This is a genomic window from Rhizobium sp. LEGMi-198b, assembly GCF_054114205.1.
Window position 1 is genome coordinate 564,654 of sequence record NZ_JBSYVH010000001.1, and the last position, 112,196, is coordinate 676,849.

Genomic DNA, 112,196 nt, shown 5'->3' on the forward strand with positions numbered 1-112,196 from the left:
CGTCGGCACATCGGCTCACTCTCGGCCGGGCAATTCCAGCGCGTACTTTTTGCGCGGCTGCTGCTGCAAGATGCCCGCGTCATCCTTCTCGACGAGCCCTTTACCGCCATAGACCAGCGCACGACACGCGACCTGCTCGATATTGTCTTACGTTGGCACAGTGACGGGCGCACGGTGATTGCGGTGCTGCATGATTTCGATCAGGTGCGCGCGCATTTTCCGGAGACGCTGCTGATCGCCCGTGAACTCGTCGGTTGGGGCCGGACAGAGGATGTGATGAGCTCCGATAATCTCATCAAGGCGCGGGCCATGGCGGAGCGTTGGGACGAGGACGCCGGAGACTGCTTGCCGGAACGGGCGCCTACCCATCGGGGGTTAGCGAAGCGGGAGCCGGCCGAATGACGGCCTATGACATCTTCCTCGCGCCCTTTGCCGATTACGGTTTCATGCGGCGCGCGCTCGTCGCCTGCCTTTGCCTCGGGCTCGGCTCCGGACCGATCGGCGTCTTCCTGATGCTCCGGCGGATGAGCCTGATGGGCGACGCCATGAGCCATGCCGTACTACCGGGGGCGGCCATCGGCTATCTGATTGCCGGCTCGCTGTCGCTGACGGCCATGGGTCTTGGGGGGCTTGTTGCCGGCCTGTCGGTGGCGCTGCTCTCGGGGCTCGTCAGCCGCATGACGGTGCTGCAGGAGGATGCGAGTTTCGCCAGCTTCTATCTGACGTCGCTCGCGCTCGGTGTGCTCATCGTATCGCTGCGCGGCTCCAATATCGATCTTCTGCATGTGCTCTTCGGCACCATCCTCGCGATCGACGCCCCTGCCCTCTACCAAATCGGCGCGATCACCACGGTGACGCTCCTGGCGCTCGCCGTCATCTATCGGCCATTGGTGGTGGAATGCTTCGATCCCGGCTTTCTCCGCGCCGTCGGTGGCCGGGGCGCGGTCTATCATTTCCTCTTTCTGCTGCTGGTGGTGCTCAATCTCGTCGCCAGCTTCCAGGCACTCGGCACGCTGATGGCGGTCGGGCTGATGATGCTGCCGGCGGCGATCGCGCAGCTTTGGTCGCGCAGCCTGCCGGCGATGATGGCGATCGCAGCGGCAACCGCGACCGCGTCGGGCTATATCGGGCTCATCGCCTCCTATCACCTCGAATTCGCTTCCGGTCCGACCATCATCATCACGGCGAGCCTGATCTACGGCTTTTCCATTCTCTTCGCACCCTCGGGCCTCGCCCGCCGGTTTATTCCCCGTCCCCATCTCAGGGGCTAATTTCGATCAAGGAGATTATCGTGACCAGACACAGACTGCTTCTCTCCGCTGCGCTGCCGGCCTTCATCGCCTTCGGCATAGCGGCGCCCGCTTCGGCGGAAACCTTGGATGTCGTCGCCTCCTTCACCGTGCTTGCCGATGTCGTCAAGCAGGTTGGCGGCGAGCATGTGAAGGTGTCGAGCCTTGTCGGCCCGAACGGCGACCCCCATGAATTCGAGCCTTCGCCGACCGATGCCAAGAGGCTCAATGCCGCCAAGGTCACCTTCGTTAGCGGCGAAGGTCTGGAAGGCTGGATGGATCGGTTGATCAAGGCTTCCGGCTACAGGGGCACGCCGATCGTCGTCTCTGAGGGCATCAATACCCGTACCATGGTCGACGACGGCAAGACCGTCACCGATCCGCATGTCTGGAACAGCCCGGTCAATGTGAAGATCTGGGTCGCCAATATCGAAAAGGCGCTATCCGCCGCCGATCCGGCCGACGCCGCCGATTTCAAGGCCAATGCTGAGCGCTATACCAAGACGCTGACGGATCTCGACGCCTATGCGCACAGCAAGTTCGACAAGATTGCAGAGGATCGCCGTAAGATCCTGACCAGCCACGACGCGTTCGGCTATTTCGGGCGTGAATACAACGTCACCTTCCTGTCGCCGCTCGGCGTCTCGACAGAGACCGAAGCCTCGGCCGCCGGCGTCGCCAAGCTGATCGAGCAGATCAAGACCGAGCATGTGAAGATCTACTTCTTCGAGAACTCGAACGATCCGCGCCTGGTCAAGCAGGTCGCCAAGGCCACCGGCGCGCAGCCCGGCGGCGAACTCTATGTCGAGGCCCTTTCCAAGGCCAATGGGCCGGCTGCGACATATGAAAAAATGTTCCGTTATAACGTTGATCAACTTGCCGCGGCGATGGCGAAATCGAGCTGAGGAAACCGGATAAATATAGCCGCGGGCGTGTGCCTGCGGCCTCTTTTCATTCCAAGATCGAGAGCGAAGACCAGCAGGACGGGGACGCGCCGCTTGACCACGATTTCATAACAATTTATATAACTAGTTATGCAAATTGAAACAGGAATGCGGCGTGGCTGAAGATATCGTGAAATCGCTGGGTTTCCTCTGCCTGGGCAGCCGCTTTCGCCGCATCGGCGAGCGCCTTCAGGCCGATACCCAGCAGATTATGGGAGAGCTCGGCGTCTCCCTCCAATCCGCCCAATATCCCTTCCTCGCGGCGATCGACCGCGCCGGCCCGCTTACCATCAGTGAGCTTGCCCAGGCTGTCGGCATCACCCAGCCAGGGGCCACGCGGACCGTCTCGCAGCTTCTGGAACTGGGTTACGTCGACATGCAGGCCTCACCCGAGGATCAGCGCCGAAGACTGGTTTCCCTAACACCGGAAGGACAGGAACTCGTCGATTACTCGAAACGATCAGTCTGGCCGCGCATCGAACAGGCTGTCATCGAGCTCTGCGGCGAGAGTTCCGGGCCCATCCTGGAACAGCTTACTGCAATCGAGAACGGGCTTGCCGAAGCGCCGCTTGCCCGTCGAGGCAAACTCGACAAGGAGCAGAAACCATGAGCCATATTCTCGACCGCCCGGCCTGGAACGCCCTTCGAACTGCCCATGCGACACTGGCGGAAGGCAACGAGCGCGCCCGCCGCTATCCGCCCTCCATCGTGCCCTTCGCAGCCCCCGCCGATGATACGGCGGAAAGCCTCGAGGCTCTGGAAAATCTGCCGGCCGCTGACGAGGCCATGGCGCTCGTCGAAGCCAATCCCATCGCAATCCCGCCGAGACTGACGGTCGTCTCTGAAGGCAAGCTGGTGCAGATGATCGCCGAACGGCCTTATCAGCGGATCTCGGACAGCAGGATCGAGTCGCTAACGGAAGCCGATGCAGCAGAGATGCTCGCCTTGGCCACGCTGACCAAGCCCGGTCCCTTTACCCTGCGCGCCCAAAGCCTTGGCACCTTTTGGGGCGTGAAAATTGATGGCCGGCTCATCGCCATGGCCGGCCAGCGCATGCGCCAGCCCGGTTTTGCCGAACTCAGCGGCCTTTGTACCCATCCCGATTTTCGGGGACGCGGCCTCGGCACCCTGCTCTTCCGCTTCGTTGCCGGCGAGATCTCCGCGAGGAACGAAACCGCTTATCTGCATGCATATGCAACGAACGCGCCGGCCATCTCGCTTTACAAGGCGATGGGTTTTCGCCTGCGTTCCGAGATGAATCTCACCATCGTCACGCCCCGGCAGTCAGCGTGATCAGGGCCTGTCCCTCTAGTTAAATATTGAGATCGAAGACCAGCAGGCCGGCAAGTCCGCCATCGGTCGAGGAGACGAGACGCTCACCGACGGCAACGTGTTCGGGATGCACGAGATAGGCGTCGCGCGCTTCAGGGCTCTCGAACGTCACCACGAAACCATCGACGAAGCCGCCATGCAGCCCCTCCGGCGAGACATTCGGCCCGTATTTGACATCGAGAATGCCGGGAATGACCTGCTGCAAGGCGGCGACGGATTCGAAAAGCTCCTTTTTCTCATCCTGTGTCATGGCGGATTTGAGCCGCAGGAAAACGCAATGCAGGATCATATTTATCTCCCTAGCTGTTTTGGCGCAGCATAGAGAGAAAGGGCTCCGGGGCAAGATGTGGGGTTGTGATGTTTGGGCTTTTTGGTGATCGCCCGCTATAGCGGCTTTTGGGCTATTGCGGCTGTCGGTTTACAATGGTGGGAACTCGGAAAGCCGCACCAGACATTAATACCACCTACGTCCTTGGATGCAGCCGATCGCATCTTGGCGGATATAGTGCTGACGTTGAGCCCGATTCCCTTTCACTGATTCAACTCGAGAATTTCGATGTACGCACGCGACTTAATGATCTGGCTACATGACCGACTTGCGCAAGTCGGCACTTTTGACCAAACGCAGAAGCGCTTTGAGACACTTAGGGGCCATAACCTGTTGCCTCGCGGGAAAGAAAACGCGGACCAAAGGCTATCCGACGAGCATATCGCGAACGCTGTTCTATCGTTTGGGCATCCGCTCCCGGGTTACGGAGGTCATGCATCGCTTATTCTTGGAAACTTGTGCCCCGTTGGCGGCGAATCGGCTGCCTATCGCGGCACGAAGTCTTTGCGAGACGCAGTCGCTGCTCTTGTCGGAGACACCGGTGAAGCTTCCGATCTCGTTCGTTTCACCCTGTCTGTTGAACGGGATTTTGGAAGTGATGAATATGGTGCGGTTATCCGCTCCAAAGGGCCGGAAGGAATAAAGACGACCTCCTACGTTTCAAAATATGCCCTTAGCCTCCTTCGACCAGGAGCCGAGGAGAGATACAATCACGATAGGTTGGACAGGCTTTCGGCGGTCGAGAGGGCGCTAGGTCCGAGGTTTTTTCAGGACCTAGCGCGTGATGTTGCAATTTCCCGATATATAGACCAACCGTTCAAAACCGATTGGCGTGAGTACGAAACCGAAGAAGAAACAGCCGCGTTTCACAAAAGACTCGGTGCCCGCACCTCATCCCACTTCCTTAATCTCCGTGTCGATGCCCAAGTTGCATGGCCAAAAGAACCGACGAGAATGCAGTTCGGCGGGCATAACCTTGTGCTCTTCCCAAAGACAAGGGACTATTCGCATTCAGTTAGCATCGATCTCACGCATGAACGCATGTCAGCGGAAGCCGCGCGTACATTGATAAGCCGGATGCTGAGCATCATGTCTTGGTGCTATGATCAGCCCGCGTCGGTGCATGAGGGCTGGTCCGGCAATCCAGTTCCCGTGCCGGTGTCACGGAGGGATCTGGCCTCTATGGCGATGAACGAGTGGCATTTCTATCGCACACTGCCGTCCGATGAGAACCTGACGCGATGCCTTGCATATTATCGCGATGGATTAAACGCGGACTCGGTGGGGTTGGGTAGCCACGCCGTTCTCAGCTTCTTTCGTGTCTTTGAAACCCGCTATGATAAGAAGAAAAAGGTTATCGACTGGGTCAATTCCAACTTTTCTGACGTCGAGAAATCGATCCGGGAAAGTGCTCTTATGGCGTTTGAGGCAGACCGCTTATCGGCGAATGTCGACGCGGGCACATACATCTACGAGAATTGCCGCGTAGCGACCGCCCATGCGGCGCGAGATAGGCCATCTGATCCGGATGGAGCTGAAGAGTTGCGGCGGTTGTTGAATGCGTCGGAGGTAATTCGCCGCCTTGCTCGCTTTTTTATTGAACAAGAGTTCAATTTCTCGTCGTCATACTTATCTGATCGCCCCCTGAAAGCAGGGCAAGCAGCAAGCGATGGCTCTTTGCTACCTCCAGGGCCACCGTTGTGAACCTAAATGATTGCAATTCCGCTATGAACGTCACAGCTATTGACACCGCAAAAGTGTCTCGAAGGATTTTAGCGAAGAACTTCCGCTCCTCCTCTTCCGTCGGCTGGCGCAAAGCGACCATCCAAACATCGCCTCGCGACGCTACTTCCTCTTAAACGGCTCCATGCCCTTGCGCGCCAGTTCGTCGGCGCGCTCGTTTTCCGGATGCCCGGCATGGCCCTTGACCCAATGCAATGTCACCTGATGCCGGTTGCGGGCTTCCTCGAGCGCTTGCCAGAGTTCGGCGTTTTTCACCGGCTTCTTGTCGGCGGTTTTCCAGCCGTTTTTCTTCCAGCCGAAAATCCACTTGGATATGCCATCTTTGACATAGACGCTGTCGGTATAAAGATCGACTTCGCATGGCGTCTTCAGCGCGCCAAGCGCGGAGATGGCCGCCATCAGCTCCATCCGATTGTTGGTCGTCTCCTGTTCGCCGCCGAAAAGCTCCTTTTCGACATCGCCATAACGCAGCACCGCGCCCCAGCCGCCCGGACCGGGATTGCCGGAGCAAGCGCCGTCGGTAAAGATATCGACGTGTTTCATGCCTTCAGCCCATATTCGGCGCTGGAGGCGATCTGGCGATGGAAGCGCAGCTTGCGCAGATATTCGATCGGGTCCTTCTTGGTGACTAGGGCGCCGGCCGGCGTCGTCAGCCAATCGTAAAGGCGGGTCAGGAAGAAGCGCAGCGCCGAGCCACGCGACAGCGTCGGCAGGGCGGCGATTTCCGCATCGTTCAGCGGCCGCACGCTCTGATAGCCTTCCAGGAGCGCCATGCCCTTGGTGATATTGTAAGCGCCGTCCTTCTCAAAGCACCAGGCATTGAGGCAGATCGAGACGTCGTAGGCAAGCAGATCGTTACAGGCGAAATAGAAATCGATCAGGCCGGAAAGCTCGTCGCCGAGGAAGAAGACGTTGTCGGGAAACAGATCCGCATGGATGACGCCATCCGGCAGGTCCGTCGGCCAATGCGCCGCCAGGAAATCGAGTTCGCCGCAGATTTCGTCCTGCAGGCCGGGTTCGACCTCGTCGGCGCGGGCTTCGGATTTTTCCCAGAGCCCCTGCCAGCCTTCAAGCGACAGTGCATTCGGCCGCTTGATGGCGAAGCCTTCACCGGCAACATGCATCGCGGCCAGCGCCTTGCCGACTTCGCGGCAATGTTTTGCCTCGGGCTTGCGCAGCCACATCCCTTCGAGAAAGGAGATCAGCGCGGCCGGGCGGCCCGAGAGATGGCCGAGCAACGCGCCATCCTTGCGCGGCAAGGGCAACGGGCAGGACAGGCCGCGGCTTGCCAGATGCTGCATCAAACCGAGGAAAAACGGCAGGTCGCTCTTCTCCACGCGCTTCTCATAGAGCGTCAGGATCAGCGGCTCGCGCGACGTGTGCAGCAGGAAGTTGGAGTTTTCGACGCCCTCGGCAATGCCCTTGTAGGAGAGCAACGTGCCGACATCATATTCCGTCAGAAACCACTTCAGATCGTCTTCAGTAATATCGGTATAAACGGCCACGAATTATTCCCTTTGATACATGCTAGCCACCTAGCCGCCCGCCCTCGTGGTTCGAGACTCCCCTGCGGACCTCCTCACCATGAGGGCTGATTCGGCGTCTGGCGGCGAAACTCTCTTCACCTCATCCTAAAATGCCTTGCCGATGCAGCGTCAGCGCAAGCGGCAAGACCTCGAAGGATGAGGTAGCCATTCTTCAATCTCCATTGACGAAGGCCATGTCGGCCACCGTCAGCTCGATATTGCGCAGCTCGCGATTGACGAGGAAATTCTCGGTCTCCTTGACCGTTTCGGCAAGCTCCACCACGGCATTAAAGCGGGCGCGAAAGGCCTCGATGATCTCGTTGACGATGACCTCTGGTGCCGATGCGCCGGCGGAGAGACCGACGGTTTTGATATCACCGATATCGTCCCAATCAATTTCGGAGGCGCGCTGGACAAGCACGGATTTCTTAGCCCCTGCCCGGAGTGCCACTTCGACGAGACGCTTGGAATTGGACGAATTTGGTGCGCCGACGACGATGAAGAGATCGCAGCCCGGAGCGGCTTCCTTCACCACTTCCTGGCGGTTGGTCGTGGCATAGCAGATCGAATCGGCGGCCGGCGCGGTGAGATTCGGGAAACGCTGCTGCAGCCGCGCGATGACTCCGGCGGTGTCGTCGACCGAGAGCGTCGTCTGCGTGACGAAACCGAGATTGTCGGGGTCGGCAGGCTGATAGGCGTCGGCATCCTCCACCGTCTCGATCAGCGACACGGAACCCTCGGGAAGCTGGCCCATGGTGCCGATCACTTCCGGATGGCCGGCATGGCCGATGAGGATGACATGGCGGCCGAGGCGGTTATGCCGCATGGCCTGCTTGTGCACCTTCGACACCAGCGGGCAAGTGGCATCGAGATAAAAGAGATTGCGCGCGTCCGCATCCGCCGGCACGGACTTCGGAACGCCATGGGCGGAAAAGACAACGGGCTGGGCGCGATGCTCGGTGGGGATTTCGTCCAGCTCCTCCACGAAGACGGCGCCCTTGGCCTCCAGCCCTTCGACGACATAGCGATTATGCACGATCTCATGACGGACATAGACCGGCGCGCCATAGGCCTTCAGCGCCAGCACGACGATCTGGATGGCACGATCGACACCGGCACAGAAGCCACGCGGACCGCAGAGCCGGATGGTCAGGTCAGGTTTGGAAACCGCTATATTCATGTCTCTTCCGAAATCCGGGACGATGGCAAGGCTATAGATAGGTTCGCCTTGCCGCTTACTCATGTAGTCCGCATGATCTTATCCAAAAACCACTGCGCACTTTTTGGGATCATGCTCTAGCCGAATATTCCATCGAAATGAAGCTATTCTATTGCGCGAAACTATTGCGTGGGGGTGCCCGGATGGCGTTTGCGCCACCAGGAGATGGCGACGATGGCGACCAGCGCCGCCGCCAGGCCATACCAGGTCACGGCATATTGCAGGTGATTGTTCGGCAAATCGACGATGGTGACGCCGCCGATCGGCAGGCCCTGAGGATTGGGGGTCTTGTCGGCATCGACGAAGAAGGGCAGTACTTTATCCCGCGGAAGCCCATCGCTATCGGCCATGGCATCCAGGTCTTTCCAATAGAATATGTTCTTCGCCAGATCATTGTCCGGCATGCCCGAGGGCTGGCCGGCAAGCTTGGCGCGGGCAAGGCCGGTGACGGTCTGTTCGTCCGTCAATTGCCCCTGCATGCGCATTTCCGGCTCCTTGGCGTCGTAGGGCACGAAGCCTCTGTTGACGAAGAGGTAGCGCCCGTCCGCAAGCTGCAGCGGCGTATAGATATCGAAGCCGGAAGCGCCGTCGAAGGTTGCGAAGAAATGCCGTTCCTTGTTGTTGAGGTAACGACCGGTCGCTGTGACGACGCGATATTCGATATCGCCGCCGGATGCGGCCATGGCCTCGATCGTCGATAGCGGCACAGGGGCCGCGGCCTGGCGCTCGGCGATGTCGGCAAGCAGGCCTTCCTTCCAGTGCAGCCGCTCGACCTGCCAGGTGCCGAGAGCCAGCAGGATACCAAGCGCCACGAGCAGGATCAGCACCTTGCCAAACTGCCAGAAAGGGTTGGCGCGGCGAGCGGGCATGGCGGCCTCAGTCACGATGAAGGCGCCCTTCGCTGGCATTGTTGCGATATTGCAGCGCGATCAGGATGCCCTTGCACCAGCGTAGCGACAGAAGCGACAGGATGATGGTCAAGGGACCGAACAGCAGGATATGCACCCAGATCGGCGGCGCATAGTTGACCTGCAGCCATAGCACCGAGCCGATGACGATGAAGCCGACGATGAGGATGACGAAGACCGCCGGGCCATCGCCCGCATCGGCAAAGGCATAGTCGAGCCCACAAGCTGCGCAATGCGGCTTCAGCGACAACAGGCCATTGAAGAGCTTGCCATGACCGCAACGCGGGCAGCATCCTTGAATGCCGACCCGGAACGGATCGACGGGTGGAAAGAGGGCGCTGTCACCATTTGCCCCTTGATTTGGGTCTGTCCCGTGACCTGGGGCTGTGTCTTGCTCTGGGCTCAAGGTTTGATCTCGATCGATTGCCATTCACGACGAGCATCCGGGTCTCGTCCTGTCATCATCAGTAACCGCGACGCGGCCATCCGTCCAATTCAAAAGCATGGTGACGTCAGTGCGGCAGCCAAACAAGCCCCAATCCCGCATCATGATGTCGCGGCCGCCTTTTCCTGACCGCTTGAAAAACGCCATCGCGGCCATAGAAAGAGGGTATGGACAATAAGCAAGACACGAAGGCCGGCCAGATCATCATTCTGAACGGCGCGCCGCGATCCGGAAAATCGAGCATTGTCGAGGCCATCCAGGCAGGTTTCGACGACCCATGGATGAATCTGGGCGTCGACGCCTATGTGCGGCATATCACGCCACCGCGTTACCGGCCGGGGATCGGTGTGCGGCCTGGTGGCGAACGGCCTGATCTGGAACCGCTGGTTCCGATATTCTATTCGGCGCTCTATGCCTCGATTGCCGCCCATAGCCGCCTTGGGCTCAATGTCATTGCCGAATTCGGCCATCATGACGCCTATTCAAAGCCGCTCGGAATCCTTTCGGATTGCGCCCGCCAACTTGCCGGCCTGCCCGTCCTTTTCGTCGGGGTGCACTGCCCGATCGAGACCATCATGCAGCGACGTTTGGCGGAAGGCCCTGAAAGGCGCAATGACTACGTCAGCGTCTCTGCCGATGCCCCGGTTCCCGCGCCGATCCTTGCGTGGCAGGCGCAAGTGCATCAACCGGGCATCTACGATCTGGAAGTGGATACATCCGTGCAAAGTCCACAGGCCTGCGCCGAACAGATACGGCAACTGTTGGATCGAGGAGTTCCGCGCCCAACAGCCTTCGAGCGGCTTGCCGTCGGCGCCTGAGAGGCCCCGCAATGAAAAAGGCGGGCGCCGAAGCACCCGCCTTCTATCTCAATTCTGCCCTGGCTCAACCGGCCGCGACCGGCGCGCCCCAGCTTCCCCAGATATAGATGCAGAAGAACAGGAACAGCCAGACAACGTCGACGAAGTGCCAATACCAGGCGGCCGCTTCGAAGCCGAAATGCTGCTTTGGCGTGAAATCGCCGCCGATCGAGCGGATGAGGCAGACCAGCAGGAATATCGTGCCGATCAGCACGTGGAAACCATGGAAACCGGTCGCCATGAAGAAGGTAGCGCCATAGATCGAGTTTTTGAACTCGAAGGGCGCATGCGCATATTCATAGGCCTGCACGCAGGAGAACAGCGCACCGAGCAGTACGGTCAAAACCAATCCCTGGATCAGGCCCTTGCGGTCATTGTGCAGCAGCGCGTGGTGCGCCCAGGTGACCGTCGTGCCCGAGAGTAGCAGGATGATGGTGTTGTAGATCGGCAAATGCCAGGGATTGAGGACTTCGATGCCCTTGGGCGGGAACTGGCCGCCGAGGAAGGCCGTCCGCGAAGCCTGTATGGCTTCGTTCGGGAAGAGGCTGACGTCAAAATAGGCCCAGAACCAGGCGACGAAGAACATCACCTCGGAGGCGATGAACATGATCATGCCATAGCGCAGATGCAGTGAGACGACGCGGGTATGCGCGCCCTCATGCGCTTCCTTCACCGTATCCGACCACCAGCCGTACATGACGTAGAGGATCACGGCCAGGCCGATGAAGAACAGCCAGGGCTGTGCGAAGTTGATCCCGAACAGATGCACCGCGCCGCCGTTCAGGTAGCGCATGAAGCAGACGCCGCCAAAGGTAATGACAAAGGCCCCGAAGGCCGCGATGATCGGCCACGGGCTGGGATCGATAATGTGGTAATCGTGTTTCTTGGTATGCGCCTCTGCCATGTCAGCAATCCCCGAATGACTTTTCCCATATCGCCTCCGGCTGAGCCGAAAGCACTCTCCATCAAAGTTTCTTTTCCACCACCTTCGCTGCGCCTTCGTTGGAAGCCACAGGTTTCGCACCATCGCGCGGATAGAAGGTGTAGGATAGTGTCAGCGCCGTGATCGTCTTGGCTTCTTCCGCCTTGGTGATCTCAGGATCGACGTAGAAAACCACCGGCATCTCGCGTTTTTCCCCCGGTGCCAGATCGGTCTCGTTGAAGCAGAAGCACTGCACCTTGTTGAAATAGGCGCCCGCTTCCACCGGCGAGACGTTGAAAATAGCCTGTCCACGCGTCGGCTGGTCGGACTTGTTCTCGACCAAGAACTTGATCTCGACCGTTTCGCCGATCTTGGGGGAGACTTCCTTCTGCATCGGCTTGAAGTCCCAGGGTATCCCCGGGGCAACATTGGCGTCGAAGGAGACCTTGATCGGCCTGTCAAGAATGATGCTGGAGGCCTGATCGACGCGCTGCGTCGTGCCGTTGAAGCCGGTTACCTCGCAGAAGATGCGATAGAGCGGCACGGCGGCGGCGCACATGGCGCTCATGCCGACCACGAAACTCAGGCACATGGCAACCACCAGGCCGTTATTGCGGCCGGCGTTTCTTGCCTTGTTTGTTGTCCCCTCCTCCATCACGCCTCCTCAAACGTGTCCGGTGCCGACCTTGATGATGGTGATCGCGTAGAAAAGGATCACCAGGCCGGCGAGCACCAAACCGAGCGCGATGTTGCGCCCTCGCCGTGATTTCTTTTGGGCTTCCGTGAGCTTGACGAGTTCGATCACAGCCAGCCTCCCGCACCGCCTGATATCAGCACTATCACGAGCCGGTCGATCAGCAGTGCGGAAAAGATTGCGAAGAGATAGAAGATCGAGAAGGCGAAAAGTTTCTTCGCCGGGATCATCTTGACATCGCCATCCGGCATGCGCCGGACGGCGATGGAACAGTATATGAAGATCGCGCCGAGCGCGGCGGCGACGGCACCATAGCCGAAGCTCGCAAAGCCCATGAATGCCGGCACAACACCGATGATGGCCGTCAGCACCGCATAGGCGACGATCTGATTCTTGGTGGCCGGCACGCCGGCTACATTCGGTAGCATGGGGACGCCGACGGCTTCGTAGTCGCGCATCTTGAACAGCGCCAGCGCCCAGAAATGGGCCGGCGTCCACAGGAAGATGATCAGGAAGAGCACGATGCTCTCGATCGTCACGTTTCCGGTGACACAGGCCCAGCCGATGACCGGCGGGAAAGCGCCGGCAGCGCCGCCAATGACGATGTTCTGCGGCGTCGAGCGCTTAAGCCACATCGTATAGATGACGACATAGAAGAAAATGGTGAAGGCGAGGATCGCGGCTGAAAGCCAGTTGACGGCGAGGCCAAGGATCGTCACCGAAAAGCCCGACAGCACCAAGCCGAAGGCAAGCGCCTCGGAAGCCTTGACGCGGCCGGCGGGAATCGGACGGCGCGCCGTACGGCTCATGACCGCGTCGATATCGGCGTCGTACCACATGTTCAGCGCACCGGAAGCGCCGGCGCCGACTGCGATGCAGAGAATGGCGATCAAGCCGAGAATGGGGTTGATGTGGCCCGGCGCCAGCACCAGGCCGGCAAAAGCGGTGAAGACGACCAGCGACATGACCCGCGGCTTCAAAAGCTCGAAATAATCGCGCGCACTCGCTTCAGACAGGCCGGTTTCGCCTTTCTTCGCGAGTACTTCGTGATTGTCGATCACCGTCATTCTTTCATCCAATGTCCGTTAAGCCGGACGCCGTTTATCACGGCGTCCGGAAATAAGCTACTTGATGCGCGGCAGCTCTTCCCACTGGTGGTAAGGCGGCGGCGAAGGAAGCTGCCATTCCAGAGTGGTCGCACCCTCGCCCCAGGGATTGTTGCCGGCGACGCGCTTCTTCACGAACGCATCGATGACACCCCAGAAGAAGAAGCAGAGGCCGACGGCTGCAACATAGGAGCCGATCGAGGAAACGAAGTTCCAGCCGGCGAAGGCGTCCGGATAGTCGATGTAACGGCGTGGCATGCCAGCACGACCGAGGAAGTGCTGCGGGAAGAATATCATGTTGACACCGATGAAGGTGATCCAGAAATGCCAGTTGCCGATCTTCTCGTTGTACATGTAGCCGGTCATCTTCGGGAACCAGTAGTACCAGGCAGCGAAGATGGCGAAGACGGCGCCGAGCGACAAAACGTAGTGGAAGTGCGCGACGACGTAATAGGTATCCTGCCATACGCGGTCGAGACCGGCATTGGCGAGTTGCACGCCGGTGACGCCGCCCACCGTGAACAGGAATATGAAGCCGATCGCCCAGATCATCGGCGTGCGGAACTCGATCGAGCCGCCCCACATCGTTGCGATCCAGGAGAAGATCTTCACGCCAGTCGGAACGGCGATGACCATCGTCGCAAAGACGAAATAACGCTGCGTATCGAGCGACAGGCCGACCGTGTACATGTGGTGAGCCCAGACGACGAAGCCAACGGCGCCGATCGCGACCATGGCGTAGGCCATGCCGAGATAGCCGAAGATCGGCTTGCGCGAGAAGGTCGAGATGATGTGGCTGATCATGCCGAAGCCCGGCAGGATCAGGATGTAGACTTCGGGGTGACCGAAGAACCAGAACAGATGCTGGTAAAGGATCGGGTCACCGCCACCTTCCGGCGCGAAGAAGGTCGTGCCGAAGTTGCGGTCGGTCAGCACCATGGTGATGGCACCGGCGAGAACCGGCAGCGACAGGAGCAGCAGGAAGGCCGTGATCAGCACCGACCAGGCAAACAGCGGCATCTTGTGCAGCGTCATGCCCGGGGCGCGCATGTTGAGGATGGTGGTGATGAAGTTGATCGCACCGAGGATCGACGAGGCGCCGGCGATATGCAGTGCGAAGATCACCAGGTCGACCGCCGGGCCGGGATGACCGACGAGGCCTGACAGCGGCGGATACAGCGTCCAGCCGCCACCCGCGCCGTAGGCACCGGCCGGGCCTTCGACGAACATCGACAGGATCAGCAGCAGGAAGGCGGGAACGATCAGCCAGAAGGAAATGTTGTTCAGACGCGGGAAAGCCATGTCCGGCGCGCCGATCATGATCGGCACCATCCAGTTGGCGAAACCGCCGATCATCGCCGGCATGACCATGAAGAAGATCATGATCAGCGCATGGGCAGTGACGAAGACGTTGTACATCTGCTTGCCGCCATCGATGGAGGCGTCGCCCGAATAGCCGTAGACCATGGAAGCCAGACCACTGAAGATCTGGATGCCCGGCTCCTGCAATTCCATGCGGATCGCAACCGACAGCAGGAAGCCAATGATACCGGCAAAGATCGCAAAGATCAGATAGAGGGTGCCGATGTCCTTGTGGTTCGTCGAGAAGAGCCAGCGGTTCGCGAAACTGGGCTTGTGAGCATGATGGTCGTCATGCGCGTGAGCGTCATGAAGAGCGTGCGAATGATCGTCGTGTGCCGTAGATCCAGCCATTATCCCTATCCCTCTTACTCAGCCGTGTTCGCAGCAACGTTGACAGTAGCCGGCTGATCGACGGCGGCCATCAGGGCCTTGTTTGCCTTGCTCAGGTCGCCGGCAGCAGTGGTCAGCCACTGCTGGTATTGATCCTGAGAGACGATGCGGATGGCGATCGGCATGAATGCATGGTCCTTGCCGCAGAGCTCGGAACACTGACCGTAGTACAGGCCCTCATTGTCGGCCTTGAACCAGGTTTCGTTCAAACGGCCCGGAACGGCGTCAATCTTGACGCCGAAAGACGGCATCGCGAAGGAATGGATGACATCCGTCGGTGCGGCGGTAACAAGGACGCGCACGACCTTGCCCACGGGCAGCACCAGCTCGTTGTCGACCGCGAGAAGCCGCGGATATTTCGACTTGTCTTCCTTGCCGGCCGCGGCGCGGTCCTGGTCCTTCAGCAGGAAGGAATCGAAAGCCAGCGGCGTGTTGCCGCTGTTTTCATATTCATAGTTCCACTGCCACTGCGTCGCCGTCGCCTTGACGGTCACGTCAGGATTTTGCGGGAACGTTAGCTGCGCGGTCAGAAGATCGAAGGACGGAACAGCCAGGAACAGAAGAATGAGGACTGGACCCACGGTCCAGATGACCTCGATCAGCGTGTTATGGCTCGTTCTGGAGGGCACCGGATTTCGCGATGCCCGGAACTTGACCATGACGACGATCAAAAGGACGAGCACCAGCAGCGTAATGGGAACGATAAACCAAAGCGTGTATGCTTCGAACCAGCGTATTTGATGCATGTTGCCGGTTGCTGCCTCTTGCAGGCCGGTTTCCCATGGTTTTGGCTGATCGGCATAGCTGCCGGTCGCAAAAAGCAGACAGGCGATAGCCGCCAGAGCTGCGTAAGCCCTCTTAATCACGATGTCTCTCCCTCCAGCGTTTGATCCCAGATCACTCAAACGCAGTATCCCTACATTCCATTGCGCTTCAAACCACAGTTTGGAGCACTCCGCAACAACTCACAAGCGTTGTCCGTGCGGCATTTTTGCGCGAAGTATATTCCCCCGGCCCGCCGAAACATGGCAAGCATTTCATCATCATACGAAAAATTGCATCGTGGTCCATCGCATTGCCGGGGCAAAATGGGATAGAGGTCGTATTTCCGCCGCAGTCGGTTGGAATTCAGCATGCGGGGCTTTTCATTTGCCGGCATGGGCTTCAACAATAGCAGCACTGATTCGAATCTAGAGGTTTTCATGGGTTTTCGTTCCCTCGCCCGGCTTTGGCTTGTCACCGCCAGCATCGCTGCTGCGGCTGCAGCACCCGTTCTGGCGCAGCAGGCACAGCAAACACAGCCGGCGCCGCAGGCTCAGCAACTGCAAACCCAGCAACCGCCGCAGTCAGGCCAACAGCCGCCGGCCCATACCCAGCAGCTTCCGACCAGCCAGGTTCCACAACCACCGGGTACGGTGCGCTCCAGCCATGGCGCATGGTCCGTGGTCTGCGACAAGCCGGCCGGCGCATCGACCGAACAATGCGCGCTGATGCAGAACGTCATTGCCGAGGACCGGCCGGAAGTCGGTCTTTCGGTCGTCGTGCTGAAGACCGCCGATCGCAAGTCGAAGATCCTTCGCGTGCTGGCGCCGCTCGGCGTGCTGCTGCCGAACGGGCTCGGCCTCAATGTCGACGGCAAGGATATCGGCCGCGCTTATTTCGTGCGCTGCTTCTCGGACGGCTGCTATGCCGAAGTGGTGCTTGAGGACGAGTTGCTGAAAACGCTGCGCAGCGGCGCGACGGCCACCTTCATCGTCTTCCAGTCGCCGGAAGAAGGCATCGGCATTCCTGTCGACCTCAAGGGCTTTGCCGAAGGCTACGACGCGCTTCCGTAAATCGACAGGGCTTGCTCTCTCGCCGTCCGAAACCTACATCGGCTCTGAACGGAGCACTTGATCCATGAATACCGATCTTCTTACCTTGTTCGATACCGACGAAACCAAGCTGCGCGGCATCGTTGCCGAAGCACTGGCCGGCGCTGACGATGGCGAGCTTTTCGTCGAGCATGTCCAGGCGGAATCGCTGACCTTCGACAACGGACGCATGAAGGGCGGCAGCTTCAACACCGAACAGGGTTTCGGCCTGCGCGCCGTCGCCGGCGAAGCGGTGGGGTATGCGCATGCGGGCGATCTCTCCGAAGCCGCGCTGAAGCGCGCCGCCGATGCGGTGCGCGCGGTCACCAGCGGCTATGCGGGTTCGTACGCCGCCGCGCCTCAGCGCACGAATAAAGTACTCTATAGCGACGAAAACCCGATTGGGAGCCCAAGCTTCGAGGACAAGGCGAGGCTGCTGCAGGAGATCGACAGCTATCTGCGCAACAAGGATGGCAAGGTGCGTCAAGTCACGGCCTCCATTGCCGCGAGCTGGCAGGTGGTCGATATCCTGCGCGCCGACGGCCATCGCGTTCGCGACATCAGGCCGATGACGCGCGTCAATATCTCGGTGATGGTCGGCGAAGGCGACCGACAGGAATCAGGTTCCTTCGGAACCGGTGGCCGCGTCGGCTTCGGCGATTTCGTCACGGAAGAGAACTGGCGCCGCGGCGCTGACGAAGCTTTGCGCCAGGCATTGGTCAATCTCGAGGCGATCGATGCGCCGGCCGGCACAATGGACATCGTTCTCGGCTCCGGCTGGCCGGGCGTCATGCTGCACGAAGCCGTCGGCCACGGGCTGGAAGGCGATTTCAACCGCAAGAAGACCTCGGCTTTCGCAGGGCTGCTCGGCCAGATGGTCGCCGCTCCCGGCGTGACCGTCGTCGATGACGGCACGATCGAAAACCGCCGCGGCTCGATCACCGTCGACGATGAGGGCACGCCTTCGGCCTACAATGTGCTGATCGAGAACGGCAAGCTGGTCGGCTACATGCAGGACCGGCAGAATGCCCGCCTGATGGGCATGAAGGCAACCGGCAACGGCCGCCGCCAAGGCTATGCCCACACGCCAATGCCGCGTATGACCAACACTTATATGCTTGGCGGCGACAAGACACCGGAAGAGATCATCGCCTCGGTGAAGAAGGGCATCTATGCCGTTTCCTTCGGCGGTGGCCAGGTCGACATCACTTCCGGCAAATTCGTCTTCGGCTGCACCGAAGCCTATCTGATCGAAGACGGCAAGGTCGGCGCACCGATCAAGGGCGCCATGCTCATCGGCAACGGCCCAGAAGCGATGAAGCGCGTCTCCATGATCGGCAACGACATGAAACTCGACACCGGCATCGGCAATTGCGGCAAAGGCGGCCAATGGGTCCCCGTCGGCGTCGGCCAGCCGCATCTGCGGATGGATCAGGTGACGGTCGGCGGGACGAAGGCTTGAAGTCTGCCTAAAGCTATGCCCATGGCAGTGGCCATCAGCCTTCGACGGAGGCTGATGCTGTTGATAGCTTTTGACCGAAGAGGACCTCCATGCGCTTGCTGTCACGCTGGCAGAATTCCGCAGGCGAAAGGGTGCGTATAGCACTTTACCTCAAAGGTATTCCGTTCACTTATACACCGGTAAGCTCATTGGCGCCCGGCGAATATGAGCGATTGAACCCTCAAGGTCTTCTACCTGCTCTCGACATCGGCGGACGTATCATCGCGCAATCGTCTGCTATCCTGGATTATCTTGAGGAAGCGTATCCAGCGCCAAGTCCGCTGCCTTCCGATCCCGTCGTCCGCGCGGAGGCAAAAGCGTTTGCCGGGCTCATCACATCGGAAATGCATTCTCTGACCGTTCTGCGTGTCAGACGCTTTTTGAAATCGGACATAGGTGCCGACGATCATCAAGTTTCGGTCTGGGTCAGCCACTGGCTGGCTCTAGGCCTTGACGCCCTGGAGGAAACCCTACGGCGCCGACCGATCCAATGGCCGTATTGCTTCAGCGTAGAAGCGGGATGGGCGGACCTGCATCTTGTGCCGCAACTAAACGCCTCCCGCCGTCTTGGCGTAGATCTATCCCGTTATTCCACACTCCTGGCAGTCGAAGAACGCTGCAACGAACTCGAAGCCTTTCGGCTTGCACGCCCGGAAGCACAGGTCGACTTCTCTCATTCTTGAACGTGGCAACCAGCCGCTCTCACCTCTCCTCCGGCCGGAACCGCCATTTCCGCTCGACGGCAGCGGCGAGATCGAGGCTGTTGCGGTGGGCGAAGAGAAGGATATGGCCAAGCACATCGGCGGTTTCGTCGGCCAACGCAGTAGCCAGATCCTCGTCCGACATGCCCTTGCGTCTTCCGCGGCCGGTCGTTTTGTTCCAGATCTGGGTGAGTTCGCCCATCTCCTCCTGCAATTTCAAAACAAACCAGTCGGCATCGCGCTCCAATCCGTTGGCGGCGGCATAGGTGGCGGAAGCCTTTTCGAACTGCTGGATCAGATCGGATAACATCAATATTGTTCCCTGTATGTTCTTAACAGAAGTGAACGATTCTGCCGGAAATAGCAAGACGGCGGAGCTTGTGCCCCGCCGTCTTGATAGTTTCAAAACTTGATTTCCGCTCAGCCCTTGGTCGGCAACAGCATGCAGTTGAAATCCTTGCGTTTCAGCGCGGCGCAGGCGGAATTCGCATCATCGCGGCTGCCGAAGCCAACGAAACGGGCGCGATAGACCGTGTTGCTGCCCTTGCCGACGGCTTCGGTATAGGGCGAAGCGTTGGCAAGAGCGCCGCCCGCCTTGGATTGAGCCTCGGACAGCAGGTCCTTGGCGGCCTGCGCCGTCGGAGTAGCTGCGATCTGCACCTGCCAACCGCCGGTCGCCGGTTTGCCGGCATTTTGGATTTCATCCATCGCCATCGGGCGATCCATCGGCACGGTCACATTTGTCGTGGCGGCATAGGCGAGCGGGGCCTGAGCCGGCGTGAACTCGGCGCGCTTGCGCGTCGTCGTGGCCGTGGTTTGCGCATCGACATCGGCAGCAACATCATCCGTCGCCGAAGCAACTTCGACCTGCTTTGCACCGCCAACACTTGCCATCAGGCGCGATGAAGTGGCGGAGGTCGCTTTCGGCACATAGCGATTGAGAAGGGAGGCCATGAAGGCATCGCGGCCGCGGGCAGTCGCGCCGCCCATGACGACGCCGATAACGCGGCGGTTGCCCTGGCGCACGGCGCTGACGATGTTGAAGCCGGAGGCATTGGTGTAGCCGGTCTTGATGCCGTCCATGCCTTCGTAACGATACATCAGATTGTTATGGCCACGGACGCGGCTGCCGCGATAGGTGAAGCTCGACTGCGAAAACAGCCGATATTCCTGAGGATAATTGTTGATGAGCGCAACGGCGAGCGTCGACATGTCGCGCGCGGTCGTCACCTGCTCCATGCTCGGCAAGCCCGATGGATTGGTGAAGACAGTGCGGCGCATGCCGAGTTCGCGCGCCTTCTGCGTCATGATGCGGGCAAAGCCGCTTTCGCTGCCGCCCAGCGCTTCGCCCATGGCAGTGGCGGCATCGTTGGCGGACTTGATGATCATGCCGTTGACGGCATCGCGGACGGTGATGGTGCTGCCCGGCTTCAGGCCGAGCTTGGTCGGGCTCTTGCCGGAGGCGTTGCTCGAGACCGGAATCGCCGTGTTCCAACCCAGCTTACCGCGATGGATAGCCTCAAACGTCAGGTACAGCGTCATCATCTTGGTCAGCGAGGCAGGGTGGTTGAGATCATCGGCATTATCCGATGCCAACACCTTGCCGGATTTCGCGTCCATGATGAAATAGGCGCTGCCCGCAAAGCTCGCTACCGGTGCGCTCAACAGCAAGACGGCCGCAGAAAGGGCCATCAAAAGTTTTTTCATATTCGTCCCCAACTGAAACAAATGCCAATACACCGCATCAACCTGTTGTGCGCATTTGCGACAAGAGCCTGATTTCGGTGCGATATTGAGGCAACACCCTCGACAGAATTCCAATTTTGCCTTTGCTGGTAAAATAACGGTTAACACATTGAAAAGATGGTGCAGATTCAGCAAGACTTAACGGCGGATGGGCTAGATCATGGGCATTCTTCAACCGGGTCAATCCCTATGGAACAGGGCATCAGAATTCGTCTCAAGCGCGCGGCGATCTCCGGCGGTCTGGAAACCGCCGCAATTCTGAAAAACCTCGGCCTGATGCGCGACGTCGCCGGCCTCGGTGCCATCTTCACCCTGCATCATGTCCGCCCTCCCTTGCCCCGAACCTTTGCCCCGAATGCGCATCTAGAAATTTCGCCCGAATTCCTCGACAGCGCGATCACGCGACTGAAACGGGATGGTTATGAATTCATTTCTCTTGATGCGTTGCCGGACCGTATCGCAAGTGATCGCAACAAGCCACCCTTTGCTGCTTTCACACTCGACGACGGTAATCGCGACAATTTCGATTATGCGCTGCCGGTCTTTGCCCGCCACGGCACGCCCTTCACGATCTTCGTCACCCAAGGCCTGTCGGAGAGGACGCACAGCATATGGTGGGAAACGCTGGCCGACCTGCTTGCCCAACGGGATCGCCTAACGTTCGACTTTGGCATGGGCACAGAGAGTTTCGATCTCAACAGGGCCGGCCAACGGCAAGCCGTGTTTGCCCGCTTTGCCGCCTATGTTCATGCCCATGACGAGATGGAGGCCGTTGCCCGGATCGACGAGCTCGCCCGAAGGAACGGCATGGAGCCACTGGATCTCGTGCGCGCGACAATCATGGACCGCGGGGAATTGAGGCAGCTTGTCCGTCATCCGCTTGCCTCGCTCGGCGCCCACACGGTCAGCCACCGGGCGCTCGCCCGTCTGCCGGAAGCGGAAGCGGCGGCGGAAATGGCGTTGTCGGCGGATTATGTCGCTGACATCATCGGAAGGCGGCCGGCGGCGATCGCTTATCCCTACGGCACGGCCAATGCGGTCTCTCCTCGCGAAGCTCGGCTTGCAGCGGAACTCGGCTTTTCCGTCGGCGTTACGACCCGGCCTGGGACGATCGGAAAGGCAAGTGCCGCCACGATCACCCATTTGCCGCGGCTGTCGTTGAACGGTCACTACCAGAAGGCTCGATATGCATCGGCACTTGCCTCCGGCATCCCCATGAGGCTGATGGGGCGCCGGGCCTCACCATAGTTCCGTTACGGATACATCCGCACCTTTTCCCAGGCGCCCTCCGGCACGTCGCGGCGGAATTCGACGCGGTCGTGCAAGCGGAACTGGCGATCGTGCCAGAACTCGATCGACAGCGGCCGGATGCGGAAGCCGGACCAATAGGCAGGGCGTGGAATTTCGCCAATGGCGTAGCGGGCCGTATATTCGGCGACCGCCTTTTCCAGGGCGAAGCGGCCCTCGAGCGGACGCGACTGCTTCGACGCCCAGGCGCCGATGCGGCTGCCGCGGGCACGCGTCTTGAAATATTCATCAGCTTCGTTGTCGCTGACCACTTCAACCAGGCCGCGCAGCCTTACCTGACGCCGGAGCGACTTCCAGTGGAAGCACATGGCCGCTTTCTTTTGGGAAAGAATTTCTTGGCCTTTCTGGCTTTCGAAATTTGTATAGAATACGAATCCCTGACTATCGAAACCTTTCAGAAGAACCATGCGGACATTTGGCAATCCATCCTTATCAACCGTTGCCAAGGCAACCGCATTCGGATCATTCGGCTCATTGGCTTCAGCGTCGCGCAGCCAGGAAGCGAAAAGCGCGAAGGGCTCGTTCTGCTCGGTGAAGTCACCGCTTGTTAACTCGTTTTCCGACATATTAGCTCAAATTCTCCGCATTTCCTAAAATCGCCAGCCCCAACACTGGCCAAGATACTCGGGTGGAAGTCATAGCAAAGTCGACGGTTCATACAAAGCGCAAGCTTGCAAAAGGCGCGACGATGGCGATTGCCATTTTCTCCCTTTTCTCCCTTGGCGGCTGCGTCGGCGGCGGCATGGACATGCTGAGTTCGACGAAGGTGGATCGGAGCGTTTCAACCGGTACCATCCCGACTGCTCCTGTGACGACCGACAGCGTTTCCGACGAGACAACCGTGCGTAACGCGGTGACTTCGGCAGATCTCAACAAGCTGAACGGACAGCCCGTCCCCTGGGCGAATGCGTCGACGGGAAGCGCCGGCGTCATCGACACCATCGTCGAAAACAACGCCTCGGGACAGGTCTGCCGCCAGTTCCGCACCACCCGCCACTCCTATGACGGCATCGCCAATTTCTTCGGCAAGACCTGCCTTATCGGCCAAGGCGAATGGCAATTGCTGAGTTTCCAGCAGGACGGCTGATCGCCTCCTCTCTTTCTTATTTCATACTCAGAAGCGGGCCGATCGGCGTGCCCGCCGCAATGCAATCCGCAAGCGCGTAGATATCGTTGCTGGGCGAACGGTCCATCTCCAGCGGTGGGACCATCGAGCGGACAACGGTAAACAGCATCCCGGTTCCCTCACCCAACTTGATTGCGCCTCGCAGATCGATGGCCCGCGCGGCTACGATCAGTTCGATCGCCGTCAGATATCGCAGCTTCACCGCCAGCCGTCCGGTCTTGTCGATCACCGACATGGCAAGCGATGCATAATCCTCGACGCGATCGGCGACGGGCGTCACGGCAAAGGGCATGGGTATCGCCAGGTGGCCGATCTCCGCCGTCAGCGCGGCGACGGTCTTTTGCAGGGCGCCAAAGCCGTTGGCGCCGACACCTTCCGGCGCCAGAAAACGCGGCAGATCGGAGAAGCCCGGCGACAGCAGCTTCATGATTCGCTCGGCCGCCATAGCCGCAAGGCGGGCGAGCGCCAGCCCCAGCGTGTCGAAGGCCAGCACCATATGGGTGGGATCGAAATTGCCGGTCGGCAGCACGACATCCTCATCGGCAAGAACCGATGGGTTGTCGTCACTGGAGCGCAGTTCCAGTTCGGTAGCAGTCCACGCCGCTCTCAGCGCATGCAATGCGGCGCCTGAGACCGATGGCACGCAGCGAAGGCTGAGCGGGTCTTGAAGGCGCCGGGCTGCCCCCGGTTTCATCAGATCGCCGCCTTCGAGCAGCGAACGGACCGCTGCCGCGACTTCGCCCTGGCCGGGGCCGGGCCGCAAGCGACTTGCCAGCGGATCGAGCGGATCAAGGCTGGCGCGAAATCCTTCATAGGACAGCGCTGCCGCACCGATATGCGCATCGAAAATACGCCTGATATCCTGCAGCATCAGGCAGGCAAGGCCGACGGATGCGGCGTTGGACGAGATCAGCGACAGTCCATCCTTTATGCCGAAGGACGGCTGCACAAGGCTGGCCGCCGCCAAGGCATCGGCGCCGGAGACCTCACGCCCATCCGGAAGAATGGCCCTCCCCTCGCCCACCAATACCAAGGCGATATGCGCAAGCGGCGGGAGATCCGCCTCGCCGATCGAGCCGGTCATCGGCACCTTCGGATGGACGGAACAATTGAGCATACCGGCAAGCGCTTGCGCCACCTCTGGCGATTCACCCGAATAGCCGAGGCAAAAGCGGGCTAGGCGCGCCGCCATCATGGCGCGGACCTCATCCGCTTCGGCAAAACGCCCAACACCAACGGCGCGGGGGCGCGGAATGCGATGTTGCCCGGAATCCTTCGCGGGATCGAGGCGCGTATCGACAGCGGCACCCAAACCGGTGCTGACTCCATAGATCGCCTTGCCCGCGCCCGCATGGCGGAGGAGACAGGCATAGGCGGCTTCGATGCCGGCGATCGCATCGGCGCCGATCGCGACCTCGGCGCCATTGCGAGCCACGGCGCAGATCGCGTCGATATCCGCGCCGGACGCATCGAAGATCACGCTTTTGGCGTCAGCACCCATCCGTCTGTCCGTTTCTCAAACCGTCCGTTTCAAGCAAAGCGCAGGCGCTGGCCGATATTCATCCGCTTCGCCTTGTCGACCATGGCAGCCCCCAGCGCAACGTCCGTGGTACTGAGACCGCGATGCCAGAAGAGAATGGTCTCGTCGTCGCTTTCGCGGCCAGGCCGCGCACCGCAGACGATCTGGCCGATTTCGGCATGCAGTGTCTCCGCCGTCACCTTGCCCTCATCGACATGCCGGCGCAATGCGCCAAAGGGACGACCGGGGCCGCATTGACCCCAATCGTCGACGACGACTTTGTCCATGATGTCGGTCAGATCGAATTCCAGCGCGCTCATCGTGCCATAAGGAACGACGAAAGCTCCCTTCTTGACCCAGGCGGTCTTGAAGAGCGGCGTCGGCTCAGGCAGGCGGCTGGCCTCGACCATGATGTCGGCGTCCTTCAGGCAGTCTTCCCAATTGTCGGTGACGATGATCTTCTTGCCGAGATCCTTTTCCAATCGGGCGGCGAAGGCATCGCGGCTTTCCGGCCGGCGGGAATGGACGCGGATTTCCTCGAAATCGAACAGATGGTCGAGCAGGCGGACATTCCAATAGGAAGTGCCGCGCGCGCCGATATGGCCGAGCACCTTGCTATCCTTGCGGGCGAGATGGCGGGCACCGATCGCGGTGACCGCGCCCGTGCGCATATCGGTGATCGCGGTGGCGTCGATGATCGCCTTCGGCATGCCGGTGCGCGGATCGAAAAGGTTGAGCACAGCCATTTCAGAAGGAAGACCCTGTTTGTAGTTATCGACGAAATCGCCGACCACTTTGACACCAGCATAGTCGAGAGGCTTCACATAGCCGCGCAGCACATTGAAATGGCCCTTGTCGGAACTTTCGGGCACGAGATGCACGCGCGGTTCGATCACCGTTTCGCCACGTCCCTGCGCATCCAAAGCTTTGCTGACGGCATCGAGGATTTCGTCGTTGGTCAGCGCCAGCGCCTTGGTATCGATGGCGTTCAGATAGTCGATCCAAATTTCCTGCATGGGATGCCCTGACCCTTCCGCTTGTCGCTATGCTCGCCTCATCATGAAATGAGTTGTCTATACTTATTGTCAAGGCAAATCCGGTGCGAAAGCCGTGCCTTCAGTCTTAAGCAGGGCTTGGCTTCCTTAGCGAACGGCTAACCATTGCGGCAGATCGAACCGTTGCCGCCAGCCGGGCGTAACAACTGATTAGCAACTGCTCGCGCAGGATCACACCATATGCGCGTCAACCTTCTTGCTTCCGGGGGAGTGAGGATACGGCGCGATCCATATGTTTTCTTCCTTTTGGGGTGCCGCAACGAGGCCGGGCACACCCTTCAAAACGGTGGTTATAATGATGCGCGATCCTTACAAGGTGCTTGGCGTAAAGCGGGATGCCGGGGCGGACGAAATCAAGGCGGCATGGCGCAACCTGGCCAAGGCCGTACATCCCGATCACAACATCGGCGATCCCACGGCAACGGAGCGCTTTGCCGAGATCGGCCGCGCCTATGAAACGCTGAAGGACCCGCAGAAGCGCAGCCGTTACGATCAAGTGGCGCGCATGGCCGAGGCGAAGGGCCAAAGCACAGAGCAGACCATCATGCAGCAGCGTCAGGCTGCCCGCGAAGCAGCGGAGCGTGCCAAGGCCGCACGCGCCAACGCCGAAAAGATCATGGAAGAACTCGCCCGCGCCAATGCCCAGAAGGCGCAGAAGGCTGCGTCGGCCGCCAACCCGCAGGCGGCCGGCGCCGAGTCACCCGAGGATATGGTCGAGCGCATTTTCGGCGCCAAGGCCGCCCGTGCCGCACCGAACCAGGCAGAGACCGCCGCCAGTGCCGCGGAGACGGAAAAGCCACGCGAACCGGAGAGTGGCGAGACGGAAGAAAACTTTGCCGAAGAGGAGCAGCTTGCGACGGGCACCGGCTCAACCGTCTTCCGCTCGCGCTTCGGCATTCTCGGCTCGCTCGTGCGCCGCTTTACGGGCGGCGGCGCTCAGGACAAGGTGCCGGAGAAAACACCGGAGATCGCTGCCGAAGCGACCGTCACTCTCGATGACATGCTGAAGGGAAACTGGATCACCGTACCGCTGTCCGACGGACGGGAGGCGCGCTTTCAGGCGACGACGGATATCAGCAACGGCCAGGTGGTGCATCTGAAGGGCCAGGGGATGAAATTGCAGGGGATGCTGCGCGGCGATGTCGCGATCACCATCCATCTCTCCACCGACAGCCGCTTCACGCTTAATGGCCTCGACGTCCACACGACCCTTCCCGTGACCATCGAAAATGCGGTGCTCGGTTATGAGACAACGGTCGAGGGATTGAGCGGGCCGGTCAGGCTGACAGTCCCCCCCTGGTCCGGTTCGGATCAGGTCATCCGAATCTCTGACCAGGGACTACCGGACGGGCATGGCGGAAAAGGCAATCTCGTGGTGGAATTGCGCCTGATGCTGTGGGAAAAACCGGACGACAAAGTTACCGATTTGATGCGCAGCATGCGCGAGGGGCTTTTTTTGTGAAATTTCAGTGACAACCGCACCCTTTGTTACGATCCCTAACAGTTGATGATCTTTCCGATGCTTGAACAGGGGATCGGCCTATGCCATAGGCAGGATCATTCGAAAGTTCAAGGGAGCAGAATATGGCTCAAGCCACTGGCCTCATGGCAGGCAAGCGCGGCGTCATCCTCGGCGTTGCAAACAACCGTTCCATAGCGTGGGGTATTGCCAAGGCCTGTTCCGAAGCCGGTGCCGAAATCGCGTTGACGTGGCAGGGCGACGCTCTGAAGAAGCGCGTCGAGCCGCTCGCCCAGGAACTCGGCGCCTTCATGGCAGGCCATTGCGACGTTACGGAACCCGCGACGATCGACGCCGTCATCGACTCGCTGGAAGCCAAATGGGGCAAGATCGATTTCGTCGTGCATGCCATTGCCTTCTCCGACAAGGATGAGCTGACCGGCCGCTATGTCGACACCAGCCGCGATAATTTCGCGCGCACCATGGACATCTCCGTCTATTCGCTGCTCGCCGTCGCCCAGCGCGCCGAGCGCATCATGAACGATGGCGGCTCGATCATCACGCTGACCTATTACGGCGCGGAAAAGGTCATGCCGAATTACAACGTTATGGGCGTCGCCAAGGCCGCGCTCGAAGCAAGCGTGCGCTACCTTGCCGTCGACCTCGGCGGTCGCGGCATTCGCGTCAACGCCATTTCGGCCGGCCCGATCAAGACGCTGGCCGCCGCCGGCATCGGCGACTTCCGCTATATTCTGAAATGGAACGAATATAACGCGCCGCTAAAGCGCACGGTTTCGATCGACGAAGTCGGCAACTCCGCGCTTTATCTGCTCTCCGATCTTTCCACCGCCGTCACCGGCGAAGTGCACCATGTCGATTCGGGCTATCACGCCATCGGCATGAAGGCCGTCGATGCGCCTGACATCGCCGTCATCAAGGATTGATCAACAGGAAACCTGACCGTGCCGCCTCTTTATGTGATACGCCACGGTCAGACGGACTGGAATGCCGAGCGCCGGTTGCAGGGACAGAAGGATATCGATCTCAACGCCATCGGTCGCGCGCAGGCGCGGCAGAATGGTGTTGAGCTCGGCGAAATCCTCACCTTTGAAAACCAGCCTTTCGACTTTGTCGCAAGTCCGCTCAGGCGCACCCGCGAAACCATGGAAATCGCGCGCGAAGCCATGGGCCTGCCACCCAAGGACTATCGCACGGACGAACGGCTGGTCGAAGTCTCTTTCGGTGCCTGGGAAGGTTTCACCCTCAAGGAGCTGAAGGCGACCGAGGCCGAACGTCTTGCCGAGCGCAACGCCGGCAAGTGGGACTTCATCCCGCCCGGCGATGATGCAGAGAGCTACGAAATCCTCTCCTGGCGCGTCGGCTCCTGGCTGACTTCGGTCGATCGGCCCACCGTCTGCGTCACCCATGGCGGCGTCATTCGCTCGCTGTTCCGGTTGATCGCCGATGTCTCGAAAGAAGATGCCGCTGAAGCGGAAATCCCGCAGGATCGTATCTTGAAGGTCGATACGCAGATGAACATCATCGGCTGGATCTAAAGCCGCCGGCTAAAGGAATAATCCCCGTTCCCTACTGCACGATATCGAGATCGTTGATGACGCGCTTGCCGTCGACCTCGGTATAGAAGACGACCACTTTGACGCCGGCCTTCAGACCCGTGAAATCGAAATCCTGCGGCGCCTGATAATTCTTGCCGTCATCCAGCGTGATGCTGAAATTCTTCTCATCGACCTTCTTGATCGTAGCCTCGACGTCAGCGCTTTCGGCAAAGCCGGCGACGGGGGCGAGGAGACTTGCCGTGGCCAGGAGCGTCGCAACAAAGAAGCGCATCGGGAGTACCTTTTTGATTCATTATCAGTGCTAAATTTGATTGTTCCAAGGTAACGCTTTGAATATGGCGGAAGTTGCCCGCAACAATGGCTTTCGTCGCCTAATTGATGAATGTGTTTTCACGATCCACAGCATGGATTAATCTTCGTTTACCATATCGAGCGTTTGCGGGTTCTCGCCCTGCGGGATCATCACGGAAAGAAAGATTTGCCTCGGCAGCTTTTTGGCCTATGAGTGTGCCGCAATTCCAAGAGACAAAGGCGCGGCCGCCGCCGGGCCACAGTAATCCGGTCGTTTCCCATGTCGCACAATACATTCGGTCATCTCTTCCGCGTCACCACCTGGGGCGAAAGCCACGGGCCGGCGCTTGGCTGCGTCGTCGACGGCTGCCCCCCGGGGCTCCGTTTCAAGCTTGAGGACATTCAGGTCTGGCTCGACAAGCGCAAGCCAGGACAGTCGCGCTTCGTGACGCAGCGCCGCGAAGATGATCTCGTCAAGGTACTGTCCGGCGTGATGCTGGATGAAGACGGCGAGACGATGATTTCGACGGGCACGCCGATCTCGATGCTGATCGAAAACACCGACCAGCGTTCCAAGGATTACGGCGAGATCGCGCGGCGTTATCGCCCCGGCCATGCCGACTATACCTATGACGTCAAATACGGCATTCGCGACTATCGCGGTGGCGGCCGTTCGTCGGCCCGCGAGACCGCGGCGCGTGTCGCCGCCGGCGGTATTGCCCGCCTCGTCGTGCCCGGCGTTACCGTGCGCGGCGCGCTGGTACAAATCGGAAAGCACAAGATCAATCGCGCCAATTGGGACTGGGCTCAGGTCGATCAAAACCCGTTCTTCTCGCCGGATCCGGAAATCGTTCCAGTCTGGGAGGAATATCTCGACGGCATCCGCAAGGCCGGCTCCTCGATCGGCGCCGTTGTCGAAGTCATTGCCGAAGGCGTGCCCGCCGGTCTTGGCGCACCGATCTACAGCAAGCTCGATCAGGATATCGCCTCGCTGCTGATGTCGATCAACGCCGTCAAGGGCGTCGAGATCGGCAATGGCTTTGCTGCTGCCGAAATGAGCGGCGAGGAAAACGCCGACGAAATGCGCATGGGCAATGACGGCAACCGCATCTTCCTATCCAACCATGCCGGCGGCATATTGGGCGGCATTTCCACCGGCGAGCCGGTCATCGCCCGCTTCGCCATCAAGCCGACCTCGTCGATCCTGACCGAGCGCCGATCGATCGATGCCGACGGCAACAATGTCGATGTCCGCACCAAGGGCCGCCATGACCCTTGCGTCGGCATTCGCGCCGTGCCGATCGGCGAGGCGATGGTTGCCTGCGCCATAGCCGATCATTACCTTAGGGATCGCGGCCAGACCGGCCGGCTGAAATAAGGACGTTTTCATGCCCTATGATCAGAAGCGCGTCGTGGAAGCCCTTCGAGCCTTCGAGGCCGGCGAGATCGTCGTCGTCATGGACGATAACGACCGTGAGAATGAGGGCGACCTGATCGTCGCTGCCGTCCACTGCACGCCGGAGAAGATGGCCTTCATCGTCCGCCATACGTCGGGGATCGTCTGCACGCCGATGCCGCGCGAGGAGGCCAAGCGCCTGAACCTCAACGCCATGGTGGCGGAAAACGATTCCGCGCATACGACCGCATTTACCGTTTCCGTCGACTTCAAGCACGGCACGACGACGGGCATTTCCGCCGACGACCGCACGCTGACGGTGCGCAATCTCGCCAATCCGAATGTCGGCCCGACCGATTTCCTCCGTCCCGGCCATATCTTCCCGCTGGTCTCGCGGGAAGGTGGGGTGCTGATGCGCTCCGGCCATACGGAAGCCGCCGTAGACCTCTGCAAGCTCGCCGGCCTGCCGCCGATCGGCGTCATTAGCGAGCTCGTCAATGACGACGGCACGGTAACGCGCGGCCAGCAGGTGGTGGAATTCGCCGAGCAGAACGGGCTGAAGCTCATCTCCGTCGCCGACCTCATCGCCTATCGCCAGCGCAAGGAAACGCTGATCGAACTCGGCGCCAGCTTCGATATCGAAACGCCGTTCGGCAAGGCGCGCGCTCACACCTATTCGCTACCCTGGGACCCGATGCAGCATCTCGCAGTCGTCTTCGGCGACATCCGCGACGGCATCGACATTCCGGTGCGCCTGCATCCGGAAAATGTGGCCGAAGACCTGTTCGGAAAGCGCCGTCCGGTCGATTTCTACATGAAGAAGATCGCCGATGAAGGCCGCGGCATCATCGTTTATCTCCGCGAAGGTTCCGTTGGCGTCGGCCATATCGACAATGGCCGCAAATCCCGCCAGGCCGGCCATGAGACCCATGCCGAGGCCCAGGCCCGCGACAGCGAATGGCTGGAAATCGGCCTCGGCGCGCAGATTCTGAAAGATCTCGGCGTCAGCTCGATCAAACTGCTCACCAGCCGCGAACGGCACTATGTCGGCCTGGAAGGGTTCGGCATCGAGATCGCCCGGACGGAGATTTGCTGATCCTGTTAATGGGTCAGCATTCTTGAATAACCGTAGTCAGCTATCTCCAAGTCAGGCCGAACACGCGAAGCCAATTGTCATAGGCGAATTTTCGCAGGGTCAACTCATCGAATTCATTTTTGCGCATGGCGTCTATGAGATGTGGCAGGCCGCTTGCATCCTTGATTTGGCGGGGCATGACCGCGCCATCAAAATCTGATCCGAGAGCGACCCTATCCGCTCCGACGCGACCTATGAGATAGTCGAAATGACGAACAACAAGGTCGAGAGGCGTGTCGTCTTCAAGGTGGCCATCGGGGCGAATGTCGTTGACGGCCAGGTTCAATCCGATGACCCCGTCAGTATCGCGAATGGCATCTAACTGCCGATCGGTTAGGTTTCGGGTCGATGGGCATAGGGCGTGAGCGCAGGCATGCGTGGCGACAAGCGGAGCGGTGCTCAGGGCGGCCACGTCCCAAAACCCACGCTCGTTCAGATGGGAAACATCGATCATTATTCCGAGAGCATTGCATCTTTTGACCAGGCTCTTGCCTAAATCCGTAAGCCCCGGCCCAGTATCGGGAGACCTCGGATAAGCGAACGGGACGCCATAGCCAAAAATATTCGGACGGCTCCAAACGATGCCGAGAGATCGGAGGCCCGCGTCATATAGGGCATCCAGATATCCGAAATCAGGGCCGATGGCCTCTGCCCCCTCTATATGAAGCACGACGGCAAAGGCGGCGTCCATCTGGGCAGTCCGAATATCATTCACGCTTGTGGCGAGGCGGATCTGGCCGTTGGAGCGTTCGATCAAACCCCTCATCGCGGAAAGCTGGCCATCGATTTGTCCACGGGCATAGTCCGGATGGACGGCATCGGCATAACGAACTTCGTATCCATCACGAGTGATAGTAAGGTCATCCACCGGCTCGTGTTCTGGAGAGGCATGCATTGCAAACAATCCGCCAGCCAAACGACCTTCACGCGCTCGCGGAAGATCAAGATGCCCCATCTCCGATCGGACCATAAAATCCCGACCGGTAGATTTATAATCCACCATGAACTGAACCGCATCATTATGCCCATCGAATACATAAATGCTGCTCATGTCATCTCTGCCCCAAGGTTCAAGTGCAGTTTGGCCTACGCAGTCCTCTCGGAAACCAGCGGGAAATCAGGACGGGAGAACCGGCAATTTATCCCCGCCACCCCTCCAGAAACACCACCTTCTCCACCCCGGCAAAACGCGCAACCCGGTCCAATTCCGCTTCCAGCTTCTCCAGCCGTCCGGCGGATGCCCGGACACCCGGCTCCAGCCACAAGCGTTTGATGTCCAGCGTACCCGCCTTGCGGTCGGCTTTCATATCGATCCGGCCGATCAGCCGGTCTCCTTCCAGGAGTGGGAAAACGTAATAGCCATATTCACGCTTCGGCTCCGGCACGAAGACCTCGATCCGGTAGAAGAAGCCGAAGAGGCGTTCGGTGCGGTTGCGGTCGCGTATCGTCGGATCGAAGGGGCTGAGGACGCGCATCCGGGCGGGGGCTTCGGGGAAGCTGTCGAGCGTGGATGGGAAATCGGCAAAGCCGAAGGAAGGGCGCGGCTTGCCGTCCACGGCGGGCTCGATCAATATTTCGGCGAGTTCCGCGCGATGCGAGTCGACCCAGGTCTTCGCTTCCTGCGGCGTCACCAAGTCCCAGAAGGCGGCGATTTCGCCTGACGTGGCAAACCCAAGGCGTTGCAAAGCGCTGCGGCAAGCCCAGTCGACGAATTCGTCGTGGCCGACTTCGGGCGTGTGGAAATTTTCCGGCAATACGCGCTCGACGAGATCGTAGACCTTTTGGAAATTGGTGCGGCCGGCGATGGCGAATTTGCCGGTACGCCAGAAATATTCGAGCGCGGTCTTGTTCGGATGCCAGTTCCACCAGCCGCCGGAGGTATGGTTCTCGTCCTTGATCTCACGGGCGGTAATGGCGCCGTTTTTCAGGACGCGCTCGTAGGTCTCCTCGAAGGCGGCTTCGAACCCCTCGCCCCGCCATTTGCGCCAGCGCTCGACGATCGCCAGCTCCTCGCGGCGAAACCGGTGCTTCCAATAGACGAAGAAGGCGCTGGGCAGGATGGAGGCATCATGCGTCCAGTTTTCGAACAGCGCGCCGTCCTTTTCGAGCAGTTCCGTCAGATGTTCGCGCCGATAGGTCTGGTTGCGGGAAAACAGAATCTGGTGATGCGCCCGCTCGACCGTCGAGATGCTATCGACCTGCACGAAGCCGATATCGTGGATCAACTGCAGCAGCCCGGCCTTGGTCAGGGCACGGTTCGGCGGATTGGAAAGCCCCTGCTTGGCGAGGAAGACGCGGCGGGCATCTCGGTTTGAAAGCAGATTCGTCATGCTCAGATCATAGGCATTAATTCCCATGCTTTCAAACGGCGTTGATTTGATAATTCGTCATGATGGGCTATAGGACCGCGATATCACGATGGAACAGGGCCAGCAGCTTGGATATCCGTTTCGACAATGCCGGCGTCAATTTCGGCCCGCGGCTTGCGCTTTCGCCGCTCAGCTTGACGCTGAGCGAGCGGCGCGTCGGTGTGATCGGGCTCAACGGTTCCGGCAAGACGACATTTGCGCGGCTGATCAACGGGCTTGCCAAGCCTACGACCGGCCGGGTCACCGTCAATGGGCTCGACACCGTGACCGACGCCAAGTCCGTGCTCGGCAAGGTCGGCTATATCTTCCAGTCGCCGCAGAATCAGATCATCCTGCCGATCATCCGCGACGATATCGCCTTCGGCCTCAAGGCGCGCGGCCTCGGCAAGAGCGAGATCGAGGCGGCGGTGGACGGCATTCTCGACCGGTTCAGCGTCCGCCATCTGGCGGAGCGGCGCGCACATGAACTTTCCGGCGGCGAGCTGCAGATGGCCGCTCTCTGCTCCGTGCTCGTCACCGGACCCGACATCCTCATTCTTGACGAACCGACCAATCAGCTCGATCTCCGGAACAGGGCGCTGGTGCAGGAAACCATTGCCGGGCTGCCGGAGCATGTCATCGTCATCAGCCATGACCTGCCGCTGATAGAGGATTTCGATCGGGTGCTGCTGTTCGATCAAGGTCGATTAATCGCGGATGCGCCGCCGACGGAGGCGGTTGCCCGCTACAGGGAGTTGGCTGCCTGATGCAGACGCTGCACGTCGATGCCAGTACCTGGATGCACCGGCTGACGCCGCGTCTGAAGCTTGGTGCGCTGGCGGCCCTCGGCATCCTGCTGTTCCTGACAGACAACCTCGCACTGCTTGGCCTCGCCGTTGCCATCGGCGCCCTCCTCTATTTCAGCACTGGCTTGCCCGTGAGCGAAGCGTTGAAGCGGCTGCGGCCGGTCGTTCTCACCATTATCGTCGTGGCGCTGTTCAGCCTGATCTTCAATCCCGTCCATGTCGCTGCTGTCACCGTGTTGCGGCTGACCGCGCTCACGCTTTTCGCGGCCGTGGTGACGGCCACGACGTCGATCGCCGCTTTCATCGACGAGATCACGGCGCTAGCCGCGCCGTTGGAAAAGATCGGCCTCTTGAAGGCGGCCGATATCGGTCTTTCGGTCGGCCTCGTCGTGCGCTTCGTTCCGGAAATTCTCGACCGTTACCGTGCCATCCGCGAGGCGCATGAAGCTCGCGGGATCAAAATCCGCATGACAACAGCGCTGGTGCCGCTGATCATCCTGACGCTGCGCGATGCCGATAATATCGCAGCCGCGATTGACGCCAGGGGCATTCGGCGGCATTGAAAAGACACTGTTTTCGACTGGAGCCGTCATGACCACCCGCGACCTCGTTCTCTCCGCGCTTTTTGCCGCCATCATCGTGGCGCTCGGCCTGCTGCCGCCGATCTCGATCGGCATCATCCCAGTGCCGATCACGGCGCAGTCGCTCGGCGTGATGCTAGCGGGCGTGGTGCTTGGCGCAAAGCGCGGCGCAATCGCCGTGTTGATCGTCGTCGTGTTGGTGGCGATCGGCCTGCCGGTGCTGTCGGGCGGCCGCGGCGGCCTTGCCGTCTTCGCCGGTCCGACGGCGGGCTTCTTCATCGGCTGGATCTTCGCCGCCTACGTCACCGGCTATCTCTCCGAGCGGCTGGTGAAGGCCGAGCAGACGGCCCTTGCCCAGGGCATCGGCTTCTTCATCGCTTCCGTGATCGGCGGCGTCGTGGTTCTCTACGCCTTCGGCATCACCTGGCTCGCGATCGGGGCCAATCTCGGCTTCACCAACGCGTTTAAGGGGTCGATGGGTTTCGTTCCCGGTGACCTCGTCAAGGCTGTCGTCGCCGCCCTCGTCGGCCGCGCCGTCATGGTCGGCTACCCCCTGCTGCCGCAGCGAAGCTGAGCATAATGCCCGACCGAAGGGCCGCGCAGCGAAAACTGCGACGCGGCTTTCGGGCAAAGAGCTGCTCAGCTAGAAATCAATCCAGGTATTTGTAGAGCCAGTCGCGGGTATCTTCCGGCAGCGGCACAGGATCGTGTTCCTCGCCGCGCACGGCGAGCCAGAGAATTTCCACCTCCGCCGCCACCTCATTGCCGGTTTCGACCAGGACCATGAAGCCGATCGACTTGCCACCGATCTTGTTGACGCTGACCGAAAAGCGGGCGAGATCGTCATAGCGCAGCGCCCGGTGCAGCGCGCACGAAGCCTTAGTGGCGATGTAGACCGGCTCGTCGCTCACCAGCGGCCGGGCGCGCCAAAAATTCGACAGCGCCGTTTCCGCCTGGGAGATGTAGGAGGCGATGAACATCTGCCCTTGCCTGTCGACATCGCGAGGCGGTACCCGCATTTCGATGACATCGGATCGTTCTAGACTCATCATCACGCAAAACCCTGGCCGACGGCTCGCACCTTAATGAAAGCTTAACATCGCGCCTCAAGAAGTAAACGGTTGGTAGCCCAACGTGGTTAAGATGGATTGTTGACATTATGGTGATACTGCCCATGTCCGGTAGCAGATGTCATATCCCGTCTGTAGATTGGTTTCATGAGCACACGTCTTTACGAGCACCCGATTTTTCTGGAACATCTTACCCCCCCGGGTCATCCGGAGAGGCCTGACCGGTTGCGGTCTTTGAATATCGCGCTGGAGCATCCGAACTTCGAGCGACTGGACCGGCGCCAGGCGCCAATCGCCAATGAAGACGCCGTGTTGCTTGCCCATCCGGAAGAGCACCTCACCTTTGTGATGCGCTCGATCCCCGACGGGGGTGACGAGGACGAGATCAACCAGCTCGAAGCCGACACCTATGCCAGCCCGAAGACGCTGCAGGCGATCCTGCGTGGCGTCGGCGGCGCAATGGCGGCAGTCGACGACGTATTCTCCGGCGCGGCCGACAACGTCTTTGTCGCGGCCCGCCCCCCTGGCCACCACGCAGAGAAGTCCAAGGCCATGGGCTTCTGCTTCTTCAACAACGTGGCAATCGCCGCCCGCCATGCGCAGAAGGCCCATGGAGCCGAGCGCGTCGCCATCGTTGACTGGGACGTGCATCACGGCAACGGCACGCAGGACATCTTCTGGGACGATCCCTCGGTGCTCTTCTGCTCCACGCATCAAATGCCGCTTTACCCCGGCACCGGCAAGAAGGACGAGCGCGGCACGCATAATACCATCGTTAACGCGCCGCTTTCGCCCAACACCGGCGGCGACCATTTCCGCGAGGCCTTCAAATCGCGCGTGCTGCCGGCACTCGACGATTTTCGCCCCGACCTCATCCTCATCTCGGCCGGCTTCGATGCCCATCATCGCGATCCCCTGGCACAATTGAATCTCACCGGCGAGGATTTCGACTGGGCGACCGGGCGCATTCTGGAAGCCGCCGACCGCAGCGCCAAGAACCGGGTCGTCAGCCTGCTCGAAGGCGGCTATGATCTGGAAGGCCTCGCCGAATCGGCAGGCCTGCATATTCTGCGCATGATGAAGGGTTGATGATGAGCGAAAGCGCCAAAGTGGATGTGTCCGGCTATTCCTTCGAAAAGGCTGTGGCGGAGCTCGAAAGCATCGTCGCGCGGCTGGAACGCGGCGACGTCGCGCTCGACGAATCCATCGCCATCTATGAGCGCGGCGAAGCGCTGAAGAAGCATTGCGAGGCTCTGCTCTCGGCAGCGGAGAACCGCATCGAGAAGATCAGGCTCGACCGCGCCGGCAAGCCCCAAGGCACGGAGCCGCTGGACGGGCAGTGAAGCCCGCGCGCGCAAGATTTGAGTTTCCGACCTATTGCCGTTAGGTTGGCTTTCAACCGAATGGAGCGCTCGTCATGTCCTTCTTCCCTGGAAAAGATCCGCTGCCCGGCGATGCCTTCGCCTGCGACGCGATCGAGCATCTCATCATTCCCCGCACCAGCGATCTCGGCGGCTTCTTCGTCCGTCGTGCGCTTCCGAGCAGTCGGCGGCGGCTGGTGGGGCCATTCATCTTTTTCGACCGCATGGGTCCTGCGGTGCTGCGGCCCGGCGAAGCACTGGATGTCAGGCCGCATCCACATATCGGCCTGTCGACCGTCACCTATCTTTTCGACGGCGAAATCCGTCATAGGGACAGCCTCGGGACGGAAAAGGTCATTCGTCCCGGCGATATCAACCTGATGACGGCCGGGCGCGGTATCGTGCATTCCGAGCGCACGCCGGACAATCTGCGTGGCCATCCGCTGGCGATGTCCGGCCTGCAGACCTGGCTCGCGCTGCCGGACGACAAGGAAGAGATCGACCCTGCCTTTACCCATACCGAAAAGAGCGATATGCCGCTGATCGACGACGGCGGAGCGACGGGCCGCGTGGTCATCGGCAGCTTCGAGGGGGTAACCTCGCCGGTCAAAGTCTTTTCCGACACGCTCTATGTCGATCTTCAGCTTCAGCCCGGCGCAAAGTTTCCGTTCGGCGCCGGGCATGAGGAACGTGCGGTCTATATTCTCTCCGGCTCGCTCATTGTTGCGGGCGACCGTTTCGAACAGGATCAACTCCTTGTCTTCCGCCCCGGCGATGCGATTGCCCTGGAGGCGGCTGAAAAAGGCTGTCATTTGATGCTTTTTGGTGGTGCGGCACTCAATTCAAAGCGCTATATCTGGTGGAATTTCGTGTCTTCTTCCAAGGAACGCATTGAAAAAGCCAAGGAAGAATGGCGCACCGGCCGTTTCGATATCGTGCCGGGAGACGAGGAAGAGTTTATTCCTTTGCCGGAAAGCTAACGAGTTCATAACAATGCCAAATGTTTCTTGTTCAGGCACTCCTTGAATTCGTCGCCTTTTGTCGCAATCTTTTTTGAGATAAAGGCGGGCCGCTGCCCAAGAATAGTAAGAAAGAGGCTTCAGCCTTGACACATATGCCAGAGACGCCCCTGCTGGACCAGGTCCACTATCCTTCCGACCTGCGAAAGCTGGAGGACCGGGATTTGCCGCAACTCGCCCGCGAGCTCCGCGACGAGATGATCGATGCGGTATCGCGCACGGGTGGACATCTTGGCGCCGGCCTCGGCGTCGTGGAACTCACCATCGCCATCCACAATGTCTTCGACACGCCGAACGACCGTCTGATTTTCGACGTCGGTCATCAATGTTATCCGCACAAGATCCTGACCGGCCGGCGCGACCGCATCCGCACGCTGCGCCAGGAGGACGGGCTTTCCGGCTTCACCCGCCGCGCGGAGAGCGAATACGATCCCTTCGGCGCCGCGCATTCCTCCACATCGATCTCCGCCGGTCTCGGCATGGCTGTCGCCGCCGAACTCGACAATACCGACCGTCGCGTCATTGCGGTCATCGGCGACGGCGCGATGTCGGCCGGCATGGCCTATGAGGCGCTGAACAATGCCGGCGCGCTCGACGCGCGGCTGATCGTCATTCTCAACGACAACGACATGTCGATCGCCCCGCCGACCGGAGCGATGAGCGCCTATCTCGCGCGCCTCGCCTCCGGCCGCACCTATATGGGCTTTCGCGATTTCGGCAAGAAGCTGACCGCCTATCTTGGCAAGAATGTCGACCGCGCCATTACCCGCGCCGTTGAACATGCGCGAGGCTATGTCACCGGCGGGACGATGTTCGAGGAGATGGGTTTCTACCACATCGGCCCGATCGACGGTCACTCCTTCGACCATCTGCTTCCGGTCCTGCGCAATGTGCGGGACCATGCCCAGGGCCCTGTGCTGATCCATGTCGTGACGCAAAAGGGCAAGGGCTATCCCCCTGCCGAAGCGGCGGCGGATAAATATCACGGCGTCAACAAGTTCGACGTCATCACCGGCGCGCAAGCCAAGGTCAAGCCGAACGCACCGAGCTATACCAGCGTTTTCGCCGATGCCCTCGTTCAGGAAGCGATGCTGGACGAAAAGATCGTCGGCATCACCGCCGCCATGCCGAACGGCACCGGTCTCGACAAGCTGCAGGAATTTTTCCCGGCCCGCTGTTTCGACGTCGGTATTGCCGAGCAGCATGCCGTCACGTTTGCGGCCGGCCTGGCCGCCGAGGGTTTTAAGCCCTTCGCGGCGCTCTATTCGACCTTCCTGCAGCGCGCCTATGACCAAGTGGTGCACGATGTCGCGATCCAGGGGCTACCAGTGCGCTTCCCGATCGACCGCGCCGGCTTCGTCGGCGCCGACGGACCGACGCATGCCGGCTCCTTCGACACGGCCTTTCTCGCCAGCCTGCCCGGCTTCGTGGTCATGGCCGCCGCCGACGAGGCGGAGCTGAAGCATATGGTGCGCACGGCTGCTGCCTACGATCTTGGCCCGATCTCCTTCCGCTATCCCCGCGGCGAAGGCGTTGGCGTCGATTTGCCGGAACGCGGCGAAATTCTTCAGATCGGCAAGGGCCGCATCGTCAAGCAGGGGTCGAAAGTGGCGCTGCTATCCTTCGGCACACGGCTCGCCGACAGCCTCGCCGCAGCCGAAGATCTCGATGCGGCCGGCCTGCCGACAACGGTTGCCGACGCTCGTTTCGCCAAGCCACTTGACCACGATCTGATCCGCCAGCTTGCCAGCCATCATGAGGTGCTGATCACCATCGAGGAAGGCTCGGTCGGCGGCTTCGGCAGTCAGGTCATGCAGTTCCTCGCCACGGAAGGCCTGCTCGATAATGGTTTGAAGATCCGCACGCTGGTCATGCCCGACATCTGGATGGAGCAAGCCAAGCCGGAAGTCATGAATGCCAAAGCCGGCCTCGACCGGGCCGGTATCGTGCAGACGGTGTTCAAGGCGCTGGGCCGCAGCCGGATTATCGAGGTCGTCGGGTAAGCCCGGCTAAACTCGCCATCATCTACCGTCTGCCCGGGTGTCGATCTTCCGGCACTTTTTGCCCTATGCCTATCGATTCGGCTTGGGGCTTGGTCCCTACCCGATGTGCGTCCAGGGCACAGCGCGTTGATTTGAATGCGCAAAGGTCGCTGGCTTTGAAGCCAATGTATCCAGCCCGCTTTTGCTGATTAGAATTGAGCACGACGTTCTTCGCCCTGCATCTTGCAGCAATCAGTCATCTAACTGTCATGAACAAAGCGGAACTTGCTGCAATGCAGGGACAGGCATGTTGGCGCTTTTAAGTGCGATCATGCATCGACTGCTGTCGTTAGCTGCCATCGAGAAGCGGAGAGAACCTTGAACAATTCAGACAAAGAGCACCAGTATTCCGACTGGCTTGAAGCGGAACTGGCCGATACGCTAGACGAAGACTATGAGTTGGAACTCTCGGAACCGGCTCTTTCCGAAGAGATCCGAAAGATTTACCAGAAGGCACATCCGGCTGCGATGCCGCGTATCGACTACTTCCGCACCTTGCTGTCGCTACAGGCCGAACTGATCAAGCTCCAGGATTGGGTGACCTATCACAAGGAGAAGGTCGTCGTGATCTTCGAGGGCCGAGACTCGGCGGGCAAAGGCGGGGCAATCAAGCGGATCACCCAAAGGCTCAACCCGCGCGTTGCCCGGGTCGTCGCGCTGCCGGCGCCATCCGACCGCGAGAAGTCCCAATGGTATTTCCAGCGCTATGTGCCCCATCTGCCGGCGGGCGGCGAGATCGTTCTCTTCGACCGGTCCTGGTACAATCGCTCCGGTGTCGAGCGTGTGATGGGCTTTGCGACGGAAGATCAGGTCGCGCAGTTCTTTCACGACGTACCCGAGTTCGAACGCATGCTGGTTCGCTCCGGGATTCGGCTTGTCAAATACTGGTTTTCGATCACCGACGAGGAGCAGCAGCTTCGCTTCCTCGTGCGCATCCACGATCCCTTGAAGCAGTGGAAGCTCTCGCCGATGGATCTGCAGTCCCGCGTGCGGTGGGAAGCCTATACGAAGGCGAAAGAAGAAACCTTCGCGCGTACGAACATTCCGGAAGCGCCCTGGCACATCGTCGAAGGCAATGACAAGAAGCGCGCCCGCCTGAACTGCATCGACCACCTGCTCAGGCAGATTCCCTATGAGGACGTGCCTCACGAGGACATCACCCTGCCGGAGCGCGTCTTCAACCCCAACTATGAGCGCAAGGTGCTGCCGCCGGAGCTTTACGTTCCGTCCAAGTACTAGGGAACGCTTTCGCGGTAGCGCTGGCCAAGGGTCATAACCACCCTCGGCAGCTACCGCTCACCGATATCTGTCTCGCCTCGAAACAGGCGAGACAGATCTCCCCGACCTCCGATGCCCGTCAGAAAGAGCATCAGAGGTTCGGCGTCATCAAGACGCCAGCCTCAGAACTCCTCCCACTCATCCTGGGCAACAGCCGCCGCGGTGGCCTTGCCGCCAAACGCCTTGGCAACCGTGCGGCCCAATGCCCTCGCAGGCGAAGCAGCCGGTCGGGACTGGGCAGTAACGGCTGCGGGACGTTTGGATTCACGGGGCAGGTCACTCAGACGGAACTGGTGCAGGAGCTCATTGAGGGAGGCTGCCTCGCGGGCGAGTGCATGGCTCGCCGCCGTCTGTTCCTCGACCATGGCGGCATTCTGCTGCGTGCCCTGGTCCATATTGTTGACGGCAGTGTTGATTTCCTGCAAGCCGGTCGACTGTTCGCGGGTGGCGATGACGATGGCGCCGACGTGGCGGTTGATCTCCTGCACTTCGGAAACGATCAGCTCCAGCGCCTTGCCGGTTTCGCCGACCAGCGACACGCCGGTGTTGACCTGATCGCTCGAGGTGGTGATCAGTGCCTTGATCTCCTTGGCGGCGTTGGCGGAACGCTGGGCCAGCTCGCGGACTTCCTGGGCGACGACCGCGAAACCCTTGCCGGCATCACCGGCGCGGGCAGCTTCGACACCGGCATTCAGAGCCAGGAGGTTGGTCTGGAAGGCGATATCATCGATGACGCTGATGATGTTGCTGATCTCACCCGAGGACTTTTCGATCTGCTGCATGGCGGAGACCGCCTTGCGCACGACATCGCCGGACTTCTCAGCGCCCTGACGGGCACGTTCGACGAGATGGCCGACATCTTCGGCGCGCTTGGCGGAATCGCGAACCGTCGTCGTCACCTCTTCGAGGGCTGCTGCGGTCTCTTCGACGGCGGCCGCCTGCTGCTCGGTGCGGCGGGCAAGATCGTCGGCGGCCGAACGAATTTCGCCGGCACCGGCATTGATCGCCGAAGCATTGTGGCCGACCGACTGCAGGGCGGCTTCCAGCTTTTCGACGGCATTGTTGAAGTCGACGCGGACGCCGTCGAGCTGCGGTGCGAAGGTACGCTCGAGGCGCGCGGCGACATTGCCGGAGGCCAGGGCGGCAAGCCCGCCGGCCAACGCCTCCATCGCGAAGCGGATCTCGCCCTCTTCCCGCGCCTTCTGCTCGTCGTTCATCTGGCGTTGACGCTCGGCATCGCCGCGCATGCGGTCGGTCTCGCCGGCAAGACGCAGTTTCTCGATCGCCGCTTCCTTGAAGACGACGACGGCGTCAGCCATGCGGCCGACTTCATCGCCGCGGCCGATGGCCGGCACGTCGATATTATGTTCGCCGCCGGCAAGGCGGGCCATCGCGACAGTCATGCCGACGATCGGGCGAACGATGGTGCGTGCGAGCAGCCAGGCAAGCACGGCTGCGGCCAGCGAGGCAATGATACCGCCGGCAATCAATGTCAGGCGCAGTTCGCTGTTGGCATCATCCTGGATGGCCGACTGGGCATCTGCCTTGGCGCGGGCAGCCTGCTTGATCTTGGCTGCAGCCTCACGGAAACCGTCAAGCTGACCCTTCGTCTCGTTCTGGCCGATCTTGACGATCTGGTCGAGCGGCATTTCGGTTTCCTTGCGCGCCTTCATCTGCGGCTCGGCGAGCTGATGGAAATAAAGATCGGCCGCCTTCTGCATGCCGTCGATCGCGGCAAGCAGGTCCGGCTCGTCGGCGGCAACCGTCTTGGCGGCCGCCATGCTCTTCAGCATGCGATCGCGATTAGTGCCGACGTCGCCATAGGTACTATTGCTGCGCAGCAGCAGGAAGCCGCGCAAGTTGACCGCCTGTTCCAGCATGGCCTGCAGGGAATCATCGATCAAATTGACCAGCTGCTGTGACTTGACCTGTTCGGCGGCAGCCGCGGTCGATACTTCTTCCTTGGCGTAAACGAATACGGAAACGCAGGCGAAGATAGCGATAAGTGCAGCAAAGGTGATGGCGAGTTTGCCATTCAAAGAAAGGTTCTTCGCAAACATGGGCAAGCGCCTCCTGAGCGCCGGTCCTGGCGAACATCGACGAACCCGCTGGGGGAGCGTGGCCGGATGCTCCAAAATTCAGGGGAGAGGCATGATTGGGCGCGAGACGCGCGAAGCCGTCATGGCAGGCGGTTATCCCCGAAAAGGACAATCGCAATCCCATGCATAACTAGATGCTACAACTTTAAAATTATTTAACTGAGTGCCGTGCAAGAGGCGCAGCAATACTCTAATTCTGAGATCCGGCATTGAGGATCAGAATATCGAGATCGTGCTCAGGAGAAAAATCCTCTGCGGTCATCTGAAAACTCGTGGGGCCGATCTTCTTGACGCCGCTGCCGCAGAAGCTGACGTAGTTATCCGGGCTGCCCTTATCGACCGTTAGCTGAAAATGCTTGATCGGACCGGACCAGTTGGCGCCCGTGCTCAAAACGTAGGAAATCCAGCTTTCGGTATAGGCGCGGCCGCCCTTGTCGGAGGCTGCGGATAGTTTGGTCGCGGTTTTAAGGAAAGCGTCGTCCACGCAATATTTGGTCTGATAGATCTTGAGCTGCTCCTTCTCGTAGTCCTCGTTGCCAGCAAAGGTGATGGCGACCGTGCCGCCGACACTCGGCTTATAGCGGTGCTGCACGCTGATCTTGGCGCGGGCCGGAAATTTGGTGCGCCACCAATAGGTCGTGTGCAGGGTCCACATCGGCGTCGAGTGATGCTTCATGCCCTGGCCGTCACTGTCGTATTCGTCATCGGCAATGAGGCCTCGCGCCTTCCAATCCTCGAGCACATCAGGCGGCAGCTTCGCAACCGCGTTGAACGCGGCTGCGCCGAGCGGTCGCAGCGGAATATTGTGCGCCCTCAGCTCGGCCGTCAGATCGATACCGGAGACTGTCACGTTCTGCTGGAGAGTCGGCGTGATCGGTTTACCGTCCTGCGTGACGGTGAATTCGAGGAAATTGTCGGCATCGGCGTCCTCGATGGCGACCGTGCTGTCGAGGACGCCCTCGATATCCGGCATGGGGAAGGCGACAACGCTTTCGACATCCTTATCCGAGGTGTTCTCAAAGATATAATCGACCTTCACCTCCGTCGGAGAAATGAAGAGCTTTTCGTCATCCATGCTGATATCGCCGGTGCGGACATAAGCGAGGCCGCCGGTCTTCAGTTCCGCCATGCTATCGTTCGCCAAGGCCGACGTGGCAAGCATCGCCAGAGCCGTCGCATAGCCGCAAATCCCGCGCATCCGAGCCCCCATCTACTGCCGGTTTGCGGCGATTATGGCGAGATACCGCATAGCGTCAACGCCGACATTCGCCACCATCAACACAAAACGCTTGCAACGCAGACCATTGCCCGGCATGGACAGCCCATGTCCGAACCGCAACGCCTCGACCAGCTTCTTGTCTCCCTCTCGCTTTTCGCCAGCCGCTCGCGGGCGCGCGACGCCATTCAGCGCGGTACGGTGACGGTTGACGGCAAGATAGTGAGCAAGCCCGGCGCATTGTTTACGGAAGATGCGGAGATCGCGATCGATGATCCCGCTCAGGATTACGTTTCGCGGGCCGCGCTGAAACTGGTGGCCGCGCTGGATCATTTCCAACTCGATCCGAAGGGGCAGCACTGTCTCGACGTCGGCGCCTCGACCGGCGGTTTCACCGAAGTGCTGCTGCAGCGAGGTGCGGCTCATGTCACCGCTATCGATGTCGGCCATGGGCAGATGCATCCGCGCATATCAGCCGATCCGCGCGTGACCAATATCGAGGGACTGAACGCCCGCAATCTGACAGCCGAAGACATTGGCGAGCCCGTAACTTTCATCGTTTCCGACGTCTCCTTCATCTCGCTGAAGCTGGCGCTGGCGCCGGCTCTCAGCCTTGCAGAACCAGGCTCGCGCTGCGCGCTGCTGGTGAAGCCGCAATTCGAGGCCGGACGCGAGGCGATCGGCAAGGCCGGTCTGTTGAAGGACCCCTCCTCCGCGCCAACGGTTGCGGCGGAGCTGGAACGTTGGCTCATCGAGGACATGGGCTGGCGCAGCCTCGGCCTCATCCCCTCGCCGATCGCGGGCGGCGACGGCAACCAGGAATTTCTTCTCGCAGGGATCAAGCCATGAGCACCGAAACCGTGACCATCCAGAAGCTCGGCGCCCAGGGCGACGGCATCGCGCAAGGCGCCGACGGGCCGATCTACGTACCCTTCACGCTGCCCGGCGAGACGGTTGCCATCGCGCGAGTGAAGAGCCATGGAACGTTGATGTCGATCGCGGCGGCCTCGCCCGACCGGCAGGAGCCACACTGTCGGCATTTTGGCCCCGACGGCGTCAACGGCACTTGCGGCGGCTGTGCGCTGCAGCACTATGCCGATGCGCCCTATCGCGCCTTCAAGCGCCAGCTCGTGATCGATGCATTGCGCTCCAAAGGGCTGACGCCAGAGGTGGACGAGCTCATCGCCGCCCATCCGGGCGAGCGCCGGCGCGTGGTCTTTGCCGCACGCAAGACCGAGAAGGACATGCTGATCGGCTTCAATCAGGCCGAAAGCCACCATATCGTCGCCGTTCAGGAGTGTCCGATCGCCTCGGCCGGGATCATGTCGCGACTGCCGGCGATCAGGGCTGTCGGCGCGGCTCTCGCTGTCAGCGCGGAAGCATTTCGCATCTCCGTTCTGGAGACGCTCTCCGGCCTCGATATCGCTGTCGATGAGGTCAAGAAACTCTCCGACAAACAGCGGCGCAGCGCCATCGAAACCGTGCTTGCCCTTCGCGGTATCGCCCGCGTCTCCCTGAACGGCGAGATCCTGGTCGAGCCGATGAAACCTATGGTCGAGTTCGGCGACGTTCGGGTTTCGCCGCCGCCGGGCGCCTTCACCCAGGCGACGAAGCCGGCCGAAGAGGCTATGGCCGAGCTGGTCGCTTCCCATGTCGGCAAGGCGAAGCGCATCGCCGATCTCTTCGCCGGCAGCGGCACATTCTCGCTGCGTCTGGCGCGCATCGGCCGCGTGCATGCCGTCGAAGGCGAAGACAAGCCTTTGGCTGCCCTCGACTACGCAGCGCGCAACACGCAGGGGCTGAAGCCCGTAACCATCGAACGCCGCGACCTTTTCCGCCGGCCGCTGATGGCGCAGGAACTGAAAGCCTACGACGCCGTCGTCTTCGATCCGCCGCGCGCCGGTGCGGAGTTCCAGAGCAAGGAACTGGCTCGCTCCGCCGTCAAAAAAATCGTCGCCGTCTCCTGCAACCCGCTGACGCTCGCGCGCGATCTGGCCCTGCTGGTTGAAAGCGGCTACCGCATCACAAGGGTCACGCCCATCGACCAATTCCTGTGGAGCTCACACGTTGAAGTGGTGGCGGCGCTGGAGAAGTGACGACACGAACTTGGGGGCCGACCCTCGTGGTTCGAGACCGCCCTGCGGGCCTCCTCACCATGAGGGCGGAGTGAGATCGCATAGTCTTCATCTCAACCTTCTCTTTCTTCGACAAAATCGGAACGAGTTTGGGATTCTGTGCCGAGTTTTGGAAGGCCAGGAAAGATTAGCCCTCATGGTGAGGCGGGAGCGAAGCGACCCTCGAACCACGAGGGCGGATGAGGGAAAAGAATTGATCATTCAGTACACTTAATGGTAGAGAAATTCATCCCTGCTTGAAAGCTCGTCATGGAAGCTACCGTCTACATCCTTCGCTGCAGTGATGGCTCCTATTATACCGGTCTCACCAAACAGGAGATCGAAGCGCGGGTATGGGGGCACAATGCGGGCATCTACGATGGCTATACCGCCAAACGCCGGCCGGTCGAATTGGTGTTTCATGAAGTCTATGATCGGATCATCGATGCGATTGCGCGAGAACGACAGATCAAGGGTTGGTCGCGCCGGAAGAAGGAAGCCTTGATTGCCTTGAATTACGAAGCCTTACCTGCCTTGTCGCGACGGGGACCCGCAACGAAATAGCGATAACGTCAACTCTCCGGGCCACCTCGCCCTTCGAGGCTCGCTGCGCTCCCGCCTCAGGGTGAGGCGGAGAGAGTGCTATGGTCGCGGCAAAGCCAGAAAATGGCTTCTCTTCTGGATCGGCGAGTTCCTCTGCAACACAGAGGCAGGTCATAGTCAAATCCACAGTTCTCGGCCGAAAGCAGGTAAGGTTTTCGGGGGACGCTATGAGAAACAGATGCGATCGGAGCAGCCTCGTGGTTAAGCGAGCAGATCAGCCCTCACCCTGAGGCGGGAGAGCAGCGACCCTCGAAGGGCGAGGGCGGGTGAGAGAAAGAATATACCTCACCGCTTCATGAACGCCTCAAACGCCGCCCGAGCCTCCGCGCTCTTCAACTGCGCCGCAAAGTGCCTTGCTTCCACGTCGATACGGGCGAGAATATTCTCGGCGGAGCCGCGTATCAGATCACGTGCGATCCGCAGCGCTTCCGGCGGTTTGGCTGCAAGTTTGGCGGCGAGCGCCAGGGTTTCGGCTTCCAATGCCTCCGGCGTGGTGACCTTCCAGATCAGACCGGCATCCTTTGCTTCCGCGGCGGAAAAGCCCTCGCCGAGGGCGAGCAGAGCGAAGGCGCGCTGATGGCCCATGACGCGCGGCGCGATCAGGCTGGAGGCGGCTTCGGGGACAAGGGCGAGATCGACGAAAGGCGTCTTGAACAGGCTGCGGTCGGAAGCAATCGTCAGGTCGCAATGGAGATGGATCGTGGTGCCGATGCCGATCGCCAGGCCGTCGACACCAGAGATGACGGGCTTCTTCGCCGTGGCCAGCACGCCCAGGAAGTCCAGCACCTCGCGGCCCATGCTGCCGCTCATGGCGAAGGCGAGGAAATCGGCAAGATCGTTGCCGGCGGAAAAGCAGCCTTCACTACCAAGGAAGGCGGTGACGCGGATATCCGAGGCCTCATCCGCCGCCCGCAGAGCGTCGGTCATCGTCTGATACATGGCGCGGGTGAAGGCATTTTTCTTTTCCGGCCGGTTGAAGCGGATCACCTGCACATGGGGGGCAGTCTCAGGGCGTTCGATCAAAATGTGGTCGGTCAAGTGTATGTCCTTAAGCAAGAGCGATGCGCGCAGCTTCGAGGCTGGAAGCGCCGGCGACGATGCGATCGGTGAGTGCGGTGGTTTCGGCCAGCATGTTTTCCGCAGCAAAGCGGCAGAGCGCAATGCGCTTTTCGCCCTCGCCGTCCGCAACATCCACCAGGCCGCCCTTGGCGAGATAGCAGCCCGTGAGTACGAGGCCGAAGAGCCGCTGATAGGGTGTGGCCCCCGCCAGTGCCTCCGCGATACGGCCCTCCGCCTGGCGCGCGAGAAGCCATTCGCTTGCCGCCTCGAGATCGGTGATAGCGGCATAGAGCCGTGTCGCCGTGTCGCCGAAACCGTCCAGATTGGATTTGGCAACGGTATCGGCAATCTCGCGCAGTTCGTGGGTGAAGCCACGCATATGATCACCATTGGTAATTGTCAGCTTACGCGTTACGAGATCGATCGCCTGGATGCCGTTCGTGCCTTCATAGATCGGCGCGATACGGGCGTCGCGCAGCAGGCGGGCCGCACCCGTCTCTTCGATAAAGCCCATACCGCCATGCACCTGGATGCCGAGCGAAGCGACATCGACGCCGGCATCGGTGGAAAAGGATTTGGCGATCGGCGTCAGCAGGGCGGCGCGCTCCTGCCAGTGCCGTGCTCTGCTGGGATCGCGATGCGACATGTCGATCGCCTCGGAGCAGGCATAGCAGATGGCGCGCGACCCCTGCGTCAGCGCCTTCATCGTCAGCAGCATGCGGGCGATATCGGGATGTTCGATGATCGGGCTCATGCCTGTCGCTGTCGTACCTGGAGCCCGCCCTTGCGTGCGCTCTTTTGCGTAAGCGATGGCTTTTTGTGTCGCGGCCTCGGCGATCGCCACACCCTGAATGCCGACGGCGAGCCGCGCATTATTCATCATCGTGAACATGCAGGCGAGGCCCTTGTTCTCTTCGCCGACGAGCCAGGCAACGGCCCCCTTCTCGGTTCCGTATTTGCCGTCGCCATAGATCATCGTGCAGGTGGGTGAGCCGTGGATGCCGAGTTTATGCTCCAGCGAATGGGCGAAATAATCGTTGCGCGCACCGAGCGAGCCGTCATCGTTGACCAGGAATTTCGGCACCAGAAACAGGGAGATACCGCGCGTGCCTGCAGGCGCATCCGGAAGGCGCGCAAGCACGAAATGGACGATATTCTCCGCCGCCTCATGATCGCCCCAGGTGATGAAAATCTTCTGGCCGTATAGGCGATAGGTGCCGTCATCGCGGCGTTCGGCGCGGGTGCGCAGCGCCCCGACGTCGGAGCCGGCGTGCGGCTCTGTCAGGTTCATCGTGCCGGCCCATTCGCCCGAAACGAGTTTTGCCAGATATTTGCGCTTAAGGTCCTCGCTGCCGTGAGCGATCAGCGCCTCGACCGCACCCATGGTCAGCGTCGGCGCGAGACCAAAGGCCATGGAAGCGGAATTCCACATTTCCAGCGTCGCAACGTTCAGCATGTGCGGCAGGCCCTGGCCGCCGAACTCCTCCGGCGCCGTCAACCCGTTCCAACCGCCGGCAATCCAGTCGCGATAGAGTTTCTCCCAGCCATCGGGCAGCACCACCTTGCCATCGACGAGTTTGGAGCCCTGCCTATCGCCGATCTCGGCCAGCGGTTCCATCACGTCCCCGGCAAAACGGCCGGCCTCGGTCAGAATGGCGTCGACGACATCGCCGCTGAGATCGCCGAGGCGTCTCTCCTCCATCGCTTGCCCCATGCCAGCGACATGCTTCAGCGTAAACGCGATTTCCTCGACCGGCGCCTTGTACATGGTGTCTTCCTCCGTGGTGACGATGCCGACAGTCTACCTCACCCAAGCTATCGGCCGCATGATGTTTATAGCTAATTGATTTTTACGTAAACGTCAATTTTGGGCAGGCACCTCAATGTATCGAGACAAATCCGCATTCACTTCCCTGAATGATTTGTGCTAACAATTATCACCTTGGTTATACGCTGGAAGAGGAATGAACATGGCTAGCAGCGCAAATCTTGGCAAGCGGCTCGAAAGCTATGTGGATGAACTCGTAACAAGTGGACGTTACAACTCCCGCAGCGAAGTCCTGCGCGAAGGCGTTCGCTTGGTCGAAGAGCGAGAAAAACGCCTCGCTGCGCTCGATACCGCGATTGCACAAGGCCTTGCGGATGTTAAAGCAGGGCGAGTGGAGCCTCTTGAAGAGGTTGCTGCCAGACTGACTGCAAAATACGAAAATATGGCAAAAGACCGCCGCTCGTGATCGTCGTTTTCTCCGCCAGAGCTCAAGCCGATGTTGAACATATTGGCGACTACATTGCTCAGGATAATCCCCAACGCGCGGCAAGCTTCATCATGGAGTTTGTCAAGCGGTGTAGGCATCTAGCGGACATGCCGTACCGCTTTCCGCTGGTACCGCGCTATGAACACACAGGCGTCCGCCGCTTCCCGCATGGTGCCTATCTCGTTTTCTATCATGTCAGCGAAGACGCCGTAGAAATTCTGCATATCTTGAATGGCGCCCAGGATTTCGAAGCAATTTTGTTTCCCGAGACCTAAGTTACGTCGAAAACTAACTGGCGATCCTCCAATCGGCCTTGCCCCACCTGCGGCATATCCGCCTTCCTGCGCGATTGTCGCGCCATAGCCGGGACTTGCATAAACAATCGTCATGAACAATGAGTATGGCAACTCCCTTGACGATGCGAACAACTCGGCCATGAACACGATCACATCAGCCACCACGATACCTGGCCTCATCTGGGCCTATCGCCTGCGTCCCGGCGCGAATAAGCCGGAGCGGCTGTCCGATGATACCGATCGCGCCACGCTGTTTGCGGACGATGGTTTCCTGTGGCTGCATCTGAGCCTTGTCGATGCCCGCGTACCCGCTTTTCTTGAGGATGCGCCAGGTCTGAACGAACCTGCCCGTGTAGCGCTGACGACGCATGAGACGCATGCGACCATCACCGTCGACGAGCAGATGCTGTTCGGCACGCTGGTCGATTTCCAGCGCGAATTCGATCAGGATACGCGCGACATCGGCTGGCTGCATTTCGTGCTGACCGACCGCATGCTCATCACCACCCGGCTGCAGCCGCTACGCAGTGTTGAGCGGGCGCGCATGCTGATCGAAAAAAACGCAGCCAAATTCACCCGGCCGCTCGATATATTCGAGCTGCTGGTCGTCGAGTTCCAGCGCACCCTCATCTCGCTTGTTATCGAGATGACCGAGGAGCTCAATCTCATCGAGGATTTCGTCTACGAGAACGCGCCGCGGGACGAACGCCGGCGATTGGCGCCCGTGCGCCGGACGATTGTGCGCCTGCACCGGCATCTGCGCACCGTTTTGACACTGATGCGGCGCGCTGCAGCATCTGACGACGAAGAGATGCCGCTCGGGTTCGAGGATGTCGCCGGCCGATTGACGGGCCGGCTGGAGGCGGTCGATCACGATGTCTACGCGCTGCAGGAGCGCGCAAGGCTGCTGCATGAAGAAATCGACTCGAAGCTTTCCTCCGAGATCAACCGCCATCTCTATATTCTGTCGATCATGACGGCCTTCCTGCTGCCGCCGACGCTGGTCACCGGCTTTTTCGGCATGAACACGTCAAATCTGCCGTTTTCAGGCGGCGGTGCCGGCACGGAATATGCCGTGGCCCTCATCATCGCTTCGATGGTACTCGCCTGGTGGCTGCTGAAGCGGGTCAACATTCTCTGACGGCAGGGCGTTCAACCATGAAAAACCGCCCGGCGAGTGACCGGGCGGCTGGGGCTGATAGGTTCAAATCTCTCGCTCAATAGAAGGGCGAGTAGCACTGCTGCCGGGGACCGCGATTGGGCTGGAACGTATTGTCATAAGCCCGGTAGGAGCGGTAGCGCGCCTCGCACCATTCGACGTGGCGCGGGTTGATACCCCCAGCCGGAGCTACATAACGCGGCTGGCTGGCAATCGCGCCGCCGATGATGGCTCCGGCGCCGAAGGCGGCCAGCGGGTACCAATAGCCATCATAATAGCGATAACCATAACGATATCCCGGATAACCGCGGTAGCCGCCATACCAACCACGGCGATAATACGGATAGTATCCGCCGTGATAACCGCCATAGCGGCGCCACTGAACCTGCTGAACGTCGGCAGGGGCGGCCTTGTCTGCCGCCGCAACGGGCGCGGCAGGCATCTGCATTGCGAAGGACGGGGTGAAGCTCGTCAGAGCCACAGCGGCCGAAACAGCGATAGTCGCAATTCTTGCACGGAAACCAAGCATTTATATCTCCATTCCCTGGCTTACATTGTGCTTAAGGCAATGAACGTTCCTAATTGGGGAAGGTTCCCCAAACAGGGTTCGAATACCTGCTGCGCCGCGCGTCCAATATGACGCGGCGGGACGTAGCGGCGCATAGTGTTTCCCTTAAATCGGTACAAATTTAAGGGGTTATGCGGACCCAACGGTAAATTTTTAGCGATCCCATCCTTAACCAGGGATTAACCACCGATCCTTACCATTGTTTCATGAAGGGATACCGGCAGACTCACCCTCTGATTTGCAGTTTCCTGATGGTTCTGGCGCTGCTCGGACCGGCTTCCCCGCTTGCGGCCGCTGAGAACCCACCCTGGAACGATCCCCAGAACGCCCTTATCGTCGATGCCTATGAGTTGAATACCATCGATTGGGATCAGCTTCTGCAGGACAAGCGCATAGCCGCTTTCATCTCCAAGGCTTCGGACGGCCTGCCAGAGAGCTTTAGCTGCACGGGCGATCATGCCGGCGACACCTTTGCGCACTGCAAGACGATGTGGCGCAAATATGCCGTCAGTCGCGAGCTGTATCAGACGCGTCGTATGCTGGCCAAGATGAACGGCCTGCTCTGGGGCGCCTACCACCTTGGACGGCCCGGCAACCCGGTCGACCAGGCCAATCATTTTCTGGATTATGCCGATCCGAAACCGGACGAATTGATGGTGCTCGATATCGACGGCTTGGACGCGACCCAGTTCATGTCGCTCGATGACGCGCAGATCTTCGTTGGTCACATCAAGGTGAGAACAGGCCGCTATCCCATTCTCTATACCAATCACAACACCGCCCGGTATATTGCCGATCATCGCGAGGACTATCCGATCCTGTCGCGGCTGCCGCTGTGGTATGCCCGCTACAAGCCCGATGTGAAGGGCACCTTCCCGCTCGGCAATTGGGACAATTATGCGCTCTGGCAATTCTCCTCATCCGACAATTGCTCGGAGAAGACCTGTCCTTACCGGGTGCCGGGGACGCTTACCGATATTGATGTCAATGTCGTGCCGATGACGAAGGTGCAGCTCGCCAAGATCTGGCCGCAGGGCGATCTGCTGCCCGCAAAGCCGGAACCTGCACCCATGATCATTGCTAAGGGACCAAGCTGTACCTCACCGCTGCAGACGCTCGTCTCGCTGATGGTCGACCCAATCGTCACCGCCGCAACGCAGCCGAAGACGGTCGAGATCAACGAGTTGAATTATCAGGATTTCTAGCGCATCCGCTATCGGGCGGGAGCCGCCCGATAGCGGATAAGTAGTCTCGATTCAAAAGGCTTAGGCTTCTATCTGCACATCCGTTTTAGGCCGCGAACAGCAGGCCAGAATGTAGCCTTCGTCGATTTCGTCGTCGAGGATGCCGCCATTATGGTTCATCTCGACCTCGCCCGACAGTTTCATCACCCTGCAGGTGCCGCAGAGACCGGATTCGCAGGCAGCACCGATGCGTACGCCGGCGCCGCGCGCGGCCTGCAGGATCGTCTGGCCTGGGGCGCAGGCGACATCCCTGCCGGCCATGGTGAAGCGGATCGAGGTCGCCGCGTCCGTCGACGCGTCATCGCTGACTTCGGCCAGCGGCGTTGCCGCCTGCGCCGGCTGGAAGCTTTCCTGATGGTAGCGCGCCATGTCGAAGCCGTGGGCTTCCAGCATGGAGCGGACGGCATCCATGAAGACTTCAGGGCCGCAGCAGAAGATGGTGCGTTCCATGAAATCTGGCGCGAGCAGTCCGATCTTTGCCTTGTCGATGCGGCCCTTCAGCCCCGACCAGAGATCGGTGCGGCCGCAGCCTTCGACGATGAAGCCGAGATCGAGGTTCGGCATGAAGCGGGCGAGATATTCCAGCTCCGAGCGGAAGATGATGTCGGCGGGGCTGCGCGAGCAATTGACGAAGGTGATGTCCGACAAGGGCCCTGTGTCGGCCATGTAGCGCGTCATCGCCATCATCGGCGTGATGCCGGAGCCGGCCGAAACGAAGAGATATTTTTCGCCGGGATGACGGATGTGGCTGAAATCGCCGAGCGGGCCGAAAGCCTTGATGCGCATACCGGGCTTCAGGTTCTCGAACATCCAGCGCGTGCCGATGCTGTCCTTCTGCGCCTTCACCGTGACGGCCACGGAAAAGGGCCGCGACGGTGTCGAGGAAAGCGTGTAGGTGCGCATGACCGGCTCGGGCGCCGTCGGCAGTTCCAGGGTTACGAACTGGCCCGGCAGATAGCGGAACCAATTATCCTTGTCGGAGCGGAATGTGAAGGTCATCACATCGGGCGCTTCCGGCGTTGCCGACAGGCATTCGAGCAGATGCTGCCTGTCGCTCCATGGCTGCATCTGATCCAGGTGCTGATGACGGAGAGAGATGGTCATGTTCATACTCAGGCAACCGCCGACAGCTTGGCCTGATCGCCCTGCAGCCGGTTGATCATGAAATTCGAGTACCACTCGACGAACTGCATGACGCCGCCCTCGTGGAGTTCCGAATAGGGGCCGGGCTCATAGGCCGGCGAGCGTATACCGAAGGCATTTTCCTCGACGATGCGACGGTCCTGATCGTTGGTTTCCGTCCAGACATGGGTCAGTTCCTCGAGGTCATAGTCGACGCCCTCTACCGCATCCTTATGCACCAGCCATTTGGTGGTGACCGCGGTTTCCTCGGCGCTGATCGGCAGCACGCGGAAGGAAATGGCGTGGTCGCCGAGAAGATGGTTCCACGTTGTCGGGTAATGGAACAGGATCATCGCACCGATATTGTTGATGGTGACGTCAGGCGATAGCGGCCGCTTGACGGCGCGCCTGCCGGACATGGTGTAGCTTTCAGCCCCTTCGATCAGCGGCATGCGGGCGGCGCGGAACTGACCATCGGGTGCGATCTTGAATTGGCTCGGCAAGCCGGCGGCTTCGCAGCGCTGCCAGTGCTCAGTGATGAGGGGATCGTTCATCGCACCTTGTACACCCGTGATGGTCGGCGCTTCCGGGTAGGTACGGCAGAGCTCCGGATGATTGGCGGCGCAGTGATAGCACTCGCGATTGTTCTCCCATACCAGCTTCCAATTGCCCTTTTCGATAATGGTGCTCTGGAAGGCGACCTTCGTCTCGCCGATGCGATGCGGCGCCATGTAAGGCTCGATCGCGGCGCGGACCGGGGAGAAATCCGGGGCGTTTTTCGCCAGACAGATGAAGATGTAGCCGCCGACGCTCTCGCAGTGAACCGGCTTCAGGGAGAACTGGCTCTTGTCGAAATCCTCCGCCATCTGCCGGGCGAAGAGCAGCGAACCGTCGAGTTCGTAGGTCCACTGATGGTAAGGGCAGACAAGCTTGGCCGAAGAACCGCGCTCGGATGCGCAGACACGCGAGCCGCGGTGGCGACAACTATTGTGGAAGGCGCGGATGACCTGATCCCGGCCGCGGACGATAACGACGGGATAATCGCCGACCTGGACCGTGAAATAATTGCCCGCCCGTGGCACTTCGCAATCATGGCCAATGAACAGCCAGTCGCGATAGTAGATCATCTCCATGTCGAGCTTGAAATAATCGGGGTCGGTGTAGAAGGCGTGCTCCAGGCTGAAACCCTGGCGGCGGTTCTTCAATTGTCGCAAAACGTCGGTGCCGATATCCATGTGCCTATCCTCGTGCAATACCAGGCAGTAGGCAGAGGACATGCACCGGCCGGCCTTAAACAGCCCAACGCATTACCCCCCGACTGCCCGCCGCGGTCAGTGAAATCTATCATCCCCAAGGCTGGTTTCCGGGCTCTGGAGCGGTCCTCAAGAGGACCCCATGGCGCCTTCCCAGGTTGTTTTCGACCCAGTGGCTTTATCTGCCATGCCTCACTCCACCACCGTTGCGGGGGCAGCGCCGGATTTTGACCGGCTTCCCAATTCTCCGCCTCCCTAATAGACGGCACCTTGAGATTGAGGTCATCATAGCTCCCGCGTCGCGCGTCGCTCTGCTGCAATGCGACATCGGCTTCGAAATTGGCGACAGGTGAAATGAAGCTTCGAAATGACGCGAATTTTGTTGCGATAATACGAGGCAATTCAAGCTATTAGCCTGGCGCTGGCGAGACGATCGTCCGCGCGAACCGCTCTGCGCTCCATGACGCTTTATCTTGATTGCGACAGACCGGTCGGCGGCGATTTTTGGGGACGGTCTTGTACCGCGGAGAGTCCTTCACGAACCGTCAGCCTTGGGCGCTTAAGCCCGGCTCAAGCTAGGCGATCTATCAACTGCTATCCATACCCATACCGTGAGTGCCGCCATGGCCAAGCTCAGATATTTCGACGCCAAGAAGCCCGCCGAACCGGAACCGGAATTGCCGGCGGCCTCCCATAGCGAATTCCTGCGCACCGGCCGTATCACCCGCGACAGGGCGCATTGGCTGGCCGAAGAGCGGCGCTATCTCAGCTATGAGGAAGTGGCCGAGCGCACGGCGAATAAGCTGCGGAATGCTGGCGAAAAGACCCATGATCGGCTGAACAGCTTTCACCAATCGATTCGTTTTCCAAAGCTGATCTTCCATCACACGCTGAAGGACACGCCGCATCTCGGTTATTGCCATGTTACTGCGGCGCGAACGCAATTTGCGCAGTATGAAGAGGTGAGCTGGGCCTTCTACATCGCCAACTTCTTTGCCCGCATCGGGCAGAACGACAATTTCTTCGAAAATATCAGCCTGAAATATTCACGAATGTATTTTGCCGTCGCCGTTTTGCCGGATCAGGAATCGCCGGAAAAGAAACTGACGATCAACCGCGAGATCCGAGGCAATGGCGTACTCTTCCACACGCACGATCCGCAGATCGCTATCCGCAACGTGCTGCTGCTTGGCGCACGCAACGAACAGCTCCGCGACATCATTCGCCAGCTTTGATCATTGATCCCCAAACTTGAAAAGCATAAGAACGGCCTGAACTACAACGGTCAGGCCATGGCGCGACACATAGACATTCTCCAGGATCCCGAAACGGCTATAGCTGCGGCGTCGGAAACGCTTGCCGAGGGGCTGCCGATCGGGTTGCCGACCGAGACGGTCTATGGGCTTGCCGCCGATGCCACCAATCCCGCTGCTATCACCCGAATCTACGAGACTAAGGGCCGGCCCCGCTTCAATCCGCTGATTTGCCACATGAGCGATCTTGCCATGGCGGAACGCCATGCGATCTTCGACCCGATCTCGCGGAAGCTGGCCGAAGCCTTCTGGCCCGGTCCGTTGACCCTTGTGCTGCCGCTGCGGCCGGAAAGCGATATCCATCCGCTGGCGACCGCGGGGCTTGATACGATCGGCATCCGTGTGCCGCAGGGTTTTGCGGGCGAGTTGATCCGCGCCTTCGGCCGGCCACTCGCCGCCCCCAGCGCCAATACGTCCGGCAAGATCAGCGCTACCAGCGCCGATCATGTTCATGACGATCTTGGCGAACGGATTACGCTCATCCTCGATGCCGGCGCTTCGGTCGTCGGCGTTGAATCGACGATCGTCAAGGTTGAAGACGGGGAGATGCGGCTGCTGAGGCCGGGGGGCCTCGCGGCGGAGGAGATCGAACGGATCGCGGGTCAGCTCCTCAAGCGCAAGAACGGTGCCTCGCCGGCCATTGAGGCGCCAGGCATGCTTGCCTCCCATTACGCGCCGGGTGCTGCGGTGCGGCTCGATGCGACTGCTGTTTTACCGGGCGAGGCGTTGATCCGTTTTGGCCGGCCGGACATTGCCGGTGCGGAGAACGCGGCCATGGTGCTCGATCTCAGCCCGTCCGGCGATCTTGCGGAAGCCGCCGCCAATCTGTTCGATTTCATGAAACGCGCCGATGGCAGCGGCGCGGCAATGATCGCCTTTTCCAGCATTCCCGACGAAGGCCTCGGCGAAGCCATCAACGACCGCCTGCGCCGCGCGGCCGCGCCCAGAGAGTAAATCCGGTCAAAGACACATCGGCAAAGGACACGCCATGAGCAGCTCCGCCCCCTCCTCCGCCCTTCTGGATCGCTTTGCCGCGATCGTCGGCGAAAAGCATGCCGTGCAGGACCCTGCGGAGATCGCACCGCATCTTATCGAAAATCGCGGGCTCTATCACGGCGCATCGCCCCTGCTCTTGAAGCCGGGCTCGGTGGAAGAGGTTTCGGCAATCCTGAAGCTTGCCAGCGAGACCGGCACGGCCATCGTACCCCAGACCGGTAACACCGGCCTTGTCGGTGGCCAAACGCCCCGCGAGGGCGGCTCTGACATCATCCTCTCATTGGAGCGCATGAACCGCATCCGCGACATCGATCCGGTCGGCAATACCATGATCGTCGATGGTGGTTGCATCCTGGCTGATGTGCAGAAAGCGGCGGAAGAGCATGGCCGCATGTTTCCGCTGTCGCTCGGCTCCGAGGGCTCCTGCCGCATCGCCGGCAATCTCTCCACCAATGCCGGCGGCACGGCCGTTCTTGCCTACGGCAATATGCGCCAGCTCTGCCTCGGCCTTGAAGTGGTGCTGCCAACCGGCGAAATCTGGAACGGCCTGCGGCGGCTGAAAAAGGACAATACCGGTTACGACCTGCGCGACCTCTTCATCGGCGCCGAGGGAACGCTCGGCGTTATCACCGGCGCGGTGCTGAAGCTTTTCCCGCAACCGCTTGGCCATCAGGTGGCTTTTGCCGGTATCCAATCGACCGAAGACGCACTGACACTGTTCAAGAATGCGGCCAGCCTCTGCGGCCCGGCGCTGACCGGCTTCGAGCTGATGCCGCGCATCGGCGTCGAGTTCACCGCTCGCCATATTCCGGGCGTGCGCGATCCGCTGGAAACAGTGCATCCCTGGTATGTGCTGATCGATATCTCCACATCGGATTCGGCCGAGACCGCGGAGGGGATGATGACGACGCTGCTGGAGCAAGGTTACGAGGCCGGCCTGATCCAGGATGCGACCATCGCCAATTCCGAGGCGCAGCGGAAGGCGCTGTGGCACATGCGCGAGAGCATGTCGGACGCGCAGAAGCCGGAGGGCGGCTCGATCAAACACGACGTCTCCGTGCCGGTCGCGCAGATCCCGAAATTCATGCACGAGGCGGAGAAGGCAGTGATGGCCGCCATGCCCGGCGCCCGCATCTGCGCTTTCGGCCATATGGGCGACGGCAATATCCACTACAACATCTCGCAGCCCGTGGGAGCGGACAAGGCGGAGTTCATCGGCCGCTGGCGCGAAATGAACAAGATCGTGCACGGGCTGGTGCTGCAACATGGCGGCTCGATCTCCGCCGAACACGGCATCGGGCAATTGAAGCGCGACGAACTGGCTTCGATCCGCCCTGAAATCGAGATGGATCTGATGCGCCGGATTAAGACGGCGTTCGACCCGGCAGGGATCATGAATCCGGGAAAAGTCCTCAAGATCTGAGAGCCGGTTGGCTGCCTTAAACGGGTAGCAACACGCTATGGAAGGGTTCGGCATGGGCGACAAACGCGTATATGTGACGTCAGTCAGCAGCAGCGGCGTGCATAGTTTCAGCAAGCAGAACAAGGATCACATTCAACTGCTGACGGGGCTCGGCGTGGAAGGCGACGCGCATATGGGGGTGACGGTAAAGCATCGCTCGCGCGTCGCGGTCGATCCGACGCAACCCAATCTGCGTCAAGTGCATATTATCCACGAGGAGCTGTTCGACGAACTCACAGAAAAGGGATTCTCTGTTGCTCCAGGCGACATGGGCGAGAATATAGCGACCCGAGGGATCGACCTACTTTCCCTGCCTCAAGGGGCGCGCCTGCATATCGGCGAGGAAGCGATCGTGGAAGTGACTGGGCTTCGCAACCCGTGCAAGCAAATCGACGATTTCCAGAAGGGCCTGCTGCATGCGGTGCTCGATAAAGATGCCGATGGCGGTCTGATCCGCAAGGCTGGCATCATGGGTATCGTCTCGCAGGGTGGCCGCGTGCAACCCGATGACGCCATCCGCGTCGAGCTGCCGCCGCTGCCGCATATCAAGCTCGAGCGCGTCTGATAAAAAAGAAGCGGCCTTCCGTTGGAAAGCCGCCTCGTTATGCCGCTCTCATGTCGCGCTAGCTTTGCAGCCTGCTTGATCAATCGAAATCGTCTTGGCCCGAATTGCCGCCGCCATTGCGGTTGCCCGAGATGATCTCACGCTTGCCGACATGGTTGGCGGGGCCGACCAGACCGTCCTTTTCCATGCGCTCGACGAGCGAGGCAGCGCGGTTATAGCCGATGCCGAGGCGGCGCTGGATGTAGGAGGTCGAGCACTTCTTGTCGCGCATGACCACCTTGATCGCCTGTTCGTAGAGATCGTCGCCGTCTTCCGAGGCGATGGCGCCCTTGTCGAAGACAGCCGTGTCTTCTTCCTCGTCGTCTTCTTCCTCGTCGGCGGTGACCGTATCGAGATATTCCGGCCGCCCTTGAGTCTTCAGATGTGCGACGACCTTTTCGACCTCTTCATCCGAAACGAAGGGACCATGGACGCGCGAGATGCGCCCGCCGCCGGCCATATGCAGCATGTCGCCCTGGCCGAGGAGCTGCTCAGCGCCCTGCTCGCCGAGGATGGTGCGGCTGTCGATCTTCGAGGTCACCTGGAAGGAGATGCGGGTCGGGAAGTTTGCCTTGATCGTGCCGGTGATGACATCGACCGACGGACGCTGCGTCGCCATGATTAGGTGGATGCCTGCGGCGCGCGCCATCTGCGCCAGACGCTGGATCGCGCCTTCGATTTCCTTGCCGGCAACCATCATCAGGTCGGCCATTTCGTCGACGATGACGACGATATAGGGCATCGGCGTCAGGTCCATTTCCTGCTGTTCTTCGATCGGGGCACCCGTGCCCTTGTCGAAGCCGGTCTGGACCATGACATGGATCGTCTCGCCCTTTTCACGGGCCGAAGCGACGCGGCTGTTATAGCCGTCGATATTGCGGACGCCGAGGCGCGACATCTTGCGATAGCGATCCTCCATCTCGCGCACGGCCCATTTCAGCGCCATGACGGCCTTCTTGGGATCGGTAACGACCGGGGTCAGCAGATGCGGGATGCCGTCATAGACAGAAAGTTCGAGCATTTTCGGATCGACCATGATCAGGCGGCATTGCTCCGGCGTCATACGATAGAGCAGCGACAGGATCATCGTGTTGATGGCAACCGACTTGCCCGAACCGGTGGTGCCGGCGACCAGCAGATGCGGCATCTTGGCGAGTTCCGCGATGACGGGCTCGCCGCCGATCGTCTTGCCGAGGCCGAGCGCCAGCTTGTAGCCACTCCTCTCGAAATCCGCGGACTCGATCATTTCGCGGAAATAGACGGTCTCCCGGGTGACGTTCGGCAGTTCGATGCCGATGACATTGCGACCGGGAACGACGGCGACGCGGGCTGACAGAGCCGACATCGAGCGAGCAATATCGTCGGCAAGGTTGATGACGCGCGAGGATTTAACGCCGGGAGCCGGCTCGAATTCATAGAGCGTAACGACAGGGCCGGGACGAACATGGATGATCTCGCCCTTGACGCCGAAGTCTTCGAGCACGCTTTCAAGAAGGCCGGCATTCTGCTCCAGCGTTTCCTGCGTCATGATCACGCCGGTCCGGGCGGCAGGCTCCTGCAGCAGTTCGCGGGGCGGGAGCTCATATTCACCCTCACCGCTGCGGGCGATCGGCCGCCATTCCGGAAGAGCCAAGGCATTAGCCCTGCGCGGTGTAATCTGCGACGGCGGCGGATCGATCAGACGCTGTTTGGCGGCTTCGACGGCGGGAATGACCGGCTTTGCTTCAACCATGGGAGCGGCCGCAGCCGGCGCCGGCGTGCGAACCGGTATCGGCGCGACGACCATGACCGGAGCCGGAGAAGGCAGGCTCGGAGCCGCAGCCGGCTGAACCTCGACAATGGCCTCTGCCTCACCGGCAAATACTGCGGTGACGAAGGCGGGCGGGATGAACGCGACAGGTTCCGTCACCTTTGCGTCCGCTTCGACCGGCGCTGCGGCCTCGATCGAGGCCGGCACAAAGGGCGCCAGTACCGCAGCTTCGAGCGCGGCAAGCTCGTCCATCACGAATGCGCCGACCGGGGCCGGCTCCATAGCCGGAGCAGGTGCGGCGGAGGCAACGGCCGTTAAAATTTCGGTCTGTAGCGGTGAGTCTACGGCAGGCGACGGGCGGCGGCATTCGACGACGCGGAATTTCGCGACGATCGATTCGACCTCAGATTGGATCTCAGGAACGAGCATCGGCTGGACCGGCTTGCCCTTGATGGCGGAGAGGAATTCACCATCGAAGGGCATGGCGTCCCAGAAGGCGAAATCCGAGAGATGGGCAAGCCGCGATTCGACCACAGGCGCGGCGACTGATTCTTCAACTTTCGGCAGCGACGAGGAGGCATCCAGCGCGATCGCGGGAGCTCTATGGAATGCGGTAGCGATGACGGTCATCTCCAATGCGTCCGGCTGCATCGCCGGAGATTTCTGAATTACGGTAGGCTTGAAGGTCTCACCCACGAACGGCATGTCTTCCCATGGCGGCAGTTGGAATTCTGCCGACTGGTCCATCTGCGGACGATCGATAGAGCCATGTGATTCGGGCACCGGCGGCTCAATGACGCGCATTGCGGCGTGGTTGACGGCCGCGGGCGCCGAGGTGGGCGCAGGTTCCACGGGCGGACGCCGGCTGATGATCTCGGTCTCGCGCGTGCGGGTGAAACGGACGTTCGGTCCCATCAGGAAGGCGTTTTGCCAGCCGGGCGAGGCAAGCTCCTCTGCGGAGATCCCGTGCGGCGTGACAGGCATGATGGGGCCGCTTGCCGCCGTGCTGGCTTGCAAGGCCTCCACGACAGGTTTTGGCGCGGCGGCGATTCGCAGGCGAGCTTCTTCGGCATGCCGCAATTCCTCGGCACGGCGCTGTTCTTCCGCGCGCCGCTTTGCTTCGCGCGCATTGCGGATTTTTTCTTCCAGGAATGCGCGGCGGGCAGCGATCTGCTCGGCCCGGCGGGCCTCTTCTGCGACCTGCTCCGGGTCCGGCTCACCCTCCTGCTGGAAGCCGGTTGCCGCATTCGAAATGTTCGTTCGAGAAAGACGCATGAGACCTGCAACCCAGTCATTGATATTGCCGATGGCTTCTCAAATCGAATAGGGCAAGGACGGTTAATAAGTTCCTTCTTATCGGCCTCGAACGCACTTATTCCGCGTCTCCAGAACCCGAGGGCGACCCATACCGGCACGGCTGCAACAGGTATGCCGACGGCTTTCGCGCCGCACATCGAAGCGGCGCGAGGCATCAATTTTGGCGCTGTTCGTTATTTATTGGAAAGCTGGGCGATCGAAAGCAGCGTATCGGCACTGATGCCGACGCTCGAGGAACCCGACAGAATCGATAGGGCGGGCGATGTCGACGAAGTGGTGTTGTTCTCGATATCGTACATGGCGGAGAACCGCTGCAGAAGCTTGTTGACCTTGTCCGGGTCCTGCAGGTCGGTGACATCAAGATAGCTGCCCAACACCTTGGCCTGCTGATCGACATCCATCGAGGAGATCGAGCTCGGCAGGTTAAAGGTCGTCGTCATGACCGAATAGAGCGCGCTATCGCCCATGATGTCGTAGATGGAATGGATGTCGGGCGCCTTACGCTGGAAATAAAGCGCCAGGCGAACACCAGGATTGGTCTCTCCCTGTTGATCCTCGAGGGTCTGATGCAGGAAGAGGTCGTTCGTCTGAGAGATCGCGCCTTGGTTTTGCGCCGTACCCTGTTTCGCGTCCGTCAGGTTTCCATCCGTGTCGAAGTTGAACGCCTCGACAATGCTCTTGAACTGAGCGCCATCATCCGTGTTGACGAAGCTCTTGGAGTCAGTCGTATCGGAGGCGAAGGCCTTCTTCAGCGTGGCGGTGGTGACCTTCTTCGGGTCGATGCCATTGGCAGTCAGGATGAAATCGGTAAGCTTGCTGTCAGCGAGAAGGTCACTGACACTGGTGATCTTAACGATATTGGTCGCGAAATAGGTAGCGGCATCCTTGGCGTCGCTGGTGGCCTTCGTGAGCTGAGCGCCCGTCAGTCCGGCCCGCTTGTCGCTGGAATATTCGGAAATGTAATTATTAATCTGCGTCTCCGACAGAGCCTGGACCGGCTGCTTCAGCTTGCCATCGCTGCCGAAGTTGAAGGCCTTGGCGAGATCGGTGAAACGCGTGTCCTTGAGCGAGTTGACATAGCTCTTCGAATCGTAGGGATCGCTTTCAAGAACCTTCTTCATCTGCGTCTTCGACATCTCGTCCGAGCTGATGCCGTAAGCGCGCAGCGCCATTTGGTAGAGCTCGGGAAGATCGTCATTGGAATCGTCGCTGTCGGCGGTCGCATTGGTGGCGAAGAAGTCGTCAATATCCTTCACGCTGGCGATGCGGGTCTTGTAATTGTTGACCGCATCCGTGGTGAGCGACGTCTGCGACGTCGCGTAATTACTCATATAGCCGGTCGATGCCGCATTGATCTCGGCCTGAGACTGCGCCACGTCGCCGGACGCCAGCGTACCATCCGACTGGAAGTTGAACGCCGCAACAACGTCGGTGAGGCCAAAAATGGAGGCAGTCTTGGAGTCGGCGAACGCGTTTTTGAATACGATAGCAGGGGTGCTCGCATCGACCCCATACGCTGTCTTGACATAATCGAAGAGCCGCGTGTCCGAGGTCAGTTCGTCGACCGAAGTGATGGAACCGATGTGATCCTTGTAATAAAGATCGTTATCGGTAGCGCCGACCTCGGTCGTGTATGAGGGAACGGTGGAATTGTAGGCGCTCATGACCTCGGCCGTCTGGCCGAGCGTCTGCGGACCGCCCGGATAGTTGGTTGCGTAGGCGGCCGTCGTCGTGCTGAGCTGAGTGGAGGACTGCGCTTGCGAGCCGCTGGCAACCGTGCCGTCGGCCTGGAAATTGAACTGCGCCATCACATCGATGAGCCCGTTCGTCTTGGCAACACCCGCATCCTCGGCCGAGGCATTGAATTGGTCGGCCGTGATATAGGTCGGGATGTCGAAAGCGATTTTGACATAGTCGAACAGCTTGGGATTGGAGGTAAGCTGGTCGACGGAGGTGATCGAGCTGATCTGGTTCTGATAATAGGTCGTATCGGCGTCCGCCGTCGACGTCTTCACGCTTCCGTCGGAATTGAAATTGAATTCCGCGACGAGCGCCTTGTCGGCGGCGCTGCCGTTCTGATTCACAAAGCTGGTCGAATCGCTGACATCACTCGTCAGCATCTTTTTCAGAGTTGAATTCGACACGTAGGTCGGATCGATCCCGTAGGCCTGCAGCACGTAATTGCGCAAGCGCGTATTGCTAAGGAGATCGTCGACGGTTTTAACGCTGCTAATGTTCTGGCTGTAATAATTGGTTTCAGTCTCGGCGTTGGTTTCCTCAGTCGTAAAGGACTGCTGATAAAGACCGACCAGATCGCCTTCCTGTTCACTGGTTTGCGCCGTCGTATCGCTGCTCGTGCCGAAATTGAACGCGGCGGCGAATTCCTTGTAGCGCGAATCCGTCAGCTTGTTCGCGAAACTAGTGGAGTCGCTGAGGTCGCTGGTCAGCACCTGTTTCATAAAGGCCTTGGCATAGGTCATGTCCGAAAGGCCGTAAGCTTCCATAGCGTAGCTATAGAGCTGATAGTCGTTCATGAAATCGTCGACGCTGGTGACTTTGCCAATATTGGCATTGTAATAGTCGATCGCACGCTTGTTCTGCGTCTGCGATGCCACCTGATTGAGGGTCGTCGCCATGCTTCGGGTCGCGATCGAATAGCCAAGATAGGTGGATATCATCAGCGGGCGTCCAATAAATCTCTAATATATGGCGGCGAATCTATCGGCATTCTCGCAGATAAACCTTACCTGAGACTTACAATACTTCGGCCGCCGCGTGCACCAAATCGGCACGACCGGTTGCGCGCTCCCATTCACGTTATGGAAACCCTGATGCATTCGACTTTGCTAACCATTTGAGGACGCAAAGTTTTCTTAACCGCGATTTTTAAGCTGTCTGGAAGGGGGGCCGCCTAATCTGCACCCAACGAGAGGACATGACGTTCTCCGTAAGAAGACCGGAAAACCGGCTCTCAGGTAAAGCAAGGGTAGAGATTAGATGACAAATACCGTCCTGAAGCCCGATTGGGCTGGAACCACACTGCGGCTGGATCCGACGCGCTTTCCGCAACAGGTCAGCTATGCCATGCGGGGTGCCGCGGGTGATGTCACCATCACGATCGACGAACGCGGCGCGGTGCTGCGCAAGATCTTGCCGTCCAGTGGCCTGCCGCTGTCGGTCGCATTGCCGAAGCGTGCCTTCAAGGGCGTTGCCGCCCGCGCCATCGACCATGGCGACGGCGAAGTCACGGTGACGCTGGAATTGCATCATGAGGATCCCGATCTCTGCATCCCCCTCCTCGTCGCCCATGATTTGAGCGACATCGCCGCCGACTGGCGCTCCTGGTCGGAAGCCTTCCGCATTCCGATGATGATGATCGAAGCCGACGGCGTCGCCCGTCCGCTGGAAGAGCATCTGGGCGGCGTCGCCACCCGCGACATCCAGCCCCGTCGCCGCCACTCCTATTTCGCCAATCGCCGCCCGCGCTTCCTCGTGCGCCGCTCGACCGGCAAGCTCGGCGTCAAGATGAAGATCGAAGGCCGCGAGATTATCGCGCGGCGCTGAGGCGCATTCGTTCGCTTACTAAATTCTCAAGAATCGGCCGCGGGAGAGGCAATCCCGCGGCCGAAATCTTTATGGCGTCAGTGAGCGCTCCATGATGATGGTTCGTTCGTCGCCGTAGAAACTGTCTGAGACACTGTTGAAGCCGAGCTTCTCGTAAAAGCCCTGTGCAGTGATGGACGACGGCACGGACAAGGTGGTGATGCCGCCTGTGATAGCCGCCTGTTCGATTTCAGCCATGAGGCGGGCGCCAATGCCGCGCCTTTGTGCGGAAGGAGCAACGAACACCGTGCGGACAACGGCGCCATCGAGGCTGGCAGTACCAACGATGCTTCCGCCATCGATCGCCACGAAGACCGTTCGGCTGCCCAACAGCTTGCGCACGGCAGCGGGACTGAAACTATCGGCAACGCGATCGATGATATCGGGAGAATAGTCCTTCGCATTGACCTCCCGAAGTGCTGCAAGGATCACGTCGCTGATTGCTTCAGCGTCTACCTTGGCAGCAGGGCGGATTTCACATGCCATGACGCCCCCTTGAGAACCGCATGTGGCAAACCCCCTCCCCTCACGGGACGAGGAACAAGAACGACAGAAAGAGGCCGGCAAAGACGATCAGGCCGACCCGATTGTTGGACTTGAACAGGGCAAGGCACTGCGCGCCATCGTTGATATCAAGCACGGCGATTTGATAGGCGAACATGCAGCCGGCGACGATCAGGCCGAGATAGGCAAGCCAGCCTGCTCCCGCCAAGGCGAAGGACACCAGCATCAGAAACAATGTCGCGCCATAAAGGCCGATCAGCCAGAGGCGGGTCTGATCACCGAAAAGCCGCGCGGTGGAGCGCACGCCGATCAGCTCGTCATCCTCCTTGTCCTGATGCGCGTAGATCGTGTCATAGCCGATCGTCCAGAGAATGGAGGCGGCATAGAGCACGATCGGGGCAAAGGACAGGCTGCCGAAGAGGCCGGCCCACCCCATGAGAGCGCCCCAGGAGAAGGCGAGGCCGAGGAAGAATTGCGGCCAATCGGTAAAACGCTTTGCAAAAGGATAAAGCGCGACGACGGCTAGCGACAGGATGCCGAGAACGACGGCGAACCAATTGAATTGCAGCAGCACCAGCAGGCCGACCAGAGCCTGCAGCGCAATGAACATCTTGGCCTGCCAGCGCGTCACCCGGCCGGACGGCAGCGGACGTGAGCGCGTGCGGGCCACTTCCATGTCGATCTCATGATCGACCAGATCATTATAGGTGCAACCGGCGCCGCGCATGGCGACGGCCCCGATGAAATAGAGGATGAGGTGGTAGATCAGCAGAAAGCCGGGCGAAGGCTGGCCCGCCGCAACAGCAGCATTAGCCGCCAACGCGGCCGACCAGAAGCAGGGCCACATCAGGAGCTGCCAGCCGATCGGCCTGTCCCAGCGCGCGAGCTGCGCATAGGGCCAAAGCGCCGCAGGCAGGATGCGATAAACCCAGTTGCCGGATGATGCGTCTGCGACGCGCCCGTTAATGTCGCCTGTCTTTTGCATAGACGACTAGTAGTGACATCTGGCGGGCGCGGTCAAGCGGCAGGGCTGACGCCCCGCTCTTTTCAGTTCAGCGTGAAATTGAACTTGTAGCTGGCGGAAACGCCGACCAGCAACTGGTTGCGGTCGCCGCGTTCTCGCACGAGGCTGCTATCGGCAGCCGGGCCGGTCAGGCGGGAATATTCGACGAAGGCGCTCGTGGTCCAGTTTTGGCTGGCCTTCCAGGTCAGCGCACCGCCAGCGCCGACGGACTTCACGCCGCCGCCCGGATTATAGCGGCTGAGGCCGGAGGCTGCGGACTGCTTGGCGTTAACGCCATAATAGGTGTCGAAATAATCAGGGGAAGCGAGCGTCATGCGCGGGCCGCCGGAGAGGCGCAGTTCCGGCGTGATGTCGGTGAACGCGTCAATGGCAGCGTCGGCGACGACACCGCTATGCGCGCGAATGCCCTGGCGGACTTCGACACGGGCGCGCAGCCAGTCGGTCGGATAGGCTTCGACGAAGCCGCCCACTTCGGCGCCCCACTTGACCTTCTTCAGGCCCTTCAGCTCGTGACCGTCGCTGGAATCCCGGCTCGGCACGAATTTGCCTACGATACCGGCGCGGATGCCGTCATTGTCGATGAACGCGAAAGAGGGATTATCGTTGCGCGAGGAGAAACGCGGGCCTGGGCCCTGCTTGCCGACGGAGATTAACGGCGCCCATTGCAGCTTGTTGTGTTTGCTGCCTTCGAATTTCGGCGCGGTGAAACCGGCTGCACCGACGCTTAGATACCAATCACCCGACCAAAAGTGCTGACCGTCCCCGGCCGAAGCGGCGCCCGCAGAAACAGCGAGCAGGCCGAAGGTGAAAAACAAACGCGATTTCACAAACACAATCAACTCCATAATACGCAATACAAAGGGCCATACACGCCCTTAGAGTTGCCGCAAATTATCCCGATCGCGTTACCGCTCTCTTAACCAAACACGACTGAATTCGAGGGATAAGGCGAAACTTAAAAAAGGCAATTTCACCGGCTCCGAGCCTGCGCCGATGTGTCGCGGTGATTTAATTCCGGCACAGGTTACTCAATCATTGGTATTGCCTACGCCGCTATTGGGATTCCGATATCGGCAATTCAAAAAGAGAGCGGAATGAATACTATATCTTTGATTTCTCTCACTGCATTTCTCGGTATCGGCTTGACGCTTTCAGGCTGTGTCGGCACGCCAATCGATGGCACCAAGCAGAACCAATATTCCCACAGAGCGATCTCCGGCAAAAAGACCGCGCTTGGCATGGTCGCGTCCGTGAAGCGGGATTGTACGTTCGACGCCTACCCCTATACGGGGATCATCAAGCAACCTAGCCACGGCAAGGTCACTTTCGAACACGGCCCGGTTCGGGTTAAATACGATAAGGACAGTGACGCCTATGTCTGCAGCGGCAAGCCGGTCGAAGGTACGACGGTATATTACACGTCCGATCCTGGCTTCACCGGCACGGATCAGTTCGCTCTGCGCATGACCGTGTTGTATGCAAATAAAGTCAGCGACGAGAATCTGACTATTCAAGTGGTCAAATAACGCTGTCCTGCCCGGCTGGGCCAACATCAAAAAACGCCGAGCCATGGCAATCCACGGCTCGGCGCAACCTCAACGGCGATATTTAGAACGTCACCTTTTCCAGCGGCGCACGGGTTGCCTCAAATAGCCTGAGCTTCGCTTCCCGCTCGGCAATGTAGTTGCGGTTATCAGGAACAGCGAACTGGTTCTTGGCAATCTGGATCTGCATGATGAAGAGTTCATCCCAGCGGAAGCCCATTTCCGAGCCGGCCAGATAAAACTCCCACATGCGGAAGAACTTCTCGTCATAGAGCGCGACAGCCTCGGCCTTGCGCGCCACGAAGCGGTTGCGCCAATGCCGCAGCGTATGGGCATAATGCATCGGCAGGATTTCGACATCCTTGACCAGCAACCCGGCCTTTTCCAGCGGTGCCACGGCCTCTCCGACGGATGGAATATAGCCGCCGGGGAAAATATACTTCTCGATGAAGGCGTTCGTCCCAAAACTCGGCTTCGGACGGGCGATAGAATGCAGCACCATGACGCCATTGTCGTCGAGCAATTCGTGGACCTTGCGGAAGAACTTGCCATAGTCGCCGATGCCGACATGCTCGAACATGCCGACCGAGACGATGCGGTCGAACTTCCTGCCGGTCATATAGCGATAGTCCTGAAGCTCGAACCGCATGCGGTCGGACAGGCCGCGCTTGGCGGCGCGATCGCGCGAAACCTTGAGCTGCTCTTCGCTGAGCGTGATCCCGGTGAAATCCAGGCCGGGATTGGCTTCGGCTAGATACATGCCCATGCCGCCCCAGCCGGAGCCAATCTCCAGAACGCGCTGCCCTGGCTCGACCAGCAGCTTGGCGGCGATATGGCGCTTCTTGGCCACTTGGGCTTCGTCCAGGCTGATGCCAGGCGGCACGAAATAGGCGCAGGAATATTGCCAGTCCTCATCGAGGAAGAGATCAAACAGCTTGGCCGACAAATCATAGTGATGCGCAACATTGTATCTGTTGCGATTGATCGGCGAGCGGCTTTTGATCTGCTGCCAGGCAATGCGACCGATCAAGAGCGCCGCCATGCGCAGATCAAAGATTTCGTTGGTCGTATTCTGCTTCACCAGCGAGAGGAATTCATAAATATCCCCCTGCTCCAGAATGAAGCGGCCTTCCATGTACATTTCGCCGAGCTTCAAGGTCGGATCGCGGGCAATCGCGTCCTCAGCCTGTTGATCGGCGACGCGGACGGCAACCGTCTCGCCGGACCCATCCCCGATCATATGCGTCTCGCCGGATGCGAGCGTAAGTCTCAGGGAGCCTTTACGGACGATTTTTTTAACAATCGAGAAGAGTGCCGACGCCATGGACGCCTCGCCTATGATGACATGACATTAGCACGGACTTTAACGCGTCACATCAATGTGGCAAGCGCACCTTTTCGCACTCGTTGGCACTCCGGCAACAACTCTGCCAGAGTGTGACATTCTTGCACTGAGTCTCGCTAAGCCCTTATTTTCGCTTGAGTGCATCCGCCAGAGCGGCACCGAAGCTGCCGTGCTGCTCCGGCTTCGGGCCGCTATCACGCCTACCGCCAGCGTTGTGCCCCCCACTTTTTTCGCGCGATTGATGCTGAGGCGCCGCAGCCGCAGTGCTGCCATCCTTGCGCATGGAGAGGCCGATTCGTTTGCGCTTGACGTCTACCTCCACAACTTTCACTTTTACGACGTCGCCGGCCTTGACCACTTCATGTGGGTCCTTGACGAAACGGTCGGCGAGCTGCGAGACGTGGACAAGGCCATCCTGGTGGACACCGATGTCGACAAAGGCGCCGAAGGCGGCGACGTTGGTTACTGTGCCCTCCAGCAGCATGCCGGGCTTGAGATCGCCTATCTCGTTGACCCCCTCGGCGAAGGTCGCCGTTTTGAAGCTCGGGCGCGGATCGCGGCCGGGCTTTTCCAGTTCCGCGATAATGTCGCGCACTGTCGGCAAACCGAATTTTTCGTCGATGAACTGGCGCGGATCGACCGCCTTCAGCGCAGCAGCATCACCCATCAGATTGCGCAGATCACGGCCGCATGCCGCCACGATCCGCTTCGCCACGCCATAGGCTTCCGGATGCACCGATGAGGCGTCGAGCGGCTCCTTGCCATCGGGAATGCGCAGGAATCCGGCGCATTGCTCGAAGGTGCGCTGGCCGAGACGGGCAACCTTCAGGAGATCGCGGCGGGTCTCGAAACGTCCCTCCCCGTCGCGATGCTTGACGATCGCGTCGGCAATGGACGGGCCTAGACCCGAGACGCGGGAGAGCAGTGGCGCGGAGGCCGTGTTGAGATCGACACCGACCGCGTTCACCGCATCTTCGACGACGGCATCGAGCGAGCGCGACAGCTTCTGCTGGTCGACATCGTGCTGATACTGGCCGACGCCGATCGATTTCGGCTCGATCTTGACGAGTTCGGCCAGCGGATCCTGAAGACGGCGGGCGATGGAGACGGCGCCGCGCAGCGATACGTCGAGACCGGGAAACTCCAGCGCCGCCGTTTCGGAAGCCGAATAGACGGAAGCGCCTGCCTCCGAAACAATCACCTTGGTCGGTTTCGGTGCCGGCAGATCCGCCAGCATGTCAGCCACCAGTTTCTCCGTCTCGCGGCTGCCAGTGCCGTTGCCGATTGCGATCAGCTCGACCTGGTGCTTGCGCACGAGCGCAGCCAACGTCGCCTGCGTGCCGCGCACATCGTTTTTTGGCGGGAAGGGATAGACCGTCGTCGTTTCCAGCAGCTTGCCCGTGCCGTCGACCACGGCAACCTTGACGCCGGTGCGGATGCCGGGATCGAGGCCCATGGTCGCACGCGATCCGGCCGGAGCCGCGAGCAAAAGATCCTTCAGATTGCGGGCGAAGACGTGGATGGCCTCCTCTTCGGCGCGTTCACGCAGCTCTCGCATCAGGTCGAGCGACAGCGACATGGAGAGCTTGACCCGCCAGGTCCAGCTTGCCACCTCCATCAGCCAGCGGTCGCCGGGCTTGCTCGTGCCGATCTCATAAGCCGTCGCGATCATCCGCTCTACCGGCTTGTTCGGCGAGACCGCATCGACGTCGACCTCGATGGTCAGCGTCAGCATCTCCTCATTCCAGCCGCGCAGCATGGCAAGCGCGCGATGGCCGGGAGCGGTTGCCCAACGTTCCTGATGATCGAAATAATCGGCGAATTTCGCACCCGCCTCCTGCTTGCCGTCAACGACCCTCGCTTTCAGCAATGCATTCGTTTTCATATAGGTGCGCAGCTTGCCGAGCAGATCGGCATTTTCGGCAATGCCTTCGGCGATGATGTCGCGCGCCCCATCGAGCGCCGTCTTCACGTCGGGTACGTCAGCGGTGATGAAACCCTCGGCAAGGGAAGCCGGCTCCCTGGAGCGATCGGCAACAATGGTATCGGCAAGTGGGCCAAGGCCGCGCTCCCTGGCGATTTCGGCACGGGTGCGGCGCTTAGGCTTATAGGGCAGATAAAGATCTTCCAACTCAGCCTTGGTGGCGACCACGGCGATCTTGCGCATCAGCTCGTCGGTCATCTTGCCCTGACCGGTAATCGACTCGACGATAGCCGCCCGGCGGGCTTCCAGCTCGCGCAGATAGACGAGGCGCTCCGCCAGCGTGCGCAACTGACCGTCATCAAGACCGCCAGTCACCTCCTTGCGATAGCGAGCAATAAAGGGCACCGTGGCGCCTTCGTCGAGAAGCTCGATCGCGGCCTTGGCCTGATCCGCACGCGAATTGATTTCAGTGGCGATGGTTGCGGCAAGGGAGCGGATGTCGGCGGCCATAGGATTCTCTGAACTGAACAAGGGTGAGGAGACCATAAGCATGATCCCGAAAAGTACGAAGCGGTTTTCGGATCAGATAGTGCCGATCCAAGCAACGAAAGCGGACCGACGATTCGAAAACCGACGTCTCGCATTAGCGACATAAAAAGGCGTTGCAATGTTGTAGCCTGCGCCTCCACAGGATTTGCCGCTTGACCTTTGGTCCAGCGGCCCTTAACCGCGCAAATGGACGCAAGAAAAGGGCAAGCCATGAAAGTTCTGTTGATCGGATCGGGCGGACGCGAGCATGCGCTCGCCTGGAAACTGGCGCAATCGCCGCTGATGACGGAATTCTACGCCGCGCCGGGCAATCCCGGCATTGCCGACCATGCCACACTTGCCGCCATCGATATCGAAGCCCATGGTGCGATCGTCGCCTTCTGTAAGGAAAAAGCCATCGACTTCGTCGTCGTCGGCCCGGAAGCGCCGCTGGTTGCCGGGCTTGCCGACCGCTTGCACGCAGAAGGCATCGCCGTGTTCGGTCCATCCGCCGCAGCCGCGCAGTTGGAAGGCTCCAAGGGGTTCACCAAGGATATCTGCGCCCGCTACGATATCCCGACCGGCGCCTATCAGCGTTTCAACAATGCGCCAAAGGCGAAAGCCTATATTCGTGCGCAGGGCGCGCCGATCGTCGTCAAGGCAGATGGGCTCGCCGCCGGCAAGGGTGTCACCGTTGCCATGACGGTCGAGGAAGCGCTCGCTGCCATCGATGACTGCTTCGAAGGCGCATTTGGCGCGGCCGGAGCCGAGGTCGTGATCGAAGCCTATCTCGACGGCGAGGAGGCGAGCTTCTTCTGCCTTTGCGATGGCAAGCATGCGCTGGCTCTTGCTACCGCCCAGGACCACAAGCGCGTCGGCGACGGCGATACCGGCCCGAATACCGGCGGCATGGGCGCCTATTCCCCCGCTCCGGTCATGACGGCGGAGATGGTCGAGCGCACGATGAAGGAAATCATCGAACCAACGATCCGCGGCATGGCGGAAAGCGGCCATCCCTTCTCCGGCATCTTCTTCGCCGGGCTGATGATCACCGCCAAGGGACCGGAGCTGATCGAATACAATGTCCGCTTCGGCGATCCGGAGTGTCAGGTGCTGATGATGCGGCTGAAGAGCGATCTGCTGCCGCTGCTTCTCGCCTGCGCCAACGGCACGCTGGATCAGGTCAGCGCCGAGTGGAGCGACGACGTGGCGCTGACCGTGGTCATGGCCTCGAAAGGCTATCCCGGCTCCTACGCGAAGAATACGCCGATAGCTGCCCTGCCCGCCGACAGCGAAGGCGCCAAGGTGTTTCATGCCGGCACAGCGCTGAAGGATGGCGCGCTGGTCGCGACCGGCGGTCGGGTGCTGAACATCACAGCGACCGGCAAGACCGTCAGCGACGCGCAAAAGCGCGCCTATGCCCTTGCTGGCGAGGTGCAATGGGAGAATGGTTTTAACCGCAGCGACATTGGCTGGCGCGCGATCGAACGCGAAAATATTTGAGGCGAAAACCGCCAGCCTGTGCCGATTTCTGCGGTTCCGCTAAACTTTTATCGAATCTCCTGACAGGATGGAAACAAAGGGACGCTAATCTCTCCAACATGTAAGACGGAGTGGTTTTGTTATGAGTCCCTTTTTCCTGACTTTGGCATGTGTGCTGGCCGCCGGCTCGGCCATGGCTTCGTCGATCCAGCCCATCGACAGCAAGACGGAAACCGGTGGCGATAGCATCATCGACAGGGTCTGCACAGATTGCCCGGCGATCAAGCCGCCAATGGTCAAGAAGGACTACGTGGTGCCGGACCTGGCGCCGGGCACGCAGTCCGTCGTCGTGCGCGACATCGATGGCCAGAGGAAGGTGGTGCGCACCGAGGCCTGGATGGGCGGCTCACCGGTCGTCTTCATTTCGAAACCGACGCCCGAGGCGCTGGCGGCCGCCAATGTTCCGATCGACGGCATCGACCTCACCGCAAAAACCGCTGCTTTGCCCCAATCCGCCAAAGCGAAGACACCCCCGCCACTCGATCTCTCCGGCTTTGAACTTCGCCAGTAACAATAGCTGTTCGACCCCGTTCCCTGCCCCGCCCCGGCCAAAGTTTCGGTCGACGGGGTCTGCCGCAAGGCGGACCAATGCGCCCCTGAAGAGAAGCAGGGGCGCATTTGTTTTGCATAGCAAACTACAGAATTTTTCCCGTCCGCTCCGGATAGTCTTGAAAGCGAGCCTAGTATTATTTATTGCGAGGCAACAAAGTTTACCTCGAGAGTTTTTTAATTTCCGATCACGCTGTTTTGATTAAATCTTTATTAGATATAAAGCGCCACTTTGCTTGCACCGGACAGCAGCATGTCATTTCGAGCAGCGGCAAGCGTATTGGGGTTTCTCCCAGGCGATCGCACAGGCGGTAGGATACCGCGCCGGTATTCATCCTACCCTGTTGCGAGGCATTATGAAGAATCTCAAGATCGCCCATCAACTCTTCGCCCTTCTGGGCGTGCTTATGGCAGCTTTTGCCGTGGCGACCTATTTCGAGATCCGGTCGCAGGCGGACTCGATCTATGACGACCGTTTCGATATGCTCCGCACGCAGGTCGAGTCCGGCATTTCGGTTCTGAATCAATATTATCAGCGCGAAAAATCCGGTGAGATGACACATGAGGCCGCCCAGGCCGAAGCCTTCAAGCTCCTCTCGCATGTCAGCTTCCAACCGGCGGGCTATCTCTTCGGCTTCGACTACAGCGCCACTATGCGCTTTCATCCCAACCCAGCCAATGTCGGCAAGGATATGTCCGGCCAGGTCGACAAGAACGGCACGCATTTCAGCAAGGAAATGGTCGAAAAGGGCATCAAGGGCGGCGGCCGCACCGTTTATTACTGGGTCAAGCCCGGTCATCCTGACAGCGAGCTTTTCCTGAAGGGCAGCTATTCCGCCGCCTTTGCACCATGGCAGATCGTTCTCGGCTGCGGCGTCTATATGGACGACCTCGAAGGCCAGATCCACGCGGCAATGTGGCGCGCGCTGCTGATCTGCGGCATCGTCTTTCTCGTCGGCATTGGTGCTGCGTTCTACTTCATTCGCGGCATCACCAAGCCATTGGCCGATGTCCATACCGCTCTCAAGGCCGTGGCTGATGATGACGTGAAAATCATCATTCCTCACGCCGAGATGCGCAACGAAATCGGCCTGATGGCGCAGGCGACCCGGTCGCTGCAGGAGAAGGTCCGCGAACGTCACGCCCTGGCGGATCGTCAGGCCGCGCAGGAGCTGGAAATCAGCAGTGAGCGCGAACAGAACCTTCGCCAGCAGCAGGACGAGGCCCAGGAACAGGCCCGCGTCGTCGCCACCATCGGCAGGGCGCTCGAAGAGCTTGCCCAGGGCGATCTGACCGTGCGCTGCGGTGATATCGGCATCGGCTATGCCGGCCTGCGCAACAACTTCAACGAGGCGCTGTCGCATTTGGAAGCCGCCATGGGCCGCGTCAATGCCAAGGGCAACGACATCGGCGTCAGCAAGGAAGAGATCCGCCGCGCCTCCAACGAGCTTTCGCAGCGCACCGAACGCCAGGCCGCCAGCCTGGAAGAAACCTCGGCTGCCCTTGACGAGCTTACCGTTGCCGTGCGCCAGACTGCCGAGGGCGCGCATGAGGCCAGCAAACGCGTGCATGCCGTCTCGACCGAGGCATCGCGCAGCGACGCCGTCGTCGCCCAGGCGATCGATGCCATGAGCGGTATCGAGAAATCATCCGAAGAGATCAGCAAGATCATCGGCGTCATCGACGAGATCGCCTTCCAGACCAACCTTCTGGCGCTGAATGCCGGCGTCGAGGCGGCCCGCGCTGGTGAATCCGGCAAGGGCTTTGCCGTCGTCGCCCAGGAAGTGCGCGAACTGGCGCAGCGCTCCGCCGCTGCCGCCAAGGAGATCAAGGACCAGATCGCCCGCTCTTCCGGCCAGGTCGACCAGGGTGTCCGCCTTGTCGGCGAGGCCGGCGAAGCGCTGAAGCGCATCTCCGACCAGATCAAGGCCGCCAACGAGATCGTCTCGAAGATCGCCCACAGCGCCTCCGAGCAGGATACGACGCTGCGCTCGATCTCGTCTTCTATGAACCAGCTCGACGCCGCCACTCAGCAGAACGCCGCCATGGCGGAAGAAACGACGGCATCGGCCGAAACGCTCGCCGCCGACACCGAGGATCTGCTCGGCCTCATCCGCGGCTTCCGCGTCAACGACGGCCGGCCGCTGGCACGACAAAACCGCCGCGCCGCTTAAACTATAACGTAACAGCATCATGAACCGCCGGGCACAAACCCGGCGGTTTTTCTTATGGGGATGTCGAAGGCTTCAGTCGGCCGCAGCAAGCCGCTCGATCAGACGGTCAATCTCACCGCCGGAATAAACCTCGATACCGGCTTGCTTCAGTAGTGCAGCCGTGACGCCGTTGCCTGCATGCCGCCCGCCGGAGAAGGTGCCATCATAGATGAAGCCTGAGCCGCAGGACGGGCTGCCGTCGATCAGAAGAGCGTAGCGGCAGCCGGTTTCCTGTGCGAGCGCCAGAGCATTTTCGGCCGCCTGACGAAATTCCGCCGTGACATCGCCGCCGGTGATCTCCATCACGCGTGCAGCGCCGGCAAGCACATCCTCGCCGCTCGCACCATCGGCAATTTCGGCCGGCGGTCGCGGCACGACCATGCCGGCGGACATTTCCGGACAGATCGTCACCAGCCGCCCCTCCTCACGCCAACGCTCGATGGCCGGATGCACGAGCGGCTTGGAACGGCCGTCGTAACGGACGGCATGGCCCATGAGGCAGGCGCTGACGAGGATCTTTCCGGTCATCGCGCCTCCATGCCTTACCCCGAAATCTTCGAGAAATCCGCGACCGTGCCGGTTGCCTCGCGGATCAGGCGCAGCAGCGCCAGGCGGTTGGCGCGGATGGCGGCATCTTCATCGTTGACGAACACGTCCGTGGCGAAGCGATCGACGGGCGCGCGCAACTTGGAGAGCGCTGACATGGCCGAGCGGAAATCTTCCTTGGCAACCGCATCGGACGCCTCGGCTGAGGCCTTGGTGATGGCGGCGAAGAGGTCTTTTTCAGCATCGAGCTTCAGCAGGTTCTCGGAGACGCCGTCGGCAATAACTGTGCCCTTCTTCTCCTCGACTGCGAGGAACTGGGTGGCGCGCTTGGTGCCGGCGAGGAGGTTCTTGCCGTCTTCCGAGGTGATGAAGGCGGTCAGCGCCTCGACACGACGGGCGACCATCAGGAGGTCGTCGGCTTCCGGCGTCAGCACCGAGTCGATAAGGTCGTAGCGGGCGCCCTGATCGCGGAGATAGACCTTCAGGCGATCGTGGAAGAAGGCGAGAAGATCGATGTCTTTTGTCGTCGCCAGCAGCGGCAGCCGAACCTTGCGCTCCAGAAGAATTCTCACCACGCCCAAAGCCGCGCGGCGCAGCGCGAAAGGGTCCTTAGAGCCTGTAGGCTTCTCATCGATCGCCCAGAAGCCGATCAGCGTGTCCAGCTTGTCGGCCAGCGCGACCGTGATCGCCACCTTGTCTTCCGGCACGCGGTCTGACGGGCCTTGCGGCTTGTAGTGATCCTCGATCGCAGCGGCGACGGAGGCGTCTTCGCCCTGCAGCACCGCATATTTGCGACCCATGAGGCCCTGAAGCTCCGGGAATTCGCCGACGGCTTCGCTGCGCAGGTCAGCCTTGGCGAGAACTGCGGCGCGGTCGACCTTGGCCGGATCGGCGCCGGTGATCTTGGCGAGTTCAGCCGCAAGCACGCGGATGCGGGCGACACGCTCGCCCTGGCTGCCGAGCTTGGCATGGAAAGTGACGTTCAGCGCATCGAGCTTCGCCATGCGCTGATCGAGCGGCTTCTTCAGGTCGAGGCCGAATTTTTGGGCAGAGGCTTCCAGCGTTTCAAGGTCCGGCAAATCGCCCTGGTCGCGCTTCCAGAAATGCAGCGCATCGGAAAGACGGGCGCGCACGACCTTGCCGTTGCCGTGAATGATCTCCTTGCCGCCATCCGTCGCCTGGATATTGGACACGAGAATGAAGCGGTTGGAGAGCGTCTCACCGGCCTGCGGACGAGTGACGAAGCATTTCTGATTGGTCTTGATCGTCAACCGGATGATTTCCGAGGGGATCGACAGGTAATCCTCTTCGAAGGAGCCCATCAGCACCTGCGGCCACTCGACCAGGCCGGAGACCTCTTCCAGCAAGCCCTCGTCCTCGACCAGCTCAAGGCCGTTGGCGAAAGCGACGTCGCGGGCATCGTGCAGAATGATGTCCTTGCGGCGCTCGGCATCGAGAATGACCTTCGCCTTTTCCAGGCTGGACACGTAATCATCGAAACGCTTGACGATGATCGCCTGCGGCGCATGGAAACGGTGGCCATAGGTCACGTTCGAAGCGACGATGCCGTCGATCTCGAAGGGGATGACGGCCATCTCTTCATGCTCCGTGCCGAACATGCAGACGATCGACTGCAGCGGGCGCACCCAGCGCAGCGAGCCGGGCTTGGCCGACGCCTTGCCCCAGCGCATGGACTTCGGCCAAGGGAAATTCTGGATGATTCCCGGCATGACGTCGGCAACGATAGCTTCTGCGGCGCGACCGGGCTTGGAAATGATCGCGACATAGAAATCGCCCTTCTTCGGATCGCTAATGACCTGCGCTTCCGAGATGGACGACAGGCCGGCACCACGCAGGAAGCCATCGATCGCCTTTTCGTTGGCATCGGTGCGCGGACCCTTGCGCTCTTCACGCACGTCGGCGGAGCGCGCCGTCAGGCCGCGAATGTCGAGCGTCAGACGCCGCGGCGTCCAATATTCCCTGGCACCCTCATAGGAAAGACCTGCCTCGACCAGCGCGTCGGTGACGAGCTTCTTCAGATCACCGGCAGCCTTGCGCTGCATACGGGCGGGAATTTCCTCGGAGCGGAGTTCGAGAAGGAGATCGGGCATGGGAGCTGTCTTTACGTTGAGGCAAAATGATCCGGGCGGACTTAGCAAGCCCGGCGGCAAAAGTCATCCCGCCAAACGGCGAAATTACCATCCGCCGCCGCCACCGCCGCCTCCGCCACCGCCGACAGCACCACCGCGCTGGTTCGGTGGATCATCGGAAGAATCGTTCCGGCTGGTCGACTCCGACGATTCGTTTCCAGAGAAGGCAGAAGCGGTGGCCGAAACCGGGGTTGGGGAAATGGTGGATGGGATGAATGCCGCGACGGCCGACGGCAGTGCGGCGACATCGCTCACCCAGCCCAACCCATGGTGATGGTGATGGTGATGGTGTTCGTGTCGTCTGCACCATGATGGTTGGTAGGAAGATGCCTGCTCCAGCCCCGCCGAACCGACGGCAGCCTTCGTGATCCACGTCTCGAACACCCGCGACCACTTCTTTTCCACGCCGAGGGCAACCGCATAAGGCAATAGCTCCTCAAAATGCTCCGGCGACGTGCGGATATCGTCCTGCACCACCATGCGCCCTTCATCGACCAGAGAAAGATACTGCCGCAAACCCTCGATCTTCCCGATCGCCCTGGCACCGAGCTTCGTCCATGTTTCGATGAAGGGAGCAAAGACGAAATTGACACCGACTATGGCCATGATCAACCCGGCCAGCAGAATTCCTTCCGGGCGCACCGTCCCGGGCCGGTCGGACGCGATGGCGCCTACAAACACCAACGCGATAAAGCCGAACAGGACCACAAGGCACCAGATCGCGGAAAGGCGCGTCTGCCGACTGACGCCGCGCCGACGGAGAAACGTGGTGAATCCTCCGATCGTTAATGCAAACAGGCCAAATACTAGCGCCATTACAAAACCGCCGCTATCCCGGCCGCTCATCGAGACGACACCAAGCGCCGCTAGCGTCAATAGAAGGCTCCCTCCCATATACGAAGCGTTGGACTTGAAGTATCGCCCCTCATGATCCCGCTCGATCACCTTTCGAAACGCCCAGGCGACGCGCTTTAATTCGGCGTCGTTTTTGCGATCGAACACCAGCGGATCACGCGGTCCGACAGCGTTCATTAGTACGAATTCGGAGTTATCAAGCGCTTCCGGCAACGGCTTTCCGGTGGAGTGCACCAAAAGCCTCTCGCCGAGATCATCGAGCTTTGCGTAACCCTTGACGGCAAGGCCGAGAAGAGCGGCCGACATCGCCGCTCCCACGCCATTGGGGAAGCCCTTGTTGTCGATATAGTTTGCAACGGCAGGCGAAACATTCTCGGGCGGGTCCCAACCCGGCACGAGAACTCTAGGAGAAGACTTTCGCCCGGCGCGGCGCCAGGCCACGAGGTGGTATACGACGAGGACAAGCAGGCCGAGCGCGGCAGCCGCAATCACCGCCGGCGCATCGTCCGGCACCACAATAGAGCCTTTCGGCAGCATAACCGAGACCGTCAACCCCTCGCCTTTTGCCAGAGGACGGGTTGTGGAGAAGACAATCTTATCCGGCTGCTGAACTGCAGTTGCGTTCTTGCCGGTCGCATTGGCAACGCCGGTGAAATAGGCAAGCCTCTGTGGCTTCACGCCATCAGGTAGGATGATCGTTGCCGATGCCTGCAGGATAGGAAACTGCCAGCCATTGCCGGTAACGTTCCAACAAAGCTCATCATAATCATCGAAGAAGCGGAACTGCCGGTCCGTCTTATAGGTGATGCGGAATGTGTGCTTGCCACGGTCGAGCAAGAAAGTCTTACCATCCTTGTCGGGACGTCCGATGTAGATGCGCGTGCCGCCGTCGATCTCTTCCTCACGCCACTCCTCCGGCTGACCGTCGCGCTCGACGGATATCACGCTGAAATCGACTCGCCTTTTGCGTCCGGCGGCATCAACGAACTCCAGTGGAAAGTCACGAAAATGCCGCGCCGAATGGCTTTTCCCTCAGCGTTGGCGGTGATCGTCTCGACAACCTGCAACGCGCCGCTTCGCGCGACAGTCATCGTCTGATCAAAACTGACAATTGTTTCGGCCGCTATAGCGGCGTGCCACCAACAGACCGACAGAAGTGCAACGAGCAGGCTTCTGACCGAAAACGATATTCTCATGCCCCACCCCGCAATGACGGCTCACCCCCGTGAAGCCGATTTTTAGATAACTACCATCCGCCGCCGCCCCCGCCTCCTCCGCCGCCGCCGGAGGACCCGCCGCCCCCACCTCCCCCGCCGTCGAAGGCGGAGGACGAACTCGATACGGGTGCTGGAATCGTGGACGCGATGGTGGATGCCATGGAGGAGGAGAAATCGCCGATCGTTCCGCCGATATTGCCGGGGTGGAAATCGCCGGAGTACCAGACCGGCGCATAGGCTGCCGCTGCCGCGCCCGCAGCGGTGGCAAGCCATGCCTCGAAGGCACTCGACCAGGGCTTTTCGACGCCGAGCGCGACTGCATAGGGCAGCAGTTTTTCGAAATGCTGCGGCGACATCTGCGGTGCGCCCTGCATGTTCATCCGGTCGCGTTCGGCCAATGTCAGATATTGCCGCAAACCATCGATGCCATCCGTCATCTTGCGTCCGAGTGGCGTCGGCGCGCCCATCAGGAAGAAGAAGACAACATTGAGGGCGAAGATGCCGACAATGCCGGCCACCAGCGGGAGCAAGCCCGCCTCCCATAGTGGCACGACCGCGGCGGCAAAGCCGCTCACGGCAATGGATACGAAGACGAAGCCGAAAAAGGCGAAGATCAAGACCGAAAGAATGCGCCGGGCGAGGCCGGCATCGCGTCTGCGGAACCTGCGACCGATCGAACTGGCCAAGAGCGTCACGAAAATCGACAGCAATCCCGGCACGATGATGAGCGGCAGGGCATTCTCATGCAGGCGGCCGAAGATGACAATGGCAGCCAAAATCAGGATCGACAAGGCGATGCCGGCAATAACGTAGAGTGAATTCGCCTTGTAATATTCACCGCGATGGTCGCGCTCGATCGCGCTACGGAATTTCGAGCCGAGTGTCTGCACCGCCTCGCCGTTTTCCTTGTCGATGACAAGCGGGGAGAATGGCCCGACGGCCTGCATGAGCACTTTGTCGCCGCCGCTGAGATCACTGCCTGCCTTACCGGTCGGGCGGATGACCACTTTTTCCTTCAGGTTGTCGAGAATGACATAGCCGCGCACCGCAAGATCGATCGCCGTCGCCGACAGCGCCGTCCATCCGGAGCGGACGAAACCCCGGTTGTCGATATAATTGACCAGCGCCGGCGAAATACCTTCGGGCGGATCCCAGCGCGGGACCATGACGCCGGGCGGAGGGTCGAGGCCGACTGCGATCCAGCTCCGCATGTAATAGGCAAACAGCAGGATCAATCCGCCAATGGCGATGGTCGTATCGAGATGATCCCGGAGGAACCAGCCCCATTGCTGGCCAGCACTCGGCGGCGCGATCGCCCCCTTCGCGAGCTTGATGGCGATCGTCAGGCCTTCGGCTATGGCAAGCGGCCGGGTCGTGACGAAGGTGACGATGTTGCCCTGCGCGCTGGTGCTGGCGTTCTTGCCATTGGCGCCGAGCGGCCCCGTGAAGACCGCTAGCTGCTGAGGCTCCACGCCATCGGGCAATGTGACGATCGCCTTGGCATTGAGGATCGGGAACTGCCAGCCATTGCCGGTGACGTTCCAATAAAGCTCGTCATGATCGTCAAAATAGCGCATCTGACGATTGGTATCATACGTGATGCGGAACGTGTGCGGACCTGGGTTAAGGCTTTGGTCGGCCTTGCCGATATAGATGCGCTCGCCGCCCTTGATGCGCTCGCTGTGCCAATCCTCCGGCTGCCCATCCCGCTCGACGGAAACGACCTTGAAATCCACCTCGTTCTCGCGACCGTTGGCATCGGTGAATGTCAGCGGAAAATCCCGGAAGATGCCACGGCGGATGGCACGGCCTTCCGCATTCACCGAAATCGTCTCGACGACCCGCATGGAGCCGTCGCGGTGCAGGGCGATTGCCTGATCGAAATTGGTGATGAGTTCGGCCGCCGTTACTGTCGTTGCGCAAAGCAGCAGGCACAAAGCCAGGAAAAACCCGCAAAGCCGTGTCATCACTCCCCCAAGAGATACCTGCAGCGCCGTTACCGGCGCCGCTTCGCGTCAAGAATGTTTCCGCGCCCAGGCCTCTCTTGAGATGGCAGAGCGTCAGTCTTCGTAGGCAACACCCAGCGAAGCCAGCACGTTCCAATAGGACGGGAAGGTCTTGGCGACGCAATCGGGGTCGAGAATGGTGATGCCGCCGATTTTCAGACCGGCCAGGGCGAAGCTCATGGCGATGCGGTGATCCGCGAAGCTGTCGATCTCGGCCGGCAGGACTTTACCGACCAGGCTTGGATCGGAAGCGACGATAAGATCGTCCCCCTCTTCCGTGCCGAGATTCGGAACGATACGCGACAGGCCGCTCGACAGCGCCCGGATACGGTCGCATTCCTTGACGCGCAGGTTCTCGATGCCGACGAACCGCACCGGCGTCTCGTTGAAGGCGGCGAGAACGGCGAGCGTCGGGATAGCGTCCTGCATCTGCGAGCCGTCGATGACGGCAGGAAGATGCGGGAACTTCGAAATCAGATCATAGGCACGCGCATCCGGCTGCGAGAACTCCGTTGCCGGCGTGCCGAGGTCGATCTTGCCGCCGCTCAGCACTTCGGCTGCCCAGAGATAGGTTGCGGCAGAGGCATCCGGCTCGATCAGGAAATCGGCCGCATGATAGCCGGTAGGCTCGACGCGCCAGGCGACCGGGCTGACACGCTCCACCTTGGCGCCGAAGGCGCGCATGGCGGCAACCGTCAGATCGATATAGCCGAGAGCGCCAATATGTTCGCCAAGCAGTACGACATCGACCGGGCGGTCGCCGCCGGCGGCCATCATCAGCAGCGCCGAGACATATTGGCTGGAGAGGCCGCCATCGATCTCAACACGGCTCGCCTCGAAGCGGCCGGTGCCGTTGATGGTCACGGGCGGGCAGCCGGTTTCCGCCGAAGCATCGATACCGAGAGAGCGGAGCGCATCGACCAGCGGACCGATCGGTCGCTTGCGCATGTGGGCGTCACCATCGACGACAACCTTGCCGTCGACCAGCGCAGCAGCAGCCGTCAGGAAGCGTGTCGCCGTGCCGGCATTGCCGAGGAAAAGCGGTGCAGCCGGCGGCTGGAGCTTGCCGCTGCCGGTGACGATGAAAGTCGTGTCGTCGGGCTCGTCGATCGTCACGCCCATGGCACGAAGCGCTTCCGCCATATAGCGCGTATCGTCGCTCTTCAGCGCACCCGTCAGCCGGCTGGTTCCCTTGGCGAGGCCGGCGAGCAGCAGCGCCCGGTTGGTGATCGACTTCGATCCCGGAGGCATGGCACGTCCGGTCAAAGGCTTGCCCGGCGGGATAATCGTGAGTTTGGCTCTACCCATCATCAATCTCTTTGGTCAGTCCAGAAAGCGGCCAACGGCCTGCGGTCGGCTTCCTTTACCGCCTGGAATGCAAAACCGATAGGAGGAATTTTAGAACTTGACGGATGGAACGGCGCGATCCGCCTCGTTGGTGATTTCGAAGAAGGCGCGCTTGCTGAAACCGAAGGGGCCGGCGAGCAGATTGTTGGGGAAGCTCTCGACCTTGACGTTGAGATCGCGGGCCGCACCGTTGTAGTAGCGCCGCGACATCTGGATTTCGCCTTCGATACCTTCGAGAGAGCGCTGCAATTCGAGGAAATTCGTGTTGGCCTTCAGATCGGGATAGGCTTCGGCAAGCGCGATCACACGGCCAAGGGCCTGTGAAAGCAGGCCTTCCACCTGGCCGCGGGCGGCGATATCGCCCGACGGTACCGCCTGCGCCTTGTTGCGCAACTCCACGACCTCATCCAACGTCTGACGCTCATGGGCGGCATAGCCCTTCACGGTTTCGATCAGATTGGGGATCAGATCGGCGCGGCGCTTCAACTGCACGTCGATACCAGACCACGCCTCCTCGGCCACCTGTCGGGCACGAACGAGGCCGTTATAAATGAAAATAGCGTAAAGTGCGGCCAGTATGATGACCGCCAAAATAATATACATGGCGAACCCCCGCTGGGACTACAATCGAGGGGACACTATGCGGCTTCGCGGATGTTGTCATCCGCTTTCGCTATTCCGCCAATGTCTTACGCTGCCTGCTTGCCCCAGTTCGCACCGCCGGCATCCGTGAGCAGGAAGGCTTCACCACAGGCTTTCGCCAAAGTGCGGACGCGCAGGATATAGCTCTGGCGTTCGGTGACAGAGATCACGCCGCGCGCATCGAGCAGATTGAAGACGTGGCTGGCCTTGATGCACTGGTCGTAAGCCGGGAAGACACATTTGTGCAGGAGCTGATTGGCATTGTCGCCCGGCGCACCGGCAGCGAGCAGCGCCTGGCATTCCTTCTCGGCGTCGATGAAATGGCGGTGCAGCATTTCCGTGTTGGCATATTCGAAGTTATGCCGGGAGTATTCCTGCTCGGCCTGCAGGAAGACATCGCCATAGGTGATCTTCTCGTCACCTTCGAGACCGTTGAAATTCAGGTCGTAGACGCTGTCGACACCCTGGACATAGGTTGCCAGACGCTCAAGCCCATAGGTCAGCTCGCCGGCGACTGGCGCGCATTCGATGCCGCAAATCTGCTGGAAATAGGTGAACTGCGACACTTCCATGCCGTCGCACCAGCATTCCCAGCCGAGACCCCAGGCACCGAGCGTCGGGCTCTCCCAATCGTCTTCCACGAAACGGATGTCATGCAGAAGCGGATCGAGACCAATCGCCGCCAGCGAGCCGAGATAGAGCTCCTGCAGGTTCGGCGGATTGGGCTTCAGGATGACCTGATACTGGTAATAGTGCTGCATCCGGTTGGGATTTTCGCCGTAGCGGCCATCGGACGGACGGCGCGACGGCTGCACATAGGCCGCTTTCCACGGCTTCGGGCCGAGCGCGCGCAGGGTAGTCGCCGGATGAAACGTGCCGGCACCGACTTCCATGTCGTAGGGCTGCAGAACCGCACAACCCTTGTCGGCCCAATAATTGTGCAGCGTCAGGATCAACGCCTGGAACGAGCGCTTCGGATTCATGTTATCGGGCGGGGTCGCGGTCATGGAGATCAGCTACTATCTGCTTGGTGTACGTTGGCGCGACAGGTGCCACGATGGAAGACAAGGGTCAAGAGATGACGTATAGATAGGGCTATGCGTCTCCACGCTGCTTTGGACAAGGATCATGAACGTCAAAACAGAAATCACCTTATCGGAGCGCCATCTCCGCCTTGCAGAGAAGATGGTCGAGGAAGGCGCATTTCCATCGATCTCCGATCTCGTTGAAGCAGCTATCGAGCAGATCGACCAAATAACGCATCATGACAAGGCGCCCGACGACGTCGTGTCCGACATGGCGGACGAAATTCGCCGGCGAATGGAATTGCCGGATGACCGGTGGCTGCCTTGGGATGGTAAGGAAATGGCGTCCAGGGTGAAAGATCGACTGCGCCAGAAATACACTAAGTAAGTTATCCCATGCGATATGCGATAACGAAGCATCCATTTGTCGAGCGCGATCTCTTCGACATCGTAGATTTGATTTCCAACTATGCAGGTATCGAAGCCGGTCTAGCGAAGGTAGACGCAATCACCGACTTCATCGACAAGCTCAGCGAATTTCCACATATAGGCACCATTCGCACCGATATGGGACCAACGTTGCGGGCAATACCTGCTTCAGAAAAGGCGGTCGTGTGTTTCACCGTAGATGACACGACCAGGATCGTCCGCATCATCTGCATCAGCTATGCGGGCGCGGATTGGATGTCTCAGGTAAAGAAGCGACGTTGAGATCGGTATCGTTGCCACGTGCATTGGCTTGATTGCGATCAAATCTCCAATCGGCGGGAAGTTTGCATCCGAATGATTTCAGCTTCTCTAAAGTCCGCTTGCGTCGTTCCGACTTGTCCATTTCACTCATCTTCCCGCTTCACCCGATACTCGCCCGTCTTCGGGTCCTTCACCAGCGTTCCGATGGCGCCCGTGCGCCGTTCGCTTTCGGCGCGGCGTGATTTCTCGGTGAGTTTTCGGGCGTCGCGCAGGAAGCGTCGATAAAGAAGCCAAATACCGCCGACAGCAACGATGAAGAAGATGATCTGCGGCATCACGCAGCGCTCCCGATTACAATCCGTACCGCCCCCACAATGCCTTTTCCTCTGCCACCTCTGCAAGTCCGGAGGCAAGGCCGGCGCCGATGCCGTCCATGCCTGAAAGGGAAATGCCCGGCGCGCGACGGCCGAAGAGGCTGCGCGGCGTGGTGACCAGCTCGAGCTTGATCTTGTCGCCGAAACGCTTCTTCAGCTCCTGGCGCATATCACCGAGCCCGTCGATGAGGCCGAGTTCCAGACCGCGACCGCCGGTCCAGAAGAGGCCGGAGAATACGACCTCATCCGCCGCCAGCTTGCTTGCCCGGCGTTCGCGCACCATGTCGATGAAGACCTTGTGGATCTCCAATTGCAGGCTCTTCAGATACTCGATGTCCTTTTCCTTCTCCGGCTGGAACGGATCGAGGATCACCTTGTTTTCGCCGGCTGTATAGACGCGGCGCTCGACACCGAGTTTCTTCAAAAGCTCCGGAAAACCGAAGCCGCCGGAGACGACGCCGATGGAACCAACGATGGAGGTGGCATCGGCAATGATCTCATCGCCGGCGAGCGCGATCATATAGCCGCCGGATGCCGCCACATCCTCGACGAAAACCAGCACCTTCTTCTCTTTCTCGCGGGCAAGATCGCGGATGCGGTTATAGATCATCCGCGATTGCACCGGCGAACCGCCGGGAGAATTGATGACGAGCGCGACGGCCGGGGCTGCCTTCATGCCGAAGGCCTTTTCCAGCGCCTGAGACACGCCCGCAAGATTGAGCGATTGCCGGAGGGGACCGCCGCCGGAGGCAATGACACCACTCAGCCGGACGACAGGAATGACCACCTTTTCCTTGCGAAACCGCTTCGGAAGCATGCGCCTAAAAAATCCAGCCATTCGTCATCCCTGATTCATGATGTTTGCTGCAGGTGATGTATGCATGGAAACGGCAAACGCAACATCCATCCTTGCATTTCGCACCCGGTTCCCTGCCTGGCCGCCATGTTTTTTGCCGATCAGCAGAGGGACGAAGGAAGAGAGGACGGGCTTTCGCTGCAAGAACGGCAGCCGGGAAAAACATTTCTCCGTGTCCGTCAAGATTGGGCGCCGCTCCCTCTACATTAGTCGATCAAAAAAATAGATTTATGGGACTGTGATCAGGAGTTCCGTATGTCCGGCCAGGCTGCCAACGTCATCGATTTCCAAGCTTATCGCGATGCCCGCGCCAAAAGTGCGCCGATACAGCAGGTTCCCGTTTCCGCATGGCCCGCGCAGCCTTTCCTGATGTGGATTCCTTTCATGGGTTTCGTCCCGGTGATGCCGCTTGGTAATCCAAGCTATGGCGCTTGAATCGGTCGAACCCCTGCATGTGGTCTCAAGAGCCGAGACAGTCGACGAAATCTCGGCATTGACCGGCCAGAATCTTCGCCGGTTGCGCACGCGCCGCGGCTATTCGCTGGATCGGCTGGCAAAAATCTCCGGCGTCAGCCGCGCCATGCTTGGTCAGATCGAAACCGGCAAAAGTAGCCCGACGATCAGCATCCTCTGGAAGATTGCCGCAGCGCTGGATGTCCCCTGCGGCTTCCTGATCGCTGAGCCGCACGACACCACCTCGCTGCAGGTGCTGACCCACGCCAAGACGAAGGTCCTGTCCGCCTCCGAAGGCAAATTCCAGACGCGGGCGCTCTTTCCCTATGAAAGCGAACGCAAGGTCGAATTTTACGAGCTGCGCATCGCGCCCTATCACACGGAGACCGCCGAGGCGCATCATCATGGCACGATCGAGAATCTTGTCGTCTCGCGCGGCACGGTGGAAATCGTCGCGGGCAAACACCCGCCGCAGCTCCTTGGCGAAGGCGACGCCGCAATCTTCGACGCCGATGTCGCCCATAGCTACCGCAATATGACCAGCAGCGAAGCCGTGCTCTATCTTGTCACCACCTATGTCGAGGAAGTTCGGGGCTAAGGCAGCGGGGCCAAGATGCCGGTGAATAAAAAGAGGCCGCCCTTTCGGACGGCCGGAGGCAGATGGAGGTCTGCTTGTTATTCCGGGTTGCGACCGGATGAATCAGGCCGCTTCCATCGTGCAGCACATCATCATGTTGCCGCACATCATCATCATCGGCATGCCGGACGACATCATAGACATCATGCGCTTGCAGCATTCCATGAACATGTCCCTGTCCATGCCTTCCATCGGCATCATCTCGCAAACCATGCCCTTCGGCGTCGTTTTGCACGTCATCTTGCTCATCATCATCTGCATCATGGGCATCATCATGCCATTCATCATCGGCATCTGGCCCATCATCGGCATGCCGCCCATCATGGGGTTCATCATCGGCATCATCATGCCGTTCATCATCGGGTTCATCATGCCACCCATCATCGGATTCATCATCGGCATCATGTTCATGGCGGGGTTCATATCGGTCATCTCCGGTGCTCAGCCGCGTTTCGGCTCTCGATAAGAATTTGGATAGAAGAACCAAAAATAGCGTTCAATATAAAAAATTGTTCCAATTATCTTTCCTCCAACAGAATGGAGATGCATCCGCCGCCATATGAAACAATCGTCACTATCGCGGATTTTTCTCCGCTATTACGGATTGCAGGAATGCCACAGCCGAGGCGAATGCGAGCGGGAATGGTTTTTCCTGTTGCGAATGAATTGCATTATCATTCTAAACCGCATACCTCTCGCAGTATCGAAGCCTGCGGAAGCCCCATGGATCTTATGAAACCCAAGCCCGATGCCGGCTGGCGCCATGACCGACAAGAGGCCACTCTTTCCGATGTTTATCGCTCGGTCGAAACCGCCAAGGGCGGCTCGGTGCTGCGTCGCGTCGCCGCTTTCGCAGGTCCGGGCTATCTTGTCGCGGTCGGCTATATGGACCCCGGCAACTGGGCGACCTCGCTCGCCGGCGGATCGAAATTCGGCTATGCCCTGCTGACCGTCGCATTGCTGTCCAACATCATGGCCGTTGTGCTGCAGGCGCTCTGTGCGCGTCTCGCAATCGCCACCGGCCGCGATCTGGCTCAAGCCTGCCGGGACGCCTATCCGCGCTACGTCTCCGTGCCGCTGTGGGCAATGGCGGAGATTGCCATCATCGCGACGGATATCGCGGAAGTCGTCGGCACCGCCATCGGCCTCAATCTCGTTTTCGGCCTGCCCCTCGAAATTGGCGTGCTCGTCACCGCCTTCGACGTGTTTCTCATTCTTTTCCTGCAGCGGCTGGGCTTTCGCTGGGTAGAGGCGCTGATCATCACCCTGCTCGGCGTCATCGCCTTCTGTTTCGGCATCCAGCTCTTCCTTGCCGATCCCAATTGGGGCGAGGTCATCAAGGGCTTCTTCCCGACGACTGAGATCGTCAGGGATCCGAACATGCTCTATCTCGCGCTCGGCATCCTCGGCGCGACGGTCATGCCGCACAATCTCTATCTGCATTCCGGCATCGTGCAGACGCGTGCCTTCGGCCATACGCTGCCGGAAAAGAAAGAGGCGCTGACCTATGCCACGATCGATTCGACCGTTGCACTAACCTTCGCCCTGCTCATCAACGCTTCCATCCTCATTCTCGCCGGCGCGGCGTTTCACGCCCATGGCCACACCGATGTCGTGGAACTCGCTCAGGCGGAATCGCTGCTGGCTCCGCTTCTCGGCCTGGCGATCGCGCCGACACTGTTCGGGATCGCGCTTCTCTGTTGCGGCCTCAACTCGACGGTGACGGCAACGCTTGCCGGGCAGATCGTCATGGAAGGTTTTCTGCGGCTCAAGGTGAAACCGTGGCTGCGCCGCATCGTGACGCGCGGACTGGCGATCGCTCCGGCCGGGGTCGTCACCATATGGTACGGCGATTCCGGTACGGCGGATCTGCTGATCCTGACCCAGGTCGTACTCAGCCTGCAACTTTCCTTCGCCGTCTTCCCGCTGGTCATGTTCACCGCCGACAAGACCAAAATGGGCGATCTCGTCGCGCCGCGCTGGCTGAGCACCGTCGCCTATATCATCGCCTTCGCCATCGCCATCCTGAACATCAAGCTGATCTTCGATGCGTTCCGGGGCATGCCCTGATTTCGGATAATCTTGCCGAAAACCGCGTCATGCTTGCGGGACGGCACACTACTTTCGGGAATAGGCGGCGCGGCCATTGTTGAGGTCGTCGACGAAGTCGGAGAATTTGTGCGTCCCCTCGCCATGCATGATCAGCGGCGCCCGCAGCGCCAGCCGCGCCCGTGAGCCCTTGATTGCCGTCACTAGGATGCGGACGGCATTTTCACCGTCCCGCGGATGGATGGGCGTGATCTCGATACCGCCGAACCGACGGCCGCAAGCGGCGATGATCTCGCCGATCGATTGTGGCCGGGCGATCAACGACAGTTGACCGCCGGGAATCATGATCGCGCCTGCCGTTCGCACCCATCTTTCGAACAGGCCATCGGTCATGGCATGCGCCTGCGCTTTCAACGCATCCGGTGTCAGCCTGTCGCTGGCATCGTTGAAGGGCGGGTTCATAATGACATGATGGAAGCTGTCATCGATCAGGCCGGCGTCGTTGCGGGCCTTCGCGGTCAGGGTCACATCGGCCTCGACAACAGCGACACGGCCGGCGAAGCGGGCATTTTCCGAAAGCGCCAGGCTCTTGCGGGCGAACTCGGCCATTTCCGGCGAGCGCTCGAACAGCACCACCTCCGCCCGTTCAAGCCGCGAGGCCACGGCCATGCCGGCTGCGCCCGCCCCCGCACCGAGATCGGCCACCCTTATGCTGCGGTCATCGGCCACGAGAGCAGCGAGCAACATGGCGTCCATGCCGGAGCGATGGCCCCTGCCCTTCGGCTGGACGATATGGAACCCGCCGCGATGGAAGGCGTCGATGGTTTCGGAAAGGTCATCGGCCATGACGAACCTCAGCCGCGCACTGGGCGCAGCTCGTCGCCGAGGCCGGCATCGATGAGAATACGCCGGGCCTGATCGGCGCGCTCATCCTCGACCATGAAACGACGCGGCAGCATGCCGAGCGAGCCCTCGAGAACACTCATGGCCTGATCCGCGACGAAGCAATGAATCCCGGCGTCCTTCATCAGGCTCTCGGCGAAGGAGAGTAAAACGGGATCATTGGTGCGTATCAGCTCGTGCATAAGCCTTGGGTTTCCTGTCAAATTTGCGAGACGAGACAAATCGCCTCTTGCCGCCTCTTTCGCCCCTTCTTATTGTGCTTTGCAGAAAATGAACAGGAGTCCGGATCGTTGGGCGTCGTGATACCGCTTGAAGAAAGCAAGAATAAACTGGCCTCCATCAAGCCATTGGTGGACCTGACCAAGGCGGATATGGAACGCGTCAACCAGCTCATCCTGTCGAAAGCCGGCTCCGATGTGCAGATGATCCCCGAAGTTGCCGAGCACCTGATCTCTTCCGGCGGCAAGCGCCTGCGGCCGATGCTGACCATCGCCTCGGCCGCGCTTTATGGCTACCAGGGCGACAATCACATCAAGCTCGCCACCTCAGTCGAATTCCTGCACACGGCGACATTGTTGCACGATGACGTGGTGGACGAAAGCGATCTGCGCCGCGGCAAGTCCACGGCCCGCATGATCTGGGGCAACCAGGCAAGCGTCCTTGTCGGTGATTTCCTGCTCGGCCAGGCTTTCCGCATGATGGTCGAGGTCGGCTCGCTCGATGCTCTCGACGTCTTGTCCTCGGCTGCCTGCGTCATCGCCGAAGGCGAAGTGCTGCAGCTCTCCGTCTCCAAGAACATGGAAACGACGGAAGACGATTATCTCTCCGTCATCCGCGCCAAGACGGCGGCGCTGTTTGCCGCCGCCGCCGAAGTCGGACCGATCGTCGCCAATGCCGGCAAGGCCGAGCGCAATGCGCTGAAGTCCTACGGCACCAATCTCGGCCTCGCCTTCCAACTGGTCGACGACGCGCTGGACTACGGCGGCAAGGCCGCCGATCTCGGCAAGAATGTCGGCGACGATTTCCGCGAGGGCAAGATCACGCTTCCGGTCATTCTCGCCTATCGTCGCGGCACCGAAAAAGAGCGCGCTTTCTGGCGCGACGCGATCGAGACCGGCAACAACAGCGACGAGAACCTGGAAAAGGCGTTGGGTCTGATCACCAAATATGGTGCGCTCACCGACACCATCGCCCGTGCCGTTCATTACGGCACCATCGCCCGCGACGCACTGGCGCCGCTACCGGAAACGCCGTGGAAATCCGCGCTCATGGAAGTGATCGATTTCTGCATCGAACGCGTGAACTAATCGCCGCCGGCCGAATTTCTTGCAGGAGCGCTTCAAAAAAGCCATCCTGTTGTGAATCAATTGACACGAACGCGTGCCGCCGGCGCTCTCACCGGCAAATCCCTTGATGAAAGGCTTACTAATGCGGCAGAGACTTGCCATTCGTTTCCTCTCGGGCGCAGCCCTGGCGGCGATCCTCTCGATGGCCGCGTTGAACAGCGCGCGCGCGGTGGATGCCCCGGCAACGCCGGAGGCCAGCGCCCCGGTGACCTTCGATGCGGAAAATGTCGATACCTTCGCAGGCGCCTTCCTTGCTGCCCGTACCGCCGATGTAGACCATGACTATGAGACCGCGATTTCGCTTTATAAAAAGGCGCTGATGATCGAACCGGGCAACCCGGAGATCCGCCAGCGGCTGATGATCTCTTTGCTGCTCAACGGCAATCTCGAAGAGGGTGTGAAGTACGCCAACGAGCTGAAGAACGATCCCTCGGTCGAACGCGTCACCACGATCGTACGCGGCATGGACGCCATCCGCCGGCATGACTACAAGGCCGCGCAGGACATTCTCAAATATGACGGCCCGAACGATCTCGACCGCATGATGGCCGGTCTTCTGCTGGCCTGGGCCCGCGCCGGTTCCAACCATGGCAAGGAAGCGATTGCCATGATCGACAAGATGAAGGGGCCGGATTGGTTCAACATCTTCAAGAATTACCATGCCGGTGCCATTGCCATTACCATTGGCGATACGAAGTCCGCCCGCTCGCACCTGAACGACGCCATTCTCGACAAGGCGGGCGGCGCCACGGCCCCCGACACATTCATGCGCGCCGTGATGGCGCTTGCAGCGCTTGAAGCCAAAGCCGGCGACAAGCAGAAGGCGTTGGATGCCGTTTCGGTCGGCGACAACCTCATCAACAATTACGCGCCACTGAACGCGCTGCGCGACAGCATCAACAAGGGCCAAACGCCGGACCAGCAAGTGACCGACAGCACGCAGGGTGCAGCCTCGGTTCTCTTTACCGTCGGCGCGGCGCTCAACCGCGACGGCGCCGAAGATGTCGTTTCGCTTTATCTACAGATCGCCAATACGCTCGATCCCAAGAGTGCCGACACGCTGGTTCTGCTTGGCGGACTTGCGGAGAAGCAGGAGCAGATGGACCGCGCCATCTCCTTCTACAAGAAGGTGCCTAATACCTCGCCGATGGCCCGCATCTCCGAGCTGCAGCTCGGCCTTGCACTCGCCCAGTCCGGCAAGGTCGACGATGCGCGCAAGCATTTGAAGGCGCTGATCGATTCCGACCCCAACGATATCCGCAGCTACCTCGCCTATGGCAGCGTTCTCTCGGACGCCAAGGACTTCCAGGGCATGGCGGATAATTACGACAAGGCCGCGGAAGTCATCGGCGCCGTGCCGAATCGCGGCGACTGGGCCGTGTTCTTCCAGCGCGGCATCGCCTATGAGCGGCTGAAGAAGTGGGACAAGGCCGAGCCGAATTTCAAGAAGGCGCTGGAGCTGAACCCCGACCAGCCGCAGGTTCTGAACTATCTCGGCTACTCCTGGGTCGATATGAACATGAACCTCGACCAGGGTCTGAACATGATCAAGAAGGCTGTCGATCTGAAGCCGGATGACGGTTACATCGTCGATTCGCTCGGCTGGGCCTATTTCCGCCTCAACCGCTTCGACGATGCCGTGAACGAGCTGGAGCGTGCCGCGCAGTTGAAGGCCGGCGATCCCACGATCAACGACCACCTGGGCGATGCCTATTGGCGCGTCAACCGCAAGCTGGAGGCGGTTTATCAGTGGAACCGCGCTCTGGCCTCCAAGCCCGAGGACGTGGATATTCCGAGGATCAAGGAGAAGATCGCCAACGGTCTGCCGGCGCTCGACAACGATCCAAGGACGGTCGACAAGACCAAGCAGCCTGATCCGGCTCCGGCGGTCACCCCGTCGCCCGATACGACAACGCCGCCGCCAGCCGATAAGAAGTCCTAAGACGTTCGATGACGGTGATCTTTGCGGCTGACGATTTCGACGTCACGGAAGAGGCGCCCGCCAAAATCAATCTGGCCCTGCATGTGACGGGCCGGCGGGCCGATGGGTATCATCTGCTCGACATGCTCGTTACTTTTGCGCGGCATGGCGATTGTTTAGGTTTTCGCGCAAGCGAGCGTGACGAATTCAGCCTGTCCGGGCGCTTCTCCCCTCTTCTTACCGATGGGGATGCCGGCGGCAATCTGGTGCTGAAGGCACGCGATCTGCTGCGGCAGGCGGCTCGTGCCGCGGGTTTCGAAGCGCCGCCCGTCCACATCCATCTCGAAAAGAACCTTCCCGTCGCCTCCGGCATCGGCGGCGGCTCGGCGGATGCGGCGGCGACCCTGCGTGGGCTGGCACGGCTCTGGGACCTCGCCTTGCCTTCCGATGTGGTGAACGCGATTGCACTGAAGCTCGGCGCCGATGTGCCAATGTGCCTGGCCAGCCGCCCGCTGATCGCACGCGGCATCGGCGAAGTGATCGAACTTCTGCCGGACTTTCCATCTTTTGCTATGGTGCTCGGCAATCCCCTCGTCGGCGTTTCGACGCCGGAGGTGTTTCGCATGCTGGCCCGAAAGGACAATCCGCCATTCGTACTCCCCTTGCAGGCAACAAATGGCCGCATGCAATGGATCGAGACCATTGAGGGGTTGCGCAACGATCTGGAGCCGCCGGCACGAATGCTCTGCAACGAAATCGCCACGCTCTCGCAATTGATCGAGAGCCAAGGGGCGCTCGCCACACGCATGTCCGGCTCAGGCGCCACCTGCTTCGGTCTGTTCGATAATCTTGAGCAGGCGACAGCGGCGGCGGCATCGCTTCACAGCTTAAGGCCGGACTGGTATTTCCAGGCGACGGAAACGATCAAGGGAGACGCGTGATGACCGGTTCAAGTGAAGCAAGGTCCTTCATCCCCGTCGGCATCGCGGTGCTGACCGTTTCCGATACGCGCACGCTCGCCGACGACAAGTCCGGCGATACGCTGGTTGCCCGTATCGCGGAAGCCGGTCATAGGTTGGCTGCGCGCGCCATCGTTCCCGACGACAAGGAGCGTATTCGAAGCCAGGTGGAGGCCTGGACGCAGGACGAAACCATCGACGTCGTCATCACCACCGGCGGCACCGGCTTTACCGGCCGCGATGTCACGCCCGAAGCGCTGGAGCCCTTGTTCGAAAAGCGGATGGACGGGTTTTCCGAGGTGTTCCATCGCATCTCCTACGACAAGATCGGCACGGCGACGATCCAGTCGCGTGCAACCGGCGGCGTTGCCAACGCCACCTTCATCTTCGTGCTGCCGGGCTCCCCTGGCGCCTGCAAGGATGCCTGGGACGGCATTTTAAAGGCGCAACTCGACTACCGCCATATGCCCTGCAATTTCGTGGAGATCATGCCGCGGCTCGATGAACATCTAAAGCGCGGTGCCGGCTCAAAATAAGCTGGCGCTTTATACCTTCGATCCAGGCAAGGCAGGAATTGATTCCCAATTCTGACCCGTGAGGATCACGCAGCTTCGGCCGGAGACACCGGTGATCATCATTGTCCAACTGCCGCTTTCAGCAGCGAAGACCTCGATAATATTCCTCGGATCGAGCTGACCAATGGCCGAGAGCTTTTCGGAATAGTGCGCTTCCAGAAAAGCGACCATATCGGCGCGTTCAGCGCATGCGAACATCGCTTGCGAAGCTGCAGTACTCGGATGAAGGATTGCCGTTGCCACAAGGGCCGTTCCGATGAGGCGGCAGAGCATCGTGCGTCCCATGACGCACCTCCTTTCGCCGGAAATCCGGCGGAAGAGGAGAGTTCCGCTGACCTGCTCTGCCGCATACCGGCATCTTCATGGTCGGCCGCCTGACGCGACACGCGAGACGTGCCGCCATATGAAAATTATGACAGAAATTCTCTTATTTTCAAATGGAATCTGGATTGATTACAATGCGCTACCTTGCCGCGCGTGCGACCCAAGAGGGAATTAGCTCGCTCGACAGTTGGCGGCTCTTTTGCCCCCTGGCGAATTCGGCAAGCCGCATGCCCGTTTTGGCGGCGGCGATGGCCTGTCGCTTGGAGAGGAGCAAACCCAGTTCCAGAGGCGGCAGGCTGCGGCCGATGCGCTGGAACAAAGGCCGTCGATAACCCCGCGACGCGGTGAAGCGCGCCGGCACCTTATTCAGCGAGACATATTCGGCAATCTCATCGATCCAGCCGGCTTGCGGGCGGGCGCCGGGCTCGACGAAAAGCAGCCATTCGCCGCGCGCCGAATGCAGTATGTCTTTGATATCCCACTTCGAATAGAAACGGCAGCCGGCAGCGTCGGCCACATGCGAGGTGCCGTCACGCGAGCCATGATCGAGCACGACGACGTCGCACACCAAACCTTCGATCGCGCCGGCTACCAGGGCCGCCAATGTCTGCGCCAGCTCAGGTTCCTGATCCTGGCATTCGATGATTACTGTCAACATTGCCCATTTATAAAGCGCCGCACAATTTATTGCCAGCGCATAACCCCTTAAACCCGAAGGTTTAGATATGGCTTATACGCAGGTCCAAAATGCCACCGGGACCTCTGCTCGTCGGCATGGAAACGCCGCGCGGCGGAGCGTAATCGCGCATTTTGTTCTTGCAATGTTCTCGTTTGTCGGATAGGAATTTAATCATCTTAGACGCGGCATGCGATGCCATGAACCGCCCCGGAGTTACCGATGAACGAGCAGTCCCTTGCAGGGCAGGTCGCATTTGCGCCTGCCAATACGGCAGATGTTGCCAATGCTTTGATCGCCGACACCGGTCTCAGAGTCGAGATCGACCGCCGGCGCGGTCGCGGCGCCGGGCTGAACCCGAGCGGCCGATTCGAACCGCTGCGACGTGAGACATTCGATGACGGCTGGCAAACGCTCGAAGAACTGCCGCCTTTCAAAACCGAAGTCCAGGTGGAGAAGCCGCGTACGGCAATCACACGCAACGAATCGCCCGATATATCCTTCGATCGTTCCATCAATCCCTATCGTGGCTGTGAGCATGGCTGCATCTATTGTTTCGCACGGCCGACGCATGCCTATATGGGTCTGTCGGCGGGACTCGATTTCGAATCGAAGCTCTTCGCCAAGCCGGACGCGGCGCGGCTTCTGGAACGGGAGCTGGCCAAGCCCGGCTACAAGCCGCGCGTCATCGCCATCGGCACCAATACCGATCCCTATCAGCCGATCGAGAAGGAATGGCGCATCATGCGGCAGATTCTCGAAGTGCTGAACAAGGCAAACCATCCGGTTGCGATCGTCACCAAGTCAGCGCTGATCATGCGCGATATCGATATTCTCAAAGAGATGGCCGCCAAGAACCTGGTTCGGGTCGGTATTTCCGTGACCACGCTCGACCGCAAGCTGGCGCGTACCATGGAACCGCGCGCGGCGACGCCGCAGCGGCGGCTGGAGGCGATACGGGTGCTCAGCGAAGCCGGTATCCAGACGGCAGTCATGGTGGCGCCGATCATTCCGGCGCTCAACGACCACGAAATCGAACGCATTCTCGACGCCAGCAAGGCCGCCGGCGCCATGGAAGCAACCTATGTCATCCTGCGCCTGCCGCTGGAGGTCAGCCCGCTCTTCCGCGACTGGCTGCTGCAGAACTATCCGGATCGCTACCGCCATGTCATGTCGCTGATCCGCTCCATGCGCGGCGGCAAGGATTACGATGCCGAGTTCGGCAAACGCATGAAGGGTGCAGGCCCCTATGCCTGGCAGATCAGCCGCCGTTTCGAAATGGCGACCAAGCGGCTGGAGCTCACCCGCCGCAGTATCGCATTGCGCGACGACCTGTTTGTGCCGCCGGATGGCAGCGGCGTGCAGCTTTCGCTGCTCTGAGCGGTTCAGCTTTCGCGGAATCTTAGAACCGCTCTATCTTTTTGTTTTTTCGCAATTCCGGACGGAAAGCGGCTCACGCACTTTTCCTGGAATTGCTCTGACTCTTTCCCGCGGGTTTCCCTGCCCGCCGGAAGAGCCCCCTGGTTCGCCGCCTTGATCCACCGGGGGCTTGCAGGAGATCGGATGGTGTGCGAGCTTGCCGCATGCCACGCAGCACACCATCCGATTCTCCCATGCTTTTCGAAGAGGGCCCGATCGTTCCAACCTTCGAGTTGGAGCTGATTGCCCGCCGCGCTGGACACTGGCCTGTCGCAGGTGCCGATGAAGCCGGGCGCGGGCCTCTTGCAGGTCCAGTCGTCGCGGCCGCAGTCATTCTCGATCCGGAACGCATTCCCGAGGGATTGAACGATTCCAAGCAGCTTTCGGCCATCAGGCGCGAGGCACTGTTTGTCGAAATCCTCTCGACCGCGACCGTCTCCATTGCTTCTTCGAGCGCGGCGCGTATCGATATCACCGATATTCGCAAGGCGAGCCTCGACGCCATGCGCCGTGCCATCTGCAGCCTGGCCGTGCCGGCAAGCTACGTGCTGACGGATGGGTTGGATGTGCCCGGCGGCCTCGCTTGCCCGGGAAAAGCCGTGGTCAAGGGCGATGCCCGCTCCTTTTCCATTGCCGCAGCCTCGATCGTCGCCAAGGTGACGCGCGACCGGATGATGGCCCGCGCCGGAGATGTCTTCCCCGCATACGGCTTTGCCGCCCATGTCGGCTACGGGACGCCTGAGCACCGCGCCGGCATCGAGAAGCACGGCCCCTGCTCGCTACATCGCATGAGTTTCCGGCCGCTCCGACGCGATGAGGCCTGACGCCAGCTCTGCTTATCCTGCAAGGCCGGCTGCAATCTCGCTTCGGTGCTCGCTGATATAGGCAACATCGCGCCGGTAGATATCAGCATGGCCATCTTCAATGTTGCGACGATATCTTTCCACACCATTGGCCGCCTCGCTTTCCATGAAGCCGACCAAGGCATTTAGACGGTCAATGATCATCCCTGGCAAGGCCGATCGTTGCTCCGAGGGCAAGCCGTAGGCATCAAGGAAACTGCGAGCGCGGAGGATCTGCGTATCGAGCTCGCCGAGATCCTTGACCTCGTCGCCAGCGGACAGAGGCGCCCAGCGATAGATGGCGTAAGCGAGATCCCAGCAACGCGGGCCGGGATGGGCCGTCTCGAAGTCGATGATGCCAGTCACCTCGCTGCCGGTGAGAACAATATTATAGGGCGCGAAATCGCCATGGCAGATCACCTCGAACGGCGGCCGCGGCGACAATTGCCATTTCTGGTCCTCCAGCATCGGCCGCATCAACAGAGCGGTGCAATCGTGATAGCGCCGCAGCAGGCGCGCCGCGGACTGCAGAGCTTCCATCGACCTCATATTCTCATTGTCGTCCAAGTCACCCGTCTCACCTGGGAGAAAGCTCACTCTTTCCCACGCCGCGTCATATCCGGCTGATAATGGCGCATTGGCAAAGCCATGGGTGTGAAGTGTGGTGAGAAGGGCGTGAACACTCGCTGTCCAAGGACGAGTCCGCCGATAGATGAGATCACCCTGGCGAAATGGTCCCTCGCCACTCTCCCCGTTCGGTATCACCATTTCTCCCCCTAAAACGAGGTCGAAATCTAATTTAGATCCGGAGCTATCGTCAAATGTCACCGTCGCCGAGCGATACCTTTAAAAACAAAAAGCCCAGCCGAAGCCGGGCTTTTCCAAAGATCGATTGCTTGCGCGCTCAGTTCAACCGCGACTTCACTTCGCCAACGGCGTTGCTGAAGAGTTCGGATTGAACCTGGCCGTCGGCCTTCTTGGCGAGCACGGATTCAGCAGCAGCGATGGCCAGATCGACGGCGGCGGAACGGACCGCCTTCATCGCATCGGCTTCCGCCTGCTTGATCTTCTGCTCGGAAAGCGCCGTACGGTTGGCGACGAATTCCTCCGTCTTCTTGCGAGCTTCCGTCGTCAGCATTTCAGCTTCGCGTTCGGCGGCCGCAACGATATGGGCTGCCTCGGCTTCGGCTTCCTTCCGCTTGCGCTGGTATTCAGCCAGAAGATGCTGGGCTTCTTCACGCAGGCGCTTGGCTTCAGCCAGATCGTTACGGATCTGATCGGCGCGGTCGTCCAGCGACTTGGCCATCATGCCCGGCACCTTCAGATAGACGATGAGGCCGAGGAAGATGATGAGAGCGACGAAGGCAAAGAAAGTTTCGTCGAGACCGAATTCCATGGATCAACCCTCCCGCTTGGCGGATGCTTCGGCGACAGCCGAAGCGACGTCTGCCTGGCCGGCGACGTTGCCGACGAGCTGCTCGACAACGGCAGCGGCCGTTTCTTCAGCAATGGCGCCGACATCGCCGAAGGCTTTCGCCTTGATCTCGCTGATACGGACCTCAGCGGCCTTCAGCTTTTCCGAAAGGCTTGCTTCGATCGCCTTGCGATCTTCCTCAGCCTTTGCCTTGGCGGCGTCGCGGGCGGTGGCGCCGATCGAATTTGCCTTGGCGCGCGCTGCGGCCAATTCGCTTTCGTAGGTCGCAACGGCAGCATCGGCTTCGGCCTTCAGACGCGAGGCTTCGTCGATGTCCTGGGCGATGCGATCGTGCCGGCTTTCCAGAATGCCGCCGACGCGCGGAATGACGATCTTCTGCATGGCCACGTAGAAGATGACGAAGGTGATCACCAGCCAAAGGAGCTGTGACGGATACGTCGTATGGTCAAACGGCGGGAATACGCCTGCGTGATGGCCCTGATCGGGCGCACCCGTCTCCGTATGCACCGCGCCGGCTGCCGGCGGTGCTTCTTCAGCATATGCCGGGGTCACAAACATGCTCACCTCCAGGTGGTCTGCAAATACAAAGAATCACGGCCCGCTGTCCCGCGAACCGTGATCTATCATGCCGTTGATATCAGACGGCGAAGAGCAGGAGGAGAGCGATGAGCAGCGAGAAGATGCCCAGAGCTTCCGTAACGGCGAAGCCGAATACCAGACGGCCGAACTGGCTGTCAGCGGCAGACGGATTGCGAAGTGCGCCGGACAGGTAGCTGCCGAAGATGTTGCCGAGGCCGAGAGCCGTACCGGCCATACCAAAGCAAGCCAGACCTGCGCCGATGAACTTTGCTGCTTCCGCTTCCATGTTGAACTCCTTTGAAATGGTTGTTGCGGCGAATGACTGACGCCCTGCAGACGTCAATGTCGGTAATCCTTAGTGGCCACCCGGATGGATTGCGTCATTGAGGTACATGCAAGTCAGCACCGCAAAGACGTAAGCCTGGAGGAAGGCGACGAGGAACTCGAGACCGGTCAGGGCGACGGTCATGATCAGGGGAAGAATGGCGCCGCCGATGCCAAGCGCACCAAGGGCTCCGAGCGAGGCAACGAAGCCTGCGAACACCTTAAGCGTGATATGGCCTGCCAGCATGTTGGCGAAAAGACGAACGGAGAGTGAAATGGGCCGCGACAGGAAGGAGATGATTTCGATGATCACCACCAGCGGCAGAAGAATGCCGGGAACGCCCTGCGGCACGAAGAGCTTGAAAAAGCCGAAGCCATGCTTGATGACGCCGTAGAGAATGACCGTCAGGATGACCAGAAGCGCCAGTGCAAACGTGACGATGATTTGGCTGGTGACGGTGAAGAAATAGGGAACCATGCCAAGCAGGTTCGCCGTCAGCACGAACATGAAGAGTGAGAAGACCAGCGGGAAGAACTTCATCCCCTTGGTTCCCGCCCCTTCTTTCAGCATCGAGGCGATGAACTCATAAGACATCTCCGCCACCGACTGGGCGCGGCTCGGAATGACGCTGCGATGCGAGGTGGCGAAATAGAGGAAGCCGGCAGAGATAACTGCCGAGGCAACCATGAACAGCGAAGCATTGGTGAACGAAAAATCAATTCCGCCGATATCGATCGGGATAATCTTGAAGATCAGGAACTGATGGGTAGGTCCGTTTGCCACCGCTTGTTCTCTTTCATTTTCCCGCTCGTCAAAGCGGATGCCTCTCACCAGGAAACTGCACCGTAGCGCCGCTTCCGCCTCATTTCTTATCTAGCCCGTGCTTTTCAAGCATTGGTGTCGCCACCTTGCCTGCAGAGCGCAAAACATTCAGAACGCCGGCACAAAATCCGAGAAGCAGAAGAATAATCATGCCCCACGGCGTCGTGCCGACAAAACGGTCGAAGAAATAGCCCAGAACAGCGCCAACGATGATGGCAGCGATGAATTCACTAGAAAGCTTCATCGCCTGGGCATAGCCTTTGCGGCTCTCCTCGGCGCGAACCTCCCCTCGTTCATCCTCTCCCAACGCAGAACGCTTGCTCGCCAGCTCGGCTTCCAATTGCTCTCGTCGCTTTTCCAGACCTTCGTCGCGGTCATCCGCCATGGTGATGTCCTCCCATTTTCGTTGCGCGCTATCCCATTACCCCGGTCAACGCATAAACGAACGGCAGGTTTCGCCACCTTTTCGGCCCGTTTGAAGTCGCGCGCAACATAGTTTTAGGAAAAAGCATAGTCAAGGCGTAGACGTCATCTGTCCAGCCATAAATTAGCCGAATTAAATCATAATCTTAGGGCGAATATGCGATGCCGGCGTAAAACTGAGCCGAAGAATCCTCTTCAGGCCGGGTTTTTCTGTGACCTTTTTATCGCTCACTGGGCCGGATCAGTCCCGCCGCGCAATCGACCGTCAGCTCCAGCCGCCGCCATAGGTCCGATAGAAGATGTGCATGCCGATGCGGCCGACTTTCACCATCTCGGCCGCCCATTTCGGCCGGACGTAGACGGCGTGATAGTGCGTGGCGGAACCGACTTCCGGCAGCCAGATTTTGCCGGCGGTCACGGCCATGGCGACCTGGCGGGCGACCTTCCAATGTTCGGGCGAATTGACCCGATCCTTGACGTTGTCGCAGGCAAAGGAGAACTGGCATGCATTACGCCAATCGTCGTTCTGATAGACGACGCCGCAAATGGTTTTCGGATAGGCTGGGTTGCGGACGCGGTTGAGGATGACCTGCGCGACGGCCGCCTGCCCCTTCACCGATTCCCCACGCGCTTCAAAATAGATGCCGGTGGCAAGGCATTGCTGTTCGTCCGAGGAAAAGACCGAGGGCGGCAGAACATTCGCGGCCCAGGCGTGATCCTGAGGACCGATCTGCGGTACGAAACGGCCTGCGTTGTCCTGATCCTTGGCAAGAATCGAATCAAAGGGCGAGACACGGGCGTAGTCCGGTGGCGGCGAGGCATAGGCGGCAGCGAGCACATCGGCATCCTGGCTTGTTACCAGGCTCGCAAGATAGGACGGCACGCTATGGTCCGGCTTCTGCGGCTCCTTTCGATAGAAGGCCGTCGCGATCTGAATTTCCTTGCCGCCGATCTTCGGCTTCAGGAAAGCGGTCTTGTCCTTGGTATCCAGTTCTGGGCGCAACAGCATGCTTTCACGCTGCAGCACGGAACCAGCGGAAAAATCCTTCGGGGGCTGCATCGGCGCGACGGCGACTATCCTGCCCTTCTTGTCCTGGCGATTGATGCGGTCTTCGTCCGGCCTGGGATCGCTGCCCTTTTCTTCCGACCGGAACGCAACGCGGCGGCCATCGGGCAGGACGAGACCGGCGTCGCCAATGGCAGCAGCGGTCGAGGCGTCGCCGAAGGCAAGCTCGGCCTGATGAGTCGAACCTGCCGGTGAATTGGTAATGACCATCCGCCAGTTGCTGCTCCCCCTGTCGATGCCCGCCAGCAGACCGGCAAGATCGGCATAGGCCGCCGTCGACGGAAAGATCAGCCATGCGCAAAGCCCGAAGACGGCTGGCGAAGTCCAGTTTTTCGGCACGAGGCCATACTTGCGGGGGACACGACTCGGACGAGACAATACCGGACTCCAAACGGCACTCGGGATAGGAGCCGAAATAATCTCGCATTAACCTTGATGGATGGTTAATTCTGACCGCCGCTCGGTGATGCATCTATTCATGAACCTACAAGCAAAAGGCCCCGCGGATATCCACGGGGCCTTCGATGCAAGCAAGCTGACTGATCCGCGTCAGATGATGACGTGCGAGCCCAATTCGACGACGCGGTTGGCCGGCAGGCGGAAATAGTCCGAGGGGTCGGTCGCGGCATTGGCGAGGGCGATGTAGAGCCGGTCCTGCCAATGCGGCATGCCCGACTTGGCGTCCGGAACCAGCTTGCGGCGGCCGAGATAGAAGGAGGTCGACATGATATCGAACTTCAGTCCGGTCTTGCGCAGGGTCGCCAGCGCCTGCGAAACATTTTGCGATTCCATGAAGCCGAAGCGCAGCTCGACGCGCGAGAAGCGGTCGGAGACTTTCTCGACCGAGTAGCGGTCCTCCTGTACGACGCGCGGCTTGTTGATGGTCCGGATCGTCAGGATGACGTTCTTGTCGTGCAGGACGTGATTGTGCTTCAGATTGTGCAACAGCGCCGCCGGTGCCGATTCCGGATCGCTGGTGAGGAAGATCGCCGTTCCCGGGACATGTGCCGGCGAGTGGTCGCTCTTGCGCTCGATCGAGCTGACGAAGGACGACAACGGAATATCCGTATGTCGCGTCTTCTCCATCAGGATCGCCGTACCGCGGCGCCAGGTCCACATGATCACTGTGAAGGCGGTCGCGATCAGCACCGGAACATAGCCGCCGTCGTGAATCTTCAAAAGGTTGGCGCCCAGGAAGACGAATTCCAGCAACAGCAGCGGCGCCAGCACGCCCACCGCCATTGGCAGCGTCCAGTTCCAGCGAACACGCACGAATTCGAAGGCCATGATCGAGGTGACGACCATCGCACCGGTCACCGAGATGCCGTAGGCCGTCGCCAGCGCATCCGAGGTCTTGAAGCTCAACACCAGGAAGATGACGCCGAAGAACAGTACGGTGTTAACCGACGGCAGGAAAATCTGGCCAGTATTGGTCTCGGAGGTGATGAGGATTTCCATGCGCGGCAGGAAGCCGAGGTGAATGGCCTGCCGCGTGAGCGAGAAGGCGCCGGTGATGACAGCCTGACTGGCGATGATCGTCGCCAGGGTGGCGAGAATGACCACTGGCAGGATCGCCCAATGCGGATACATCAAGAAGAACGGGTCGGACATGGCGAGCGGCTGGCGCAGCACCAAGGCACCCTGCCCCAGATAATTCAGCGTCAACGACGGAAACACCAGGGCAAACCAGGCCCATTGGATCGGACGGCGGCCGAAATGCCCTAGATCGGCGTAAAGTGCCTCCGCGCCGGTGACGGTCAGGAAGACCGCGCCAAGCACGACGACACCGAGAAAACCCTCGTTGATCAGGAAGTTGATCGCATACCAGGGATTCAAAGCGGCCAGAATGCCGAAATCATCCGAGATATGCATGATGCCGACAGCGCCCATGACGATGAACCAGAGCGCCGTGATCGGGCCGAAGAAGCGCGCGACCGCGCCGGTGCCATGCGACTGGATCGCGAAGAGCAACGCCAGGATCGCGACCGAGATCGGCACGATGTAGTCCGCCAGCCTTGGCGTCACCAATTTCAGACCTTCGACAGCCGAAAGAACCGACAGCGCCGGCGTGATCATTGCGTCGCCAAGGAAGAGCGCCGCCCCCAGCAGGCCCAACAGCATCAGAACGGCGGTGTGGCCATTCGCCGTCTTCATCAGCAGCGCCAAGAGCGACAGCGTGCCGCCTTCGCCATCATTGTCCGCTCGCAGCAGAAAAAGGACATATTTGATGGTGACGATGATGGTGAGCGCCCAGAACATCAGCGAAACGAGGCTGATGACTTCGCCGCGCGTCAGGCCATCGGCGGCTACCGGTTTCAGCGCCTCGCGAAAGGCGTAAAGCGGGCTCGTACCGATATCACCATAGACTACGCCAACCGACCCCAAGGCGAGGTAGAAGAGTTTGCGTGGATTCATTTTCCCGTCGGGAGAATGATGGGTTTCGTCAGACATTCAGGATCACTAGACTCTCAGAGCCAGCCTTTCCAGCGAAAAAAGAAAAATGGAACGACGGCAGACACCACCATCAAAAGCAACGATGCCGGATATCCGTAGGCAAAATGCAACTCCGGTATGAACTCGAAGTTCATGCCGTAGACCGAGGCAACAAGCGTCGGCGGCAAGAAGACTACGGAGGCAATCGAGAAAATCTTGATGATGGCGTTCTGCTCGATATTGATCAGGCCGAGCGATGCATCCAGCAGGAAGGTAATGTTACCCGCGACGAAGGACGCATGTTCGGATAGAGATTGCACATCCCGCGAGACATTGCGGCACAATTCCTTGGCCTCTCGGTCCTGCTGCATGGCGGGGATGGTTTGGAGGAAGGTCAAAACCCGCGACAATGAACTCAAGCTGTCGCGCACCTTGCTGACCGCGCGGTGATAGCCTGCAATGTCTTTCAGCTTCTCTTCCAAATAGTTCGACGGACGACGGATTTTTTTCACACGGTCGCCGAACACATGCACCGACAATATATCGATGCTGGAAACCGTCTGTTCAAGGACCTCGGCCGTGCGGTCGACAATGGTTTCCAGAAGTTTCGCCAGAAGCGCGACACCGGTGCGCCGCTCCTGCGGAATGCGCTGCAGCGCTGCAATGAACAGCGCAAAGGATTTCGGCCGCGCGTAGCGGATGGTGATGAGGCGATGACCCGTCAAAATGAAAGCGACATCGGTCAGCGTCGGCAGGTTGGTATCGGCCTTCCACAGCAGCGAAGCCGTCAGGAAAACCGCGCCATCGTCGACATAGAGCCTGCTTGAGGGCTCTATGTCCTTCATATCCTCGCGCGTCGGCACCTCGAGCCCCAGCAGGCGCTCGATGTTCGTCTCTTCTTCACGCGACGGTTCGACCATATCGATCCAGATGGCGTTGTCCGGCAATTGGGCAACGGTCGAAAGATCTGCCAATTCGAAGGACTTGCAATCGGAGCAATAGGCCGTGATCAACGGATCGTCCTCGGCACACAGGCAACGCTATAACCACGGCGCTTTGTGCGCTCCCGCCGCGATTCTGCCGATGGCCTGTGAAAAAAATTCATAAAACTCCGGCCGTATCCCGCCGGTCCGGCCGGGAATGCGTGTCCATGCTCCATTGCGCTGCTGTACCAATCCTTCGTCCGTCATGACAAAGCCGATTGCTCAGGCGAGACGAAGTCACCATTTGGCAGATGGCCGTCATCGGATATGGCCGACCAAATTCTCACCGGCGGCGCATATGCAGCAAAGCTCGCAAAGAATCAAGTCACAACCCCTCTAATGCGCGCTTTCACCGCAGATTCACGATCCCGCGAAGTCATAGCACACGGCGCGGCCAAGGCAATCGTGCCGATCGCCGCACAGGTCACGCCATTGTGAATTATTCGAAGACGATGGAGGGTGCTGCGCGCTGAGGCGTATTGCTGACCTGCGCCCAGACTTTGGCGGCGATATCGCGATAGATGCCGGCGATCGTGCCATTGGGGTCGGAAGCAACCAGCGGCGTGCCTGCATCGGACGTCTCGCGGATGCCCATGGTCAGCGGCACTTCGCCGAGGAAGGGTACACCGATGCGCTCCGCCTCCTTGCGCGCTCCGCCGTGACCGAAGATATCGTAGCGGGCGCCGGTGTCCGGAGCGATGAAGTAGCTCATGTTCTCGACAATGCCGAGAACGGGCACTTCCACCTTCCGGAACATGTTGAGGCCTTTGCGCGCGTCGATCAGCGCCAGATCCTGCGGTGTCGAAACGATGATGGCGCCAGCGAGCGGCACCTGCTGCGCCATGGTAAGCTGCGCGTCGCCGGTACCCGGCGGC

General features: G+C 60.1%; 111 protein-coding genes and 1 riboswitch (2 of these 112 cut by a window edge). Of the genes, 53 read left to right on the forward strand and 58 right to left on the reverse strand.

The window, feature by feature from the left end:
* The 5 genes from ACXHXG_RS02760 to ACXHXG_RS02780 all read left to right on the forward strand — a co-directional run.
* Window positions 1-402, forward strand: the 3' portion of a protein-coding gene (locus ACXHXG_RS02760) for a metal ABC transporter ATP-binding protein (protein ID WP_104822246.1). It extends 381 nt beyond the left edge of the window; only the last 402 of its 783 coding nucleotides appear in the window; its start codon lies beyond the left edge, outside the window; its stop codon occupies window positions 400-402.
* Window positions 399-1,271, forward strand: coding sequence for a metal ABC transporter permease (locus ACXHXG_RS02765; protein WP_104822245.1), 873 nt, complete (start codon window positions 399-401; stop codon window positions 1,269-1,271). The genes ACXHXG_RS02760 and ACXHXG_RS02765 overlap by 4 nt, the downstream gene beginning before the upstream one ends.
* Window positions 1,272-1,291: 20 nt before the next feature.
* A complete protein-coding gene (locus tag ACXHXG_RS02770; protein WP_457898428.1) occupies window positions 1,292-2,194 on the forward strand; it encodes a metal ABC transporter solute-binding protein, Zn/Mn family in 903 nt (300 codons plus the stop codon).
* A gap of 154 nt (window positions 2,195-2,348) precedes the next feature.
* Complete coding sequence (locus ACXHXG_RS02775) at window positions 2,349-2,843, forward strand: MarR family winged helix-turn-helix transcriptional regulator (RefSeq protein ID WP_457898429.1); 495 nt, start codon at window positions 2,349-2,351, stop codon at window positions 2,841-2,843.
* Window positions 2,840-3,526 (forward strand): GNAT family N-acetyltransferase, encoded by a 687-nt coding sequence (locus ACXHXG_RS02780; RefSeq protein WP_457898430.1) that lies wholly within the window; start codon window positions 2,840-2,842, stop codon window positions 3,524-3,526. The genes ACXHXG_RS02775 and ACXHXG_RS02780 overlap by 4 nt, the downstream gene beginning before the upstream one ends.
* A 19-nt stretch (window positions 3,527-3,545) precedes the next feature.
* On the opposite strand, the gene ACXHXG_RS02785 is transcribed toward ACXHXG_RS02780, so the two are convergent.
* Window positions 3,546-3,854 carry a Dabb family protein gene (locus ACXHXG_RS02785; RefSeq protein WP_104822241.1) on the reverse strand — a complete coding sequence of 103 codons (309 nt, stop codon included), beginning with the start codon at window positions 3,852-3,854 and terminating at the stop codon, window positions 3,546-3,548.
* Between the two features lie 267 nt (window positions 3,855-4,121).
* On the opposite strand from ACXHXG_RS02785, the gene mauJ reads away from it, so the two are divergent.
* Window positions 4,122-5,597, forward strand: coding sequence for a methylamine utilization protein MauJ (gene mauJ, locus ACXHXG_RS02790; RefSeq protein WP_457898431.1), 1,476 nt, complete (start codon window positions 4,122-4,124; stop codon window positions 5,595-5,597).
* 141 nt (window positions 5,598-5,738) lie between these two features.
* Here mauJ and rnhA read toward each other — a convergent pair whose 3' ends face one another.
* The 5 genes from rnhA to ACXHXG_RS02815 form a co-directional block, all read right to left on the reverse strand.
* Window positions 5,739-6,179, reverse strand: coding sequence for a ribonuclease HI (gene rnhA, locus ACXHXG_RS02795; protein ID WP_283049473.1), 441 nt, complete (start codon window positions 6,177-6,179; stop codon window positions 5,739-5,741).
* Entirely contained in the window at window positions 6,176-7,141 is a 966-nt protein-coding gene (locus ACXHXG_RS02800; RefSeq protein ID WP_457898432.1) for a homoserine kinase, read from the reverse strand. The genes rnhA and ACXHXG_RS02800 overlap by 4 nt, the downstream gene beginning before the upstream one ends.
* 193 nt (window positions 7,142-7,334) lie before the next feature.
* A complete protein-coding gene (gene ispH, locus ACXHXG_RS02805; RefSeq protein WP_457898433.1) occupies window positions 7,335-8,342 on the reverse strand; it encodes a 4-hydroxy-3-methylbut-2-enyl diphosphate reductase in 1,008 nt (335 codons plus the stop codon).
* Window positions 8,343-8,503: 161 nt separating this feature from the next.
* Window positions 8,504-9,250 (reverse strand): SURF1 family protein, encoded by a 747-nt coding sequence (locus tag ACXHXG_RS02810; protein WP_283051189.1) that lies wholly within the window; start codon window positions 9,248-9,250, stop codon window positions 8,504-8,506.
* 7 nt (window positions 9,251-9,257) lie between these two features.
* Complete coding sequence (locus ACXHXG_RS02815) at window positions 9,258-9,695, reverse strand: DUF983 domain-containing protein (RefSeq protein WP_457898434.1); 438 nt, start codon at window positions 9,693-9,695, stop codon at window positions 9,258-9,260.
* 206 nt (window positions 9,696-9,901) lie between these two features.
* Here ACXHXG_RS02815 and ACXHXG_RS02820 point away from each other — a divergent pair, with 206 nt between their 5' ends.
* Entirely contained in the window at window positions 9,902-10,552 is a 651-nt protein-coding gene (locus ACXHXG_RS02820) for a chloramphenicol phosphotransferase CPT family protein (protein ID WP_457898435.1), read from the forward strand.
* A 64-nt stretch (window positions 10,553-10,616) separates the two neighbouring features.
* Here the strand turns inward: ACXHXG_RS02820 and ACXHXG_RS02825 are convergent, their stop codons facing one another.
* From ACXHXG_RS02825 to coxB, 6 genes are all read right to left on the reverse strand, one after another.
* On the reverse strand, window positions 10,617-11,495 hold the full coding sequence (locus ACXHXG_RS02825; protein ID WP_104822234.1) for a cytochrome c oxidase subunit 3: 879 nt from the start codon (window positions 11,493-11,495) through the stop codon (window positions 10,617-10,619).
* Between the two features lie 61 nt (window positions 11,496-11,556).
* A complete protein-coding gene (locus tag ACXHXG_RS02830) occupies window positions 11,557-12,168 on the reverse strand; it encodes a cytochrome c oxidase assembly protein (protein ID WP_457898436.1) in 612 nt (203 codons plus the stop codon).
* A gap of 9 nt (window positions 12,169-12,177) precedes the next feature.
* Window positions 12,178-12,318, reverse strand: coding sequence for a hypothetical protein (locus ACXHXG_RS02835; RefSeq protein WP_034488087.1), 141 nt, complete (start codon window positions 12,316-12,318; stop codon window positions 12,178-12,180).
* Window positions 12,315-13,274: a heme o synthase gene (locus ACXHXG_RS02840; RefSeq protein WP_104822232.1), complete on the reverse strand. Its 960-nt coding sequence runs from the start codon at window positions 13,272-13,274 to the stop codon at window positions 12,315-12,317. Before ACXHXG_RS02840 ends, ACXHXG_RS02835 begins: the two co-directional genes overlap by 4 nt.
* A 57-nt stretch (window positions 13,275-13,331) precedes the next feature.
* Entirely contained in the window at window positions 13,332-15,026 is a 1,695-nt protein-coding gene (ctaD, locus tag ACXHXG_RS02845; RefSeq protein ID WP_104822231.1) for a cytochrome c oxidase subunit I, read from the reverse strand.
* A gap of 14 nt (window positions 15,027-15,040) precedes the next feature.
* The gene (gene coxB / locus ACXHXG_RS02850) at window positions 15,041-15,931 is read right to left on the reverse strand and encodes a cytochrome c oxidase subunit II (protein ID WP_104822230.1); all 891 of its coding nucleotides are present in this window, start codon (window positions 15,929-15,931) and stop codon (window positions 15,041-15,043) included.
* Window positions 15,932-16,267: 336 nt separating this feature from the next.
* On the opposite strand from coxB, the gene ACXHXG_RS02855 reads away from it, so the two are divergent.
* The 3 genes from ACXHXG_RS02855 (at window position 16,268) to maiA (ending at window position 19,102) form a co-directional block, all read left to right on the forward strand.
* The gene (locus tag ACXHXG_RS02855) at window positions 16,268-16,900 is read left to right on the forward strand and encodes an invasion associated locus B family protein (RefSeq protein ID WP_457898437.1); all 633 of its coding nucleotides are present in this window, start codon (window positions 16,268-16,270) and stop codon (window positions 16,898-16,900) included.
* A 64-nt stretch (window positions 16,901-16,964) separates the two neighbouring features.
* Complete coding sequence (tldD, locus tag ACXHXG_RS02860) at window positions 16,965-18,380, forward strand: metalloprotease TldD (protein WP_457898438.1); 1,416 nt, start codon at window positions 16,965-16,967, stop codon at window positions 18,378-18,380.
* Between the two features lie 89 nt (window positions 18,381-18,469).
* Window positions 18,470-19,102 carry a maleylacetoacetate isomerase gene (gene maiA, locus ACXHXG_RS02865; RefSeq protein WP_283049460.1) on the forward strand — a complete coding sequence of 211 codons (633 nt, stop codon included), beginning with the start codon at window positions 18,470-18,472 and terminating at the stop codon, window positions 19,100-19,102.
* 19 nt (window positions 19,103-19,121) lie between these two features.
* Here maiA and ACXHXG_RS02870 read toward each other — a convergent pair whose 3' ends face one another.
* Together ACXHXG_RS02870 and ACXHXG_RS02875 are read right to left on the reverse strand one after the other, a co-directional pair.
* The gene (locus ACXHXG_RS02870; protein WP_457898439.1) at window positions 19,122-19,430 is read right to left on the reverse strand and encodes a nucleoside triphosphate pyrophosphohydrolase family protein; all 309 of its coding nucleotides are present in this window, start codon (window positions 19,428-19,430) and stop codon (window positions 19,122-19,124) included.
* Window positions 19,431-19,540: 110 nt separating this feature from the next.
* Window positions 19,541-20,827 carry a serine hydrolase gene (locus tag ACXHXG_RS02875; RefSeq protein ID WP_457898440.1) on the reverse strand — a complete coding sequence of 429 codons (1,287 nt, stop codon included), beginning with the start codon at window positions 20,825-20,827 and terminating at the stop codon, window positions 19,541-19,543.
* Between the two features lie 228 nt (window positions 20,828-21,055).
* Here ACXHXG_RS02875 and ACXHXG_RS02880 point away from each other — a divergent pair, with 228 nt between their 5' ends.
* A complete protein-coding gene (locus ACXHXG_RS02880; RefSeq protein WP_457898441.1) occupies window positions 21,056-22,114 on the forward strand; it encodes a polysaccharide deacetylase family protein in 1,059 nt (352 codons plus the stop codon).
* A gap of 5 nt (window positions 22,115-22,119) precedes the next feature.
* Here ACXHXG_RS02880 and pdxH read toward each other — a convergent pair whose 3' ends face one another.
* Window positions 22,120-22,740, reverse strand: coding sequence for a pyridoxamine 5'-phosphate oxidase (gene pdxH / locus ACXHXG_RS02885; protein ID WP_104822224.1), 621 nt, complete (start codon window positions 22,738-22,740; stop codon window positions 22,120-22,122).
* A 62-nt stretch (window positions 22,741-22,802) separates the two neighbouring features.
* On the opposite strand from pdxH, the gene ACXHXG_RS02890 reads away from it, so the two are divergent.
* Window positions 22,803-23,261, forward strand: coding sequence for an RT0821/Lpp0805 family surface protein (locus ACXHXG_RS02890; RefSeq protein ID WP_104822223.1), 459 nt, complete (start codon window positions 22,803-22,805; stop codon window positions 23,259-23,261).
* Window positions 23,262-23,277: 16 nt separating this feature from the next.
* Here ACXHXG_RS02890 and ACXHXG_RS02895 read toward each other — a convergent pair whose 3' ends face one another.
* Both ACXHXG_RS02895 and ACXHXG_RS02900 read right to left on the reverse strand, forming a co-directional pair.
* Window positions 23,278-24,801, reverse strand: coding sequence for an HAL/PAL/TAL family ammonia-lyase (locus tag ACXHXG_RS02895; protein ID WP_457898442.1), 1,524 nt, complete (start codon window positions 24,799-24,801; stop codon window positions 23,278-23,280).
* 29 nt (window positions 24,802-24,830) lie between these two features.
* A complete protein-coding gene (locus tag ACXHXG_RS02900) occupies window positions 24,831-25,835 on the reverse strand; it encodes an ornithine cyclodeaminase family protein (RefSeq protein ID WP_104822221.1) in 1,005 nt (334 codons plus the stop codon).
* Between the two features lie 337 nt (window positions 25,836-26,172).
* Here ACXHXG_RS02900 and ACXHXG_RS02905 point away from each other — a divergent pair, with 337 nt between their 5' ends.
* The 3 genes from ACXHXG_RS02905 to ACXHXG_RS02915 all read left to right on the forward strand — a co-directional run bounded on the left by ACXHXG_RS02905 (window position 26,173) and on the right by ACXHXG_RS02915 (window position 28,889).
* The gene (locus ACXHXG_RS02905) at window positions 26,173-27,336 is read left to right on the forward strand and encodes a DnaJ domain-containing protein (protein ID WP_457898814.1); all 1,164 of its coding nucleotides are present in this window, start codon (window positions 26,173-26,175) and stop codon (window positions 27,334-27,336) included.
* 122 nt (window positions 27,337-27,458) lie between these two features.
* On the forward strand, window positions 27,459-28,277 hold the full coding sequence (gene fabI / locus ACXHXG_RS02910; protein ID WP_104822220.1) for an enoyl-ACP reductase FabI: 819 nt from the start codon (window positions 27,459-27,461) through the stop codon (window positions 28,275-28,277).
* Between the two features lie 18 nt (window positions 28,278-28,295).
* The gene (locus tag ACXHXG_RS02915) at window positions 28,296-28,889 is read left to right on the forward strand and encodes a histidine phosphatase family protein (protein WP_104822219.1); all 594 of its coding nucleotides are present in this window, start codon (window positions 28,296-28,298) and stop codon (window positions 28,887-28,889) included.
* Between the two features lie 31 nt (window positions 28,890-28,920).
* On the opposite strand, the gene ACXHXG_RS02920 is transcribed toward ACXHXG_RS02915, so the two are convergent.
* A complete protein-coding gene (locus ACXHXG_RS02920) occupies window positions 28,921-29,181 on the reverse strand; it encodes a DUF1344 domain-containing protein (RefSeq protein ID WP_104822218.1) in 261 nt (86 codons plus the stop codon).
* A 300-nt stretch (window positions 29,182-29,481) separates the two neighbouring features.
* On the opposite strand from ACXHXG_RS02920, the gene aroC reads away from it, so the two are divergent.
* Together aroC and ribB are read left to right on the forward strand one after the other, a co-directional pair.
* On the forward strand, window positions 29,482-30,579 hold the full coding sequence (gene aroC, locus ACXHXG_RS02925) for a chorismate synthase (protein WP_104822217.1): 1,098 nt from the start codon (window positions 29,482-29,484) through the stop codon (window positions 30,577-30,579).
* 10 nt (window positions 30,580-30,589) lie between these two features.
* Window positions 30,590-31,693, forward strand: coding sequence for a 3,4-dihydroxy-2-butanone-4-phosphate synthase (gene ribB / locus ACXHXG_RS02930; RefSeq protein ID WP_283049450.1), 1,104 nt, complete (start codon window positions 30,590-30,592; stop codon window positions 31,691-31,693).
* Between the two features lie 40 nt (window positions 31,694-31,733).
* Here the strand turns inward: ribB and ACXHXG_RS02935 are convergent, their stop codons facing one another.
* Together ACXHXG_RS02935 and ACXHXG_RS02940 are read right to left on the reverse strand one after the other, a co-directional pair.
* Entirely contained in the window at window positions 31,734-32,783 is a 1,050-nt protein-coding gene (locus tag ACXHXG_RS02935) for a dipeptidase (RefSeq protein WP_104822215.1), read from the reverse strand.
* Window positions 32,784-32,871: 88 nt separating this feature from the next.
* Window positions 32,872-34,062 carry a winged helix-turn-helix domain-containing protein gene (locus ACXHXG_RS02940; protein ID WP_457898443.1) on the reverse strand — a complete coding sequence of 397 codons (1,191 nt, stop codon included), beginning with the start codon at window positions 34,060-34,062 and terminating at the stop codon, window positions 32,872-32,874.
* 107 nt (window positions 34,063-34,169) lie between these two features.
* Here ACXHXG_RS02940 and ACXHXG_RS02945 point away from each other — a divergent pair, with 107 nt between their 5' ends.
* Genes ACXHXG_RS02945 through ACXHXG_RS02955 form a run of 3 tightly spaced genes read left to right on the forward strand, consistent with a single transcriptional unit; the run spans window position 34,170 to window position 36,041 of the window.
* Entirely contained in the window at window positions 34,170-34,847 is a 678-nt protein-coding gene (locus ACXHXG_RS02945) for an energy-coupling factor ABC transporter ATP-binding protein (protein WP_457898444.1), read from the forward strand.
* Window positions 34,847-35,449: an energy-coupling factor transporter transmembrane component T family protein gene (locus tag ACXHXG_RS02950; protein WP_457898445.1), complete on the forward strand. Its 603-nt coding sequence runs from the start codon at window positions 34,847-34,849 to the stop codon at window positions 35,447-35,449. The genes ACXHXG_RS02945 and ACXHXG_RS02950 overlap by 1 nt, the downstream gene beginning before the upstream one ends.
* Before the next feature lie 28 nt (window positions 35,450-35,477).
* On the forward strand, window positions 35,478-36,041 hold the full coding sequence (locus ACXHXG_RS02955; RefSeq protein WP_457898446.1) for a biotin transporter BioY: 564 nt from the start codon (window positions 35,478-35,480) through the stop codon (window positions 36,039-36,041).
* 76 nt (window positions 36,042-36,117) lie between these two features.
* Here the strand turns inward: ACXHXG_RS02955 and ACXHXG_RS02960 are convergent, their stop codons facing one another.
* Window positions 36,118-36,519: an acyl-CoA thioesterase gene (locus ACXHXG_RS02960; RefSeq protein WP_104822211.1), complete on the reverse strand. Its 402-nt coding sequence runs from the start codon at window positions 36,517-36,519 to the stop codon at window positions 36,118-36,120.
* Between the two features lie 165 nt (window positions 36,520-36,684).
* Between ACXHXG_RS02960 and ACXHXG_RS02965 the strand changes: the two genes are divergently transcribed.
* From ACXHXG_RS02965 to ppk2, 5 genes are all read left to right on the forward strand, one after another.
* A complete protein-coding gene (locus ACXHXG_RS02965) occupies window positions 36,685-37,626 on the forward strand; it encodes a histone deacetylase family protein (RefSeq protein ID WP_104822210.1) in 942 nt (313 codons plus the stop codon).
* A 2-nt stretch (window positions 37,627-37,628) separates the two neighbouring features.
* The gene (locus ACXHXG_RS02970) at window positions 37,629-37,880 is read left to right on the forward strand and encodes an exodeoxyribonuclease VII small subunit (RefSeq protein ID WP_104825003.1); all 252 of its coding nucleotides are present in this window, start codon (window positions 37,629-37,631) and stop codon (window positions 37,878-37,880) included.
* A 74-nt stretch (window positions 37,881-37,954) separates the two neighbouring features.
* Window positions 37,955-38,878, forward strand: coding sequence for a pirin family protein (locus tag ACXHXG_RS02975; RefSeq protein WP_104822209.1), 924 nt, complete (start codon window positions 37,955-37,957; stop codon window positions 38,876-38,878).
* A 125-nt stretch (window positions 38,879-39,003) separates the two neighbouring features.
* Window positions 39,004-40,920 (forward strand): 1-deoxy-D-xylulose-5-phosphate synthase, encoded by a 1,917-nt coding sequence (dxs, locus tag ACXHXG_RS02980; protein WP_104822208.1) that lies wholly within the window; start codon window positions 39,004-39,006, stop codon window positions 40,918-40,920.
* 357 nt (window positions 40,921-41,277) lie between these two features.
* Window positions 41,278-42,198, forward strand: coding sequence for a polyphosphate kinase 2 (ppk2, locus tag ACXHXG_RS02985; RefSeq protein ID WP_283049440.1), 921 nt, complete (start codon window positions 41,278-41,280; stop codon window positions 42,196-42,198).
* A 161-nt stretch (window positions 42,199-42,359) separates the two neighbouring features.
* Here ppk2 and ACXHXG_RS02990 read toward each other — a convergent pair whose 3' ends face one another.
* Window positions 42,360-44,297, reverse strand: a complete 1,938-nt coding sequence (locus ACXHXG_RS02990; protein WP_457898447.1) for a methyl-accepting chemotaxis protein — start codon at window positions 44,295-44,297, stop codon at window positions 42,360-42,362.
* 229 nt (window positions 44,298-44,526) lie between these two features.
* The gene (locus ACXHXG_RS02995) at window positions 44,527-45,534 is read right to left on the reverse strand and encodes a DUF4424 domain-containing protein (RefSeq protein ID WP_457898448.1); all 1,008 of its coding nucleotides are present in this window, start codon (window positions 45,532-45,534) and stop codon (window positions 44,527-44,529) included.
* Between the two features lie 126 nt (window positions 45,535-45,660).
* Here ACXHXG_RS02995 and ACXHXG_RS03000 point away from each other — a divergent pair, with 126 nt between their 5' ends.
* From ACXHXG_RS03000 to ACXHXG_RS03010, 3 genes are all read left to right on the forward strand, one after another.
* Window positions 45,661-46,401 (forward strand): TlyA family RNA methyltransferase, encoded by a 741-nt coding sequence (locus ACXHXG_RS03000; protein WP_285167924.1) that lies wholly within the window; start codon window positions 45,661-45,663, stop codon window positions 46,399-46,401.
* A complete protein-coding gene (locus tag ACXHXG_RS03005) occupies window positions 46,398-47,648 on the forward strand; it encodes a class I SAM-dependent RNA methyltransferase (RefSeq protein WP_457898449.1) in 1,251 nt (416 codons plus the stop codon). The genes ACXHXG_RS03000 and ACXHXG_RS03005 overlap by 4 nt, the downstream gene beginning before the upstream one ends.
* Before the next feature lie 288 nt (window positions 47,649-47,936).
* Window positions 47,937-48,230, forward strand: a complete 294-nt coding sequence (locus ACXHXG_RS03010; RefSeq protein ID WP_285167920.1) for a GIY-YIG nuclease family protein — start codon at window positions 47,937-47,939, stop codon at window positions 48,228-48,230.
* Between the two features lie 324 nt (window positions 48,231-48,554).
* On the opposite strand, the gene ACXHXG_RS03015 is transcribed toward ACXHXG_RS03010, so the two are convergent.
* Complete coding sequence (locus ACXHXG_RS03015) at window positions 48,555-49,307, reverse strand: crotonase/enoyl-CoA hydratase family protein (RefSeq protein ID WP_285167919.1); 753 nt, start codon at window positions 49,305-49,307, stop codon at window positions 48,555-48,557.
* Window positions 49,308-49,317: 10 nt separating this feature from the next.
* Window positions 49,318-51,096 (reverse strand): acyl-CoA dehydrogenase family protein, encoded by a 1,779-nt coding sequence (locus ACXHXG_RS03020; RefSeq protein WP_285167918.1) that lies wholly within the window; start codon window positions 51,094-51,096, stop codon window positions 49,318-49,320.
* A 202-nt stretch (window positions 51,097-51,298) separates the two neighbouring features.
* Between ACXHXG_RS03020 and ACXHXG_RS03025 the strand changes: the two genes are divergently transcribed.
* The 3 genes from ACXHXG_RS03025 to ACXHXG_RS03035 all read left to right on the forward strand — a co-directional run bounded on the left by ACXHXG_RS03025 (window position 51,299) and on the right by ACXHXG_RS03035 (window position 53,020).
* Complete coding sequence (locus ACXHXG_RS03025; protein WP_104825001.1) at window positions 51,299-51,562, forward strand: type II toxin-antitoxin system ParD family antitoxin; 264 nt, start codon at window positions 51,299-51,301, stop codon at window positions 51,560-51,562.
* Complete coding sequence (locus tag ACXHXG_RS03030; RefSeq protein ID WP_457898450.1) at window positions 51,559-51,858, forward strand: type II toxin-antitoxin system RelE/ParE family toxin; 300 nt, start codon at window positions 51,559-51,561, stop codon at window positions 51,856-51,858. Before ACXHXG_RS03025 ends, ACXHXG_RS03030 begins: the two co-directional genes overlap by 4 nt.
* Window positions 51,859-52,018: 160 nt before the next feature.
* Entirely contained in the window at window positions 52,019-53,020 is a 1,002-nt protein-coding gene (locus ACXHXG_RS03035) for a transporter (RefSeq protein ID WP_104825000.1), read from the forward strand.
* 76 nt (window positions 53,021-53,096) lie between these two features.
* Here the strand turns inward: ACXHXG_RS03035 and ACXHXG_RS03040 are convergent, their stop codons facing one another.
* On the reverse strand, window positions 53,097-53,567 hold the full coding sequence (locus tag ACXHXG_RS03040) for a BA14K family protein (protein WP_104822199.1): 471 nt from the start codon (window positions 53,565-53,567) through the stop codon (window positions 53,097-53,099).
* Between the two features lie 290 nt (window positions 53,568-53,857).
* Between ACXHXG_RS03040 and ACXHXG_RS03045 the strand changes: the two genes are divergently transcribed.
* Window positions 53,858-54,811, forward strand: coding sequence for a glycoside hydrolase family 25 protein (locus ACXHXG_RS03045; protein ID WP_457898451.1), 954 nt, complete (start codon window positions 53,858-53,860; stop codon window positions 54,809-54,811).
* A 60-nt stretch (window positions 54,812-54,871) separates the two neighbouring features.
* Here ACXHXG_RS03045 and ACXHXG_RS03050 read toward each other — a convergent pair whose 3' ends face one another.
* Both ACXHXG_RS03050 and ACXHXG_RS03055 read right to left on the reverse strand, forming a co-directional pair.
* The gene (locus ACXHXG_RS03050) at window positions 54,872-55,960 is read right to left on the reverse strand and encodes an FAD-binding oxidoreductase (RefSeq protein ID WP_457898452.1); all 1,089 of its coding nucleotides are present in this window, start codon (window positions 55,958-55,960) and stop codon (window positions 54,872-54,874) included.
* Between the two features lie 2 nt (window positions 55,961-55,962).
* Window positions 55,963-57,207 (reverse strand): aromatic ring-hydroxylating oxygenase subunit alpha, encoded by a 1,245-nt coding sequence (locus tag ACXHXG_RS03055; RefSeq protein ID WP_457898453.1) that lies wholly within the window; start codon window positions 57,205-57,207, stop codon window positions 55,963-55,965.
* 102 nt (window positions 57,208-57,309) lie between these two features.
* Window positions 57,310-57,513, reverse strand: a riboswitch (cobalamin riboswitch).
* A gap of 335 nt (window positions 57,514-57,848) precedes the next feature.
* Between ACXHXG_RS03055 and ACXHXG_RS03060 the strand changes: the two genes are divergently transcribed.
* The 4 genes from ACXHXG_RS03060 to ACXHXG_RS03075 are packed head-to-tail and all read left to right on the forward strand — an operon-like array spanning window position 57,849 to window position 61,561.
* Window positions 57,849-58,460, forward strand: coding sequence for a DUF6656 family protein (locus ACXHXG_RS03060; RefSeq protein ID WP_457898454.1), 612 nt, complete (start codon window positions 57,849-57,851; stop codon window positions 58,458-58,460).
* 57 nt (window positions 58,461-58,517) lie between these two features.
* Complete coding sequence (locus ACXHXG_RS03065; RefSeq protein ID WP_457898815.1) at window positions 58,518-59,492, forward strand: L-threonylcarbamoyladenylate synthase; 975 nt, start codon at window positions 58,518-58,520, stop codon at window positions 59,490-59,492.
* Between the two features lie 34 nt (window positions 59,493-59,526).
* Complete coding sequence (locus ACXHXG_RS03070; protein ID WP_457898455.1) at window positions 59,527-60,957, forward strand: FAD-binding oxidoreductase; 1,431 nt, start codon at window positions 59,527-59,529, stop codon at window positions 60,955-60,957.
* A gap of 52 nt (window positions 60,958-61,009) precedes the next feature.
* Window positions 61,010-61,561, forward strand: a complete 552-nt coding sequence (locus ACXHXG_RS03075) for an MOSC domain-containing protein (protein ID WP_104822192.1) — start codon at window positions 61,010-61,012, stop codon at window positions 61,559-61,561.
* Window positions 61,562-61,640: 79 nt separating this feature from the next.
* Here the strand turns inward: ACXHXG_RS03075 and ACXHXG_RS03080 are convergent, their stop codons facing one another.
* Together ACXHXG_RS03080 and ACXHXG_RS03085 are read right to left on the reverse strand one after the other, a co-directional pair.
* Window positions 61,641-64,625 carry a DNA translocase FtsK gene (locus tag ACXHXG_RS03080; RefSeq protein ID WP_285167914.1) on the reverse strand — a complete coding sequence of 995 codons (2,985 nt, stop codon included), beginning with the start codon at window positions 64,623-64,625 and terminating at the stop codon, window positions 61,641-61,643.
* Between the two features lie 215 nt (window positions 64,626-64,840).
* Complete coding sequence (locus tag ACXHXG_RS03085) at window positions 64,841-67,345, reverse strand: DUF1217 domain-containing protein (protein ID WP_457898456.1); 2,505 nt, start codon at window positions 67,343-67,345, stop codon at window positions 64,841-64,843.
* 319 nt (window positions 67,346-67,664) lie between these two features.
* Here ACXHXG_RS03085 and ACXHXG_RS03090 point away from each other — a divergent pair, with 319 nt between their 5' ends.
* Window positions 67,665-68,231, forward strand: a complete 567-nt coding sequence (locus ACXHXG_RS03090; protein WP_283049417.1) for a DUF6101 family protein — start codon at window positions 67,665-67,667, stop codon at window positions 68,229-68,231.
* Window positions 68,232-68,300: 69 nt separating this feature from the next.
* Here the strand turns inward: ACXHXG_RS03090 and ACXHXG_RS03095 are convergent, their stop codons facing one another.
* The 3 genes from ACXHXG_RS03095 to ACXHXG_RS03105 form a co-directional block, all read right to left on the reverse strand.
* Window positions 68,301-68,756, reverse strand: a complete 456-nt coding sequence (locus ACXHXG_RS03095) for a GNAT family N-acetyltransferase (protein WP_283049415.1) — start codon at window positions 68,754-68,756, stop codon at window positions 68,301-68,303.
* A 40-nt stretch (window positions 68,757-68,796) separates the two neighbouring features.
* Window positions 68,797-69,759 (reverse strand): 4-hydroxybenzoate octaprenyltransferase, encoded by a 963-nt coding sequence (gene ubiA, locus ACXHXG_RS03100; protein ID WP_283049413.1) that lies wholly within the window; start codon window positions 69,757-69,759, stop codon window positions 68,797-68,799.
* Window positions 69,760-69,821: 62 nt separating this feature from the next.
* The gene (locus ACXHXG_RS03105; RefSeq protein WP_457898457.1) at window positions 69,822-70,631 is read right to left on the reverse strand and encodes a MipA/OmpV family protein; all 810 of its coding nucleotides are present in this window, start codon (window positions 70,629-70,631) and stop codon (window positions 69,822-69,824) included.
* Window positions 70,632-70,892: 261 nt separating this feature from the next.
* Between ACXHXG_RS03105 and ACXHXG_RS03110 the strand changes: the two genes are divergently transcribed.
* On the forward strand, window positions 70,893-71,324 hold the full coding sequence (locus ACXHXG_RS03110) for a hypothetical protein (RefSeq protein WP_457898458.1): 432 nt from the start codon (window positions 70,893-70,895) through the stop codon (window positions 71,322-71,324).
* Between the two features lie 82 nt (window positions 71,325-71,406).
* Here the strand turns inward: ACXHXG_RS03110 and ACXHXG_RS03115 are convergent, their stop codons facing one another.
* Both ACXHXG_RS03115 and ACXHXG_RS03120 read right to left on the reverse strand, forming a co-directional pair.
* The gene (locus tag ACXHXG_RS03115; RefSeq protein ID WP_457898459.1) at window positions 71,407-72,666 is read right to left on the reverse strand and encodes a cyclopropane fatty acid synthase; all 1,260 of its coding nucleotides are present in this window, start codon (window positions 72,664-72,666) and stop codon (window positions 71,407-71,409) included.
* 145 nt (window positions 72,667-72,811) lie between these two features.
* The gene (locus ACXHXG_RS03120) at window positions 72,812-75,121 is read right to left on the reverse strand and encodes a Tex-like N-terminal domain-containing protein (RefSeq protein WP_457898460.1); all 2,310 of its coding nucleotides are present in this window, start codon (window positions 75,119-75,121) and stop codon (window positions 72,812-72,814) included.
* A gap of 249 nt (window positions 75,122-75,370) precedes the next feature.
* Here ACXHXG_RS03120 and purD point away from each other — a divergent pair, with 249 nt between their 5' ends.
* The 3 genes from purD to ACXHXG_RS03135 all read left to right on the forward strand — a co-directional run bounded on the left by purD (window position 75,371) and on the right by ACXHXG_RS03135 (window position 79,404).
* Window positions 75,371-76,642: a phosphoribosylamine--glycine ligase gene (gene purD / locus ACXHXG_RS03125; protein ID WP_457898461.1), complete on the forward strand. Its 1,272-nt coding sequence runs from the start codon at window positions 75,371-75,373 to the stop codon at window positions 76,640-76,642.
* A 121-nt stretch (window positions 76,643-76,763) separates the two neighbouring features.
* The gene (locus ACXHXG_RS03130; RefSeq protein ID WP_457898462.1) at window positions 76,764-77,192 is read left to right on the forward strand and encodes a plant virulence effector HPE1-like domain-containing protein; all 429 of its coding nucleotides are present in this window, start codon (window positions 76,764-76,766) and stop codon (window positions 77,190-77,192) included.
* Between the two features lie 394 nt (window positions 77,193-77,586).
* Window positions 77,587-79,404: a methyl-accepting chemotaxis protein gene (locus ACXHXG_RS03135; protein WP_457898463.1), complete on the forward strand. Its 1,818-nt coding sequence runs from the start codon at window positions 77,587-77,589 to the stop codon at window positions 79,402-79,404.
* A 72-nt stretch (window positions 79,405-79,476) separates the two neighbouring features.
* On the opposite strand, the gene ACXHXG_RS03140 is transcribed toward ACXHXG_RS03135, so the two are convergent.
* From ACXHXG_RS03140 to ACXHXG_RS03170, 7 genes are all read right to left on the reverse strand, one after another.
* A complete protein-coding gene (locus tag ACXHXG_RS03140; RefSeq protein WP_457898464.1) occupies window positions 79,477-79,971 on the reverse strand; it encodes a 2-thiouracil desulfurase family protein in 495 nt (164 codons plus the stop codon).
* A 14-nt stretch (window positions 79,972-79,985) separates the two neighbouring features.
* Window positions 79,986-82,100, reverse strand: coding sequence for a glycine--tRNA ligase subunit beta (gene glyS, locus ACXHXG_RS03145; protein ID WP_457898465.1), 2,115 nt, complete (start codon window positions 82,098-82,100; stop codon window positions 79,986-79,988).
* 84 nt (window positions 82,101-82,184) lie between these two features.
* Window positions 82,185-83,987: a DUF2207 domain-containing protein gene (locus tag ACXHXG_RS03150; protein WP_457898816.1), complete on the reverse strand. Its 1,803-nt coding sequence runs from the start codon at window positions 83,985-83,987 to the stop codon at window positions 82,185-82,187.
* A 253-nt stretch (window positions 83,988-84,240) separates the two neighbouring features.
* The gene (locus tag ACXHXG_RS03155) at window positions 84,241-86,178 is read right to left on the reverse strand and encodes a DUF2207 domain-containing protein (protein WP_457898466.1); all 1,938 of its coding nucleotides are present in this window, start codon (window positions 86,176-86,178) and stop codon (window positions 84,241-84,243) included.
* A gap of 93 nt (window positions 86,179-86,271) precedes the next feature.
* Complete coding sequence (locus ACXHXG_RS03160; RefSeq protein WP_283049399.1) at window positions 86,272-87,528, reverse strand: 3-phosphoshikimate 1-carboxyvinyltransferase; 1,257 nt, start codon at window positions 87,526-87,528, stop codon at window positions 86,272-86,274.
* 87 nt (window positions 87,529-87,615) lie between these two features.
* Entirely contained in the window at window positions 87,616-88,167 is a 552-nt protein-coding gene (locus ACXHXG_RS03165) for a LemA family protein (RefSeq protein ID WP_457898467.1), read from the reverse strand.
* 86 nt (window positions 88,168-88,253) lie between these two features.
* Window positions 88,254-89,213: a glycine--tRNA ligase subunit alpha gene (locus ACXHXG_RS03170; protein WP_104822174.1), complete on the reverse strand. Its 960-nt coding sequence runs from the start codon at window positions 89,211-89,213 to the stop codon at window positions 88,254-88,256.
* A gap of 121 nt (window positions 89,214-89,334) precedes the next feature.
* Here ACXHXG_RS03170 and ACXHXG_RS03175 point away from each other — a divergent pair, with 121 nt between their 5' ends.
* Together ACXHXG_RS03175 and ACXHXG_RS03180 are read left to right on the forward strand one after the other, a co-directional pair.
* Window positions 89,335-89,619, forward strand: a complete 285-nt coding sequence (locus tag ACXHXG_RS03175; RefSeq protein WP_457898468.1) for a hypothetical protein — start codon at window positions 89,335-89,337, stop codon at window positions 89,617-89,619.
* 8 nt (window positions 89,620-89,627) lie between these two features.
* A complete protein-coding gene (locus ACXHXG_RS03180; protein WP_457898469.1) occupies window positions 89,628-89,942 on the forward strand; it encodes a type II toxin-antitoxin system RelE/ParE family toxin in 315 nt (104 codons plus the stop codon).
* Between the two features lie 122 nt (window positions 89,943-90,064).
* On the opposite strand, the gene ACXHXG_RS03185 is transcribed toward ACXHXG_RS03180, so the two are convergent.
* Window positions 90,065-90,256: a hypothetical protein gene (locus tag ACXHXG_RS03185; RefSeq protein WP_104822173.1), complete on the reverse strand. Its 192-nt coding sequence runs from the start codon at window positions 90,254-90,256 to the stop codon at window positions 90,065-90,067.
* Between the two features lie 16 nt (window positions 90,257-90,272).
* Window positions 90,273-91,133: a S49 family peptidase gene (locus tag ACXHXG_RS03190; protein ID WP_283049397.1), complete on the reverse strand. Its 861-nt coding sequence runs from the start codon at window positions 91,131-91,133 to the stop codon at window positions 90,273-90,275.
* Between the two features lie 273 nt (window positions 91,134-91,406).
* Here ACXHXG_RS03190 and ACXHXG_RS03195 point away from each other — a divergent pair, with 273 nt between their 5' ends.
* The 4 genes from ACXHXG_RS03195 (at window position 91,407) to ACXHXG_RS03210 (ending at window position 94,311) form a co-directional block, all read left to right on the forward strand.
* Window positions 91,407-91,586 (forward strand): hypothetical protein, encoded by a 180-nt coding sequence (locus ACXHXG_RS03195; RefSeq protein WP_104822171.1) that lies wholly within the window; start codon window positions 91,407-91,409, stop codon window positions 91,584-91,586.
* A complete protein-coding gene (locus tag ACXHXG_RS03200) occupies window positions 91,576-92,202 on the forward strand; it encodes a helix-turn-helix domain-containing protein (RefSeq protein WP_104822170.1) in 627 nt (208 codons plus the stop codon). The genes ACXHXG_RS03195 and ACXHXG_RS03200 overlap by 11 nt, the downstream gene beginning before the upstream one ends.
* A 97-nt stretch (window positions 92,203-92,299) precedes the next feature.
* Window positions 92,300-92,707 carry a hypothetical protein gene (locus ACXHXG_RS03205; RefSeq protein WP_457898470.1) on the forward strand — a complete coding sequence of 136 codons (408 nt, stop codon included), beginning with the start codon at window positions 92,300-92,302 and terminating at the stop codon, window positions 92,705-92,707.
* Between the two features lie 257 nt (window positions 92,708-92,964).
* Entirely contained in the window at window positions 92,965-94,311 is a 1,347-nt protein-coding gene (locus ACXHXG_RS03210) for an Nramp family divalent metal transporter (protein WP_457898471.1), read from the forward strand.
* 48 nt (window positions 94,312-94,359) lie between these two features.
* Here the strand turns inward: ACXHXG_RS03210 and ACXHXG_RS03215 are convergent, their stop codons facing one another.
* Together ACXHXG_RS03215 and ACXHXG_RS03220 are read right to left on the reverse strand one after the other, a co-directional pair.
* Complete coding sequence (locus ACXHXG_RS03215; protein WP_104822167.1) at window positions 94,360-95,136, reverse strand: tRNA1(Val) (adenine(37)-N6)-methyltransferase; 777 nt, start codon at window positions 95,134-95,136, stop codon at window positions 94,360-94,362.
* A gap of 8 nt (window positions 95,137-95,144) precedes the next feature.
* Window positions 95,145-95,375 carry a putative signal transducing protein gene (locus ACXHXG_RS03220; protein ID WP_457898472.1) on the reverse strand — a complete coding sequence of 77 codons (231 nt, stop codon included), beginning with the start codon at window positions 95,373-95,375 and terminating at the stop codon, window positions 95,145-95,147.
* 108 nt (window positions 95,376-95,483) lie between these two features.
* On the opposite strand from ACXHXG_RS03220, the gene ACXHXG_RS03225 reads away from it, so the two are divergent.
* The 4 genes from ACXHXG_RS03225 (at window position 95,484) to moaB (ending at window position 99,955) form a co-directional block, all read left to right on the forward strand.
* Window positions 95,484-96,500: a polyprenyl synthetase family protein gene (locus tag ACXHXG_RS03225; RefSeq protein ID WP_028750582.1), complete on the forward strand. Its 1,017-nt coding sequence runs from the start codon at window positions 95,484-95,486 to the stop codon at window positions 96,498-96,500.
* Window positions 96,501-96,621: 121 nt separating this feature from the next.
* Complete coding sequence (locus tag ACXHXG_RS03230) at window positions 96,622-98,481, forward strand: tetratricopeptide repeat protein (protein WP_283049385.1); 1,860 nt, start codon at window positions 96,622-96,624, stop codon at window positions 98,479-98,481.
* Window positions 98,482-98,489: 8 nt separating this feature from the next.
* The gene (locus ACXHXG_RS03235) at window positions 98,490-99,401 is read left to right on the forward strand and encodes a 4-(cytidine 5'-diphospho)-2-C-methyl-D-erythritol kinase (protein ID WP_457898473.1); all 912 of its coding nucleotides are present in this window, start codon (window positions 98,490-98,492) and stop codon (window positions 99,399-99,401) included.
* Window positions 99,401-99,955, forward strand: coding sequence for a molybdenum cofactor biosynthesis protein B (moaB, locus tag ACXHXG_RS03240; RefSeq protein ID WP_457898474.1), 555 nt, complete (start codon window positions 99,401-99,403; stop codon window positions 99,953-99,955). The genes ACXHXG_RS03235 and moaB overlap by 1 nt, the downstream gene beginning before the upstream one ends.
* 9 nt (window positions 99,956-99,964) lie before the next feature.
* Here moaB and ACXHXG_RS03245 read toward each other — a convergent pair whose 3' ends face one another.
* Together ACXHXG_RS03245 and ACXHXG_RS03250 are read right to left on the reverse strand one after the other, a co-directional pair.
* Window positions 99,965-100,279 carry a hypothetical protein gene (locus tag ACXHXG_RS03245; protein WP_457898475.1) on the reverse strand — a complete coding sequence of 105 codons (315 nt, stop codon included), beginning with the start codon at window positions 100,277-100,279 and terminating at the stop codon, window positions 99,965-99,967.
* A 178-nt stretch (window positions 100,280-100,457) separates the two neighbouring features.
* Window positions 100,458-100,976 carry a glycosyltransferase family protein gene (locus ACXHXG_RS03250; protein WP_457898476.1) on the reverse strand — a complete coding sequence of 173 codons (519 nt, stop codon included), beginning with the start codon at window positions 100,974-100,976 and terminating at the stop codon, window positions 100,458-100,460.
* Window positions 100,977-101,216: 240 nt separating this feature from the next.
* On the opposite strand from ACXHXG_RS03250, the gene ACXHXG_RS03255 reads away from it, so the two are divergent.
* Window positions 101,217-102,374, forward strand: a complete 1,158-nt coding sequence (locus ACXHXG_RS03255) for a PA0069 family radical SAM protein (RefSeq protein ID WP_457898477.1) — start codon at window positions 101,217-101,219, stop codon at window positions 102,372-102,374.
* A 203-nt stretch (window positions 102,375-102,577) separates the two neighbouring features.
* On the forward strand, window positions 102,578-103,237 hold the full coding sequence (locus ACXHXG_RS03260; RefSeq protein WP_457898478.1) for a ribonuclease HII: 660 nt from the start codon (window positions 102,578-102,580) through the stop codon (window positions 103,235-103,237).
* 12 nt (window positions 103,238-103,249) lie between these two features.
* Here ACXHXG_RS03260 and ACXHXG_RS03265 read toward each other — a convergent pair whose 3' ends face one another.
* The 10 genes from ACXHXG_RS03265 to ACXHXG_RS03310 form a co-directional block, all read right to left on the reverse strand.
* Window positions 103,250-103,852 (reverse strand): phosphotransferase enzyme family protein, encoded by a 603-nt coding sequence (locus ACXHXG_RS03265; protein ID WP_457898479.1) that lies wholly within the window; start codon window positions 103,850-103,852, stop codon window positions 103,250-103,252.
* A 307-nt stretch (window positions 103,853-104,159) separates the two neighbouring features.
* Entirely contained in the window at window positions 104,160-104,651 is a 492-nt protein-coding gene (locus ACXHXG_RS03270; protein WP_283049373.1) for a F0F1 ATP synthase subunit B, read from the reverse strand.
* A 3-nt stretch (window positions 104,652-104,654) separates the two neighbouring features.
* On the reverse strand, window positions 104,655-105,248 hold the full coding sequence (locus ACXHXG_RS03275; RefSeq protein WP_104822156.1) for a F0F1 ATP synthase subunit B: 594 nt from the start codon (window positions 105,246-105,248) through the stop codon (window positions 104,655-104,657).
* 79 nt (window positions 105,249-105,327) lie between these two features.
* Window positions 105,328-105,555: a F0F1 ATP synthase subunit C gene (locus ACXHXG_RS03280; RefSeq protein ID WP_028750571.1), complete on the reverse strand. Its 228-nt coding sequence runs from the start codon at window positions 105,553-105,555 to the stop codon at window positions 105,328-105,330.
* 69 nt (window positions 105,556-105,624) lie between these two features.
* A complete protein-coding gene (locus ACXHXG_RS03285) occupies window positions 105,625-106,377 on the reverse strand; it encodes a F0F1 ATP synthase subunit A (RefSeq protein WP_104822155.1) in 753 nt (250 codons plus the stop codon).
* 79 nt (window positions 106,378-106,456) lie between these two features.
* Entirely contained in the window at window positions 106,457-106,801 is a 345-nt protein-coding gene (locus ACXHXG_RS03290) for an AtpZ/AtpI family protein (RefSeq protein WP_457898480.1), read from the reverse strand.
* Window positions 106,802-107,104: 303 nt separating this feature from the next.
* Entirely contained in the window at window positions 107,105-108,283 is a 1,179-nt protein-coding gene (locus tag ACXHXG_RS03295; protein ID WP_260303373.1) for a cell wall hydrolase, read from the reverse strand.
* A 171-nt stretch (window positions 108,284-108,454) separates the two neighbouring features.
* Window positions 108,455-110,356, reverse strand: coding sequence for a potassium transporter Kup (locus ACXHXG_RS03300; protein ID WP_104822152.1), 1,902 nt, complete (start codon window positions 110,354-110,356; stop codon window positions 108,455-108,457).
* A 17-nt stretch (window positions 110,357-110,373) separates the two neighbouring features.
* Entirely contained in the window at window positions 110,374-111,351 is a 978-nt protein-coding gene (locus ACXHXG_RS03305) for a magnesium transporter CorA family protein (protein WP_457898481.1), read from the reverse strand.
* Window positions 111,352-111,760: 409 nt separating this feature from the next.
* Window positions 111,761-112,196, reverse strand: the 3' end of a protein-coding gene (locus tag ACXHXG_RS03310; protein ID WP_457898482.1) for an Mrp/NBP35 family ATP-binding protein. The gene runs 716 nt beyond the window's last position; only the last 436 of its 1,152 coding nucleotides appear in the window; its start codon lies off the right edge, out of view — the gene reads right to left on this strand; the stop codon is at window positions 111,761-111,763.

What these genes read in the sequence shown, in the direction of transcription:
- ACXHXG_RS02905 (WP_457898814.1), top strand. Translation starts at nt 26,173, where the DNA reads ATGCGCGATCCTTACAAGGTGCTTGGCGTAAAGCGGGATGCCGGGGCG.
- ACXHXG_RS02955 (WP_457898446.1), top strand. Translation starts at nt 35,478, where the DNA reads ATGACCACCCGCGACCTCGTTCTCTCCGCGCTTTTTGCCGCCATCATC.
- ACXHXG_RS03010 (WP_285167920.1), top strand. Translation starts at nt 47,937, where the DNA reads ATGGAAGCTACCGTCTACATCCTTCGCTGCAGTGATGGCTCCTATTAT.
- ACXHXG_RS02965 (WP_104822210.1), top strand. Translation starts at nt 36,685, where the DNA reads ATGAGCACACGTCTTTACGAGCACCCGATTTTTCTGGAACATCTTACC.
- ACXHXG_RS02960 (WP_104822211.1), bottom strand. Translation starts at nt 36,519, where the DNA reads ATGATGAGTCTAGAACGATCCGATGTCATCGAAATGCGGGTACCGCCT.
- ispH (WP_457898433.1), bottom strand. Translation starts at nt 8,342, where the DNA reads ATGAATATAGCGGTTTCCAAACCTGACCTGACCATCCGGCTCTGCGGT.
- ACXHXG_RS03035 (WP_104825000.1), top strand. Translation starts at nt 52,019, where the DNA reads ATGAACACGATCACATCAGCCACCACGATACCTGGCCTCATCTGGGCC.
- ACXHXG_RS03130 (WP_457898462.1), top strand. Translation starts at nt 76,764, where the DNA reads ATGAGTCCCTTTTTCCTGACTTTGGCATGTGTGCTGGCCGCCGGCTCG.
- ACXHXG_RS03275 (WP_104822156.1), bottom strand. Translation starts at nt 105,248, where the DNA reads ATGTTTGTGACCCCGGCATATGCTGAAGAAGCACCGCCGGCAGCCGGC.
- ACXHXG_RS03300 (WP_104822152.1), bottom strand. Translation starts at nt 110,356, where the DNA reads ATGTCTGACGAAACCCATCATTCTCCCGACGGGAAAATGAATCCACGC.
- ACXHXG_RS03190 (WP_283049397.1), bottom strand. Translation starts at nt 91,133, where the DNA reads ATGGCTGGATTTTTTAGGCGCATGCTTCCGAAGCGGTTTCGCAAGGAA.
- ACXHXG_RS03160 (WP_283049399.1), bottom strand. Translation starts at nt 87,528, where the DNA reads ATGATGGGTAGAGCCAAACTCACGATTATCCCGCCGGGCAAGCCTTTG.
- ACXHXG_RS03220 (WP_457898472.1), bottom strand. Translation starts at nt 95,375, where the DNA reads ATGCACGAGCTGATACGCACCAATGATCCCGTTTTACTCTCCTTCGCC.
- ACXHXG_RS03065 (WP_457898815.1), top strand. Translation starts at nt 58,518, where the DNA reads ATGGCGCGACACATAGACATTCTCCAGGATCCCGAAACGGCTATAGCT.
- ACXHXG_RS03020 (WP_285167918.1), bottom strand. Translation starts at nt 51,096, where the DNA reads ATGTACAAGGCGCCGGTCGAGGAAATCGCGTTTACGCTGAAGCATGTC.
- ACXHXG_RS03250 (WP_457898476.1), bottom strand. Translation starts at nt 100,976, where the DNA reads ATGTTGACAGTAATCATCGAATGCCAGGATCAGGAACCTGAGCTGGCG.
- ACXHXG_RS02855 (WP_457898437.1), top strand. Translation starts at nt 16,268, where the DNA reads ATGGGTTTTCGTTCCCTCGCCCGGCTTTGGCTTGTCACCGCCAGCATC.
- ACXHXG_RS02870 (WP_457898439.1), bottom strand. Translation starts at nt 19,430, where the DNA reads ATGTTATCCGATCTGATCCAGCAGTTCGAAAAGGCTTCCGCCACCTAT.
- ACXHXG_RS03185 (WP_104822173.1), bottom strand. Translation starts at nt 90,256, where the DNA reads ATGCCGCAGATCATCTTCTTCATCGTTGCTGTCGGCGGTATTTGGCTT.
- ACXHXG_RS02820 (WP_457898435.1), top strand. Translation starts at nt 9,902, where the DNA reads ATGGACAATAAGCAAGACACGAAGGCCGGCCAGATCATCATTCTGAAC.
- ACXHXG_RS03140 (WP_457898464.1), bottom strand. Translation starts at nt 79,971, where the DNA reads ATGACCGGAAAGATCCTCGTCAGCGCCTGCCTCATGGGCCATGCCGTC.
- ACXHXG_RS03180 (WP_457898469.1), top strand. Translation starts at nt 89,628, where the DNA reads ATGCGATATGCGATAACGAAGCATCCATTTGTCGAGCGCGATCTCTTC.
- ACXHXG_RS03215 (WP_104822167.1), bottom strand. Translation starts at nt 95,136, where the DNA reads ATGGCCGATGACCTTTCCGAAACCATCGACGCCTTCCATCGCGGCGGG.
- ACXHXG_RS03270 (WP_283049373.1), bottom strand. Translation starts at nt 104,651, where the DNA reads ATGGAATTCGGTCTCGACGAAACTTTCTTTGCCTTCGTCGCTCTCATC.
- ACXHXG_RS02765 (WP_104822245.1), top strand. Translation starts at nt 399, where the DNA reads ATGACGGCCTATGACATCTTCCTCGCGCCCTTTGCCGATTACGGTTTC.
- ACXHXG_RS02895 (WP_457898442.1), bottom strand. Translation starts at nt 24,801, where the DNA reads ATGGGTGCTGACGCCAAAAGCGTGATCTTCGATGCGTCCGGCGCGGAT.
- ACXHXG_RS03235 (WP_457898473.1), top strand. Translation starts at nt 98,490, where the DNA reads ATGACGGTGATCTTTGCGGCTGACGATTTCGACGTCACGGAAGAGGCG.
- ACXHXG_RS03280 (WP_028750571.1), bottom strand. Translation starts at nt 105,555, where the DNA reads ATGGAAGCGGAAGCAGCAAAGTTCATCGGCGCAGGTCTGGCTTGCTTT.
- ACXHXG_RS02880 (WP_457898441.1), top strand. Translation starts at nt 21,056, where the DNA reads ATGGAACAGGGCATCAGAATTCGTCTCAAGCGCGCGGCGATCTCCGGC.
- ACXHXG_RS02950 (WP_457898445.1), top strand. Translation starts at nt 34,847, where the DNA reads ATGCAGACGCTGCACGTCGATGCCAGTACCTGGATGCACCGGCTGACG.
- ACXHXG_RS03000 (WP_285167924.1), top strand. Translation starts at nt 45,661, where the DNA reads ATGTCCGAACCGCAACGCCTCGACCAGCTTCTTGTCTCCCTCTCGCTT.
- ACXHXG_RS02875 (WP_457898440.1), bottom strand. Translation starts at nt 20,827, where the DNA reads ATGAAAAAACTTTTGATGGCCCTTTCTGCGGCCGTCTTGCTGTTGAGC.
- ACXHXG_RS03005 (WP_457898449.1), top strand. Translation starts at nt 46,398, where the DNA reads ATGAGCACCGAAACCGTGACCATCCAGAAGCTCGGCGCCCAGGGCGAC.
- ACXHXG_RS02810 (WP_283051189.1), bottom strand. Translation starts at nt 9,250, where the DNA reads ATGCCCGCTCGCCGCGCCAACCCTTTCTGGCAGTTTGGCAAGGTGCTG.
- glyS (WP_457898465.1), bottom strand. Translation starts at nt 82,100, where the DNA reads ATGCCCGATCTCCTTCTCGAACTCCGCTCCGAGGAAATTCCCGCCCGT.
- ACXHXG_RS02970 (WP_104825003.1), top strand. Translation starts at nt 37,629, where the DNA reads ATGAGCGAAAGCGCCAAAGTGGATGTGTCCGGCTATTCCTTCGAAAAG.
- ACXHXG_RS03155 (WP_457898466.1), bottom strand. Translation starts at nt 86,178, where the DNA reads ATGACACGGCTTTGCGGGTTTTTCCTGGCTTTGTGCCTGCTGCTTTGC.
- ACXHXG_RS02990 (WP_457898447.1), bottom strand. Translation starts at nt 44,297, where the DNA reads ATGTTTGCGAAGAACCTTTCTTTGAATGGCAAACTCGCCATCACCTTT.
- tldD (WP_457898438.1), top strand. Translation starts at nt 16,965, where the DNA reads ATGAATACCGATCTTCTTACCTTGTTCGATACCGACGAAACCAAGCTG.
- ACXHXG_RS03260 (WP_457898478.1), top strand. Translation starts at nt 102,578, where the DNA reads ATGCCACGCAGCACACCATCCGATTCTCCCATGCTTTTCGAAGAGGGC.
- ACXHXG_RS03085 (WP_457898456.1), bottom strand. Translation starts at nt 67,345, where the DNA reads ATGATATCCACCTATCTTGGCTATTCGATCGCGACCCGAAGCATGGCG.
- ACXHXG_RS03165 (WP_457898467.1), bottom strand. Translation starts at nt 88,167, where the DNA reads ATGTATATTATTTTGGCGGTCATCATACTGGCCGCACTTTACGCTATT.
- ACXHXG_RS02830 (WP_457898436.1), bottom strand. Translation starts at nt 12,168, where the DNA reads ATGGAGGAGGGGACAACAAACAAGGCAAGAAACGCCGGCCGCAATAAC.
- ACXHXG_RS02995 (WP_457898448.1), bottom strand. Translation starts at nt 45,534, where the DNA reads ATGCGCGGGATTTGCGGCTATGCGACGGCTCTGGCGATGCTTGCCACG.
- ribB (WP_283049450.1), top strand. Translation starts at nt 30,590, where the DNA reads ATGCCCTATGATCAGAAGCGCGTCGTGGAAGCCCTTCGAGCCTTCGAG.
- ACXHXG_RS03115 (WP_457898459.1), bottom strand. Translation starts at nt 72,666, where the DNA reads ATGGCGTCGGCACTCTTCTCGATTGTTAAAAAAATCGTCCGTAAAGGC.
- ACXHXG_RS02785 (WP_104822241.1), bottom strand. Translation starts at nt 3,854, where the DNA reads ATGATCCTGCATTGCGTTTTCCTGCGGCTCAAATCCGCCATGACACAG.
- mauJ (WP_457898431.1), top strand. Translation starts at nt 4,122, where the DNA reads ATGTACGCACGCGACTTAATGATCTGGCTACATGACCGACTTGCGCAA.
- ACXHXG_RS03245 (WP_457898475.1), bottom strand. Translation starts at nt 100,279, where the DNA reads ATGGGACGCACGATGCTCTGCCGCCTCATCGGAACGGCCCTTGTGGCA.
- ACXHXG_RS03205 (WP_457898470.1), top strand. Translation starts at nt 92,300, where the DNA reads ATGAATCAGGCCGCTTCCATCGTGCAGCACATCATCATGTTGCCGCAC.
- ACXHXG_RS02975 (WP_104822209.1), top strand. Translation starts at nt 37,955, where the DNA reads ATGTCCTTCTTCCCTGGAAAAGATCCGCTGCCCGGCGATGCCTTCGCC.
- ACXHXG_RS03195 (WP_104822171.1), top strand. Translation starts at nt 91,407, where the DNA reads ATGTCCGGCCAGGCTGCCAACGTCATCGATTTCCAAGCTTATCGCGAT.
- maiA (WP_283049460.1), top strand. Translation starts at nt 18,470, where the DNA reads ATGCGCTTGCTGTCACGCTGGCAGAATTCCGCAGGCGAAAGGGTGCGT.
- ACXHXG_RS03255 (WP_457898477.1), top strand. Translation starts at nt 101,217, where the DNA reads ATGAACGAGCAGTCCCTTGCAGGGCAGGTCGCATTTGCGCCTGCCAAT.
- ACXHXG_RS03290 (WP_457898480.1), bottom strand. Translation starts at nt 106,801, where the DNA reads ATGGCGGATGACCGCGACGAAGGTCTGGAAAAGCGACGAGAGCAATTG.
- ACXHXG_RS03170 (WP_104822174.1), bottom strand. Translation starts at nt 89,213, where the DNA reads ATGACCGCGACCCCGCCCGATAACATGAATCCGAAGCGCTCGTTCCAG.
- ACXHXG_RS03135 (WP_457898463.1), top strand. Translation starts at nt 77,587, where the DNA reads ATGAAGAATCTCAAGATCGCCCATCAACTCTTCGCCCTTCTGGGCGTG.
- ACXHXG_RS02840 (WP_104822232.1), bottom strand. Translation starts at nt 13,274, where the DNA reads ATGACGGTGATCGACAATCACGAAGTACTCGCGAAGAAAGGCGAAACC.
- ubiA (WP_283049413.1), bottom strand. Translation starts at nt 69,759, where the DNA reads ATGCAAAAGACAGGCGACATTAACGGGCGCGTCGCAGACGCATCATCC.
- ACXHXG_RS03090 (WP_283049417.1), top strand. Translation starts at nt 67,665, where the DNA reads ATGACAAATACCGTCCTGAAGCCCGATTGGGCTGGAACCACACTGCGG.
- ACXHXG_RS02920 (WP_104822218.1), bottom strand. Translation starts at nt 29,181, where the DNA reads ATGCGCTTCTTTGTTGCGACGCTCCTGGCCACGGCAAGTCTCCTCGCC.
- ACXHXG_RS03095 (WP_283049415.1), bottom strand. Translation starts at nt 68,756, where the DNA reads ATGGCATGTGAAATCCGCCCTGCTGCCAAGGTAGACGCTGAAGCAATC.
- ACXHXG_RS02940 (WP_457898443.1), bottom strand. Translation starts at nt 34,062, where the DNA reads ATGACGAATCTGCTTTCAAACCGAGATGCCCGCCGCGTCTTCCTCGCC.
- ACXHXG_RS02935 (WP_104822215.1), bottom strand. Translation starts at nt 32,783, where the DNA reads ATGAGCAGCATTTATGTATTCGATGGGCATAATGATGCGGTTCAGTTC.
- ACXHXG_RS03050 (WP_457898452.1), bottom strand. Translation starts at nt 55,960, where the DNA reads ATGAACATGACCATCTCTCTCCGTCATCAGCACCTGGATCAGATGCAG.
- ACXHXG_RS03230 (WP_283049385.1), top strand. Translation starts at nt 96,622, where the DNA reads ATGCGGCAGAGACTTGCCATTCGTTTCCTCTCGGGCGCAGCCCTGGCG.
- ACXHXG_RS02825 (WP_104822234.1), bottom strand. Translation starts at nt 11,495, where the DNA reads ATGGCAGAGGCGCATACCAAGAAACACGATTACCACATTATCGATCCC.
- ACXHXG_RS03110 (WP_457898458.1), top strand. Translation starts at nt 70,893, where the DNA reads ATGAATACTATATCTTTGATTTCTCTCACTGCATTTCTCGGTATCGGC.
- ACXHXG_RS03080 (WP_285167914.1), bottom strand. Translation starts at nt 64,625, where the DNA reads ATGCGTCTTTCTCGAACGAACATTTCGAATGCGGCAACCGGCTTCCAG.
- ctaD (WP_104822231.1), bottom strand. Translation starts at nt 15,026, where the DNA reads ATGGCTGGATCTACGGCACACGACGATCATTCGCACGCTCTTCATGAC.
- ACXHXG_RS03060 (WP_457898454.1), top strand. Translation starts at nt 57,849, where the DNA reads ATGGCCAAGCTCAGATATTTCGACGCCAAGAAGCCCGCCGAACCGGAA.
- ACXHXG_RS03075 (WP_104822192.1), top strand. Translation starts at nt 61,010, where the DNA reads ATGGGCGACAAACGCGTATATGTGACGTCAGTCAGCAGCAGCGGCGTG.
- ACXHXG_RS03040 (WP_104822199.1), bottom strand. Translation starts at nt 53,567, where the DNA reads ATGCTTGGTTTCCGTGCAAGAATTGCGACTATCGCTGTTTCGGCCGCT.
- ACXHXG_RS03200 (WP_104822170.1), top strand. Translation starts at nt 91,576, where the DNA reads ATGGCGCTTGAATCGGTCGAACCCCTGCATGTGGTCTCAAGAGCCGAG.
- moaB (WP_457898474.1), top strand. Translation starts at nt 99,401, where the DNA reads ATGACCGGTTCAAGTGAAGCAAGGTCCTTCATCCCCGTCGGCATCGCG.
- ACXHXG_RS03175 (WP_457898468.1), top strand. Translation starts at nt 89,335, where the DNA reads ATGAACGTCAAAACAGAAATCACCTTATCGGAGCGCCATCTCCGCCTT.
- aroC (WP_104822217.1), top strand. Translation starts at nt 29,482, where the DNA reads ATGTCGCACAATACATTCGGTCATCTCTTCCGCGTCACCACCTGGGGC.
- ACXHXG_RS03025 (WP_104825001.1), top strand. Translation starts at nt 51,299, where the DNA reads ATGGCTAGCAGCGCAAATCTTGGCAAGCGGCTCGAAAGCTATGTGGAT.
- ACXHXG_RS03045 (WP_457898451.1), top strand. Translation starts at nt 53,858, where the DNA reads ATGGTTCTGGCGCTGCTCGGACCGGCTTCCCCGCTTGCGGCCGCTGAG.
- ACXHXG_RS02900 (WP_104822221.1), bottom strand. Translation starts at nt 25,835, where the DNA reads ATGCAGGAAATTTGGATCGACTATCTGAACGCCATCGATACCAAGGCG.
- ACXHXG_RS03055 (WP_457898453.1), bottom strand. Translation starts at nt 57,207, where the DNA reads ATGGATATCGGCACCGACGTTTTGCGACAATTGAAGAACCGCCGCCAG.
- ACXHXG_RS03070 (WP_457898455.1), top strand. Translation starts at nt 59,527, where the DNA reads ATGAGCAGCTCCGCCCCCTCCTCCGCCCTTCTGGATCGCTTTGCCGCG.
- purD (WP_457898461.1), top strand. Translation starts at nt 75,371, where the DNA reads ATGAAAGTTCTGTTGATCGGATCGGGCGGACGCGAGCATGCGCTCGCC.
- ACXHXG_RS03210 (WP_457898471.1), top strand. Translation starts at nt 92,965, where the DNA reads ATGGATCTTATGAAACCCAAGCCCGATGCCGGCTGGCGCCATGACCGA.
- rnhA (WP_283049473.1), bottom strand. Translation starts at nt 6,179, where the DNA reads ATGAAACACGTCGATATCTTTACCGACGGCGCTTGCTCCGGCAATCCC.
- fabI (WP_104822220.1), top strand. Translation starts at nt 27,459, where the DNA reads ATGGCTCAAGCCACTGGCCTCATGGCAGGCAAGCGCGGCGTCATCCTC.
- ACXHXG_RS02780 (WP_457898430.1), top strand. Translation starts at nt 2,840, where the DNA reads ATGAGCCATATTCTCGACCGCCCGGCCTGGAACGCCCTTCGAACTGCC.
- ACXHXG_RS03120 (WP_457898460.1), bottom strand. Translation starts at nt 75,121, where the DNA reads ATGGCCGCCGACATCCGCTCCCTTGCCGCAACCATCGCCACTGAAATC.
- pdxH (WP_104822224.1), bottom strand. Translation starts at nt 22,740, where the DNA reads ATGTCGGAAAACGAGTTAACAAGCGGTGACTTCACCGAGCAGAACGAG.